Source organism: Roseateles sp. (genome assembly GCF_965262435.1).
In the GTDB taxonomy this organism is placed as follows: domain Bacteria; phylum Pseudomonadota; class Gammaproteobacteria; order Burkholderiales; family Burkholderiaceae_C; genus Paucibacter_A.
Window position 1 is genome coordinate 3,765,601 of the sequence record NZ_OZ253537.1, and the last position, 115,343, is coordinate 3,880,943.

General features: G+C 64.8%; 97 protein-coding genes, 6 tRNA genes, 1 pseudogene and 1 riboswitch (2 of these 105 only partly in view). Of the genes and pseudogenes, 47 read left to right on the forward strand and 57 right to left on the reverse strand.

The window, feature by feature from the left end; genetic code table 11:
* On the reverse strand, positions 1-233 hold the start of the coding sequence (locus ACQY39_RS16205) for an amino acid ABC transporter substrate-binding protein (protein ID WP_428507925.1). 688 nt of this gene lie to the left of the window's left edge; only the first 233 of its 921 coding nucleotides appear in the window; the start codon lies at positions 231-233; its stop codon lies beyond the left edge, outside the window.
* Positions 234-324: 91 nt separating this feature from the next.
* On the opposite strand from ACQY39_RS16205, the gene ACQY39_RS16210 reads away from it, so the two are divergent.
* Positions 325-1,011: a gamma-glutamylcyclotransferase gene (locus tag ACQY39_RS16210; protein WP_428507927.1), complete on the forward strand. Its 687-nt coding sequence runs from the start codon at positions 325-327 to the stop codon at positions 1,009-1,011.
* On the opposite strand, the gene ACQY39_RS16215 is transcribed toward ACQY39_RS16210, so the two are convergent.
* Positions 996-1,625, reverse strand: a complete 630-nt coding sequence (locus ACQY39_RS16215) for a nucleotidyltransferase family protein (RefSeq protein ID WP_428507929.1) — start codon at positions 1,623-1,625, stop codon at positions 996-998. The genes ACQY39_RS16210 and ACQY39_RS16215 overlap by 16 nt on opposite strands.
* Positions 1,626-1,799: 174 nt before the next feature.
* On the opposite strand from ACQY39_RS16215, the gene pdxH reads away from it, so the two are divergent.
* A complete protein-coding gene (gene pdxH, locus ACQY39_RS16220) occupies positions 1,800-2,471 on the forward strand; it encodes a pyridoxamine 5'-phosphate oxidase (RefSeq protein WP_428507931.1) in 672 nt (223 codons plus the stop codon).
* Between the two features lie 18 nt (positions 2,472-2,489).
* Here pdxH and ACQY39_RS16225 read toward each other — a convergent pair whose 3' ends face one another.
* The 6 genes from ACQY39_RS16225 to msrA form a co-directional block, all read right to left on the reverse strand.
* The gene (locus ACQY39_RS16225; RefSeq protein WP_428507933.1) at positions 2,490-4,595 is read right to left on the reverse strand and encodes a TonB-dependent receptor; all 2,106 of its coding nucleotides are present in this window, start codon (positions 4,593-4,595) and stop codon (positions 2,490-2,492) included.
* A 187-nt stretch (positions 4,596-4,782) separates the two neighbouring features.
* Positions 4,783-5,208, reverse strand: coding sequence for a hypothetical protein (locus ACQY39_RS16230; protein ID WP_428507935.1), 426 nt, complete (start codon positions 5,206-5,208; stop codon positions 4,783-4,785).
* Between the two features lie 36 nt (positions 5,209-5,244).
* A complete protein-coding gene (locus ACQY39_RS16235; RefSeq protein WP_428507937.1) occupies positions 5,245-5,784 on the reverse strand; it encodes a DUF3299 domain-containing protein in 540 nt (179 codons plus the stop codon).
* Positions 5,785-5,826: 42 nt separating this feature from the next.
* Positions 5,827-7,047, reverse strand: a complete 1,221-nt coding sequence (locus ACQY39_RS16240) for an ABC transporter permease (protein WP_428507939.1) — start codon at positions 7,045-7,047, stop codon at positions 5,827-5,829.
* Positions 7,044-7,721: an ABC transporter ATP-binding protein gene (locus tag ACQY39_RS16245; RefSeq protein WP_428507941.1), complete on the reverse strand. Its 678-nt coding sequence runs from the start codon at positions 7,719-7,721 to the stop codon at positions 7,044-7,046. Before ACQY39_RS16245 ends, ACQY39_RS16240 begins: the two co-directional genes overlap by 4 nt.
* A 26-nt stretch (positions 7,722-7,747) precedes the next feature.
* Positions 7,748-8,299, reverse strand: coding sequence for a peptide-methionine (S)-S-oxide reductase MsrA (gene msrA, locus ACQY39_RS16250; RefSeq protein ID WP_428507943.1), 552 nt, complete (start codon positions 8,297-8,299; stop codon positions 7,748-7,750).
* 120 nt (positions 8,300-8,419) lie between these two features.
* Between msrA and ACQY39_RS16255 the strand changes: the two genes are divergently transcribed.
* Positions 8,420-9,247, forward strand: coding sequence for a YdcF family protein (locus ACQY39_RS16255; protein WP_428507945.1), 828 nt, complete (start codon positions 8,420-8,422; stop codon positions 9,245-9,247).
* Between the two features lie 188 nt (positions 9,248-9,435).
* On the opposite strand, the gene ACQY39_RS16260 is transcribed toward ACQY39_RS16255, so the two are convergent.
* A complete protein-coding gene (locus ACQY39_RS16260) occupies positions 9,436-11,013 on the reverse strand; it encodes a UbiD family decarboxylase (RefSeq protein WP_428507947.1) in 1,578 nt (525 codons plus the stop codon).
* Between the two features lie 263 nt (positions 11,014-11,276).
* Here ACQY39_RS16260 and ACQY39_RS16265 point away from each other — a divergent pair, with 263 nt between their 5' ends.
* From ACQY39_RS16265 to tolA, 19 genes are all read left to right on the forward strand, one after another.
* Entirely contained in the window at positions 11,277-12,128 is an 852-nt protein-coding gene (locus ACQY39_RS16265; protein WP_428507949.1) for a transglycosylase SLT domain-containing protein, read from the forward strand.
* A gap of 48 nt (positions 12,129-12,176) precedes the next feature.
* A riboswitch (ZMP/ZTP riboswitch) is annotated at positions 12,177-12,315 on the forward strand.
* 68 nt (positions 12,316-12,383) lie between these two features.
* Positions 12,384-13,634 carry a serine hydroxymethyltransferase gene (gene glyA, locus ACQY39_RS16270; RefSeq protein WP_428507951.1) on the forward strand — a complete coding sequence of 417 codons (1,251 nt, stop codon included), beginning with the start codon at positions 12,384-12,386 and terminating at the stop codon, positions 13,632-13,634.
* Between the two features lie 24 nt (positions 13,635-13,658).
* Complete coding sequence (nrdR, locus tag ACQY39_RS16275; RefSeq protein ID WP_263520161.1) at positions 13,659-14,102, forward strand: transcriptional regulator NrdR; 444 nt, start codon at positions 13,659-13,661, stop codon at positions 14,100-14,102.
* A 126-nt stretch (positions 14,103-14,228) separates the two neighbouring features.
* Positions 14,229-14,771 carry a GspH/FimT family pseudopilin gene (locus tag ACQY39_RS16280; protein ID WP_428507953.1) on the forward strand — a complete coding sequence of 181 codons (543 nt, stop codon included), beginning with the start codon at positions 14,229-14,231 and terminating at the stop codon, positions 14,769-14,771.
* Between the two features lie 116 nt (positions 14,772-14,887).
* Positions 14,888-15,379, forward strand: coding sequence for a type IV pilin protein (locus ACQY39_RS16285; protein WP_428507955.1), 492 nt, complete (start codon positions 14,888-14,890; stop codon positions 15,377-15,379).
* Complete coding sequence (locus ACQY39_RS16290; RefSeq protein ID WP_428507957.1) at positions 15,376-15,960, forward strand: prepilin-type N-terminal cleavage/methylation domain-containing protein; 585 nt, start codon at positions 15,376-15,378, stop codon at positions 15,958-15,960. The genes ACQY39_RS16285 and ACQY39_RS16290 overlap by 4 nt, the downstream gene beginning before the upstream one ends.
* A complete protein-coding gene (locus tag ACQY39_RS16295) occupies positions 15,954-16,682 on the forward strand; it encodes a PilW family protein (RefSeq protein WP_428507959.1) in 729 nt (242 codons plus the stop codon). The genes ACQY39_RS16290 and ACQY39_RS16295 overlap by 7 nt, the downstream gene beginning before the upstream one ends.
* Positions 16,679-17,989, forward strand: coding sequence for a pilus assembly PilX family protein (locus ACQY39_RS16300; RefSeq protein ID WP_428507961.1), 1,311 nt, complete (start codon positions 16,679-16,681; stop codon positions 17,987-17,989). The genes ACQY39_RS16295 and ACQY39_RS16300 overlap by 4 nt, the downstream gene beginning before the upstream one ends.
* 1 nt (position 17,990) lies before the next feature.
* A complete protein-coding gene (locus ACQY39_RS16305) occupies positions 17,991-19,241 on the forward strand; it encodes a type IV pilus modification PilV family protein (protein ID WP_428507963.1) in 1,251 nt (416 codons plus the stop codon).
* 100 nt (positions 19,242-19,341) lie between these two features.
* Positions 19,342-20,352 (forward strand): recombination-associated protein RdgC, encoded by a 1,011-nt coding sequence (locus ACQY39_RS16310; RefSeq protein ID WP_428507965.1) that lies wholly within the window; start codon positions 19,342-19,344, stop codon positions 20,350-20,352.
* Positions 20,353-20,412: 60 nt separating this feature from the next.
* Complete coding sequence (ribD, locus tag ACQY39_RS16315; protein WP_428510862.1) at positions 20,413-21,507, forward strand: bifunctional diaminohydroxyphosphoribosylaminopyrimidine deaminase/5-amino-6-(5-phosphoribosylamino)uracil reductase RibD; 1,095 nt, start codon at positions 20,413-20,415, stop codon at positions 21,505-21,507.
* Between the two features lie 48 nt (positions 21,508-21,555).
* Positions 21,556-22,656: a bifunctional 3,4-dihydroxy-2-butanone-4-phosphate synthase/GTP cyclohydrolase II gene (ribBA, locus tag ACQY39_RS16320; protein ID WP_428507967.1), complete on the forward strand. Its 1,101-nt coding sequence runs from the start codon at positions 21,556-21,558 to the stop codon at positions 22,654-22,656.
* A gap of 14 nt (positions 22,657-22,670) precedes the next feature.
* The gene (ribH, locus tag ACQY39_RS16325) at positions 22,671-23,144 is read left to right on the forward strand and encodes a 6,7-dimethyl-8-ribityllumazine synthase (protein ID WP_428507969.1); all 474 of its coding nucleotides are present in this window, start codon (positions 22,671-22,673) and stop codon (positions 23,142-23,144) included.
* Complete coding sequence (nusB, locus tag ACQY39_RS16330; RefSeq protein ID WP_428507971.1) at positions 23,141-23,677, forward strand: transcription antitermination factor NusB; 537 nt, start codon at positions 23,141-23,143, stop codon at positions 23,675-23,677. The genes ribH and nusB overlap by 4 nt, the downstream gene beginning before the upstream one ends.
* On the forward strand, positions 23,674-24,879 hold the full coding sequence (locus tag ACQY39_RS16335; RefSeq protein ID WP_428507973.1) for a pyridoxal phosphate-dependent aminotransferase: 1,206 nt from the start codon (positions 23,674-23,676) through the stop codon (positions 24,877-24,879). Before nusB ends, ACQY39_RS16335 begins: the two co-directional genes overlap by 4 nt.
* Entirely contained in the window at positions 24,876-25,358 is a 483-nt protein-coding gene (locus tag ACQY39_RS16340; protein WP_428507975.1) for a YbgC/FadM family acyl-CoA thioesterase, read from the forward strand. Before ACQY39_RS16335 ends, ACQY39_RS16340 begins: the two co-directional genes overlap by 4 nt.
* Entirely contained in the window at positions 25,355-26,053 is a 699-nt protein-coding gene (tolQ, locus tag ACQY39_RS16345; protein ID WP_263520137.1) for a protein TolQ, read from the forward strand. The genes ACQY39_RS16340 and tolQ overlap by 4 nt, the downstream gene beginning before the upstream one ends.
* 19 nt (positions 26,054-26,072) lie before the next feature.
* Positions 26,073-26,516: a protein TolR gene (gene tolR / locus ACQY39_RS16350; protein ID WP_428507977.1), complete on the forward strand. Its 444-nt coding sequence runs from the start codon at positions 26,073-26,075 to the stop codon at positions 26,514-26,516.
* 7 nt (positions 26,517-26,523) lie between these two features.
* A complete protein-coding gene (gene tolA, locus ACQY39_RS16355; protein WP_428507979.1) occupies positions 26,524-27,438 on the forward strand; it encodes a cell envelope integrity protein TolA in 915 nt (304 codons plus the stop codon).
* 4 nt (positions 27,439-27,442) lie between these two features.
* Here tolA and ACQY39_RS16360 read toward each other — a convergent pair whose 3' ends face one another.
* From ACQY39_RS16360 to pcp, 5 genes are all read right to left on the reverse strand, one after another.
* Positions 27,443-27,970 (reverse strand): DoxX family protein, encoded by a 528-nt coding sequence (locus tag ACQY39_RS16360; RefSeq protein WP_428507981.1) that lies wholly within the window; start codon positions 27,968-27,970, stop codon positions 27,443-27,445.
* Positions 27,971-28,046: 76 nt separating this feature from the next.
* On the reverse strand, positions 28,047-28,847 hold the full coding sequence (locus ACQY39_RS16365) for a putative DNA-binding domain-containing protein (protein ID WP_428507983.1): 801 nt from the start codon (positions 28,845-28,847) through the stop codon (positions 28,047-28,049).
* Positions 28,848-28,849: 2 nt separating this feature from the next.
* A complete protein-coding gene (locus ACQY39_RS16370; protein WP_428507985.1) occupies positions 28,850-29,719 on the reverse strand; it encodes a DUF692 domain-containing protein in 870 nt (289 codons plus the stop codon).
* 20 nt (positions 29,720-29,739) lie between these two features.
* On the reverse strand, positions 29,740-30,018 hold the full coding sequence (locus ACQY39_RS16375; RefSeq protein WP_428507987.1) for a DUF2282 domain-containing protein: 279 nt from the start codon (positions 30,016-30,018) through the stop codon (positions 29,740-29,742).
* A 137-nt stretch (positions 30,019-30,155) separates the two neighbouring features.
* On the reverse strand, positions 30,156-30,818 hold the full coding sequence (pcp, locus tag ACQY39_RS16380; RefSeq protein WP_428507989.1) for a pyroglutamyl-peptidase I: 663 nt from the start codon (positions 30,816-30,818) through the stop codon (positions 30,156-30,158).
* A gap of 254 nt (positions 30,819-31,072) precedes the next feature.
* On the opposite strand from pcp, the gene ACQY39_RS16385 reads away from it, so the two are divergent.
* Positions 31,073-33,625: an ATPase, T2SS/T4P/T4SS family gene (locus tag ACQY39_RS16385; RefSeq protein ID WP_428507991.1), complete on the forward strand. Its 2,553-nt coding sequence runs from the start codon at positions 31,073-31,075 to the stop codon at positions 33,623-33,625.
* Positions 33,626-33,803: 178 nt separating this feature from the next.
* Positions 33,804-34,988, forward strand: coding sequence for a GAF domain-containing protein (locus ACQY39_RS16390; RefSeq protein ID WP_428507993.1), 1,185 nt, complete (start codon positions 33,804-33,806; stop codon positions 34,986-34,988).
* 33 nt (positions 34,989-35,021) lie between these two features.
* On the opposite strand, the gene ACQY39_RS16395 is transcribed toward ACQY39_RS16390, so the two are convergent.
* Genes ACQY39_RS16395 through ACQY39_RS16405 form a run of 3 tightly spaced genes read right to left on the reverse strand, consistent with a single transcriptional unit; the run spans position 35,022 to position 37,876 of the window.
* Positions 35,022-35,906: a DMT family transporter gene (locus ACQY39_RS16395; RefSeq protein WP_428507995.1), complete on the reverse strand. Its 885-nt coding sequence runs from the start codon at positions 35,904-35,906 to the stop codon at positions 35,022-35,024.
* A gap of 10 nt (positions 35,907-35,916) precedes the next feature.
* Positions 35,917-36,726: a LytR/AlgR family response regulator transcription factor gene (locus ACQY39_RS16400; protein WP_428507997.1), complete on the reverse strand. Its 810-nt coding sequence runs from the start codon at positions 36,724-36,726 to the stop codon at positions 35,917-35,919.
* 4 nt (positions 36,727-36,730) lie between these two features.
* Positions 36,731-37,876 carry a sensor histidine kinase gene (locus tag ACQY39_RS16405; protein WP_428507999.1) on the reverse strand — a complete coding sequence of 382 codons (1,146 nt, stop codon included), beginning with the start codon at positions 37,874-37,876 and terminating at the stop codon, positions 36,731-36,733.
* Between the two features lie 172 nt (positions 37,877-38,048).
* Here ACQY39_RS16405 and ACQY39_RS16410 point away from each other — a divergent pair, with 172 nt between their 5' ends.
* The 3 genes and pseudogenes from ACQY39_RS16410 (at position 38,049) to ACQY39_RS16420 (ending at position 43,071) form a co-directional block, all read left to right on the forward strand.
* Positions 38,049-39,437: a phosphomannomutase/phosphoglucomutase gene (locus ACQY39_RS16410; protein ID WP_428508001.1), complete on the forward strand. Its 1,389-nt coding sequence runs from the start codon at positions 38,049-38,051 to the stop codon at positions 39,435-39,437.
* Positions 39,438-39,476: 39 nt separating this feature from the next.
* Positions 39,477-40,768, forward strand: a pseudogene (locus ACQY39_RS16415) (3-deoxy-D-manno-octulosonic acid transferase).
* A 110-nt stretch (positions 40,769-40,878) separates the two neighbouring features.
* Positions 40,879-43,071, forward strand: a complete 2,193-nt coding sequence (locus tag ACQY39_RS16420) for a putative bifunctional diguanylate cyclase/phosphodiesterase (RefSeq protein WP_428508003.1) — start codon at positions 40,879-40,881, stop codon at positions 43,069-43,071.
* Here ACQY39_RS16420 and ligA read toward each other — a convergent pair.
* The 5 genes from ligA to smc form a co-directional block, all read right to left on the reverse strand.
* Positions 43,060-45,123: an NAD-dependent DNA ligase LigA gene (gene ligA / locus ACQY39_RS16425; RefSeq protein ID WP_428508005.1), complete on the reverse strand. Its 2,064-nt coding sequence runs from the start codon at positions 45,121-45,123 to the stop codon at positions 43,060-43,062. The two genes, ACQY39_RS16420 and ligA, sit on opposite strands and share 12 nt — an antisense overlap.
* A gap of 100 nt (positions 45,124-45,223) precedes the next feature.
* Positions 45,224-46,537 (reverse strand): hemolysin family protein, encoded by a 1,314-nt coding sequence (locus ACQY39_RS16430; protein ID WP_428508007.1) that lies wholly within the window; start codon positions 46,535-46,537, stop codon positions 45,224-45,226.
* Between the two features lie 31 nt (positions 46,538-46,568).
* Positions 46,569-49,286, reverse strand: coding sequence for a putative bifunctional diguanylate cyclase/phosphodiesterase (locus tag ACQY39_RS16435; RefSeq protein WP_428508009.1), 2,718 nt, complete (start codon positions 49,284-49,286; stop codon positions 46,569-46,571).
* 174 nt (positions 49,287-49,460) lie between these two features.
* On the reverse strand, positions 49,461-50,510 hold the full coding sequence (locus tag ACQY39_RS16440; protein ID WP_428508011.1) for a cell division protein ZipA C-terminal FtsZ-binding domain-containing protein: 1,050 nt from the start codon (positions 50,508-50,510) through the stop codon (positions 49,461-49,463).
* 2 nt (positions 50,511-50,512) lie between these two features.
* Complete coding sequence (gene smc / locus ACQY39_RS16445; protein ID WP_428508013.1) at positions 50,513-54,025, reverse strand: chromosome segregation protein SMC; 3,513 nt, start codon at positions 54,023-54,025, stop codon at positions 50,513-50,515.
* Positions 54,026-54,378: 353 nt separating this feature from the next.
* Between smc and queF the strand changes: the two genes are divergently transcribed.
* The 8 genes from queF (at position 54,379) to ACQY39_RS16485 (ending at position 62,965) form a co-directional block, all read left to right on the forward strand.
* Positions 54,379-54,810 (forward strand): preQ(1) synthase, encoded by a 432-nt coding sequence (gene queF, locus ACQY39_RS16450; RefSeq protein WP_263520195.1) that lies wholly within the window; start codon positions 54,379-54,381, stop codon positions 54,808-54,810.
* A 37-nt stretch (positions 54,811-54,847) separates the two neighbouring features.
* A complete protein-coding gene (locus tag ACQY39_RS16455) occupies positions 54,848-55,273 on the forward strand; it encodes an SET domain-containing protein (protein ID WP_263520114.1) in 426 nt (141 codons plus the stop codon).
* Positions 55,274-55,299: 26 nt separating this feature from the next.
* Positions 55,300-56,559, forward strand: a complete 1,260-nt coding sequence (dapC, locus tag ACQY39_RS16460; protein WP_428508015.1) for a succinyldiaminopimelate transaminase — start codon at positions 55,300-55,302, stop codon at positions 56,557-56,559.
* Positions 56,560-56,588: 29 nt separating this feature from the next.
* Complete coding sequence (gene dapD / locus ACQY39_RS16465; RefSeq protein WP_428508017.1) at positions 56,589-57,413, forward strand: 2,3,4,5-tetrahydropyridine-2,6-dicarboxylate N-succinyltransferase; 825 nt, start codon at positions 56,589-56,591, stop codon at positions 57,411-57,413.
* Positions 57,414-57,489: 76 nt separating this feature from the next.
* Positions 57,490-58,644: a PilT/PilU family type 4a pilus ATPase gene (locus ACQY39_RS16470; protein ID WP_263564802.1), complete on the forward strand. Its 1,155-nt coding sequence runs from the start codon at positions 57,490-57,492 to the stop codon at positions 58,642-58,644.
* A 66-nt stretch (positions 58,645-58,710) separates the two neighbouring features.
* Positions 58,711-59,859 (forward strand): succinyl-diaminopimelate desuccinylase, encoded by a 1,149-nt coding sequence (gene dapE, locus ACQY39_RS16475; RefSeq protein WP_428508020.1) that lies wholly within the window; start codon positions 58,711-58,713, stop codon positions 59,857-59,859.
* A 206-nt stretch (positions 59,860-60,065) separates the two neighbouring features.
* Positions 60,066-60,977: a 50S ribosomal protein L3 N(5)-glutamine methyltransferase gene (prmB, locus tag ACQY39_RS16480; protein ID WP_428508022.1), complete on the forward strand. Its 912-nt coding sequence runs from the start codon at positions 60,066-60,068 to the stop codon at positions 60,975-60,977.
* Positions 60,974-62,965, forward strand: coding sequence for an ABC-F family ATP-binding cassette domain-containing protein (locus ACQY39_RS16485; RefSeq protein ID WP_428508024.1), 1,992 nt, complete (start codon positions 60,974-60,976; stop codon positions 62,963-62,965). The genes prmB and ACQY39_RS16485 overlap by 4 nt, the downstream gene beginning before the upstream one ends.
* A gap of 96 nt (positions 62,966-63,061) precedes the next feature.
* On the opposite strand, the gene ACQY39_RS16490 is transcribed toward ACQY39_RS16485, so the two are convergent.
* Positions 63,062-63,424, reverse strand: a complete 363-nt coding sequence (locus ACQY39_RS16490; RefSeq protein ID WP_428508026.1) for a DUF1304 domain-containing protein — start codon at positions 63,422-63,424, stop codon at positions 63,062-63,064.
* A gap of 104 nt (positions 63,425-63,528) precedes the next feature.
* Here ACQY39_RS16490 and ACQY39_RS16495 point away from each other — a divergent pair, with 104 nt between their 5' ends.
* Both ACQY39_RS16495 and ACQY39_RS16500 read left to right on the forward strand, forming a co-directional pair.
* Positions 63,529-64,035, forward strand: a complete 507-nt coding sequence (locus ACQY39_RS16495) for a MarR family winged helix-turn-helix transcriptional regulator (protein WP_428508028.1) — start codon at positions 63,529-63,531, stop codon at positions 64,033-64,035.
* Between the two features lie 16 nt (positions 64,036-64,051).
* A complete protein-coding gene (locus ACQY39_RS16500) occupies positions 64,052-64,477 on the forward strand; it encodes an organic hydroperoxide resistance protein (protein WP_263520105.1) in 426 nt (141 codons plus the stop codon).
* Between the two features lie 21 nt (positions 64,478-64,498).
* Here the strand turns inward: ACQY39_RS16500 and ACQY39_RS16505 are convergent, their stop codons facing one another.
* Positions 64,499-65,431 (reverse strand): asparaginase, encoded by a 933-nt coding sequence (locus ACQY39_RS16505; protein WP_428510864.1) that lies wholly within the window; start codon positions 65,429-65,431, stop codon positions 64,499-64,501.
* Positions 65,432-65,574: 143 nt separating this feature from the next.
* Here ACQY39_RS16505 and lexA point away from each other — a divergent pair, with 143 nt between their 5' ends.
* Complete coding sequence (gene lexA / locus ACQY39_RS16510; protein WP_428508030.1) at positions 65,575-66,330, forward strand: transcriptional repressor LexA; 756 nt, start codon at positions 65,575-65,577, stop codon at positions 66,328-66,330.
* 396 nt (positions 66,331-66,726) lie between these two features.
* Here lexA and ACQY39_RS16515 read toward each other — a convergent pair.
* From ACQY39_RS16515 to ACQY39_RS16625, 23 genes are all read right to left on the reverse strand, one after another.
* Positions 66,727-66,803 (reverse strand) — tRNA-Asp (locus ACQY39_RS16515).
* Between the two features lie 88 nt (positions 66,804-66,891).
* Positions 66,892-66,967: transfer RNA gene (locus ACQY39_RS16520), tRNA-Glu, on the reverse strand.
* Between the two features lie 57 nt (positions 66,968-67,024).
* A tRNA-Ala gene (locus ACQY39_RS16525) sits at positions 67,025-67,100 on the reverse strand.
* 156 nt (positions 67,101-67,256) lie between these two features.
* A tRNA-Asp gene (locus ACQY39_RS16530) sits at positions 67,257-67,333 on the reverse strand.
* Between the two features lie 88 nt (positions 67,334-67,421).
* A tRNA-Glu gene (locus ACQY39_RS16535) sits at positions 67,422-67,497 on the reverse strand.
* A gap of 119 nt (positions 67,498-67,616) precedes the next feature.
* Positions 67,617-67,692, reverse strand: a tRNA-Ala gene (locus ACQY39_RS16540).
* A 124-nt stretch (positions 67,693-67,816) separates the two neighbouring features.
* Complete coding sequence (gltX, locus tag ACQY39_RS16545) at positions 67,817-69,250, reverse strand: glutamate--tRNA ligase (RefSeq protein ID WP_428508032.1); 1,434 nt, start codon at positions 69,248-69,250, stop codon at positions 67,817-67,819.
* The gene (locus tag ACQY39_RS16550; protein ID WP_428508034.1) at positions 69,247-70,491 is read right to left on the reverse strand and encodes an O-succinylhomoserine sulfhydrylase; all 1,245 of its coding nucleotides are present in this window, start codon (positions 70,489-70,491) and stop codon (positions 69,247-69,249) included. The genes gltX and ACQY39_RS16550 overlap by 4 nt, the downstream gene beginning before the upstream one ends.
* Positions 70,488-72,002 carry an amidophosphoribosyltransferase gene (gene purF / locus ACQY39_RS16555; protein ID WP_428508036.1) on the reverse strand — a complete coding sequence of 505 codons (1,515 nt, stop codon included), beginning with the start codon at positions 72,000-72,002 and terminating at the stop codon, positions 70,488-70,490. The genes ACQY39_RS16550 and purF overlap by 4 nt, the downstream gene beginning before the upstream one ends.
* A 90-nt stretch (positions 72,003-72,092) precedes the next feature.
* The gene (locus tag ACQY39_RS16560; RefSeq protein ID WP_428508038.1) at positions 72,093-72,581 is read right to left on the reverse strand and encodes a CvpA family protein; all 489 of its coding nucleotides are present in this window, start codon (positions 72,579-72,581) and stop codon (positions 72,093-72,095) included.
* Positions 72,582-72,639: 58 nt separating this feature from the next.
* Positions 72,640-73,500, reverse strand: a complete 861-nt coding sequence (locus ACQY39_RS16565) for an SPOR domain-containing protein (protein ID WP_428508040.1) — start codon at positions 73,498-73,500, stop codon at positions 72,640-72,642.
* Positions 73,501-73,630: 130 nt separating this feature from the next.
* Positions 73,631-75,001, reverse strand: a complete 1,371-nt coding sequence (folC, locus tag ACQY39_RS16570) for a bifunctional tetrahydrofolate synthase/dihydrofolate synthase (protein ID WP_428508042.1) — start codon at positions 74,999-75,001, stop codon at positions 73,631-73,633.
* 100 nt (positions 75,002-75,101) lie between these two features.
* Positions 75,102-75,974, reverse strand: coding sequence for an acetyl-CoA carboxylase, carboxyltransferase subunit beta (gene accD, locus ACQY39_RS16575; protein WP_428508044.1), 873 nt, complete (start codon positions 75,972-75,974; stop codon positions 75,102-75,104).
* Positions 75,975-76,008: 34 nt separating this feature from the next.
* Positions 76,009-76,806 carry a tryptophan synthase subunit alpha gene (gene trpA, locus ACQY39_RS16580; RefSeq protein WP_428508046.1) on the reverse strand — a complete coding sequence of 266 codons (798 nt, stop codon included), beginning with the start codon at positions 76,804-76,806 and terminating at the stop codon, positions 76,009-76,011.
* Positions 76,806-78,101 (reverse strand): tryptophan synthase subunit beta, encoded by a 1,296-nt coding sequence (gene trpB, locus ACQY39_RS16585; RefSeq protein ID WP_428508048.1) that lies wholly within the window; start codon positions 78,099-78,101, stop codon positions 76,806-76,808. Before trpB ends, trpA begins: the two co-directional genes overlap by 1 nt.
* A gap of 20 nt (positions 78,102-78,121) precedes the next feature.
* On the reverse strand, positions 78,122-78,781 hold the full coding sequence (locus ACQY39_RS16590; RefSeq protein ID WP_428508050.1) for a phosphoribosylanthranilate isomerase: 660 nt from the start codon (positions 78,779-78,781) through the stop codon (positions 78,122-78,124).
* A 39-nt stretch (positions 78,782-78,820) separates the two neighbouring features.
* The gene (gene truA, locus ACQY39_RS16595) at positions 78,821-79,606 is read right to left on the reverse strand and encodes a tRNA pseudouridine(38-40) synthase TruA (protein ID WP_428510866.1); all 786 of its coding nucleotides are present in this window, start codon (positions 79,604-79,606) and stop codon (positions 78,821-78,823) included.
* A 127-nt stretch (positions 79,607-79,733) separates the two neighbouring features.
* Positions 79,734-82,331: a FimV/HubP family polar landmark protein gene (locus ACQY39_RS16600; RefSeq protein ID WP_428508052.1), complete on the reverse strand. Its 2,598-nt coding sequence runs from the start codon at positions 82,329-82,331 to the stop codon at positions 79,734-79,736.
* 370 nt (positions 82,332-82,701) lie between these two features.
* Complete coding sequence (asd, locus tag ACQY39_RS16605) at positions 82,702-83,832, reverse strand: aspartate-semialdehyde dehydrogenase (protein WP_428508054.1); 1,131 nt, start codon at positions 83,830-83,832, stop codon at positions 82,702-82,704.
* Between the two features lie 102 nt (positions 83,833-83,934).
* Positions 83,935-85,038 (reverse strand): 3-isopropylmalate dehydrogenase, encoded by a 1,104-nt coding sequence (leuB, locus tag ACQY39_RS16610; RefSeq protein ID WP_428508056.1) that lies wholly within the window; start codon positions 85,036-85,038, stop codon positions 83,935-83,937.
* A 29-nt stretch (positions 85,039-85,067) separates the two neighbouring features.
* Positions 85,068-85,718 (reverse strand): 3-isopropylmalate dehydratase small subunit, encoded by a 651-nt coding sequence (gene leuD, locus ACQY39_RS16615; protein WP_263520090.1) that lies wholly within the window; start codon positions 85,716-85,718, stop codon positions 85,068-85,070.
* A gap of 33 nt (positions 85,719-85,751) precedes the next feature.
* Positions 85,752-87,164 (reverse strand): 3-isopropylmalate dehydratase large subunit, encoded by a 1,413-nt coding sequence (gene leuC / locus ACQY39_RS16620; protein WP_428508058.1) that lies wholly within the window; start codon positions 87,162-87,164, stop codon positions 85,752-85,754.
* A gap of 55 nt (positions 87,165-87,219) precedes the next feature.
* Complete coding sequence (locus ACQY39_RS16625; RefSeq protein ID WP_263520088.1) at positions 87,220-88,116, reverse strand: LysR family transcriptional regulator; 897 nt, start codon at positions 88,114-88,116, stop codon at positions 87,220-87,222.
* A 565-nt stretch (positions 88,117-88,681) separates the two neighbouring features.
* On the opposite strand from ACQY39_RS16625, the gene ACQY39_RS16630 reads away from it, so the two are divergent.
* From ACQY39_RS16630 to ACQY39_RS16655, 6 genes are all read left to right on the forward strand, one after another.
* Positions 88,682-90,697: a M13 family metallopeptidase gene (locus ACQY39_RS16630; protein WP_428508060.1), complete on the forward strand. Its 2,016-nt coding sequence runs from the start codon at positions 88,682-88,684 to the stop codon at positions 90,695-90,697.
* Positions 90,698-90,870: 173 nt separating this feature from the next.
* Positions 90,871-91,674 (forward strand): substrate-binding periplasmic protein, encoded by an 804-nt coding sequence (locus ACQY39_RS16635; protein ID WP_428508062.1) that lies wholly within the window; start codon positions 90,871-90,873, stop codon positions 91,672-91,674.
* Positions 91,675-91,761: 87 nt separating this feature from the next.
* Positions 91,762-92,895: an MlaE family ABC transporter permease gene (locus ACQY39_RS16640; RefSeq protein ID WP_428508064.1), complete on the forward strand. Its 1,134-nt coding sequence runs from the start codon at positions 91,762-91,764 to the stop codon at positions 92,893-92,895.
* Positions 92,895-93,671 (forward strand): ABC transporter ATP-binding protein, encoded by a 777-nt coding sequence (locus ACQY39_RS16645; protein ID WP_428508066.1) that lies wholly within the window; start codon positions 92,895-92,897, stop codon positions 93,669-93,671. The genes ACQY39_RS16640 and ACQY39_RS16645 overlap by 1 nt, the downstream gene beginning before the upstream one ends.
* Positions 93,668-94,678 carry an MlaD family protein gene (locus ACQY39_RS16650; protein ID WP_428508068.1) on the forward strand — a complete coding sequence of 337 codons (1,011 nt, stop codon included), beginning with the start codon at positions 93,668-93,670 and terminating at the stop codon, positions 94,676-94,678. The genes ACQY39_RS16645 and ACQY39_RS16650 overlap by 4 nt, the downstream gene beginning before the upstream one ends.
* Positions 94,679-94,695: 17 nt before the next feature.
* Positions 94,696-95,280 (forward strand): PqiC family protein, encoded by a 585-nt coding sequence (locus ACQY39_RS16655; protein ID WP_428508070.1) that lies wholly within the window; start codon positions 94,696-94,698, stop codon positions 95,278-95,280.
* A gap of 17 nt (positions 95,281-95,297) precedes the next feature.
* On the opposite strand, the gene ACQY39_RS16660 is transcribed toward ACQY39_RS16655, so the two are convergent.
* The 8 genes from ACQY39_RS16660 to scpA all read right to left on the reverse strand — a co-directional run bounded on the left by ACQY39_RS16660 (position 95,298) and on the right by scpA (position 105,244).
* Positions 95,298-96,692, reverse strand: coding sequence for a 3-oxoacyl-ACP reductase (locus ACQY39_RS16660; protein WP_428508072.1), 1,395 nt, complete (start codon positions 96,690-96,692; stop codon positions 95,298-95,300).
* 21 nt (positions 96,693-96,713) lie between these two features.
* Entirely contained in the window at positions 96,714-97,172 is a 459-nt protein-coding gene (locus ACQY39_RS16665; protein WP_428508074.1) for a VOC family protein, read from the reverse strand.
* A 125-nt stretch (positions 97,173-97,297) separates the two neighbouring features.
* Positions 97,298-99,391 carry an acetyl-CoA carboxylase biotin carboxylase subunit gene (locus ACQY39_RS16670; protein ID WP_428508076.1) on the reverse strand — a complete coding sequence of 698 codons (2,094 nt, stop codon included), beginning with the start codon at positions 99,389-99,391 and terminating at the stop codon, positions 97,298-97,300.
* Between the two features lie 36 nt (positions 99,392-99,427).
* Complete coding sequence (locus tag ACQY39_RS16675; RefSeq protein WP_428508078.1) at positions 99,428-99,934, reverse strand: hypothetical protein; 507 nt, start codon at positions 99,932-99,934, stop codon at positions 99,428-99,430.
* The gene (locus ACQY39_RS16680) at positions 99,931-101,463 is read right to left on the reverse strand and encodes an acyl-CoA carboxylase subunit beta (RefSeq protein ID WP_428508080.1); all 1,533 of its coding nucleotides are present in this window, start codon (positions 101,461-101,463) and stop codon (positions 99,931-99,933) included. The genes ACQY39_RS16675 and ACQY39_RS16680 overlap by 4 nt, the downstream gene beginning before the upstream one ends.
* Entirely contained in the window at positions 101,456-102,508 is a 1,053-nt protein-coding gene (gene meaB / locus ACQY39_RS16685) for a methylmalonyl Co-A mutase-associated GTPase MeaB (RefSeq protein ID WP_428508082.1), read from the reverse strand. The genes ACQY39_RS16680 and meaB overlap by 8 nt, the downstream gene beginning before the upstream one ends.
* Entirely contained in the window at positions 102,505-103,047 is a 543-nt protein-coding gene (locus tag ACQY39_RS16690) for a GNAT family N-acetyltransferase (RefSeq protein WP_428508084.1), read from the reverse strand. Before ACQY39_RS16690 ends, meaB begins: the two co-directional genes overlap by 4 nt.
* 19 nt (positions 103,048-103,066) lie before the next feature.
* On the reverse strand, positions 103,067-105,244 hold the full coding sequence (gene scpA, locus ACQY39_RS16695; protein ID WP_428508086.1) for a methylmalonyl-CoA mutase: 2,178 nt from the start codon (positions 105,242-105,244) through the stop codon (positions 103,067-103,069).
* A gap of 95 nt (positions 105,245-105,339) precedes the next feature.
* Here scpA and ACQY39_RS16700 point away from each other — a divergent pair, with 95 nt between their 5' ends.
* Complete coding sequence (locus ACQY39_RS16700; RefSeq protein ID WP_428508088.1) at positions 105,340-106,044, forward strand: GntR family transcriptional regulator; 705 nt, start codon at positions 105,340-105,342, stop codon at positions 106,042-106,044.
* A gap of 195 nt (positions 106,045-106,239) precedes the next feature.
* Positions 106,240-107,202, forward strand: a complete 963-nt coding sequence (locus ACQY39_RS16705) for a class I SAM-dependent methyltransferase (RefSeq protein WP_428508090.1) — start codon at positions 106,240-106,242, stop codon at positions 107,200-107,202.
* A gap of 462 nt (positions 107,203-107,664) precedes the next feature.
* On the opposite strand, the gene ACQY39_RS16710 is transcribed toward ACQY39_RS16705, so the two are convergent.
* Positions 107,665-108,324 carry an acyltransferase gene (locus ACQY39_RS16710; protein WP_428508092.1) on the reverse strand — a complete coding sequence of 220 codons (660 nt, stop codon included), beginning with the start codon at positions 108,322-108,324 and terminating at the stop codon, positions 107,665-107,667.
* Between the two features lie 16 nt (positions 108,325-108,340).
* Entirely contained in the window at positions 108,341-109,297 is a 957-nt protein-coding gene (locus tag ACQY39_RS16715; protein WP_428508094.1) for a glycosyltransferase family 2 protein, read from the reverse strand.
* Between the two features lie 537 nt (positions 109,298-109,834).
* On the opposite strand from ACQY39_RS16715, the gene ACQY39_RS16720 reads away from it, so the two are divergent.
* Positions 109,835-115,343, forward strand: partial view of a heme utilization protein gene (locus tag ACQY39_RS16720; protein WP_428508096.1) — the 5' portion only. The gene runs 2,546 nt beyond the window's last position; only the first 5,509 of its 8,055 coding nucleotides appear in the window; its start codon is at positions 109,835-109,837; its stop codon lies off the right edge, out of view.

Genomic DNA, 115,343 nt, shown 5'->3' on the forward strand with positions numbered 1-115,343 from the left:
CGCACGGCTTGTACCACCCGCTCGCACAGCTCGATCGAGTAGCCCACCGGCTTGAGATCGGCATCGAGGTAGGAAAACGGCGCCGAGGCGACACGGTAGCCCAACACGATCACACCGGTGTCGCGGATCTTGCGCAGCGTGGGTGAGTTCATGGACTCGGCCGCCCGCGCTGTCAGCAGCGACAGGCCCATCAGCAAGAACAGAGTGAGAGACCGAAAACGAGTGTTGAACATGAGGCGGGGTCGGCACAGACGCGGCAGGAAGCTGCTGCGATTGTCACAGCAGCCGCGAGTGGCGCGAGGCTGTGGCAGGATGAGCGCCCTGATGAACCCTCACTTGCCTTCCACCGACTCCGCCGCAAGCGACGCGGCTTGGCGCGAAGTCCTGCCCCTGGAGCAGGCTCTGGCTGCACTGCCACCCCACAGCCAGGACTCGCTGGAGCAGGCGCGCGCGGCTTGGTGCCGAGAACAAGGCCTGCTGCTCTTCGCCTACGGCTCGCTGATCTGGCGCCCGGGCTTTGAGGCGGCCGAGCAATGGCCTGCCCAAGTCCGGGGCTACCACCGGGCCCTGCGCCTGCGCAGCCTGTCCAACCGCGGCAACCGCGAACAACCGGGCTTGGTGCTGACCCTGCTGCCGGGCGGCAGCTGCCGCGGCCTGGTCTACCGGGTGGCACCCGAGCACAGCGCCCGAGTGCTGGATGAGCTCTGGGTGCGCGAGATGGTGGTTGGCTCCTACACGCCGCGTTGGTTGCACTGCCAGACGCCGGCCGGGCCCAGGCTGGCACTGAGTTTTACTTTGAAGCGCCGCAGTCCGGCACGCGTTGGGCCGCTGGACGACGCAGCCTTGCTGCACATCCTGCGCCATGCGCGTGGCCGCTATGGCAGCACCCTGGACTATCTGCAGCGCTGCGTACTGGGCCTGCGTGAGCATGGCATCCATGACGGCGAACTTGAGCGGCAACTGCGCCTGGCCATGGCCCAAGGGCTGTGTGAGGTTCAGCCCCGCACCTGAGCCTTCACTCGCTGCAAGTCTTCGACGGTGTCGACATCGACCAGCACGCCCGGATCATCCACCTCGACCGCCTGAGAGGGGTATCGCGCCACGATGCGCCGTGCGCCCTCATCGCCGTGCAGATCCACCAGCTCCGAGAACAACTCGGCACTGAAAGCCACAGGGTGTCCCTGGCGACCGCGGTGCTGGGCATAGGCCACGGGGTAGGCTTCCAAAGCCTGGGCCACGGCCAGCATGCTCTCGGGCTTCATCAGCGGCATGTCGGCCGGCACGATCAACCAGCCGTCGGCATCGCCGCTGGCGCCCACGCCTGCAGCAATGGAATGCCCCATGCCCACCGGGCTCGCGCGCCCCTGGCTGTCCAGTTCAGGCAGCACGACCACATCGCGAGCGGCCACCAGATCCTGCAAGCTGGGAGCCAGCGCGGCCGTGGTGACCACCACCACGCGCAGCCGGGTGGCCAGCGCATGCGCCACGGTCCGGGCCAGTACCGTGTCGGCCAAGGCGTCGGCGCTGCCGGCGCTCAGGCGCTGCACCAGTTTGTGCCCCAGGCCGGTAAATCTCATGCCGCGGCCCGCCGCAAGCACGACGACAGCCGGTCGCCGATGTGTCATCAGATCAAATCCTTCAAAAAGCCCCTCGGCCCGGGCGCTGCCCGATCGAGTCGCCGGACTGCACTGGGTCGGAGCATGCCGCGCCGGGCGGACTGCGCGCAATGGGGCCATCACTTAAGGTGTTCTACCGTCAGAACAACTACCAGCAAGAGGCCTTGGGCCGATACTCTCGTCATGAACAGCAGCAACAGCAACACCAACAGCAACAGCAAGCCATTGGCCGACCTTCGCAAGAGCTATGAGCAAGGCGAACTTGACGAGGCCATGGCTGCCAATGAACCGCTGAGCCAATTTAAGCAATGGCTGGAGCATGCCCTGGCCAGCGAGGTGCCTGAACCCAATGCCATGACCGTGGCCACGGTGGGTGCCGACGGCCGTCCCTCGACCCGCATCGTGCTCATCAAGAGTTATGACGACCGGGGCATCGTCTGGTTCACCAACTACGAAAGCCGCAAGGGCCAGGAACTGGCCGCGCATCCCTTTGCCGCCCTGCAGTTCCACTGGGTCGAGCTCGAGCGGGTGGTGCGCATCGAAGGCCGGGTCGAGAAGGTCAGCGAGCAGGAATCGGACGCGTATTTCCATTCCCGCCCGCTGGACTCCCGCCTGGGCGCTTGGGCCTCGCCACAAAGCCAGGTCATCAGCTCGCGCGGCGTCTTGGTCGCCAATGCGGCCAAGGCAGCCGTGCAGCATGGCCTGAAGCCCGACCGCCCACCGCACTGGGGCGGCTATCGCCTGATGCCCGAACGCTGGGAGTTCTGGCAGGGCCGCAAGTCGCGCCTGCACGACCGCCTGAGTTACCGACTGCAGGCCGACGGGCAATGGCTCAAGGAGCGCTTGGCTCCCTGAAGCCACGGGGGCTGGCCGTTAGAAGCGCAGCTGCAAGCCCGTATGCAGGCTGCGGCCAGGCAAGGGGCTGAGTTCGCGAATGGTGGCCACTGAACTCGAGCTGTAGGCCAGCTGATTGCCCACATTGTCGAGCTTGAGATACCACAGCGCTTCGTTGCTGCCGATACGCAGCTGACGCGACAGGCTCAGCTTCAGCAGGCCGTAGCCGGCCGTTGCATGGTCCAAGGCCGGCACACGATCTTGCCGTGCGCTCAGACGCCACTCAGCGCGAGCCGTCCAAGGGCCCTGCTTAGCGTCGAGCGCCAGGCTCGCCCGCAGCGGCGCCAGCCGCGGCAAGGCCTCACCGGTCTGGCGGTTGCTGCCGCGCACGCCGTCCAGCGTGGCCGTGACAGCGAGCTGCGTGCCCGGCAGCAGCTGTGCCGGCAAGTGCCAGTGGCCCTCCAACTCAAAGCCGGTCAGCAATGCCGGCACGGCCTTGAAGGCATAGACCGGGAAGGTCTCGCCCTCATCCTCGAACTGCTCGCCGGTGGCGTCGAGCGCGATATAGCTGGCGAATCGGGTGCGGAACAGGTTCAAGCGCACGAAGTTCTCAGCCTGCTTCCACTCCAGCCCCAGGTCCACGCCCTTGGCCCGCTCCAGGCCCAGGCTGGCATCGCCGCGCTCGTAAGCGCCGCTGGCCACGTGGATGCCCTGGGCATGCAGCTCGTAAAACATGGGCGCGCGTTGGCTGCTGTTGAACTGGCCGTTGAGGCTGAATGATTCACTCAGGCGATAGCTGCCACTGAGCGTCAGGCTGCGCGGCTTGAAGCGCTGGCTGCTGGCGGCACCGAAGCGCGGCTCTTCAGCGTCGGCAGCGTCACCGGCCGAGTTGACGCGCACCGATTCAGCGCGTGCACCCGCCTCCAGGGTCAAGGGCCCTGCCGTGTACTGTTCCAGCAGAAAGACCGCACTGCTACGTGTTTGTGAGCTGGGCACCAGGGCCTCGGCCCCGATGGCAGAGAACTCGCTGCGCTCCATCTGCAAGCCCAACATGCCCTTGACGGCCCCGCTCGCGCCCAGCGGCGCATGTTCCAACTCCAGGCGCAGATCCTTGCCGCGGTTCTTGAACACGGTGCCAATCTCACCCGAGCCCTCCACCTCCTGGTGCTGGTAGCGGCTGTTGCTGGCATTCCAGCTCACGCGGCGCAGCAGTTCGGCCGCGCCGCTGCCCGGGGCAAAGCGCCACTCGCCGGCCGTGGCGGCGCGCTGACGCTGCATCTGGATCTGCACATCGGGCTCGACGGTCACGCCGTAGTCGTTGTGATAGTCCTCCAGCGACACCCCGGCATAGCCCTGGGCAAAGATGTAGGAGCCGCCCAGCGCACCGCCGTGGCTGCGCGCCGCGGAATTGCGCACCTCGGTGGCGCTTTCACCCTCGGCCGTGAAGCGCGGAGCAGATTGGTTGGACGCACGCCGGCCGGCCAGATCGGCATGCCAGGCCCAGCCTTGGTTGCCCGAACCGACGCCGCCGTCCAGCACCAGGGCGCCATTGCGTTCTTGTGCCGGGCCGCCGAGGCGGACTTCCGCTGCGCCGCTCAAGCCCGGCTGCACCGCCTTGGGAATGCGGTTGTCCAGGGTGTTGACCACGCCGCCGATGGCATTGCCGCCGTAGAGCAAGGCGGCCGCGCCGCGCAGCACCTCGACCCGGTCGATGACCAGCGGATCGGTGGGCACAGCATGGTCGAAGCTCAGGCTCGATGCATCAACCGAAGCACCAGAATTGCTCAACATGCGCACCCGATCACCGTCCAGGCCACGGATGGTAGGGCGGTTGCTGTTGGGGCCGAAGTAGCTGGCCGAAACGCCGGGCAGGCCATCCAAGGTTTCCCCCAGCGATGAGGCGCGGCGCAGGCTCAGTTCATCGCCGCTAAGGGCGCTGTTGGCCTGGGTCAACTGCTGACTGCGCAAGGGGTTGCCGGTCAGTTGAACTCGGCTCAGATGCTCGGTGCTGGCGGTGCTGGCAGCGGAGACCGGTGCGACATCGGCTGGGGTTTGGGTTTGGGCTTGGGCCTGAACCGCGAGACTCAGGCAAAACAGGCTGGCGCCCAGGGCCAAGGGTTGGCGGGCGAAAAATGGGGTGCTCATGACAAAAACTCTCTGGCGGTCGGGCGCGGCAGGACGAACTCAACATCCGAGCCGGCGCGACGAAATGGGGATGCTCCCGGGCTTCATCTGCTCACACAAGGCAGGGCCTCAGGCGTTGACGCCGCCACGCCACAGCACCCCATGGGGTGCTGCGCGCGCATGGCGCCTTGCGGTCAATGCAGGGGAATCAGACCCGCTGAGGTGGGCCGCGGGCAGCGCGCTTCCAGTGGGCCGCCAGGTGCAGCGAAGCCACCAAGCCAGCACTGGAAACGGCCTGGGGCAAGTCCTGCAACAACGACGCGGGCTTCGTCAGCGGTGCATGGTCGTGGTTGAGCTGGTCGAGCAGCAGGCAGATCAGTTCGCCACGCTGATGACCCCAGCCGTCGGCAGGCGCCAGGGTCCCGTCCTTGGCTTCTGCAGATGAAAGCACCGACGCCAAAGACGACAAGGGCACCAGAGCACGCGCAAAACCGGCGCCGTGCACGATCCGATGTGACTGCCCCAGACCTTGGAAAGCCAACATCAAGGCCAGCAGCGCCCACACCCGCCACGCCATGGCATGGCGATGCAGCGCCAAGGCGCTGCTGGGTGAGGACGGGGGACGCGGGCTCATGGCTTCAAATCAGGCGCGACAGCATTCAATGAGCATTCAAGGGGTGACCAGGCCCTGACCACCGTTGATACGGTAGTAAAGCCCGTAGGGATCATCACTCAACACCGACAGAACGCCCTCGACCAGCACCGGTTCGAGTGAGTAGCGCACCGGTTGCTGGGTGAATACTTCGACCAGACCTTCAGCACCAGCCGGCACACAGAAAGAACAGGACGTGGGCACCGAGGAAAGCAAGAAGTGCCTTTGCTTCTCACCCGGCTCCAGCGGCATCATGAAACCCTGGACCTTGACCTTCTTCTGATTCAGGGCCTGCACGGCCGCGGGGAATGTGGGCAGCAGCCGATTCTTCTCGGCACGGGTCGTCACAGAGGCGAGCACGCTCCAGGACAGCACGCCCTCACGTTCCTGCAGAGGTTTGAACGGGCTGCGCGGGTCGTGATAACCGGGGCCTTGGCCGATCACTGGAGCTTGCGCCTGGGCAAGACCCGGCAACAGGGCCATCAAGCCCATGACGAGCAGGCCGCGACGGGTTTCAGCGAAACGAGCGATGAGGTTCAAGGCGGGTCGACTTTTCATGACGTGGAGGATCGAGTGGGGCATTGTGCCTGCTGCGGCCGTTCAGCGCGGCGCCTGCAACAAGTCGCTGACATCGAGTCGGTAGGCTCGCCAGGCCGGCCAGGCTGAAGCCAGCAGCGCCAGACTGGCCGCCACCAGGGGCAAGCTGAGCTCCCAGAGCGAGAACCAGGCACCAGTCAGGCGCAGGCTTTGACGGTCGGCCAACAGCTGCCCCAGGACCGCGCACAAGCCGTGGCCCAGCGCCAGGCCAATCACACATGCCAGGGCCGCCAGGATGGCCGCTTCCAGCCCGACCAAGGCAGCCACCCGCCACGGTGGCGCACCCAGCATGCGCATCATGGCCAGATCGGCTTGCCGCGCCCGCACCGCATTGAGCAAAGCCACCCAGACCGACAGACCTGCGGCCAGCAATAGCACCACGGCGAATCCGCGCATGACATCGGTACCGGTTCCGACCAGGCGCAGCAAACGGGCCGTCTCCAGCGCCGGCGCCGAGGCCTGCAGACCCGCTTGCGCGTTGACCCAGCGCGGCAGGCTGATGGCGGCCAGCGGGCTGCGGTAGCTCAGCAAAATCAAGGTGATCTCACGACGCGCGATTTCTTCAGCTTCGTCCTCAGGCGCGGCGTCCGCTGCGCTGCCATGGTGAGCTTCATGGAGCTGCCAGACCGAGGCCAGATCGGTCAGCACCAAGCGGTCGATCACGGTACCGGTCGGCTTCAGGATGCCAGTCACCGTGTAGGCGTCGCCCTCATGGGCATCGCCCTGCTCGCCCAGGCCGTGACTACCTGCAAACTCTGCACCCAATGCCAAACCGGTGCGTTGCGCCACTTCAGCCCCCAGCACGGCCTGCAGCGGCGCTTGCCAGAGCTGGCCTTGGGCCAGGCTGGCGCCGTACAGGTCCAGGTAGCTGACCTCGGTGCCGACGATGCGAAAACCGCGCAGGCTGTCGCCCAGCGACAGCGGGACGGCGCGCGCCACCAGAGGCTGAGCACGCAGGGTCTTCAAGGTCGACAGCGGAATGTTGCCGGTGGGCACATCGAGGTGGAACACGCCGGACAACATGATCTGCATCGGGCTGCCCTTGGCGCCGACGACCAGGTCGATGCCCGCGAGATCGCGGCGCACGCCCGCCTCGATCTGCTCGCTGACCAGGAGTACAAAGCTGATGGCCGCCAGGCCCAGGCTCAAGAGCAGCAAGTTCAGCGTGGCCGTCAAAGGCTGGGCCCACAGGTAGCGCCAGGCCAGGCGGATCAAGGCGCTCATACCGCAGCCTCCGCAGCGGCGCTGTCGCTCAAATCGAGCACGCGCCAATCGGCCCTGCCCTGCAAGGGCTGGGCCAGCCGGCTGTCATGTGTGGCCAGGATCAGGGTGATGCCCTGCTCCGCCGCAGTGTCCAGCAGCAAATCCAGCACCTGGCGGGCATGGCGATCGTCCAGGCTGGCGCTCGGCTCATCGGCCAGCAACAGTGCAGGCTGGCGCATCAGGGCCCGGGCCAAGGCCACACGCTGCGCCTGGCCGACACTCAGTTGATGCGGCAGTCGCTGCCCCAGATCAGCCAAGCCCAAATGCTGCAGCAAGGCCTGAGCCCGCTCTGGCCGGGGCGGCAGGCCGGCACTGATGAAGGGCAGAGCCAGGTTGTCCAGCACGTTCAGACTGGCACTCAGGTGCAGGCGCTGCGGCACAAATCCGAGTTGGGCCCCGCGCCAGGCATCGCGTTGCCGCGCGTTCAGGCTGCCCAAGTCGCTGCCGGCCATGTCGATCCGTCCCTCGGTGGGCGTCAGCAAGCCTGCCATCAAGGCCAGCAAGGTGGACTTGCCGCTGCCCGAGGGCCCGCGCAAGAGCAGGTGCTGGCCGGCGGCCATGCGGAAATCAGGGAAAGACAAGAGGCCACTGCCACCGGCATAGCGGTAGCTCAGCCCAGACCATTGGACGCTCATCGAGGCAATTCCCGGCGGCGACAGATTCAAGCCGCCGGGCGCAGTAGGCGGGCAAAGGTCTTGCGGAATTTCTCCACTTTGCCTGCCACCACGAAGGCGCAATAGCCTTGGTCCGGGTTGCGGGCGTAGTAGTGCTGGTGGTAGGCCTCAGCCGGCCAGTAGTTCTGTTCGGGCAGCAACTCGGTCACCAGCCGGCCATCGTGCGCCGCTTGTGCTTCGTCCCAGACCAAGCGGGCTTCAGTGGCCTGCTCAGGCGAATGCACATAAATGCCCGAACGGTACTGACTACCGACATCAGCGCCCTGACGATTCAAAGAGGTCGGGTCATGAATGACAAAGAACACCTCTAGCAACTCGCGCAGGCTGACCACACTCGGGTCGAAATCGAGACGCACGACCTCGGCGTGGCCGGTCTGGCCGGAGCAGACTTGCTCGTAGCTGGGATCTTGAACCAAGCCGTTGCAATAGCCAGACTGCACCGCATGCACGCCGCGGACCTGCTCGTACACCGCTTCGGTGCACCAGAAACAACCACCGCCGAGGGTGATTCGCTGCAATGGGGTGTCAAGGCTGTTCATGCTGTGGGGCGACCGGTTCTTTGAGAGACGGGCCGAGCATAGCCGAGCCCGGAATTCCTAAGAGCGGCAGGGTAACGCGCCGGCACCGGCGATGATGTCCACCCCGCAGTGACACAAACCATGACCGTGGACCTGAATCCGCTGACCCAGTTTTTCAAGCCCTTCGCCCTGACGCTGGTCCAGCCTCCCCTGGTCTTCATACTCCTGGCCGTGGCCGGCGGATTTCGCCTGCAACGGGGCCGCAAGCGGTTCGGCTGGGTTCTGCTCGGCATGGCCGCGGCGGGCATCTGGCTGAGTGGATGCGAGGGCTTCGGGCTGTACCTGGGCCGTGAATGGCTGAAGACGCCGCCCGCCCTGGGACGAGGGGAGACTGAACGGCTGCGCGCGCTGCAGGCCCAGGAAGGCGGGGTGGCAGTGCTAGTCCTTGGCGGGGGCGCTCGCCAATCAGCCCCGGAGTACCAAGGCCCCAGCCTCAATGAATACAGCCTGCCGCGGCTGCGCCTGGGCATATGGCTGGCGCGACAGATCGGGGCGCCGCTGGGCTTTTCGGGTGGCGTGGGTTGGCAGGCGCGCGATCAGACCAGCAGCGAGGGTGAGATCGCCCGGCGTATCGCGGCTGAAGAATTCCGCCATCCCCTGAGCTGGGTCGAGGATCAATCGCGGGACACCCGAGAGAACGCCCGCTTCAGCGTGGCCCTGCTGCGGCAGCACCAGGTCCGGACTTTGGTGTTGGTCACCCATGAGCAGCATATGCCGCGCTCGCTTCGCGCCTTCAGGGATGCCTTGGCAGACAAAGGCGCGGCAAGTGAAATCACCCTCATCCCTGCGCCAGCTGGCCTGCGACCTGCGGAGCGCTGGCGCCTGAGCGCGTGGCTGCCCAGCAGCGAAGGCTATGCACGTGTGCGCTACGTGGTCTACGAGGCCATCGCGCTCGCGGGTGCCCATTGAGACGCACCCAAAACACAGGCACCCAAAACAGAAACCCCCTCCGAGCCTGAGCTGGGAGGGGGTGTGGTGGCTGACGCCACCGATGGGGCTCTCGGGGGATGTGCCCGAGGGCTCCTGGCGCGCAATGATTGCGCCAGAGGTTGTGCCTGAGACAGGCTAAGCAACACTAGGCGAGCCCCGCCCCGCTTTCAAGCCCCGGATAAACCCGCGGGCGCCGTTGTGAACAGCGTCTCGAAGAGTTGATCGGCGCGCGCCTGGACGTCGGCGCTCATGACAATGCCCCGGCCCCATTCCCGGCTGGTTTCGCCGGGCCACTTGTTGGTGGCATCCAAGCCCATCTTGCCGCCGAGACCGCTGACCGGGGAAGCGAAATCCAGGTAGTCGATCGGCGTGCTGTCGACCAAGGTCGTATCCCGGACCGGGTCCATGCGCGTGGTGATGGCCCAGACCACTTCCTTCCAATCACGAATATTGATGTCCTCGTCCACCACCACAATGAACTTGGTGTACATGAACTGGCGCAGAAAGCTCCAGAGCCCAAACATCAGACGCTTGGCATGCCCCGGGTAGGCTTTCTTGATGGAGATCACGGCCATCCGGTAGCTGCAGCCTTCGGGCGGCAGATAGAAGTCAACGATCTCCGTGAACTGCTTCTGCAAGATTGGCACGAACACTTCATTGAGCGCCACGCCCAAGATGGCCGGCTCGTCCGGAGGCTTGCCGGTGTAGGTGGAGTGATAGATGGGCTGCTCGCGCCGCGTCAGTCGGGTGACCTCGAAGACCGGAAACCAATCTTGCTCGTTGTAGTAACCGGTGTGATCGCCGTAGGGGCCCTCCAGCGCATGGAGGTAGCCCCCCTTTTCCTTCACCGCTATACCGTCTTCGCTGAACCCCGTGAAACCAGGGGCAGCCACTGGAATGCAACCTTCCAGCACGATTTCAGCACTGGCCGGCACCTGCAGCATGCGGCCACGCTCACCCACACCGCTGTCAATGAGTTCCGTCCGCGAGCCGCGCAAGAGACCGGCAAACTGGTATTCCGACAAGCTGTCAGGCACCGGCGTGACGGCGCCCAGGATGGTGGCCGGATCGGCGCCCAGCGCCACGGCAATTGGAAATGCTTGGCCCGGGTTGGCCAATGCAAATTCGCGAAAATCCAGCGCGCCACCCCGGTGGGCCAGCCACCGCATGATGAGCTGCTTGCGCCCGATCAATTGCTGGCGATAGATGCCCAGGTTCTGACGCGAGCGCGGCTTGGGCACCGACTGAGGTCCGCGCGTGATGACCAACCCCCATGTGATCAGGGGGCCGATGTCACCTGGCCAGCAGGTCTGAATAGGAATGTCCTTGAGGTTGATCTCGGCGCCTTCCAGCACGAGCTCTTGGCAGGCCGCGCGGCGAACCGTCTGCGGCTTCATGTCCCAGACCGATTTCATCATCTGCAGGAGCCGGCCCACGTCCTTCACGCCCTTCGGTGGTTCTGGCTCTTTCAGGTTCGCCAAGACGTGACCGACCTGGCGCAGGTCCTCCAGGCTCTCAGCACCCATGCCGAGCGCGACGCGTCGCGGCGTGCCGAACAAATTACTCAACACCGGCATGCGATGCCCCGTGGGATTTGCAAACAGCAAAGCAGGCCCTTCGGCTCGCAGCACACGGTCGCTGAGAGCGGTCATCTCCAACACAGGAGACACCGGCTGCTCAATCCGTTTGAGCTCACCCATGGCCTCCAAACCGCCAATAAAGTCGCGCAGGTCACGGTACTTCATAACATCCAGTAATATAAAAACGGGTCTATAAGCTTGACGGGTTATTTTTGACCCTTAAAATCCGCCTGCCTTGAGTTTTCAGGGTTAACCCGTGTCTTCGCCTTTGGGAGGGTGGAGACGCCCCGCTGCCGATGGACGTCGGCCCGGTCGAAGTCGACGCTTGTCGTGCTTCGCCCTCTGGGCCGACCCATTATCACTGCCGCACCTTTAGCCCCTGGCCTTGGCCGGAGACTGGATGGTGTGGAAGAGAAGAAAGGAGTCGCATGACAGCGCGTCGTGATCTTTTATCCCTGACCCGCAGTACCGGTGCCGCTGCATCCTTGTTCGTCAAGGACATCGGCCAAGGTCTGCTGGTTGTCAGCCATAACACGCTGGCCCTCGTGGGCTTGGCTGTCGTGGCGGTCATCCTGACTTTTGCCAGCCAGGCCGAATTGCGCCAGCAATTGGAAGGCCAAGTCCGAGGCTGGTTGCATGCACGCCAAGAGGCCCGCAACATCGCCGACGGCAATACGCTGACCGGCAACGAAGAGCCGGATGCGATCGCCCGCGCAACGGCCGTTGACCCCAAAGACTTGCCACGCCAGCAAGCTGCCATCGCCCAGTGGGTGGCGCGGCGCTACAAGGTCGCCCCTGAACCGATCAGCCGTCTGGTTCAGGAAGCCTACACGGTGGGTCAGCGCGCCCGTGTCGAACCCACCCTGATTCTGGCCATCATGGCGATTGAATCTGCCTTCAATCCCTTTGCGCAAAGCACAGTCGGTGCTCAGGGCCTGATGCAGGTGATGACCCACGTTCACAACGACAAATACGAGGCCTTTGGCGGCAATCTGGCCGCTTTCGACCCGATCACCAATCTTCGGGTTGGCGTGCAGGTGCTGAAGGAATGCATTCAACGTGCCGGTAGCGTCGAGGAGGGCCTTCGTTTCTACGTGGGTGCAGCCAATTTGCCCGACGAAGGCAGCTATACCGGCCGTGTCCTGGCCATGCAAGAGCAACTCAAGGCCGTCGCCTCGGGCCGCGCCCTGCCCGCCCGCCCGGCCAGCACGCCCATGGCAGCGCCCAAGTTGATCGAGCAGACGACGCTGGACGACGAAAAGGTGGCGCAGCTGCGCTGAACCGCTGCCTCGGCCCCGCGAGAGGCACCGCATGCTGAGGCTACACTCGAGGCTTCGCGCGACTGGCGATCAAGAGGGCCGAGCGACCGAGCGTCGCTGGCCACCTGAGGTGGTGGACCACCGGGGAGCGCGAACGGTGATGGGCGGATGCTCACGCCGCCTTCAGCCGTTCGCCTGGGCAGCCTCCTCGGCCTGCATCTTTTTCAATCGATGCCTGGCATGACGGGCACTCCACTTCTAGAGCACTGCCACCCTATGTTTGACCGTAGCACTTCCACACTCGCCCTTGTCGACCCGGATCTCTGGGCCGCTGTCCAGAACGAGAACCAGCGCCAGGAAGATCACATCGAGTTGATCGCCTCGGAAAACTACACCTCGCCCGCCGTCATGGAAGCACAGGGCAGCCAACTGACCAACAAGTACGCTGAAGGCTATCCCGGCAAGCGCTATTACGGCGGTTGCGAGTATGTGGACGTGGTCGAGCAACTGGCCATCGACCGTCTGAAGGAGCTGTTCGGCGCCAACTTTGCCAATGTGCAACCGAACTCCGGCTCACAAGCCAACCAAGGCGTGTTCTTCGCCCTGCTGCAGCCAGGCGACACCATCATGGGCATGAGCCTGGCCGAAGGTGGTCACCTGACCCACGGCATGGCCCTGAATATGAGCGGCAAGTGGTTCAACGTCATTTCCTACGGCCTCAACGCCAAGGAAGAAATTGACTATGACGCCATGGAAGCTCTGGCGCGTGAGAAGAAGCCCAAGCTGATCATCGCCGGCGCCTCAGCCTATTCCCTGCGCATTGACTTCGAGCGCTTCGGCAAGATTGCCAAAGAGATCGGCGCCTATTTCATGGTGGACATGGCCCACTATGCAGGCCTGATCGCTGCGGGCGTGTACCCCAACCCGGTGCCGCACGCCGATGTCGTGACCTCGACCACCCACAAGAGCTTGCGCGGCCCGCGTGGCGGCATCATCCTGTGCAATGACGAAGCCATTGCCAAGAAAATCAACTCGGCCATCTTCCCCGGCATCCAGGGCGGCCCGCTGATGCATGTCATCGCCGGAAAGGCCGTGGCTTTCAAGGAAGCACTGACGCCGGAATTCAAGGCTTACCAAACCCAGGTGGTCAAAAACGCCAAGGTCTTGGCAGATACGCTCATTGAACGAGGCCTGCGCATTGTCTCTGGCGGCACCGAGAGCCATGTGATGCTGGTGGACCTGCGCCCGAAAAACCTGACGGGCAAGGAAGCCGAAGCCATCCTGGGCGCAGCCCACATGACTTGCAACAAAAACGGCATCCCCAACGACCCGCAGAAGCCCATGGTGACCAGCGGCATCCGTCTGGGCACACCGGCGATGACCACGCGCGGCTTCAAGGAGGAGCAGGTGCGCGCGACGGCCCATCTGATCGCCGACGTGTTGGACAAGCCACATGACGAGGCCAATTTGGCAACCGTACGCGAGAAGGTCGCCGCGCTGACGCGCGACTTCCCCGTCTACCGCTGAGCCTGACCCAGCCAAGGAACGCCGATGCGCTGCCCCTTTTGCAGTCATGGAGAAACCCAGGTCGCCGAGACCCGGGAATCCGATGAGGGCGATGTGGTGCGCCGTCGGCGGCGCTGCCTTGGCTGTGACAAGCGTTTCACCACCTACGAACGTGCAGAAATTGCCTTGCCCGTGGTGGTAAAAAAAGACGGCACGCGTGCGGATTTTGACTCCCGCAAAGTCCGCGCCTCCATGCAACTGGCCTTGCGCAAGCGCCCGGTCAGCATTGAGCAGATCGACGCTGCCCTGCTGCGCATTGAGGAAGCCCTGCTAACCAGCGGCGCCCGAGAGCTGCCCTCGACCAAATTGGGTGAGTTGGTGATGCGCGAACTCAAACGCATCGACAAGGTGGCTTATGTGCGCTTCGCTTCGGTCTACCGAAGCTTTGAAGACGTGGATGAATTCCGTCAGTTGATCGGCGAGATCTAACTGCCCCCCATCCCCGCTGAGCAGCCCCCCCCCCTTTGGAGGGGCCCATTCGCCCCCTTAGGGTGACAGAAAGCCAGCGCACGAGCTCCTAAATTTGCTGCATTCCACACAGCAAAGGAGCCGGTCATGAACAACAGCAAGTCAGTCTCGCAACGCGGTCTTTCTGGTGTCGAGAGCCTGCTCGCACTTGTCGTTTCTGCCCTGCTCGCAGCACAAGCCCTGCCAGCCATGCAGCAGTTGAAGCAGAGGAAGGCTCTGGAGCTGCGGGCTCAGGCCTTGATGACCGACCTGAAACAAGCTCGCAGCGAATCGGTGATGGCTTCCGCCCAGCACCACATCCGCTTTCGTCAAATGCCCGGCGGCAGCTGCTACGTGTTGCACTCAGGGCGCCCCAACGACTGCAACTGCGATGAAAGCGGCCAAGCCATGTGCAGCGGTGAGGCACAAGTGCTTCGCCACGAATGGCTGCCGAGCAGCAGCAGAATCACCATCCGCGCCAATGTGGGCACCATGAGTTTCAATGCGCGACAAGGCGCCGTCACGAGCACTGGCAGCATCGACATCACCGAAGCTTCGGGGCTCGGCATTCGACACGTCATCAGCATTGCCGGTCGCGTGCGCAGCTGCGCACTGTCATCCGGTATTGGCAGCCTGCCTGCGTGCGCTTAGATGGCCCCTAAGAAAGCCCCCCCTAAGTGAATGCCCCGCCGACTAGCGGTCAAACGTTCGCGACAAACGGCGCTCGACGCAGGCCTTGATTCAAGGAGGCCTTCACATAATCCGCCATGCAAGTACCGTCAAGACTCAACGCCATTTCGCGTCAGCGACCTTACGAGGCAAGCCAAGGGTTCACCCTGATCGAGCTGATGATCGCAGTGCTGATCGTCGCCATACTCGCGGCAGTCGCACTGCCCTCGTATCGCGAGTACACAATGAAAAGCCGGCGGTCCTCCGCCATCGCAGCCTTGACAGCGGTCGCTCAGGCACAGGAGCGCTGGCGCAGCAATCGCGCAAGCTACTCGAACTCGCTGTCCAACTTGGGATTCACCTCCAGCACCACATCCGATGGCAACTACGAGTTGACCTTGAGTGGGTTGGGTGATCCGGCGCAGTATGTTTCGGGCTACCAGATCAAGGCTGAAGCGAAAAGTACGGGCAAGCAATCCAACGATGTACGTTGCGCCGTCATGATCATGCGCATGGACGGCGGAAGCTTGCGATATCTCGCCCAAACTGACGCTGCCGCTGACAGCCAACAAGAATGCTGGCCCAAATGAGCGCGTCAATTCGCCGACGCCGTGGAGTCACACTGGTCGAATTGTTGGTCGTGCTGGTTGTGCTCGGCGTGCTGCTCAGCTTGGCTTTGCCTTCTCTTGCGGACCTGTTGAACCGGCGTCGGGTTCAAATGGTCGCGGATCAATTGATGACCGACTTTGCCTATGCACGCTCCGAAAGTGGCATCGCTTTTGAGTCGGTGAGCTTGCGCTTCATGGACGACGCGAGCCAGAGCTGCTATTCCTTACTCTATTTTGGCACCGTCGGGGGCTGCGACTGCACTCGAGGCGCTGGCAGAGCATGCATCAACGTCTTAGGGCCGGGTTACACCAGCTTCAGAGAAATCAGAACGACGCAGGTGTTGCGCACGTCCGGCGTCAGACTTGAAACCAGCGGTAGATGGGATGCATCTTCGGTCAACCGTGTTCGGTTTCTATATCCGCAAATGACACCCACGGTGCCCGATTTCGCAGTCAAGGTGATTGGCGTTCGTGGTTTCACCTTGGTAGTACAGCTGAATGCCATGGGTCGCGCTTCTCAATGCACGCCTGATGGTTCTATGCCGGGAGCGCCCGCATGTTGAATTCACTCGGGTCAAGACGTCGTCAATCTGGTTTGAGTCTGATTGAACTGATGGTGGGCATCACCGTCGGCATGATTGTTGTCGCCGGCGCCAGTTTGATGATGACCAACCAGGTGTCGGAGCATCGCCGCCTCACCCTGGAAACCCAAATTCAGCAAGACTTGCGGGCCACCGCAGATCTCATGCTCAAAGAAGTCAGGCGAGCCGGCTCCTGGGCCGTGCCGCAGAATGGGGTTTGGGCACCACCAGCAGCCGGCAGCCCCTTTGTCGCGCCAGTAGCCAACCCCTATATCAGCCGCCTGTCGGTCACCCAAAGCGAAGGCGGAGACGAGCTTCGTTACAGCTACTCGAGGAAAAAAGAGCGTTTCAATGACGCCAGTGCATTTGAAAACAATCTGGTGAACGAGAGCACTGAACTATTCGGCTTCAAATTAGAACAAGGCATTATCAAGTTCCTTTTGGGCGGCGCATGGCAGCCTATGACAGACCCCAGTGTGTTACTTGTGACTGGGATGCAAATCACCTTGAACACCCAGGAAAGCAGTTTGGCTGACAGTTGCGAGAATGTGTGTTTGCCGGCCACAGGCACCTGCCCGAAACTGCTGCAAAGAAGCGTCACCATCCGAATTTCCGGTCGCTCCGCCCATGACGCAGCCGTCACGCGAGATTTGCAAGTGTCGGCTCGGGTCCGAAATGACGAACTCGCCGGGGCATGCTCATGACACCCAAACAAAAGCATGTGCAGGGCGGCGCCGCCACATTGGTGGTCGTCATGGTGCTCTTCCTCATCATGGCGATGATGGCAGCCTATGCCAATCGCAATATGATTTTCGAACAGCGCATCGCCAGCAACTATTACCGTACAGGCGTATCGAGCGAAGCCGCTGACGCCGGACTTGAATGGACGGTTGCCATGCTCAACGGGCTCGGTGTGAATGCAAGCTGCCGAGAATCCGCTGGCGCGAGCGAACGATTCCGGGACCGGTTTCTCAACATCGCCAGCGATCGCACCATTACCGAAAAGGTCACGACCGGATACCTCAGCAATTGCGTCAGGACGAATGCTGGCGCTAGCTGGGCGTGCCGCTGCCCATCCCCCGATGCAGCGGGGTTCCCTGCCCCAGTTGCCGTTGCTGCAGGTGACACCATGCAACCGGGTTTCGTGGTGTCGATCACTCCCCCGCCCGTCACGAGCCCGACCCTGAAGAATCGCCCCGGAGCAATGCGAGTGAGGGTCGAGGGTTGCAGCAGTGGTAACTACATTGAATGCAGAGATCCCTCGGCCGTGGCCTCGCAATTGTTGAGCTTGACGGTCGCTGAAATGGATGTCGCGCTGGTCAGTGCGCTCAAGAACCCGCCAGCGTCGCCGCTCACGATCAAAGGAAGTTTGTCTGTCGGGACCTCAGGGCTTGGCCTGCACAACAGCGATCCGCGGAGTGCAGGCATTCTCCTGGTGAGCGGGCGGCCTGCCGTTGCTTCGCTCAACCCCTATGCCGATCGCTTGGACAGCCTGCCGGGCACGCCAGGTCTGACAGCCATCATCGAGAACGACTCAACCCTGACGAGCAGCAGCGCGGCGCGCATGTTCTCCATGTATTTCGGCATGACGGCGCCCCAGTACCGGGACCAGCCGGCCATGCGCATGGTCAACTGCCCGAATGGCACCGACTGTGGCAGCACTCTCTTGGCCGCCTACAACCGGGGCGTTCGCATGGCTTGGATTGAGGGGCCTCTGATCCTCAACAGCAACAACAACTTGGGCACCGAAACCAGCCCCATGGTGATCATCGCCACGGGCGACGTTGCCATCGATGGCCCAATGACCATTTCGGGCTTGCTGTACACACGCGGAGACTTGATCTGGGCCAATGCCAGTGCGGATGTATCCATGCTCAAGGGTGCTTTGCTGGTGGAGGGCGATATGGAGGTATCCGGTCGAGTGGACCTGTGGTACCGAAGCGCCGTCATCGATGCCCTGAAGAACCAGACCGGCAGCTTTGTGCGCGTGCCAGGAAGCTGGTGGAACTGACATGAAGACGACGAAGCAGAACCTAGACCAGGCCAGATCGAGCGCGCCAATGCCCTTGGAGCGTGGCGTCGCCTTGATCGAGGCCCTGGTAGCGCTCCTGATCATGGCCTTCGGCATGGTGGCCTTGGCAGGCATTCAAAGCACCATGCGCCGCGGCAGCGATCAGGCATTGCAGCGCGGTGAAGCCTTGCGTCTGGCACAAGGTGAGATGGAAACCTTGCGGGACTACTCTGTGCTCAGCGCCGAAGCAGCAGCATCCGGCCCGACGGGCACACGGGCCTATGCCGGAGTCACTTCGGCCGCCGCAAATAGAGCGGGCGGCAACACCAGCTTCAACATCACCCGCACGGTCACCGACTGGGCGGACCCAGTTGCGGGGCAGGAGCAGGCTCAAGCGGCCTTGCGGCAAGTCCGGGTGCGCGTGCAATGGCAGGACCGAGCGGACAACGAACAGTTTGTCCTTTTGGACAGTTTCATTGCACGAGCCGACCCCGCCCTTGGCGCCTCACTCGGACTGCCTTTAAGCAACTCGGCAACTCGGCGGCCGGCTGAACGCGAAGTCAGCATTCCGGTGACAGCCCAGGACCTGGGGAATGGCAAGAGCGTGTTCGTGCCCTCGCCGAATGCAACGGTCGCCTGGGTGTTCAACAACATGACTGGAGTAATCACGGGCGTCTGCACGGTGGCCATGGGAACCTTGAACAGCAGCTTGACAGCGGCTGATGTCGCTGCTTGCTCGAATACCACGGTAGGTTATTTGCTCAGCGGTGTCGTCAAGTTTTCCTCGGCGGAGAGGCCCGACCCGGCTCAACCGGGCGGCACGGCCTGGCCGCTTGATGTCGGCATTGTCAACAGCACGCTGAACGGGGCGATCAGCGCTCCAGTTCACCAGTGTTTCGATGACGCGCCGACCAGCGCAGTGAACACCATGGGTTTTGTCAGTTTCAACTGCATTGTCGAGCCCAACAACGCCACGCCGCGCATCTGGTCAGGCCGACTCGAGCTGTCAGGCTTGAATCTGGGTGTCGGCGCTGATGCCAAGAAGGTGTGTCGCTACAGTGCCGACTATGACGGCAGCGGCAGCATCAGCAACTCCGAGCATCCGGAGAATTACAACGCCGTCTCCGGCTCTCTGGCACGCCAGAACTTCTTGGTCATCAACGCAGCAGCCAACTGCCCAGCGGGTGCCGCCGTCAACCCCGCCAACGGGGTTTTCGTCAACAACAGCACCATTCAACAGCAGCCTCGCTGAGCAGCTCTGTCAACTGAATGCACTGCGAGCTGAGTGACAATCCAAGCTTTGCCGCTCGCACCCCCAGCGAGCGGGCTCCAATGAAAAAGCAAGGACTGCAGTGTTCAAGAATTTGATGGTTTACCGCATTGCTGCGGAATGGCAAGCCACGGTTGAGCAGATTGAAGAAAGCCTGGCGAAGTCGGTCTTCGTCGAGTGCGGCGCCACTCAGGCGCAGTCGTTGGGTTGGACCTCGCCACGAGGCATTCCCCATGCCCCCTTGGTGGAAGACATTGGTGGGCATTGGCTGCTCAAATTGATGCTGGAACAGCGCGTGCTGCCCGGATCGGTGGTCCGCAAGCGGACCGATGAATTGGCCGCCCGAATTGAGCAAGAAACCGGCCGCAAGCCCGGCAAGAAGCAAACCAAGGACCTGAAAGAGCAGGCCACCTTAGAGTTGCTTCCCCAGGCCTTCACCAAGCAGTCGTCGATCCGCGTCTGGATCGCTCCAGCACAGCAACTCTTGATGATCGACGCCGGCAGCGCCAGTCGCGCCGAGGAAGTTGTCACCCTGCTGGTCAAGGCGCTCGACGGCCTCAACCTGCACCTGGTGCAAACGGCAGAGTCCCCTGCTGTCTGCATGGCCGCCTGGTTGATGGACGGCGTGCCGCCCGAGGGTTTCAGCATTGACCGCGAATGCGAACTCAAAAGCGGCGACGAGATGAAGTCGGTCGTGCGCTATGCCCGGCATTCGCTGGACATCGAAGAGGTTCGCCAGCATCTGCAAAGCGGCAAGGCGCCGACGCGCCTGGCCATGAGCTGGAAAGACCGCGTGTCCTTCATGCTCACCGACACCTTGCAGATCAAGAAGATCAGTTTCCTGGATCTCGCGTTCGAGGGCCGGGACACGCCCGAAAAAGATGAAGCCTTCGATGCCGACGCGGCTCTGGCCACTGGCGAGCTGTGCAAGCTCATCCCTGAGCTGATCGACGGCCTCGGTGGCGAGCATGACTTTTTTGCCGCTGGCGCGGCTTTGGCTGCGCTGCCGGCGGCAGAGAGCATGAGCGCGAGCGCAAGCCCGGCGAGCAATGCCAGCACCGCCACGCCCCTCGAAACCGCGCCCTGGGACTGAGCGGTGAGCCACACGGCAGCCCTGCCACGCCCGGCCAGCTTGGCGTCGCCGCAGGAGGCCATGGGCCATGCCCTTCGCCTGGCTGAGCTGGCCGTTGGCTTGACCGACCCCAATCCGCGAGTGGGTTGCGTCATCGTCGCGCCCGATGGCCGCCTGCTCGGCCAGGGCCATACACAGGCGGCGGGCCAAGCCCATGCCGAAGTGATGGCACTGCGCGATGCTCAAGCGCGCGGCGAATCGGTTCAGGGTGCGACGGCCTACGTCACGCTGGAACCCTGCGCTCACCACGGGCGCACGCCACCCTGCTGTGATGCCTTGATCGCGGCCCGCCTGGGTCGCGTGGTCGCGGCTTTGGAAGACAGCAACCCGCAGGTCGCCGGCCAAGGCATGGCCCGCCTGCGCGCCGCCGGCGTTCAAGCCGACTGGATGGGCGACAGGGCCCTCAGCGCAGCGGCACGCGAGCTGAACATCGGCTTTCTCTCGCGCATGCAGCGCGGCCGACCCTTTGTGCGCATGAAGGTGGCCACTTCGCTGGACGGCCGCACAGCGCTGGAAAACGGCCTCAGCCAATGGATCACTGGACCGGCAGCCCGCCAGGACGGCCATGCCTGGCGCAAGCGCGCAGGCGCCGTGCTCAGCGGCATTGGCACGGTGCGCGATGACGACCCGAGGCTCGACGTGCGCCTGGTCGACACCGTGCTGCAGCCGCTGCGGGTCATCGTCGACTCCCGGCTTGAAATTTCGCCCTCGGCCCGATTGCTTCCGCCACCGGGTCAGGTCTTGCTCTGCCATGCGCTCGGCTCGCTGGAAGGCCACGCTTCGGCCGCCGCGCTGCATGAGGAAGGCGCCGAGCTGATCAGTTTGCCCGGCCCGGGCGGCAAGGTCGATCTAGCAGCCTTGCTGGATGAGTTGGGCCGGCGCGGCATCAACGAACTGCATGTCGAGGCCGGACACAAGCTCAACGGCTCCCTGCTGCGCGCTGGCTTGGTGGACGAACTCCTGGTCTACATGGCCCCGCTGCTGCTGGGCCCGGGGCGCGAGCTGGCTGCCCTGCCCGCCCTGAGCCAGCTCGACCAAGCCCAGCGCTGGCAGTGGCAGGAATGCACACCCATCGGCGAGGATCTGCGCCTACGGGCGCGGCCGCGACGCGATTGATGACCCCGCTCCAGTTGGAGCGGCCCTGCCCCGCCTACAATCGGGTTTATGCCCATATCTCCCGTCCCCGAGTTGGTGGCCGAGCTTGCAGCCGGCCGTATGGTGATCCTGGTTGACGAAGAAGACCGCGAAAACGAGGGTGACCTCGTGCTGGCGGCCGACCATGTCACGCCAGAGGCGATCAACTTCATGGCCAAGTACGGCCGTGGCTTGATCTGCCTGACCCTCACCCGCGAGCGCTGCGAGCGATTGCAGCTGCCGCCCATGGCCAGCCGCAACGGCACCAAGCACGCCACCGCCTTCACCGTCTCCATCGAAGCCGCTACCGGCGTCACCACCGGCATCTCGGCCGCCGACCGCGCACGCACGGTTCAGGCCGCCGTCGCCCGCGGTGCCGAAGCGCGCGATCTGGTGCAGCCCGGCCACATCTTCCCGCTGCAAGCCCAGGATGGCGGCGTGCTGATGCGCGCTGGTCACACCGAAGCCGGTTGTGACTTTGCCCGGATGGCCGGCCTCACGCCTGCCGCGGTGATCTGCGAGATCATGAAGGACGACGGCACCATGGCCCGATTGCCCGACCTGATCGAATTCGCCAAGGAGCATGGGCTCAAGATTGGCACCATTGCCGACCTGATCGAACACCGCAGCCGCAACGAGACCCTGATCAGCCGTGTGGCCCAGCGCAAGCTGCAAACCGCCCAGGGTGAATTCGACTGCAGCGTCTACACCGACCGCACCGGCGCCACCCACCTGGCCCTGAGCAAGGGCCAGTGGTCGGCCAGCGACGAGGTGCTGGTGCGTGTGCACGAGCCCCTGTCCGTACTCGACCTGCTGGACACCGGCTCCTGCGGTCACTCCTGGCCGCTGCCAGCCGCCTTGGCAGAACTACAAGCTGCCCCTTGCGGCGTGGCCGTGTTGCTGAACTGCGGCGAAGAGGCCAGCAGCCTGCTGACTCGCCTGCAAGCCAGTGAGCCCGTCCAGCCGCCGCGCACGGTGATGGACCTGCGCACCTACGGCGTCGGCGCGCAAATCCTGCGCGAACTGGGTGTGCACAAGATGCGCCTCCTCGGCAGCCCGCGCCGCATGCCCAGCATGACCGGCTACGGCCTGGAAGTCACCGGTTTCCAAGCCGCCAACCCTAACTCCTGAGAGAAGCGCACACCATGCAAGGATCGGACAAAGGCCACGCCGCGGCTCAAGCCTCGCTGAACGGGCAAGACTTGCGCATCGGCATCGTGCAAGCCCGCTTCAACCACGCCATCACCAGCCGCCTGGCCGAAGCCTGCGTGGCCGAGCTCAAGGCTTTGGGCGTGAGCGAAGCTCACATCCGCCACGTCACCGTGCCGGGTGCGCTGGAAGTGCCGATTGCCCTCAATGCCATGGCCGACAGCCAGGACTACAGCGCACTGGTGGCTCTGGGATGCATCATCCGCGGCGAGACCTACCACTTCGAGCTGGTCGCCAACGAAAGCGGCGCGGCCATCACGCGGGTGGGCCTGGACAACCAGATCGCCATTGCCAACGCGATCTTGACAGTCGAGAACGAAGAACAAGCCTGGGCTCGCGCCGAGGAAAAAGGCCGCGACGCGGCCCGTGTGGCGGTCGAGATGGCCAATTTGATGGAAGACCTGCAGTGAACACGAACGACAAGAGCGCCACACCCCAAGCAAAAAGCGCCACCGGCAGCACCCCGCGCAAGCGCGTGCAGCCCAAATCGGCACGCCGTCGCTCACGCGAAGCCGCGCTACAGGGCCTCTATCAATGGCTGATCACCGGCGATGACGTCGGCACCATTGACGCCCACATGCGCGAGCAACAAGACTTCGACAAGGCCGACCGCGCCCATTTCGACGCCCTGCTCAATGGCTGCATCCTGGAGGCTTCCGACCTCGACGGCGTGCTGGCCCGACACGTGGACCGCAAGACCACCGAGCTCTCGCCGATCGAACATGCGGTGCTGATGATCGGTGCCTACGAGCTCAAGCACTGCGTCGACATTCCCTACAAGGTCGCGATCAACGAAGCCGTCGAGCTGGCTAAGTCATTTGGCGGCACCGACGGCCACAAGTATGTCAACGGCGTGCTCGACCGCGCCGCCGGTGACCTGCGCCCTCTGGAAGTCAGCGCACGCGGCAAGGCCGGCGACGCCAGGAGTTCCGCTTCGAAATGAAGCTGGCCGGCCGACTCGACCACATCGAGCCTTTCTATGTGATGGAGTGCAGCAAGGCTGCCGCCGAGTTGGCGCGCAGCCCCGTCTGCGACCCTGCGCAGGGTGGCCGCCCCATGGTCTTTCTCAATATCGGCGAGCCGGACTTCGGGGCGCCGGCGGCCGTGCAAGCGGCGGCACAGGCCTGCATCAGTGCCGGCCGCACCCAATACACCCCGGCCACAGGCCTGCCCGCACTGCGCCAGGCCCTGTCCGATTGGTATGCCAAGCGTTTTGGCCTGAGCGTTGCACCCGAGCGCATCGTCATCACCGCCGGCGCCTCGGCCGGCTTGCAGCTGGTCTGCCAGGCCCTGTTCGAAGCCGGCGACCGGGTCTTGATGCCCGACCCCTGCTATCCCTGCAACCGGCATTTCGTCGCCGCAGTGGACGCCGAAGCCTTGCTGCTGCCGGCAGGCCCCGAACAACGTTTCCAGCCCAGCCCCACGCAGGTGCGGGAGGCCTGGACCGCACAGAGCCGAGGCGTGCTGCTGGCCTCGCCCAGCAACCCGACCGGCACCTCGATCGAGCCCGAAGCCTTGCGCGAAATTGTTGAAGCCGTGCGCGCCCGCGGCGGCGTCACCATCGTCGACGAGATCTACCTCGGCCTGAGCCAGGATGCTCGCTTCGAGCAAAGCGCGCTCGGCTTGGGCGAGGACGTGATCTCGGTCAACAGCTTCTCCAAGTACTTCAGCATGACCGGCTGGCGCCTGGGCTGGCTGGTGCTGCCGCCCGCGCTGGTGGCGCCGATTGAAAAGCTGGCGCAGAACCTCTTCATCTGCCCGAGCAGCATTGCCCAGCACGCCGCGCTGGCCTGCTTCGAGCCCGAGAGCCTGGCCATCTACGAACAGCGCCGCGCTGCTTTCCGCGAGCGGCGTGACTTCATCGTGCCGGCGCTGAAAGCCCTGGGTTTGCGCGTGCCGGTGCTGCCGGACGGCGCCTTCTATGTCTGGATGGATGCCTCGGATTTCTGCCGAACCAGCAGCTGGGATCTGGCCTTTGACTTGATGCGCAGCGCCCAGATTGCCCTGACACCCGGCCGCGACTTCGGCCGCAGCGGCAGCGAACGCTGGCTGCGCCTGTCCTACGCCAGCAGCATGGAAGACTTGCGCGAAGCCGTGGCCCGGCTGGCCGAGCAACTGCCGCGTTACCGGATCGCATCCGCATGAATGCGAACGACGTGACTCTTGCCAACGCAACGCCAGTCTTCGAGCATGGTCTGCGGGTGTACTGGGAGGACACCGACGCCGGTGGCGTGGTGTTCTACGCCAACTACTTGAAGTTCTTCGAACGCGCGCGCACCGAATGGCTGCGCCGACTGGGCTTTGGCCAGGAAGCCATGCGCCATGAGGCGGGTGCAATGTTCGTGGTCGGCCAGACCTCGGTGCGCTATCTGCGCCCGGCGCGGCTGGATGACTGGCTGTTCGTCACCGTCGAGCCGCGAGAGATCGGCCGTGCCAGCATGCTGGTCTTCCAGCAGGCCTTCATCGAGGGGCCCCAGGGCCGCCGCTTGCTGGCCGAAGGCGAGATTCGCATTGGCTGCGTCTCCGCCCAACTCTCGGGCACAGACGCCATCGCCGAATTCAAACCCTGCCGTATTCCTGCCTCGGTCATCGAGGCGCTCCAAAAACCTGTTGTGGCTCTATGAACCAAGACCTTTCCATCGTCGCCCTGATCATGCACGCCAGTCTGGCGGTGCAGCTGGTGATTGCCGCCTTGCTGACGGTGTCCCTGGCCAGCTGGAGTGTGATCTTCAGCAAGTTGATCTCGCTCTCGCGCATCAAGAAAGGCAATGAGGATTTCGAGCAGGAGTTCTGGTCGGGCAAGAATCTCAATGAGCTCTACACCGCCGTCAACGGCAAGGTCGGCGGCGCACCGCTGGAACGCATCTTCGCTTCGGGCATGCGCGAATTTCTGAAGCTGCGTGAGCGCCGCGTGGTCGAACCCACGGCCTTGCTCGACGGTTCCCGCCGCGCCATGCGTGCCAGCTTCCAGCGCGAGATGGACACCATGGAGAGCAACCTCTCCTTCCTGGCCTCGGTGGGTTCCGTCTCGCCCTACGTCGGCCTGTTCGGCACCATCTGGGGCATCATGCACGCCTTCGTCGGCCTGTCCAATGTGCAGCAAGTGACCCTGGCGACCGTGGCACCCGGCATTGCCGAAGCCTTGGTGGCCACAGCCATCGGCTTGTTTGCCGCCATCCCCGCGGTGCTGGCCTACAACCGCTTCGCGCGCCAGATCGACCGCAGCGCCATCACCCTGGAATCCTTCATCGAAGAGTTCTCCAACATCCTGCAGCGCAACGCCACCCTGCCCGCCCAGCCGGCAGGCCCGGCGCGCTGAGCACGCGGAGCCCGCCACCATGGCCGCCGTCTCCTCGCGCAGCGGATCCCGCCGCCGCACCATCAATGAGATCAATATGGTGCCCTTCATCGACGTGATGCTGGTGCTGCTGATCATTTTCATGGTCAGCGCGCCGCTGATCACCACCGGTGTGGTGGACCTGCCCAGCGTGGGCAAGAGCCGCCAGCAGCCCGAGCATGTGATCCATGTCATTGTCGGCCCGGACGAGAAGCTCAAATTCAAAGTGGATCAGGAAGAGCCGCAGGCTCTGACACTCAAGCAATTGCCCGAGCGTGCGCGCCAGGCCCAAGGCAGCCAAAGCAACACGCCGGTCGTGATCTCGGCCGACAAGAACGTCAAGTACGAGGCCGTGGTCAAGGTGATGGATGTGCTGCAAAGCGCCGGAATTCAACGCGTCGGCCTGGCCGTGCGCAATGGCGGCGGCAACAGCGGGAACCCCTGATCAGTTCATGAGCAGCCTGCCCCTGGGTGCCAGCCACCTGCATGATCCCCTGCGCCCACCGGCCCCGCCGGGCATGGGACGTGGTTTCGCGTTTGCCCTGATCGCCCACGCGGCCCTGCTGGCTGCGCTGAGTGCTGGCGTCAGCTGGCGCACGCAAGACCCGCAGGCTTTCGAAGCCGAGCTGTGGTCTGCCGTGCCGCAAGCAGCCGCGCCCAAGTTGGTTGAGCCCGAGCCGGAACCTGAGCCGCCCAAGCCTGAACCCAAGCCCGAGCCCAAGGTCCAGCAACCCAGCCCTGAAGAACTCCAGGCCGAGCGCGAGGCCGAAATCGCCATCGCCAAGGCCAAGGAGAAAAAGAAGCTGGACGCCGAACGGCAGCGCCTGGCCGAGCTCGAGGCGGAGCGCAAGAAGCAACTCGCCTTGAAAGAGAAGCTCGAACGCGACAAGCAAGCCCAGGCCAAGCGCGAAGCCGAGGACAAGCTCAAAAAAGAGAAGCAGGACAAGCAACTCAAAGAGAAGCAAGCCAAGGCTGATGACGCCAAACGGGAAGCCAAGCTGGAGGCGCAGCGCCAGGAGAACCTGCGCCGCATCCAGGGCATGGCCGGCGCCAGCGGCGGGCCCGGAGCCACAGGCACGGCGCTCAAGAGCTCCGGGCCTTCAGCCAGTTATGGCGGTCGCATCAAGGCACGCATTCGCCCCAACATCATCTACACCGATATGCCGGCAGGCAATCCGGTGGCTGAGGTGGAGGTGCGAACCTTGCCCAGTGGTCAGATCGTGGCCAGCAAGCTGCTGAAGCCCAGCGGCGATGCCGAGTGGGACAAGGCGGTGCTGCGCGCCATCGACAAGACCGAGACCCTGCCGCGCGACACCGACGGCCGCGTGCCGCCGGTGCTGGTGATCAGTTTCCAACCACGCGAATGAGTGTTCAGGCGCGCGTCGCCCGGCGCGCGGCCCACCAGGCATCCAGCGACCAGGGGCCGGCGCCCCAGAGCGCGAGCATCATCAGCAACGCACCCCAGAGCTGATGGCCCAAGAGGGCCGCTGGCGCGATCTCACTCAGGCTGAGCACGGCGATGACATTGACCACACTCAGCCCCAGCGCCGCAAAACGCCCGCCCAGCCCCAATGCCAGCAGCACCGGCAAGACCAGCTCGCCCGCCGTGCCCAGATAGGCCGCCAACTCAGGCGACAAAAGCGGCACATGGTATTCATCCTCGAACAAGGCCAGGGTGCTGGACCAATCGCGCAATTTAGTCAGACCGGACAGCAGGAATACCTGGGCCACATAGAGCCGCGCCAGCAAGCTGGCCAATGCCTGGGCATGGCGTTCGATGACGTGCAAACGCGGCGTCACGGGGTCCTGCGCATCGGCCGCAACCAGCGCTCGGCGTGGGCCGGCATCCATCAGGAACAAGAGGGCCGCCCGCAGGCCGCCGATCAATGGGGTCGCCATGGGGCACCTCCTTGAATGATGAATCAAGAAAAAACGGAAGGAACGAGACAGCAGGCAGGTCGAGCGCGCGAGTCGTTCAGCGCCTTGCCAGCAGGCGTGCGGAGCCCAGCCAGCCCTGCTCCAGCGCGGCCTGCAGCCAGGTTCCAAAATCAAATGCATCGCCGGACGATGCGCTTCGTTGCGCCGCATCCAGGGCCTGCTCCAGGCTTTGCCCCTGCAACAAGGCCCGCATGAACGCAGCTTCGTTCGGACCGAGCAGCTGCAGCTCAGCCCGCCAACGTGGACGCCAAAGCAAAAGCTGCACGGCATCCACGTCTTCGCGCGGACTCTGTTCGCCCTGCCAAGCGCCCCAGGCCGTTCCGCTGAGCTCCAAAAGCTGCGAACCCGCGCGCAGAACCAAGGTGTAGTCCGGCGGCGCTGCCGTCGCCATGAGACCCAAGGAAGCCGGGTCGAGCGCATCATCAGGCCAGCGTTCCAGGCTGTGAATTGCCCACTCCAGTTCTGCAAGCTCGGGCAGCCAGGGCTCCATTCCTGACTGATCAGCCAAAAAGCGAGGCACGACGGCGCCCCATTCGCCCAGGTCCCCGCAATGTGGAGGGCGCAGACGCCAGCAAGCCCAGGCCATGGCCGCAAAGTCGGCTTCACCCAGTACTTGCCGGAGCCGGGGGAAAGCCTGCGCCAGCACCTTGTCAGCCAGCACCTGCGCATTGAGCCGGTAGGCCTGCAGACCGCGCGCCAGCACCGCTTCAGCAAGCGCTGCACCACCACCACGCACGGCCTGCAAGCCTTGCGGCATGAGACCGACGGCTTCTGAAGCCGAGGCCGTCAAGGCCTTCAGCAAGGCTTGCTGACGCTGCAAGAGGATGGCTTCGCTCATGCTTACGCTGCCTGCATTTCCACACGGGCCCGCGCCACCTCGGCAAGCAAGACCGGCAGTTCGGGAATCTCGCTGTCCCATTCGACCAAGCTGGGCACAGGGCCGAAACGCTCAATCGCCGCCCGGTACACCCGCCAGACGGGCTCAGACACACGACTGCCATGGTCATCGATCACCAGATCGGGCAACTCGCGATGCCCAGCCAGGTGGATCTCGCCCACGGAGTCACGCCGAAGGACTTGCAGCCAGTTGATGGCCTGCTGAGCCGCTGCATCAGCGGCAGCACCGCCATTGCGGGCATTGACCACGAGGTTGTTGACATCCAGCAGCAGCCGGCAGCCGCTGCGCAGGGTCAAGGCATTGAAGAACTCGGGCTCGGACATGGCCTCATCGCCTTCAACCTGCCAGCCAAGATAAGCACTGAGGTTCTCCACCAGCAGCGGTCGGCGCAGACGCTCCTGCACTTGCTGCACATGACGGACCATCAAGTCCAGACTGCTGCGCTCAAACGGGATGGGCAGCAAATCGCCCGCATGCATCAAGCTCTGCTGCTCGCCGGACCAAGGCGCACGGGTGAAGGCCGCATGGTCCGAGACCAGCATGGGATCCACCCGCTCGACCAAATCGGCCAGGCGATCCAGATGCCACGGGTCCAGGCCGCAGGCCGACCCCAAGCCGAGGCCGACGCCGTGCAGACTGACAGGCAGGCGCTCGCGCCCGACCATCAAGACCTGCAAGCTCGCCCCACCTCCGGCAAAGAAGTTCTCAGAATGGACTTCGAGAAAATCACAGCCCGGCTCGCTGCGCTCAGTGGCCAAGACCTCGTCGTAATGCGCTTGCCGCCAACCCATGCCCACCAGGCCGCCTGCCATGATGATGAAGCCGCCTGGCCTTACTTCTTCAGCTTGGCTTTGGCTTCTTCGGCGCTCAGGCCGTTCTGTGCCTTGCAACTGCCCTTGGCCACGTACTTCCATTCCTCGACGGCCATGTCCGTCTTGGCCTGACCCGCGCAGGAATGACTGCCGCTGAGGCTGGAGCAGTCGTTCTCACCGGCCTTGGCAATGCCGAAGCATTTTTCCTTGGCCGTCTTGTCCTGGGCGGCAGCTTGCCCGACCAGACCCATGGCGAACACGGCAGCCAGTGCGGCAGAAACCATTTGCTTGCTTTGCATGAACTACTCCTGATGAGTGAGAAGGGATGGATAAGAACCTGTTGAAAGACTCGGTCCCGGCGGCATGATGCCGCGGGCTGGGTTCAGTCGCAAGGCAAGGCCCTGGCCTTACAGCGTTCACGCAAAAAAATCTGAATTCAAGCAATGGCGCCATCTGCGAGCTGCAGATCCTGCGTCACCCGCAGTGCCGCCTGCAGCGCCAGGCGCAGGCCCTGGCTCATGCACGCGAGGCTCATGCTGGCCATGTGGGCGTGCCGAGCTGCTTGCTCAGGCAGCATGGGAATGTGCATGAAGCCGCTGCGCACCGAACTGCCTGTCAACGCATGTTGCAAGCCGAAGAACACATGGTTGCAAACAAAGGTACCGGCCGTCTGGGACACGGCAGCAGGGATGCTGGCTGCGCGCAAGGCTGCCGTCATGGCCTTGATCGGCAGGGTCGAGAAATAGGCCGCCGGCGCACCATGTACCACCGGTGTATCGACGGGCTGGGCTCCGGCGTTGTCGGCAATGCGCGCGTCGTCGATATTGATGGCCACCCGTTCCAGTGACAGCTCGCTGCGGCCCGCCGCCTGCCCCAAGGCCAGCACCAAACTCGGCCGCACCTCGTGCAAGGCGCTGTCGAGCACCTGCAGCGCCTCCCCGAAAACACAAGGCAGCCGGAGCGCCACCACCCGGTGACCTTCGATCAGTTGTCCGTCCAAGGCTTGGGCCAGCAGCCAGGACGGGTTGACGGACTCTCCGCCGAAGGCATCAAACCCGGTCAAGAGGAGGGTGGGCTGAGTCGACGGCAGCTGAGGCATGGAATTTCCGCGGCGTTGTTGGCAATGAGTGAGCGGATTGTGCCGGCAAGTGCCTTGACGGCCGACCCGAGCCGGGAGGGCCAAGGCAAGGCCAGGCCTGCCCATGAAAAAACAAAGAGAATGTGGCACGCCGACCTATTCCCGGTTTGTCGGCACCGCTGCCGGCCTTAGCATTCATGGTGCTGCCTTGCGGCCCCTTCGCTCAGCTGCGGCTGAAGCGGGTTTGCGCCTTGCCCTCATTGGAGAATTTCTGCATGACCGATCTGTCCACCCCACTGCCATGGCCCCACGAGAAGGCCGGCTCCAGTGCGGGCGAGGCCGCCACCGCCATGCGAGCGCAGAGCCGAGCCACCGATGGCTTCGCCTGGCCCATGCCGCCCTATGCGGCCTATCCTCAGGCCACGACGCAGGTGTCCCCTGAGCCTTGCGAGATCCTTGGACTCAACAACAGCCGCAGTGCCGGCCATGTGATCCTGATGGCAGCGCACGAACGCCTGGCGCAGATCAATGTGCCACCGGCACGCAGCGCCATGCCTTTGAAGTTCAGCCAGTTTCGCGCGCTCAAGCTGCTGCGGCCCATCGTGGTGCCGGCCAGAGCCGTGAGCAGTGACGACGTCCTGCGCCTGGACCACCGTCCGCGCAGCGAGTTCAAGCTGCACTTTGTGGGCGGCGGCGAGCTGCGCGGCATCACCGTCGGCCACTGCCACGACGACCTCGGCCTATTCCTGTTTCCGCCCTTGAGCGACAGCGACGACTCGGTCCTGCGCGTCTTCATCCCGCGCGAGGCCCTGGAGCATTTCGAGATCGGTGAACGCATCGGCGACCTGTTGATCAAGGAGCAGCTGGTCACCGCCGATCAAGTCGAAGAGGCGGCGTCGGAGCAATCGCATCTGCGTTCACGCCGCGTCGGCGACATTCTGGTGGCGCAGCAGATCGTCACCGCCGACCAGCTCGTGCAAGCCATCGACCAGCAGGCCCGCATGCCCATGGTGCGCATCGGCGAGGCCCTGCTGGCCTTGGACCTGATCACGCAGGAGCAGCTGGAGCAAGCTCTGATCCAGCAGCGTGATGACCGCTCGGTGCCGCTGGGCGAACTGCTGGTGCGCAAGGGTGTGGTGACCCGTCAGGCCTTGCAATCGGCCCTGGCTCGCAAGATGGGCTACCCGCTGGTGGACGTCGGCAACTTTGCCTTCGAACCCGAGGCCATCGTCAAGCTGCCCTATGCGGTGGCCAAGCGCCTGGAAGTTTTACCTCTGCTCTTGCGCGAAGGCCGCTTGATCGTGGCCATGGAGGACCCGACCCGACGTGATGCCCTGGACGAGGTCGAATTCATCTCCCAGCTCAAAGTCACGCCCACGTTGGCCAAGATCGGCTCGCTGAGTTTCGCCATTCACCAAGCCTATGAGCGCTACGGCAGTGAATCCATGGCGCGCAGCAGCGAACTGAACCTGGGTGCATTTCAAGCCGACTTCAGCCTCGACAAGGCCGACAAGCTGATCGAAACCCTGGAGCGCGAAGGCCAGGAACGCAGCGTCCGCGAGGACGAGCAGCCGATCGAACAGAGCGACAACTCACTGGTCCGCCTGATCAACACCATGATCATCGACGCCAGCAACCAGGGCGTGTCCGACGTCCATATCGAAACCCACCCAGGCAGCGAGAAGGTCAAGATCCGCTTTCGCCGCGACGGTGTGATGCACCCCTATCTGGAGCTGCCCCACACCTACCGCAATGCCATGATCGCCCGCATCAAGATCATGTGCGAGCTCGACATTTCCGAGCGCCGTAAACCGCAGGACGGCAAGATCAATTTCTCGCGCTATGTGCCGCAGTCCAAGCTGGAACTGCGGGTGGCCACCATCCCGACCAACAACGGTTTGGAAGATGTGGTGATGCGCCTGCTGTCCTCCTCGCGGCCGATCCCGCTGGAGAAGCTCGGCCTCAGTCCGGACAATTTGCGAAACCTGCAGGCCGCCGTGGCCCGCCCCTACGGCATGGTGCTCTGCGTCGGCCCCACAGGCTCGGGCAAAACCACCACCTTGCACTCGGCATTGGCCCACATCAACACGCCCGACCGCAAGATCTGGACGGCCGAGGACCCGATTGAAATCACCCAGGCTGGCCTGCGCCAGGTGCAGGTCAACCCGCGCATCGAGTGGACCTTTGCCAAGGCCTTGCGGGCCTTCCTGCGCGCTGACCCGGACGTCATCATGGTCGGCGAAATCCGCGACCAGGAAACCGCCGAGATCGCCGTCGAGGCCTCGCTGACCGGGCATATGGTGATGTCCACCTTGCACACCAACAGCGCGGCGGAAACCATCACCCGCCTGCTGGATATGGGCATGGACCCCTTCAACTTTGCCGACTCCTTGCTCGCCGTGCTGGCACAGCGCCTGGTGCGCCGTCTATGCCCGGCCTGCCGGGTTGGCGAGCCATTGAGCCTGAGCGACCAAGACGAATGGCTGGATGATTACTTGCACGTATTCAGTGCCGAGCACCGCCCCTCGCGCACGGCTCTGCTGGCCAGTTGGCAGGCACAGCACGGCATCAATGGCGAGCTGCTGCACTTCCACAGCCCAGGCTGCGAAAAGTGCGAATTCAGTGGGTTCAAGGGCCGAGCCGGTCTCCATGAACTGCTGGTCGTCAGCAAGCCCATCCGTCGCCTGATCCAGACCGGCGCCCGCGCCGAAGAGCTGTTCCAAGCCGCGCTCAACGAAGGTCTGCGCTCGCTGCGACAGGACGGCATTGTCAAAGTGTTGCAAGGAGTCACCACAATGGGCGAAGTGCGCGCAACCAGCAACGCCTGACATCTGTTTTTCAAATATCCAAGCTTCAAATTGGGGGGCTAGACCTTCTAACACGACCTTCCCCGCTTGCCAGCCTCGGGCGCTTGCCCGATAGTGGTCCATCAAATAAAGCATTCAGGGGCAGGTATTGTTTTCATCCCAAACCGTGAGGCCGGCCGTTTCTGCGCACAGCCAGGCCTTGCACCAAAGCACCATCCAAAGTTCGCACGAGCGCTGCCAGATGTTTGGCTTGCAGCCCCATCAGGCGCCGGATCTCCACCGCATCGAAGGCAGCCGGCTGGCTGAGTTGCAGCTGCGCAATGCGCGCTTGTGCGCGCAAGCCCTGCCCTTGATGGAAATGCTCTACGAGCAGCTGAGCCATGCCCAAAGCATGGTGCTGCTGACCGATGCCAGCGGCGTGGTCTTGCACTCGCTCGGAGACGCGGGCTTTCTGGCCCGGGCGCAGCAGATTGCGCTGGCACCAGGCGCGCAATGGGCCGAAGCCACGCAGGGCACCAATGCTGTGGGCACGACCTTGATGACCGAGCGCCCGACCGTGGTCAATGGCGCCGAGCACTATCTGCGCTCGCTGCAATTTTTGACCTGCTCAGCCGCGCCGATCTTCGACCACAAAGGCGCCTTGCTGGGCGTGATCGATGTCTCCAGCGACCGCCGCAGCTACCACCCGCACACCCTGGCGCTGGCCCGCATTTCGGCCCGCATGATCGAGAACCAGTGGTTCAACGACCGCTTCAGCAACCACACACGTCTGCATCTGCATGCCAGCCCGCAGCGCCTGGGTACGCTCAACGAAGGTGTGCTGGCTCTGGGCGAGGACGGCCAGCTCATGGGCGCCAACCGACGGGCCCTGGACTTGCTGAACCTGCCCGCCACGGCGCTGCGCCGGCTCGATTTGACGCAGATCTTCGGCCTGAACATGGGCGAGCTGCAAGCACTCAGCCGCAGCCAGCCCGACACGGCAATGAGCCTGCTGCTGCACGGCACGGTGGCGCGCGGTCACCCCGATGCCGCGCCCATGCTCTACGGCCGTTTGAGCCCCAGCAGCCACCCGCAATGGCCCGTCACGACAAGGCCTGCGGACACGGCAGCAGCGGCGGCACTTGCGGATGCGCCGTCCATCCAACTCACTTCAGAGGATCCGCTGATCGAGCTCACGACCGTGGCTGATACTTCATTCAGCCCACTGCTGCCGGAGCCCGCCGCGCCCACGGCCGATACCTTGACCCTGCGCGCCTCGGAGATGCGCATGATCCGGCAGACCGTGCACGCCTGTCAGGGCAACCTGGCCCTGGCGGCGCGGCAGCTGGGCATTGGCCGCAGCACGCTGTATCGCAAGCTCAAGAGCCCGGACGCGCACTCCTGAAAGACGCCGAGCCGGACCCGCTCAATAGCCAGCTCAGCGGGTCTTGCCCCAGCCGATCAGCCCCAAGGCCATGGCCGTGCCGGCCAGCACGATGGCGCAGCCCAGCGCCATCTGGCTGGTGAAGGCCTCGGCCAGAAACAGCCAGCCCCACAACACGGCAAAGACCGGGATCAAAAAGGTCACGGCCAGGGTGTTGCTGGGACCGATGCGTTGCATCAGGCGGAAGTACAGGATGTAAGCCAGGCCCGAGCACAGGAGCGCGAGCATCACCACACCCAGCCAGGCTGAGCGGCTCGGCGCCACGGACGGCCAAGCCTGCAACGCCGGCGCGGCCAGCAGCAAAGCAGCATAGACCTGGCTGCCGGTCGCCACCGTCAACGGCCGAATATGCGCGGCAAAGCGTTTGGTGAAGCTGGCCGCCAGCCCATAGCACAGCGTCGCCGCCAGACAGGCCAGCAAGGCCCAGCCACTGCCGCCGGGCTTGAAGTCAGCCTGCCCCCAGGCCAGAAAGAACACGCCGGCAAAGCCGATCGACAAGCCCATGACGCGCGAAAAGCTCAAGGACTGACCCAGCCAGGCCCAGGCGACCAAGGCACCCCAGAGCGGGGTGGTGGCATTGAGGATGCTGGACAGACCGGCCGTGATCGACAGCGCCGCGAAACTGAACAGGGTGAAGGGCAAGGCGCTGTTGAGCAGAGCAATGCCCAGCAGCACCCGCCACTCGCGCCGCAGCTCCTGCCAGCCCTGGGCGCCAAATCGGCCGACCAGCAAGGGCAGGAGCAAAAGGCTGGCGCCGCTGACGCGCAGGGCTGCCATGGCCACCGGGCCAAATTCGTGGGCTCCCAGGCGCATGAACAAAAAGGAGGCGCCCCAGATGGCCGCCAGCAGCAAGAGCTCGCCCAAATCGAAGGGCTTCATGGCGCCCACCTCACATGGCCTTGAAGAGATGGACATAGGCGCGGCTGACCGGCAGCTCGCGCTCATGCCCCTTGAAGCGGACAAACAGACGGCTCAGCTCGTCGCGCCGCGTTCCGGCCAAATGGCTCAGGTTGATCACCGTGGACCGATGAACCTGCCAGAACTGCGCGGGCTCCAGTTGGGCCACCAGCTCGACGATGGGGGTGCGGATCAGATGCTCACCGCGGGCCGTTTGAACCACGGTGTATTTGTCATCAGCATGGAAGTAGAGAACATCCTCCACCGGGATCTGGTGCGTCAGATCGCCCTGGGCTGCGCGCACATAACGCAAAGGGCCAGCGCCAGATTCCGCGCCCGAGACGACACCTGAACCAGCACCTGCGCTCCCACGCAGCAAGGTCTGCAAGGCGGCGGCCAGGCCACCTTCCAGCACGGCCGCAGGTGCCTCATCGGCCGCGGCCGGCACCAGACTCGCGCGCACGCGCTCCAGCGTGCGCGCCAGTCGCTCGGTCTTCAGCGGCTTGAGCAGGTAGTCCAAAGCTGCGTGTTCAAAGGCGGCCACTGCATAGTCGTCATAGGCCGTCACAAAGATCACCCGAGTCGCACCCTCGATGCCCTGCGCCACCTCCAGCCCTGTCAAGCCGGGCATCTGGATGTCCAGAAACGCCAGATCGGGTTGCAGTTCGGCGATCTGTTCGGCGGCTTCGATGCCGTTGCGTGCGATGGCCACGATCTCGAGTTCGGGCCAGAGCTGCTGCAGCTGGGTCTTCAAATAGAGGGCGAGATGCGCTTCGTCGTCGGCAATCAGGGCACGGGTCATGGTGTCAGGTCGGGCTGGCGGTGGTGATGAAAGGAAGACTGAGCGTGGCCACCGTGCCCAGGCCTTGCGGGCCGGTGCTCAGGGTCAGGCTGGACTGCTCAGGATAGCGGGACTGCAGACGGGCGCGGATGTTGACCAAGGCAAGCCCGTGGCCGGCTTGGGGCGCCCGGCGGGGCCGGCGCGGCGCCTCCAGACCGAGGCCATCGTCGAAGACCTGAATCTCCAATCGGGTCCCGTGCACGGAAACGCGCACCCGCACCTGCCCGCCCTCGACCTTGGGTTCGAGCCCATGGTGGATGGCATTCTCGATCAACGGCTGCAGCAACAGAGGCGGCAGCACGGCTGCACGAACTGCGCTGTCCGCCTCGATCTCGAAACTCAGGCGTTCACCCATGCGGATTTGCAGCAGCTGCAAATAGCACTGAGCCATGTCCAGCTCCAGGGCCAAGGTGCTGTCAGCGCCACGCAACTGACCCAGGCTGGCCCGCAAATAGTCGGTGAAGGCCTCGAGCATCTGGCGCGCGCGCGGCGCGTCCACCTCCATCAAGCTCTGCACATTGGCCAGGGTGTTGAACAAGAAATGCGGTTCGATCTGGGCCTGCAAGAGGCGCAGCTGCGCCTCAGTGGCCTGCAGCTGCAGGTGCTTGCGCTGCCAGCGGATCTGCGCCCAGAGGCCCCAGATCACCGACACGGCCAGCGAGATCAGCAGGAACTTGCTGATACCCTGCAGACTCTCAAACGCTTCGATGCGAACCTCCTGCTGCAGCATCCAGGACAGCAATGGGCGCGCTATCAGCATGCCCAAGGCCGTGCCGACGACAGGAATGCCGGCGAACAGCAGGCCGGTGCGCCAACTGGGTTGGTTCTGCAGGCGATCGATGCGCTCCTGCGACAGCAGCAGCTCCGTCGCCCGATACATGGCGTGAATGGTGAAGGCAATGAGAATGCCGAGCACCCAAGACGGCCACCAGGCATGGGTCGGCCAGCGCCCGCGCAACGCCGCGTCGATCAGAATGAAGCCGGTCGGAAAGGCCAGGCCGATGCCAATGGTGATCAGCGCGCGCGCCCAGAAGGGCTCGTCACGCCGTTTTTGCAAGCGCCAAAAGCGCCGCCACGTCTGTTGCAAGGTCTGCCAAGGGCTGTGGTTCATGGGCGTGCAGCATAAAGGTGATGAGGCTTCAGCCTAGCGCGGCCACCCACGCCGAACCCAGCTGAACGCGACAGGTGGACAGGGGCAGCGACGAATGGCAAGCGACCCCAGCCAAATGGCAGCGCTCGGTCTGCCTACAATCCGCCCTCAAATTCCACTCACAGGGGTATCCATGCAAGTTCAGGCGTCCATCTTCAAGGCTTATGACATCCGCGGCGTCGTCGGCAGCTCCTTGAACGAAGAGCTGGCCGAACATCTGGGCCGGGCCTTCGGCACCGAGGCTCGCAAGCTGGGCGAGAAAGCCGTGGCCGTGGGCCGCGACGGTCGCATCTCCGGCCCCAGCCTGGTGGCCGCCCTGATCCGTGGCCTGCAGTCGACTGGTCTGGACGTCGTCGACCTCGGCGCCGTGACGACGCCGATGCTGTACTACGTGGCCGCCACGCGCAGCAAGGAAGGCTGCCGCTCCGGCATCATGGTCACCGGCAGCCACAACCCCAAGGACTACAACGGCTTCAAGATGGTGCTCAAGGGCGCCGCCGTCTATGGTGAGCAGATCCAGGGCCTGCGCCGTCGCATCGAGGCCGAGGACTACACGAGCGGCCAGGGCCGCGTCGGATCCATGGACATCATTGCCGAGTACAGCGCCCGAATCGTGCGCGATGCCAAGCTCAAGCGACCGATGAAGATCGTCGTCGACTCGGGCAACGGCATCCCCGGCGCCACCGCGCCGGCCATCTTGCGCGCCCTGGGTTGCGAGGTGATCGACATCTACTCCAAGGTCGACGGTGACTTCCCCAACCACCACCCCGATCCTTCGCGCCCGGAAAACCTGGAAGACCTGAAGCGCATTGTCCACGCGACCGATGCCGAATTGGGCCTGGCCTTCGACGGCGACGGCGACCGCCTGGGCGTGGTCACCAAGGACGGCACCATGATCATGCCGGACCGCCAGATCATGCTGTTTGCCGCCGAGATCCTCAAGCGCAAGCCCGGCTCCGAGATCATCTTCGACGTCAAGTGCACCCAGCGCCTGGCGCCCTGGATCCGCGAGCACGGCGGCCGCCCGCTGATGTGGATGACCGGTCACTCGCTGGCCAAGGCCAAGCTCAAGGAAACCGGCGCGCCGCTGGCCGGCGAGCTCTCGGGCCACATCTTCTTCAAGGACCGCTGGTACGGCTTCGACGACGCCATGTACACGGCCGCCCGCCTGCTGGAAATCCTGTCCAAGGTGGCCGACCCCAGCGCCGTGCTGAACGGCCTGCCCAACAGCTTCAACACCCCTGAGATTAACGTGCCCTGCGCCGAAGGCGAGCACCACGAGGTGGTCAAGAAGCTGCTGGAGGTGGCCGAGTTCCCGGGCGCCAAGGAGATCATCACCATCGATGGCCTGCGGGTGGAATACGAGGACGGTTTCGGCCTGGTCCGCCCCAGCAACACCACGCCGGTGCTGGTGCTGCGCTTCGAAGGCCAAACGCCCGAAGCCCTGGCCCGCATCGAGCACGACGTGCTGGCCCAACTCAAGCGCGTCAAGCCCGACGCGACCTTTGCTGCCGGGCATTGATTCTTGAGCAAGGCTGACACCGCCGGCCGCAGCGGCACCCTGGGCCAGGCTCTGGCACTCGGGCTCTACGGCCTGCTGCTGCAGCTGCTGAGCCCGCTCTACCTGCTGCGACTGTGGCGGCGCGGTGCGGCCGAACCGCTGTACCGCGAATGGCTCGGCGAGCGTTTCGGCTTCTACGCGCAGCCAGAGACGGCAGGTGGCCGACTCTGGCTCCATGCGGTCTCCCTGGGCGAGACCCGCGCCGCTGCGGCCCTGGTGGCTGCCCTGCGCCAGGCCCGGCCGGACTTGCGCCTGCTGCTGACCCACAGCACGGCCACCGGCCGCGAGGCCGGGCGCGAACTGCTGCAGGCGGGCGACGCGCAGGCCTGGCTACCCTATGACAGCCCGGGCGCCGTGCGCCGTTTTTTGCAGCACTGGCAGCCTGCGGTCGGCGTGTTGATGGAAACCGAGATCTGGCCTTGCTTGCAAGCTCGCGCCGAGGCGGTCGGCCTGCCCATGGTGCTGGCCAATGCTCGATTGTCGGAACGCAGCCAGCGGCGCGGCCAACGCTTCGCCGCCCTGCTCCACCCAGCCGCCCGGCGCCTGCGCCTGGTCTTGGCACAGACCGAAGCCGATGCCGGCCGGCTGCGCGCCAGCGGTGCCGCCGAGGTGCAGGTGCAGGGCAATCTGAAGTTCGACATGAAGGTCGATGCGGAGTTGCTGGCGCGCGGCCAGGCCTGGCGGGCTCAGCTGGGCCGGCCCGTGCTGCTGGCCGCTGTGAGCCGCGAAGGCGAAGAAGCCCTTCTACTCAAGGCCTGGCAAGACCTGGCCCCCGGTACGCACCGGCCCCTGCTGCTGATCGTGCCACGCCACCCGCAGCGCTTTGACGAAGTCGAGGCCCTGCTGCTGGCGGCGGGCTTGACCGTGGCCCGACGCAGCCGCTGGCAGGCGCAGCCCGACCCGCAGCCCTGCAAGCCGATGCCTGGTTGGGGGACTCCATGCGCGAGATGCACCTCTATTACGGCCTGGCCGATGTCGCCTTGCTTGGCGGCAGCTTTGCGCCCTTGGGCGGGCAAAACCTGATCGAGGCCGCCGCCTGCGGCTGCCCCTTGATGATGGGGCCGCACACATTCAACTTCGCCCAGGCGGCCGACTTGGCCGCCGAGGCTGGGGCCGCGCTGCGCGTGGCCGATCTGAGGGAGGGGCTGGGCCGAGCCCTGCTGCTGTGCCAAGACCAAGAGCGCCGCAGCGAGATGCAGGCGCACGCCCTGGACTTCGCTGCGCAACACCGCGGCGCAGCTGCGCGCATGGCGGCCGCCATCCTGACGCTGGCACCACCACCGTCGGCCTGAGCTGAGCCGGCTCTCGCTGCCCGAGGAAAAACCGAGCACGCAGAGCGCACACAATCGCCTACATTGCTTAGCGCGAGCCATCGTCGGGCCGCGGTGGCGGAGGGAGCGTGATGCGATCGAGTCCGAGACAGAACGATGTGTCAGAGGCGCTGCAGGCGCCGGCGGACGCCTTGCCTGTGCCAGATTCGCCGCGCCCGACCGGGCATTTCCGGCTGACTCGCTATTTCTCCTGGGTGTCGCTGGGCTTGATCGCAACAGTCGGTCTGCTGCTGACCCTGAGCATGCGCGCGCAGATGGAGCGCGAACTGATCCACATGGCCGAGCGCCGCAACGAGGCCATGACGGCGGTCTTCATCCATGCGCTCGGAGAGCGCTTGGCGCCTCTCCTGCACGACAACTCGGCGCTTGAGCCCGCACAGTTGCTGGCCCTGGTCGAAGCCCAAGAGCTGCACACCCGAGCACGAACCCTGATGTTCGGGGCCGACATCATCAAGATCAAGCTCTACAACCGCCAGGGCCTGACGGTCTATTCCAGCAGCGCCGCGCAGATCGGCGAGGACAAGCGCGACAACCCCGGTTTCCAGGCCGCCCTGGGTGGCCGCACCACCAGCGTTCTTGTCCACCGCAACAATTTCGATGCCTTTGAGGGGCAAAGGGCCACGGTCGACCTGATCAGCAGCTATATGCCCATTCCGGCCGGAGCCGACCGGGCCCTGTCGCCCGGCGTGATCGAGCTGTACCAGGACGTCACACCCTTCGTTCAGCGCCTGGCCGCGCTGCATCGCCGCACCGTGCTGGCCGGCTTCGCCTTGATGCTGGGCCTGTACGGCCTGCAACTGCTGCTGGTGCAGCGCGCCCAGGGCATTCTGCGGCGCCAGGAAGCTGCGCTGCAGGAGGTCAACCGTGTGCTCGACCAGCGCGTGCAGTCTCGCACCGAAGAGTTGCGCGCCGCGCTGGCCCGGCTCGAGCACCTGGCCCATCACGACCCCCTGACCGGCCTGCCCAACCGTCTGCTGTGCAATGACCATCTGCGTTATGCCATCGCCAAGGCGCAACGCCAGCAGCGGCAGCTGGCCGTCCTCTTCCTGGACCTCGATCAGTTCAAGGAAGTCAACGACATGCTCGGCCACTCGGTCGGTGACGACTTGCTGATCGAAGTGGCGCGTCGCCTGGCGGCGCATCTGCGCGGCAGCGATCTGCTGGCTCGCCTGGGCGGCGACGAGTTCGTCTGCGTACTCGATTGCGAGAACGCGGCGCTGGAGTCTCCGCTGGTGGCTGACAAGCTGATCCAGGCCTTGAGCCGCACCATGGAGCTGCAAGGGCACGAGGTACAGATCTCGGCCAGCATCGGCATTGCGCTCTACCCGGGCGATGGCGGCAGCGCCGACGAGCTGGCGCGGGCGGCCGACACCGCCATGTACGAGGCCAAGCGCGCCGGCCGCAACCGCTTCCATTTCTACCGCCCCGAAATGACTCAGGCGGCGCTGGCGCGTGCCCATATGGACCGCCTGCTGCGCCGCAGCCTGGAATGCGGGGAGATCAGCGTGCACTACCAGAGCAAGTTCCTGGCTCGCGCGCCAGGCGTTCCGACTGGCGGTGTCGGCCCCTGCTGCGGCGTCGAGGCCCTGGCCCGCTGGCACAGCGCGGAGCTCGGCGCCGTGGCACCGGCCCGCTTTATTGCACTGGCCGAGGAGAGTGGATTCATCAACGAGCTGGGCGCGTGGATGCTGCGGCGTGCCTGTGAGGACATGATGGTCTGGCGGAGCGCAGGCCTGGCGCTGGACCATGTCTCGGTGAATGTCTCAGTGCGGCAGCTTGAGCGAGGAGACTTTGTCGACTTGGTGCAAGCCACCCTGGCCGCGACCGGTCTGCCGGCTTCGGCCCTGGAGCTGGAAATCACCGAGTCGGTCATCATGAATGCCGACAATGCCCTGGCCACCTTGAACGCCTTGCATGGCCTGGGCGTGCAGCTGTCCATCGACGACTTCGGCACCGGCTACTCCTCGCTCGCTTACCTCAAGCTGCTGCCGATCCAGACGTTGAAGATCGACCGATCCTTCGTGGCCGGCATCGGTGCCGCCGGCCGCGACACCGGCGACCGCGCCATCATCGAGGCCGTCATCGGCCTGGCGCGCAGCCTCGGCCTCAACACGGTGGCCGAAGGCGTCGAAAGCCCCGAGCAGCTGGCGGTCTTGCAAGCGCTGGACTGCGCCCAGGTGCAGGGTTTTCTGTTCAGCGGCCCGGTGCCTGCCGAGCAGTTTCAGCTCGACTACGCGCAGGAAGCTGCTTCGTCAGCCGTTTGAGTCGCCGGGGCCTTGGCCCTGCAGCAAGGCCTGCAGGCCCGCCTCGTCGAGCACAGTGACACCCAGCTCGCGCGCCTTGTCCAGCTTGGAACCCGCCTCCTCGCCGGCCACAACATAGTGCGTTTTCTTGGACACGGAACCGCTGACCTTGCCGCCGGCGGCCTCGATCAAATCCTTGGCCGCATCGCGAGAGAGCGTCGGCAAGCTGCCGGTCAGCACCAGGATTTTGCCCAGCAAGGGCTGCGGACCCTGTTCGGCCAAGGTGCCACCGCCTTCCTCCCAGTGCAGGCCGGCGGCGCGCAGCTGCTCGACCACCTCGCGGTTGTGAGGCTGGGCGAAGAAGGTACAAATGCTCTGCGCCACGACAGGGCCAACGTCAGGCACGCTGAGCAGCTGCTCGGGGCTGGCGTCCATCAGAGCGTCGATGCTGCCGAAATGACGCGCCAGATCCTTGGCCGTGGTCTCGCCGACCTGGCGGATGCCCAGGCCGAAGAGAAAGCGCGCCAGCGTGGTGCGCTTGCTCTTTTCCAGCGCGTCGACAATGTTCTGCGCGCTCTTCTCGGCCATGCGCTCCAAAGCGGCGAGCTTGGCCACGCCGAGCTTGTACAGGCCCGGCAGACTCTGCACGATGCCGGCATCGACCAGCTGATCGACCAGCTTGTCGCCCAGGCCCTCGATGTCCAGCGCGCGCCGGCCGGCGAAATGCAGCAGGGCTTGTTTGCGCTGGGCCGGGCAGGAGATGCCACCGCTGCAGCGGTAGTCCATGCCGCCTCGCTCACGCAAGGCCGCGCTGCCGCAAACCGGGCAGGCGCGCGGCAAGCGGAAATTGGGCACATAAGCCAGGCGCTCACCGGGCACGCGACCGACCACCTCGGGAATGACGTCGCCAGCGCGGCGCACGATCACCTGGTCGCCAATGCGCACGCCCTTGCGCCGCAGCTCGAAGACGTTATGCAGGGTCGCGTTCGACACCGTCGTGCCGCCCACGAAGACGGGCTCCAGCTTGGCCACGGGGGTCAGCTTGCCGGTGCGGCCGACCTGGATCTCGATGCCGTTCAGGCGCGTCAGCTGCTCCTGGGCCGGGTATTTGTGGGCGACCGCCCAGCGCGGCTCTCGCGTCTTGAAGCCAAGCTGGCGCTGCAGCTCCAGGCTGTTGACCTTGTAGACAATGCCGTCGATGTCGAAGGGCAGCTGGTCGCGCTTGGCACCCATGGCCTGATGGAACTCGACCAGGCCCTGGGCGCCCTGCACCACCGCGCGGTCGGCGCAGACCGGCAAGCCCATGGCAGCCAGGGCGTCCAGCAAGCCGCTGTGGCTGGCCGGCAGGTCCCAGCCCTGAACCGCGCCCAGGCCATAGGCAAAGAAGCTCAGCGGTCGCTGCCGCGCCAGAGCCGGATCCAGCTGGCGCACCGCGCCGGCCGCGGTGTTGCGCGGGTTGACGAAGGTCTTCTCGTGGGCCGCACGCTGGCGCTCGTTGAGTGCCTCGAAATCATCGCGGCGCATATAGACCTCGCCACGCACCTCCAGCACCGCCGGGCTCGGGCCTCTCAAACGCAGCGGGATCTGGCCGATGGTGCGGATGTTTTGCGTCACGTCTTCGCCGCTCTCACCGTCGCCGCGCGTGGCGGCCTGCACCAACAAGCCCTGCTCGTAGCGCAGATTGATGGCCAGGCCGTCGAACTTCAGCTCGGCGGCGTACTCGATGGCCGATGCCTCCTCGCTCAGACCCAACTCCCGGCGCACGCGGGCATCGAAATTCAGCGCCCCGCTGGCCTCGGTGTCGGTTTCGGTCTGGATGCTCAGCATCGGCACGACGTGGCGCACCGAGGCAAAGCCGTCCAGCACCTGGCCAATCACGCGCTGGGTCGGCGAATCGGGGCTCAACAGCTCCGGGTGGGCCGCTTCCAGGGCCTGCAGTTCCTGGAACAGCTTGTCGTACTCGGCATCGGGCAGAACCGGCGCGTCGAGCACGTAGTAGAGATGGGCGTGGTGGTTCAGGCTGGCCCGCAGTTCAGCGGCGCGCAGCGTGGGGTCATCGGTTCGAGAGCTCATGGGCTCGATTGTGGCTGAGCTTGGCCCGGGCGAACGCCAACTCAGTACCCAGCTCAGCGAGGCATAGGGCGCTCTGTTTCTTTCAACGGAGGAGCTGCGTTCAGGCCGCGTCTGCCGTGTCGGCCGCTGAAGCCGCCGGCACGCGTGTGATCATCACCTGGTCAACACGGTGGCTGTCGACGTCCACCACCTCGAAACGCCAACCCTCCCAGATCACATGGTCGGTGCGCTTGGGGATGCGGCGCAGCATCACCATCAGGAAGCCGGCCAAGGTGTCGTACTGGCCGGCGTGGGGCAGGCTGTCGAGTTCCAGCGAGCGCTGCACATCGCTGATCGGGGTGATGCCATCGGCCAGGAAGGAGCCGTCTTCGCGGCGCACGATCTGCTCTTCATCGTAGGATGTGACCAAGCTGCCCATGACCGTACTCATGACGTCGTTGAGCGTGATCACACCGACCACCAGGCTGTACTCGTTGACGATGACGGCGAAGTCCTCATGCACTTGCCGGAACTGGGTCAGCACCTCGGACAGGGTCAGGCGGTCCGGCACGATCAGCACTTTCTTGACCAGGCCTTCGGCACGCAAAGCGATTGGCTCATCACGCAGCACGCGCTGGAACAGGTCGGTGGCGTCGACATAGCCGACGATGCTGTCGATCTCGCCGTCACAGACCAGATAGGTGGAATGCGGGTCATCGGCAATGCGGGTGCGGATCAGCGCATCGTCATCGGCGAGAGCGAAGAAGACGATGCGCTCGCGGTTGGTCATCGCGCTTTCGACCGTGCGGGTGTCGAGTTCGAACACATTGGCGATCATCTGCTGCTCGGCATCAGCGACCACACCGGCCTGGTTGCCGGCCTCGGCCAGCGCCAGGATGTCGTAGTGGGTGATGGTGTTGTCGCGCTCGGCCGGCAAGCCCATCAGCTTGATCAGGCTGGCGGTCAAGGCACTGAAAGCCCAGGCCAGGGGCTTCATCAGGGTGATCAAGCCCAGCATCGGCCCGATCACGGCCACGGCCATGCGCTCGGGCTCGTTCATGGACAAGCGCTTGGGCACCAGATCGGCCAGCACGATGAAGAGCGCCGTGATGGTGGCAAAGGACAGCGCAAAGGCTGCGGTCTGCGCCTGCTGCGCGCCCATCACCACCTGCAGCAGGGTCTCGAAATGCGGCGTCAGCGCGCCTTCGCCGACGATGCCGCCCAGAATGGCCACGGTGTTGACGCCGATCTGCACCACCGTGAAATAGTGGCCCGGCTGTTCCTGCACGGCAAGCACCCGCTCGGCCCGGGCGTCGCCTTCGTCGGCCCATTGGCGCAACTTCAAGCGGCGCGAAGCGGCCAGCGACAGCTCGGCCACGGAGAAGAAGGCACTCGCGGCGATCAGGGCCGCAATCAAAAGCAGGCTGGAGGACAAGGCGGGTCTCGTTCGGTCTCGGCCTGCAAGTCTAGCCGCTGACTTCAAGTGACGCCTGGGCCAGGCGCAGCATCTCGCTGGCCTGCGCCGCCGGCACTGGGCGCGCATAGACATAACCCTGCATCAGGTCGCAGCCCCATTCGCGCAGGCAGGCTTCCTGAGACAGGTCCTCCACGCCTTCGGCCACCACGGTCAAGCCCAGGCTGTGGCTGAGCTGGATCAAGGCCTGCACGATGGCGGCATCCTCGCTGCGCCGCATCAGGTCGGTGATGAAGGAGCGGTCGATCTTCAGCCGGTTGATCGGGAATCGGCGCAGATAAGCCAAGCTCGAATAGCCAGTACCGAAGTCATCGATGGCCAGATGCAGGCCGAGCGCGCGCAAGGCATGGAGCTGCGCCGTCGACCCATCGGCTTCGTCCATGACGGCGCCTTCGGTGATCTCCAACTCCATCTGCCCCGGGTTGACGCCGCTGCGTTGCAAGGTCTGCCGAACCATCTCCATGAACTCGGGATGCTGGAACTGGCGCGGCGAGATGTTCACGGCCACCATGGGTTCACCCAGGCCCGCCTCCTGCCAGGCGCGCGCCTGGGCACAGGCCTGCTGCAACACCCAGCGGCCGATGGGCACGATCAGACCCGAGGCCTCGGCCAAGGGGATGAAGCGGTCGGGCGGGATCAGGCCGTCGACACTGCGCCAGCGCAGCAAGGCCTCAAAGCCACTCAAGCGCCGGTCGCTGAGGCGGCACTGGGCCTGGTAGTGCAGCTCGAACTCGCCCTTTTCCAAAGCCTGCGACAGGCGCGACTCCAGCAGCAGGCGCTCATGCTGGCGCGACATCAGATCTTCCGAGAACACCACCGCGCAGGTGCCCGCCTGCTCGCGGGCGCGGTGGCTGGCGAACTGAATCGCCCGCGCGACATCGGCCGGCGTGCGCCCATGCTTGGGGTACTCGGCGGCGCCGATGCTCAGGGTCACGGTCAACTGTTGCTGCGCGATCTGGAAGCTCGGTGCGATCGCCTCGCTCAATTCAAGCAGCAAGGCGTCGAGCCCCAAAGCCTCGCTATTGCCCTTGAACAAGACCCCAAATGACAGGCCGTCGAGCCGGTACACGGTGCCGCCACGTCGCGTCACCACTGCCAGCAGGCGCTCCCCGACCTGGCACAGCAAGGCATCGCCCAGCACATGCCCGAGGCTGCCCATGATCAGGCCGAAGCGCTTGATGCCGATGCCCAGGCCGACAAAGCTGCTGTCCTTGAGTGCTTCGGTGTCGCGTTCGATCGCCCGGCGGTTGGGCAGACCAGTGACCCGGTCATGCAGGCTGACGAACTCCAGCTCCTCGTTCTTGCTCAGCAACTCGCGATTTGCGCGGCGCACGCGCAAGTACAGCAAGCTCGTCAGCACGACCCCCAGCGCCAAACTTCCGGCCAGGGCCAGGCCCATCCAGCGCTCCCAACGCTGACGTTCCAGGCTGCTCGCCAGCAAGGCGCCTTGGTGGGCCAGCTGTTCCCGCTCGCGCTGTTGAGTTTCCAGGCTGGACTGCTGCTGCAGGTCCAGCACGGTGTTGAGCCTGTCCTTGCGCACCAGCTCCGATTCCAAGGCCAGGGCCTCGCGCAGCCGCAGCAGCGCGCCGCCGGCGTCGCCGGTGCGCTCCAGCAGCAGGCCATAGCGGTTGAGTTCCAGCAGCAGCTGTCCCGATTTGTCGCGCTGACGCAGCCAGGCCAGGCCCTGTTCGACCGATTTCTGCCCCTCTGCCGGGCGCCGCAAACCGTGCAAGGCCATGCCCTGATTGATGGACGCCAGGGCCGATGCTTCGGCGTCACGCTGCTGCGCGGACAGCTGCAAACCACGCACGGCCGCGAGGCGAGCCTGTTCAAAGTTGCCGGCGCTCAGGTAGAGGCCGCTGAGTTGCTGCAGCACTTGGACCTGAGAGCTCAGCCAGCGCGGCCCACCGGCCTGGGGATTGATCTCCTGCCCATCGCTCCAGCCCTGACGCTGCATGGCGTAGGCGAGGTCTTGGCCGCGTTTGGCGGCCGCTGTGGCCGCGGCCGGGTCATCCGAGCGCTCGGCCACCAGCGACTCCAGCAAGCTGGCGGCAATCATCAAGGGCCCGACTTTGATCTCATCCGCCAGGCGGTAAGCGAGCAACGCATCGACGCGCGCGCCGACCAGATCACCCATGGCCAGCTTGACCGGAGCCAAGGCCACATGCGCCTGCGCACTGCGGCGAACGTTGCCGAGCTCATTGGCAGCCGCATCGGCAGCTTCGAAATGGGCCCGCCCCAACTCCAGACGACCCAGGAAGGCAGCGAGGTCGCCGGCCGTCATATAGACCCAGTAGCGCAGCGCGGCGTCCGGGCTCTGGGCGACCAAGGGCAAAGCGGCTTCGACCAAGCCATAGGCCGCTTCAATGCGCCCCGAGAATTGCAGCATGGTCGCGCGCAAGGCATAGGCCGAAGCCAGGGCCAGCGGATGGCGCTCCCGCTCACCCAAAGCCAGCAATTCGGCAATGGCGGCGTCGGCCACGGTCGGCTTGTCGAGCGCGCCATGGACATAGCCCCAGGCCGCCAGGAAGACACGCAGATCATCGCCACCGGCCGCACGCGCGGCGGCTTCCAGTGGCTTCAGTTGCTGCACCAGCTCCGGCATTTGATTGCCGTAGCGAGCCTCGATGTCATTGACTTGCTGGGCGATCGACCCGCGGCCCGGCGAAGCCGATGCCGCCTGAGGCGGCTGAACGCCTTGTTGAGCCACGGCCGCGCCCTGACCCAACACACAAAGGCCGCACAAGGCGAGCGAACGCAGCCGGACTGCGCCTTGAGAGCAGGAGCGCGAAAAAAGCATATCTCGCTTTTTCGGCGCGCCATGGGCCAACTTGAGCAGCCGAGGCCTTGCCCGGGCCTAAGCGCCCTCAGGACAAAGGTTCGCTCAGCTGAACAGGCGGCGGGCAGCCAGGCTGCCAGCGGCCAGATCGCGCGAAGCCAAGGCGCGGTACAAGGTGCTGAGCTCCTGCCCGATGCTGGCGAAGGCATGAAGATTGAGAATCTGGGCGCGGTCGTCGCAGACATCGGCCTCGATGTCACGGGCCAGGCCACGGGCCGCCTCCTGCCAGCTGGCAAAGGGCTCCAGGGCCTCAGGCGTTTGCGGCACATCCAGAGACAAGGCCAGCTCGCGCAAGGACGACTGCTGCGGATCTTCAGCCAAGGCGGCCTGGGAGTCGAAGCTCAGGGACAGAATCGGCGGTGCGCCCTCCTCGGCCGAGGGCAGCACCAGGCGCCCGGGCATGGCGCCCGGCACAAAACCGTGGCGCAAGGCCATCTGCTGCACATAACCGAGGGTCCAGGCGGCATTGCGAGCACGCAGGACCACGGCCAACTGGGCATCGTGGGCGCTGGCGAACTGGTCCAGCTCGCGGGCCCGGCCGACCACGTCGAGCATGTCGGGGAACTGGACGAAGGCACCGACGCCATCGGCAAAGCCCTGCACCTTCTGCACAAACTCCGAATACTCGATCTCGTTCATGGCGCCGTTGCGGTTCGCCATCTGCACGCCGGCCTGGAATTCGCCGTAGCGCTGGCCGGCCAGAGGCAGCTCCCATTCGCCGCTCTCGGCATTCAGGCCCTCGATATGAAAGGGCTTGGTGCCAGCGCGCCGGCTGCCGGGCAGGTGAGAGGTGGCCATCTCGCCGCTGATCGGCGTGTCCAGGGTGATGGTGGCAATGGCGTCGATCAGCGCGTCGATGCGGGCCGAAGGCTTGCGCGCGACGCGGCCGACCGCGGGCATGGTTTCGTCGAGCGAGGCAGGCGGGCCGCCGGCGTCGCCGTCCAGACCAGGCTCTTGGCCTTGGCCGTCCATCACCGGCTCCATCTGCGGGTCGGCGCGGCGCGGGCCGGCCTTGCGGGCGCTCCAGGCGCCATGGCCGACCACGCCGGCCAGCACAAGGCCACCGAGCACGGCCAGCATTTCGGTCAGGCTCATGCTCATGCTTCCGCCAGCGCAAGCGCCTTGTCCATGTCCACCGCCACGATGCGTGACACGCCCTGCTCCTGCATCGTCACCCCAATCAGTTGTTCAGCCATTTCCATTGCAATCTTGTTGTGCGAGATGAAGAGGAACTGCGTCCCGCTGCTCATCTCGGCCACCAGTTTGGCGTAGCGTTCGGTGTTGGCGTCGTCCAGCGGCGCATCGACCTCGTCCAGCAAGCAGAACGGCGCCGGGTTGAGCTGGAAGATCGCGAACACCAGGGCAATCGCCGTCAGCGCCTTCTCACCGCCCGAGAGCAGGTGGATGGTGCTGTTCTTCTTGCCCGGCGGTTGGGCCATGACCTGCACGCCGGCGTCGAGGATTTCATCGCCCGTCATCACCAACTTGGCCTGGCCGCCGCCGAACAGGGTCGGGAACATGCGGCCGAAATGCAGATTGACCTGGTCGAAGGTGGCGCCCAGCAGATCGCGGGTTTCCAGATCGATCTTGTGGATCGCATCTTCCAAGGTCTTCATGGCCGACATCAGGTCGGCGCATTGCGAATCGAGGAAAGTCTTGCGCTCGCGCGCCGAAGTCAGCTCGTCCAGGGCCGCCAGGTTGACGGCGCCCAGGGCAGCGATCTCGCGATTGATGCGGTCGATCTCGCCCTGCAGGCCGTAGAGCTTGACCTGACCCTGCTCGATGCTCAGGGCCAGCGCCTCCAGGTCGACCGCGCCGGCGAGCAACTGCTCCATATACTGCGCGCCGCCGAGCTGGGCCGCTTGCTCCTCCAGCTGCAGCTTGGTGATGCGGTCGCGCAGCGGGTCCAAGCTGCGCTCGAAAGTCAGGCGCTGCTCGTCGGCCTTGCGCAGGCGCAGGCTGAGGTCGTCGTAACTGCTGCGGACGGCGGCCAGGGCTTGTTCGCGTTCCATCTTGAGCGCCAGCGCATCCTGCAGGCCGGCCTGCGCGGCGGCATCGTTGAGCGTGTCCATCTCGCGCTGCAGGCTCTCGGCCGAAGCGCTGTTGGTCTGCACCTGCTGCTGCGCGGTCTCGATGGCACGCTGCAGCTCGCCCCGGCGCGAGGCCAGGGCGCGGGCGCTGTACTGCGCCTCCTGGGCACGCCGCTCCAGCGCGCGCAGCTGTTCGCGCGCCTCGCCCATGCGGCGCTCGGCCAGGATCACCGCATCGTCGAGCTCGGCATGGCGCTCCTGCGTGGTGGCCAGCTGCATGTCCAACTCTTCGAAGCGGGCCTCGCCGGTGACGCGGCGCTCCTGCAGCTCCTCGGCCTGGGCGTCGATCTCGCCCAGCTCGCCCTCGAGCTGGCCGCGGCGTGCGCTGGCCGCTTCGCTCTGCTGACTCAGGCGCAAGAACTCGACATGCAGCTGGTGGGCGCGGTTCTGCGCCTCGCCGGCCTCGCGGCGCAGGTTCAGCAAGCGCTGCGAGCCTTCGGTGTAGCCGGCTTCGGCGCGCACCAGGGCGCTCTTGGCTTCTTCGGCAATCAGGGTCTGGGCACGCAGCTCCAGCTGCAGATGTTCGATTTCCTGTGCACGGGCCAGCATGCCGGCCTGCTCGGAGTCGGGCGCGTAAAAGCTGACCGCGAACTGGCTGACTGCGTGGCCGGCCGGCGTCATGATCAGCTCGCCATGGCTCAGGCGGGCGCGCTGGGCCAGGGCTTCTTCCAGGCTGGCCGCGGTGTAGACGCCCTCCAACCAGTCATTGAGCAGGGCTTTCAGGCCGGCGTCGTCCAGGCGCAGCAAATCGCTGAGCCGGGCCAGGGTTTCATGGGTGTTGGCAATGGCCGAGGACGGCGGTGAATAGAACGCCAGACGGGCCGGTGGTGCATCGGCCGCAAAGGCCTGTACCGTCTCCAGGCGGCCAACCTGCAGCGCGCTCATGCGCTCGCGCAGGGCCGCCTCCAGGGCATTTTCCCAGCCCGCTTGAATATGGAGCTTGGTCCACAGTCCTTGCAGGCCGTCCAGGCCATGCTTGGACAGCCAGGGCTTGAGCTTGCCCTCGGTCTGCACCTTCTCTTGAAGAGCGCGCAAGGCATCGAGTCGGGCCGAGAGTTCGGACTGGCGGCGGCCCTGGGCATTGGCGTCGGCCTGGGCGTGGCGGCGCTGCTCGTCCAGCAGTGGCACCTGCTCCTGAAGCTCATGCAGACGGGCGTCGGCCATGTCGCGGGTCTCGTCGGCCGCTTCGCTCTGCTGCTTGAGTTCGCCCAGGCGCTCGGCATCGGGCACCGTCAGGCCTTGGCGTTCGGCCGCCAGGCGCTCGCGGCGGGTGCGCAGCTGACGGGCTTGCTCTTCGATGCTGCGGCTCTCGGCCGCCAACACCTGGATTTGCTGCTGCACCTGCACGACCATGGCGCGCTGCTCATTGGCCCGGCCCTGGGCGGCGCGCACCGCGTCTTCACCGTTGGGCAGATTGGCGGCTTGCTCCTCGGCCTGGGCGGCCAGGATCTCGCTTTGCTCCTCCGCAGTGGCGATCTGCTCGGCAATGGTCTCCAGCTCATCCTGGGCTTGGACCGAACGCTCCTGCCACTGGGTGTTTTGCGCTTGCAGCTCGATCAGGCGGGCCTCGACCCGTTGGCGGCCCTCGACCACATAGCGGATGCGCTCTTCCAGGCGGCTGACTTCCAGCTGCGCCTCGGCATAACGGCCTTGTGAAGCGTGCAGCTCGTCGCCGGCGGCGTAATGGGCCTGGCGCACGGTCTCCAGCTCCGCCTCGACCTGGCGCAGCTCCGCCATGCGCGATTCCAAGGCGTTGACAGCCTCCAAATGCTCGGCCTTGACCCGGCCTTGCTCAGACGTAGCGTCGCGGTGCTTGAGGAACCAAAGCTGGTGCAGCTTGAGCGTGCCGGCGTCTTGCAAGGCGCGGTAGCTGGCCGCCACCTCGGCCTGCTTTTCAAGCTTCTCGAGGTTGTTGTTGAGCTCGCGCAGGATGTCGTCGACGCGAGTCAGGTTTTCGCGCGTGTCCTTGAGCCGGTTCTCGGTCTCTCGGCGGCGTTCCTTGTACTTGGAGACGCCGGCCGCCTCCTCCAGGAACATGCGCATCTCTTCCGGCTTGGATTCGATGATGCGGCTGATGGTGCCCTGGCCGATGATGGCGTAGGCGCGCGGACCCAGGCCTGTGCCCAGGAACACGTCCTGCACATCGCGGCGGCGAACCGGCTGGTTGTTGATGAAGTAGCTGGAGGTGCCGTCACGGGTCAGGACGCGCTTGACGGCGATTTCGGCAAACTGGTTCCACTGACCACCGGCACGGCCGTCTTCATTGCTGAAGACCAACTCCACGCTGGCACGGCTGGCCGGCTTGCGGTTGCCAGAGCCGTTGAAGATCACGTCCTGCATGGACTCGCCGCGCAGCTCGGAAGCCTTGCTCTCGCCCAGCACCCAGCGCACCGCGTCCATGATGTTGGACTTGCCGCAGCCATTGGGCCCGACCACGCCGACCAGCTGCCCGGGCAGCTGGAACACCGTGGGATCGGCGAAGGACTTGAAGCCCGAGAGCTTGATCGAGTTCAGACGCATGGGCGCAAGACCATTCTCACCCGGAGGGCGGCACCCAAGGCGCCAGCCACCGAGCCTCCTAAGCTGTTGATTTATTTGAACAAAAGCCCATAAATCGAGGGCTTGAGCGGGCCTGGATGATACCATCGGGCCCTCCCCATCTTTTGGCATGTCGTCGCGTCTTTCCGACGCGGTGATCGCCCCGCATTGACTCCATGGCCAAGTCCACCCCCACCACGTCTCCCTCTGCCCCCTCCACCCGTCGAAAGACTGCCGCGCCCGCTGTCCTCCCCGCCGAGGCCTACAAGGCCCCGATCAAATCGGCCGCCAAGCCCAGCAAGGCTGCCACCAAGGCAACGCCCAAGATGCGCGAAATGCCACCAAACCCGCCCTCGGCGCCGAGCAAAGAACTGCACGTCTTCCCCAACCCGGCCCCCGAGCGTGACTATGTGATCCAGTTCCAGGTGCCCGAGTTCACCTGCCACTGCCCGCTGACCGGCCAACCCGATTTCGCGCACTTCACCATCGACATGATCGCGGACCAGTACTGCGTCGAGCTGAAGAGCCTGAAGATGTACTTCTGGAGCTACCGCGACGAGGGCGCCTTCCACGAGAAGGTGACCAACACCATCCTGGAAGACATCGTCAAGGTCACCAACCCACGCTTCATCCGCATCACCGCCAAGTGGTATGTGCGCGGCGGCATCTACACCAATGTGGTGGTCGAGCACCGCAAAAAGGGCTGGAAGCAAGAACCGCGTGTGGACCTGCCGGCCCACGGCTTCGAGTCCGGCCTGCTGCGCTGAAGCCCCTTGACCAAGCGTATTTGAGCGGCACGCCGCCTTGGCCCTCGCCTCGCATCCGGCCTACCAGCTGATCGAAGTCACGGTGCGGCGCAGCCGCATCGATGGCTTCGGCGTGTTTGCGGCGGAAGCCGTGCCCGCGGGCGCCCAGATCGGCGCGCTCACCGGCGAAGCCATCAGCGTGGCCGAGGCGCGGCGGCGCGCCCAGGGCCGCCAACGCATCATGCTGGTGGAGCTGTCCAGCAGCCGCGCGGTGGACGCCACCCGCTCCAGCGACCCCATGCGCTTCACCAACCACAGCTGCCGGCCCAATGCCCGCATCGCGGTGGAAGGCGGCGCCATCGAGTTCTTCGCCCTGCAGGAGATTGCCGTGGGCGAGGAAATCACCGTGGCCTACGGCGCCACCCACCACGAAGGCAGGCTTGCCTGTCGCTGTAGCCAGCCGGGGTGCCTGGGCTGGCTATGATGCCGGCGATTCCCCCACCCGCTGTCATGAACGCTGCTGCCGCCTCTTCCGTGCCCCACAACCCGCTGCTGGACAAGCTGCACCCCTATCCGTTCGAGCGCCTGCGGGCCCTGAACGCGGGCATCACACCCAACCCCGCCTACCGGCCCATCAGCCTGGGCATCGGCGAGCCCAAGCATCCGGCGCCCAAGCTGATTGAAGACGCGCTGATGGCCAGCCTCAAGGGCTTGTCGGGCTACCCGGCCACGGCCGGCGAGCCGGCGCTGCGCGAAGCCATCTGCGCCTGGCTGCAGCGCCGCTACGGTCTTAGCCTCAACCCGGCCAGCCAGGTGCTGCCGGTCAATGGCTCGCGCGAAGCGCTGTTCGCCCTGGCGCAAACCGTGATCGACCCCAGCCGCACCGGCGCCACCGTGGTCTGCCCGAATCCCTTCTACCAAATCTACGAAGGCGCGGCCCTGCTGGCCGGCGCGCAGACCGCCTTTGCCAACAGCGACCCGGCCAAGAACTTCGCCGCCGACTGGTCCCAGATCGACGAGGCCACTTGGGCCCGCACCCAGCTGCTCTACGTCTGCTCGCCTGGCAACCCGACCGGCGCGGTCATGCCGCTGGACGAGTGGCGCATGCTGTTCGAGCTCAGCGATCGCCATGGCTTTGTGATCGCCTCGGACGAGTGCTACTCGGAGATCTACTTCCGCGATGAAGCGCCACTGGGCGGCCTGGAGGCCGCCGCCCGCCTGGGCCGCGCGGATTTCAAGAACCTGATCGCCTTCACCAGCCTATCCAAGCGCAGCAATGTGCCGGGCATGCGTTCGGGCTTTGTCGCCGGCGATGCGGCGCTGCTGAAGAAGTTCCTGCTCTACCGCACCTACCACGGCAGCGCCATGAGCCCCATCGTGCAAGCCGCCAGCGTGGCCGCCTGGAACGATGAAGCCCATGTGATCGAGAACCGCGCGCAGTACCGCGCCAAGTTTGCCGCCGTCACGCCGCTGCTGGCCGCACATATGGATGTGGCCCTGCCGGACGCTGGCTTCTACCTCTGGTGCGGCCTGCCGCGCCACATCCACGGCGGCGATGACATCGCCTTCGCTCAAGGCCTGCTGGCTCAATACAATGTGGCGGTGCTGCCGGGCAGCCTGCTGGCGCGCAAGGCCCACGGCGTCAACCCCGGCGCCGGTCGCATCCGGCTGGCCCTGGTGGCCGAAAGCGCGGAATGCCTTGAAGCGGCCCAGCGCATCGTCGCCTACATCGAATCCTTTTCCTCCTCTTCTTCTTCCCTTTCCTCCTGACTGGCACCCGCTGCCGCGAGCTTTCACTCATGACACAAGCCCATCTGCAATCGACCATCGAACTGGCCTGGGACAACCGCGCCAACATCACGGCCGCCAATGCCCCCGAAGTGCGCGAGGCCGTGGAGCATGTGCTGGCCGATCTGGACGCTGGCCGCCTGCGCGTAGCCGAGCGCCAGGCCGTGGGCCAGTGGACCGTGCACCAGTGGGTCAAGAAGGCCGTGCTGCTGTCTTTCCGCCTGAACGACAACCGCCTGATGGGCGCCGGCGACATGAGCTTCTTCGACAAGGTGCCGACCAAGTTCGGCGGCCTGAGCGAAGAAGCCGTCCGCGCCATGGGCGTGCGCGTGGTGCCGCCTGCCGTGGCGCGCCGTGGCAGCTTCCTGGCCAAGAACGTGATCCTGATGCCCAGCTACGTCAACATCGGCGCCTACGTCGACGAAGGCACCATGGTCGACACCTGGGCCACCGTCGGCAGCTGCGCTCAGATCGGCAAGAACGTGCACCTGAGCGGCGGCGTCGGCATCGGCGGCGTACTGGAGCCCCTGCAGGCCAACCCCACCATCATCGAAGACAACTGCTTCATCGGCGCCCGCTCGGAAGTGGTGGAAGGCGTGATCGTGGAGGAAAACTCGGTCATCTCCATGGGCGTCTACATCGGCCAGAGCACACCGATCTATGACCGCGAAACCGACACCGTCAGCTACGGCCGCGTGCCCGCCGGCTCGGTGGTGATCAGCGGCAGCCTGCCCAAGAACGAAGGCAAGTACAGCCTCTACGCGGCCATCATCGTCAAGAAGGTCGACGCCGGCACCCGCGCCAAGACCAGCATCAACGACCTGTTGCGCGCCTGAGCGCAGCACCGCACAGCCCTGGCTGAAACCGGGGCGCGTCCAGCGGCTTGAAGACCAAGAACAGGGAGACAGCACGATGAGTGGAAACATGGAACGCATCCTGCGGCTGATGGCCGAGAAGGGTGCGTCCGACGCTTACCTGTCGGCCAAGATGCCGGTGCTGATCCGCCTGAACGGGCAGATCGTGCAGCTGTCTGATCAATTGCTCGGGCCCATGCAGCCGCGCCAGCTGATCGCCGAGGTGGTCGAGCCGGCGCAGATGGCCGAGCTGGACCAGAACGGCGAGCTGAACATGGCCGTGGCCATTCCCGGCGTGGGCAGCTTCCGGCTCTCAGGCTTTCGCCAGCGCGGCACCATCGCCGCGGTGTTCCGCCACATTCCGCACATCATCCCCTCGCTGGAGCAGCTGAACCTGCCGCCCATCCTGGGCAAGCTGGTGCAGGAAAAGCGTGGCCTGATCCTGATGGTGGGCGCCACCGGCACCGGCAAGAGCACCACGCTGGCCTCCATGCTGGAGCTGCGCAACCAGACCATGGCCGGCCACATCCTGACCATCGAGGACCCGCTGGAGTACCTGTTCAGCAACAAGCGCTCGGTGGTCAACCAGCGCGAAGTCGGCCGGGACACTGCATCTCTGCAGGTGGCGCTGAAAAACGCGCTGCGTCAGTCGCCGGACTGCATCCTGATCGGCGAAATCCGTGACCGCGAAACCATGACGGCCGCGATTTCCTACGCCCTGTCCGGCCATCTGGTGTTGGCCACGCTGCACGGAAATAACACGTATCACGCGCTGAACCGCATCTTGTCCTTCTACACGCCGGAGTCGCGCCCGGCTTTGTTGAACGACCTAGCCGCTGGCCTGAAATCCATCATCTCGCAGCGACTGGTCCGCGCCACGGCCGGCGGCCGCATTCCGGTGATCGAGATCATGCTGAACACCAAGTTGATCGGTGAGTTCATCGAGAACGGCGACTTTGGCGGCGTCAAAGAGGCCATGGAGAAGTCCATTGCCGAGGGCTCGCAGAGTTATGAAGAGCATTTCGCCCAGCTGATCAAGGACGGCGTCATCACCCGCGACGAAGGCCTGGCCTTCGCCGACTCGCCGACCAATCTGCTCTGGCGTTTGCAAAACGACGAGCCGGGCGCCAACAAGCAAGCGGCGATCAAGGAAGAGGCAGCCAGCGACGAGGCCAGCTTCACCGAGATCACCTTGGACGTGCGCGGCGACTGAAGCGCCTCCCTCCCCTGCGCCTTAGCGCGGCCCGATTTCCCCCTGTTGCCCATCCACTGCCCCCCCATGTCCGACACCCTCGCCCTGCTGGAAGCGCTGGTCGCCCGCCCCTCCGTCACGCCCGATGACGCCGGTTGCCTGGAATTGATCGGCGAGCGCCTGTCCGCCCTGGGCTTCGAGCTGCAGCGCATGGACAGCGGACCCGAGTCCTTCCGGGTTAGCAACCTCTGGGCCATCAAACGCGGCCGCGATGCTGAAGGCCCCGTCTTGATGTTCGCCGGTCACACCGATGTGGTGCCGCCGGGGCGCCTGGACGCCTGGACCTCCGACCCCTTCGTGCCCAGCTACCGCGAGGGCCGCATCTACGGCCGCGGCGTTGCTGATATGAAGGGCTCGCTGGCCGCCATGGTGGTGGCCGCAGAGGAGTTCGTGCGCGGCCAGCCCGAACACAGCGGCAGTCTGGCCTTTTTGCTGACCAGCGACGAAGAAGGCCCCTCGGTCGACGGCACCAAGGTCTGCTGTGAGCAACTCAAGGCTCAGGGGCAGCGCCTGGACTACTGCATCGTCGGCGAACCGACTTCGGTCGAACAAGTCGGCGACATGATCAAGAACGGCCGCCGCGGCACGCTCTCGGGCAAGCTCAAGGTCAAGGGCGTGCAAGGCCATGTGGCCTACCCGCAGCTGGCGCGCAACCCGGTGCATCAGGCGGCAGCGGCCATCGCCGAGCTGGCTGCGGCCCGCTGGGACGAAGGCAACGACTACTTCCCGGCCACCACCTTCCAGATCTCCAACATCCACGCTGGTACTGGCGCCACCAACGTCATCCCTGGTGACATGGTGGTGGATTTCAACTTCCGCTTCTCGACCGAGTCGACGCCGGAAGGTCTCAAGGCCCGCGTGCAATCGCTGCTGGCCCGGCATGGCCTGGAGTACGCGCTCGACTGGACCTTGGGCGGCGAGCCCTTCTTGACGCCCGTGGGCAAGCTGAGCGGCGCCCTTTGCGCCGCCATCGAGGCCGAGACCGGCCGTCAGACGCAGCTCTCCACCACCGGCGGCACATCGGATGGTCGTTTCATCGCCAAGATCTGCCCGCAAGTGATCGAGTTCGGGCCCATCAACGCCAGCATTCACAAGGTGGACGAATACCTGCCGGCCGACAACCTTGAACCTTTGAAGAACATCTACCGCCGCACACTGGAGCTGCTGCTGGCATGACATGAAGCGCAGCCTCGAAGGGCTGCTGCATGAAAGGACGCGACTTCCGGTCGGTGACCGACACTGAATGTGGCTTGGCCTATAGGGTGGTACACCTGATGTTCCCGAACAGGGATTGAGATGAGGGCTCCATGGCGTACAGACCCGGCGACCAATAGGTACCGCACCATCGGCGACAATCACGCCCTGCCCTTCACCGAGCCCCCATGAATTTACTGAACTGCATCGAGGCCCAAGCCGCCCGCCTTTCCGAGGCGGGCGTTTCATTTGGCCACGGCACGGCCGTGGCCTTCGACGAGGCCGCCTGGCTGGCGCTCTGGGCCCTGGGGCTGCCACTGGACCAGCTGGACGAGCATGAAGCCCAGGAACTGAGCGCCGAGCAGCAAGCGCGAATTGCCGAGCTGATCGAGCAACGCATCGCGACGCGCAAGCCGGCCGCCTACCTGACCCGCGAGGCCTGGCTGCAAGGCGTGCCCTTCTACGTGGACGAGCGTGCCATCGTGCCGCGCAGCTTCATCGCCGAACTGATCGCCGACGCCAGCATCGACTCTTGGCTCTCCGGGCAGACCACCGAAGTGCTGGACCTGTGCACGGGCAATGGCTCGCTGGCCGTGCTGGCCGCCATGGCCTGGCCCGAGGTACAGGTGGACGGCCTGGATCTGAGCGCCGAAGCCCTGGAAGTGGCGCGCATCAACGTCGACAAGCATGGCCTGCATGCCCGCATCCGCTTGATGCAAGGCGACGGCCTGGCACCGGCGATCGCCGCCGGCCGCCGCTACGACCTGATTCTTTGCAACCCGCCCTATGTCAACAGTCAAGCCATGTCAGCCCTGCCAGCCGAGTACCGCGCCGAGCCCGAGCTGGCCCTGGCCGGCGGCGCCGATGGCATGGACTTCATACGCAGGCTGCTGGCCGATGCGCCGGCTGTGCTCAAACCTCATGGCGTGCTCTTGCTGGAGATCGGCAATGAGCGGCCGTTTTTCGAAGCGGCCTTCCCCGAGCTGGAAGCTGCCTGGATGGAGACCTCCTCGGGGGCCGACCAGGTGCTGCTGATCACTGAAGAATCACTGAATATGAACGCCAACAAGAACAACAACCAGGGCCCGGCTACATCATGATCACGCTGCGCAATATCACGCTGCGACGCGGCACCAAGGTCGTGCTGGATGACGCCAGCGTTCTCCTGCAACCGGGCGAGAAAGTCGGCCTGGTGGGGCGCAACGGCGCCGGCAAGTCCAGCCTCTTTGCCTTGCTGACCGACCGCCTGCAAAGCGACAAAGGCGAAGTGGACATCCCGCGCCAATGGGCCGTGGGTGAAGTGGCGCAGAACATGCCGGAGACCGACATGCCGGCCACCGAGTTCGTGCTCGAAGGCGATGTCCGCCTGATGGCGGCACGCAAGGCCCTGTCCGACGCGGAAGCCGCCGAGGATGGCCACGCCATGGCTGACGCTCACGCCCTGCTGATGGACGCCGGCGCTTTCGATGCCAAGCCGCGCGCGCAGGCCCTGCTGATGGGCCTGGGTTTCAAGGGCGAGCAGGTGGATGCGCCGGTGAACAGCTTTTCGGGCGGCTGGCGCATGCGCTTGCAACTGGCCCGCGCCCTGATGTGCCCGGCCGAGCTGATGCTGCTGGACGAGCCGACCAACCACTTGGACTTGGACGCCCTGGTCTGGCTGGAGGCGTGGCTGCAGCGCTACGACGGCACCCTGATCATCATCAGCCATGACCGCGAGTTCCTGGACGCCATCACCAAGGTGACCTTGCATCTGGACGAAGCCAAGCTGCACCGCTATGGCGGCAATTACACCGCCTTCGAGTCGATGCGAGCCGAACGCATGGAGCAGCAACAGGCCGCGTTTGGCAAGCAGCAGGACCGCATCGCCCACTTGCAGAAGTTCATCGACCGCTTCAAAGCCAAGGCCAGCAAGGCCAAACAAGCGCAAAGCCGGGTCAAGGCGCTGGAGCGCATGGAGCGCCTCGCGCCGGTGCTGGCCTCGGCCGACTTCAATTTCGAATTCAAGGAACCAGTCAGCCTGCCCAACCCCATGCTCATGTTCGATGACGTGGCTTGCGGCTATGAGGTTGACGGCATCGAGAACATCATCGTGCGCGGCATCGACCGCTCGGTGCTGGCCGGCCAGCGCATCGGCATCCTGGGCGCCAACGGCCAGGGCAAGTCCACCGTGGTCAAGACCGTGGCCCGCATGCAGCGCGCCATGGGCGGCAAGATCACCGAGGGCAAGGGCCTGACCATCGGCTACTTTGCCCAGCAGGAAATGGACGTGCTGCGGCCCGAAGAGGGCCCGCTCTCGCACATGGTGCGCCTGGCCAAGGAAGTGAGCCCGCAGGCGCGCGAGCAAGAGCTGCGCGACTTCCTGGGCCAGTTCCGCTTTGTCGGCGACATGGTCAACCAGCAGGTGGGCAGCCTCTCGGGCGGCGAGAAGGCACGCCTGGTGCTGGCCATGCTGGTCTGGCAGCGCCCTAATCTGCTGCTGCTGGACGAACCTACCAACCACCTGGACCTCAACACTCGCGAGGCGCTGTCAATGGCGCTCAACGAGTTCGAAGGCACCGTCATGCTGGTCAGCCACGACCGGGCCCTGCTGCGCGAGGTCTGCGACGAGTTCTGGCTGGTCACCAAGGGCGCGGTGTCACCGTTCGACGGTGACCTGGACGACTACCAGCGCTGGCTGCTCGACCAGTCCAAGGAAGCGGCCAAGGCAGCCAAGGAAGCCGCCAAAGCCATGGCCAAGGCCGGCAAATCCACGGTGGCGCCAGCACCTGCGCCCGTGGCGGCCGTGGCCACACCAGCCGCCGCCCCGGCCGCGCGCGAGGACCGCAAGCTCAGTGGCCAGGCTCGCCAAAAGTTGGCCGACCAAACCCGGCCCTTGCGCAAAGAAATGGACGCCATCGACGCCACGCTGAACAAACTCGCCGATGAGCGCACGGCTCTTGAGGCGCAGTTGGCAGCGGGCTCGGCCACGCCGGGACAAATCGTCGAGGCCGGCAAGCGCCTCAAAGGCATCCATGACGAGCTTGAAAGCGCCGAGCTTCGCTGGCTGGAACTGAGTGCCCAGGTGGACGCGATTCACGCGGCGGCTTGATCATCACGACGCGAAGCAAAGCGCTGCTGTCAGGCACGACTTGACGCAAAAAGGGCCCGATGATTTCGGGCCTTTTTTTCTTGCCTGCTCCAGCGCTCAGGCCAGCAAGACCAAGGCAGCAGCAAGCGCCGCCGGCACGGCTTGCACGAACAGGATCTTCTTGCCCACTGTGGCCGCGCCATACACGCCCGCCACCACCACGCAGGCCAAGAAGAACAGCTGCGTGGGCACGCCGGCGGAGCCCTGCAGTAAGCCCCAGATCAAGCCCGCGCTCAGGAATCCGTTGTACAGCCCCTGATTAGCGGCCAGGGTCTTGCTTGCCTCTGCAAACTCAGGCGTCAGGCGGAACACCCGCCGGCCCAAAGGCTTGGTCCAGAAAAACATCTCCAGCACCAGGAAGTACAGGTGCAAGGCGGCCACCAGGGCCACCAACGCATTGGCCAAAAGGCTCAAAGACATGTCGTGCTCGCTTTCATCGTCAGCTCAGACCTGCGGCGCCCTAGGCCCGCCGCAAATACCCATATGGATTGTGCGCAATTAAATTGCGAAATACATTATCACCCATGCCACGCAAGATCCAAGCAATCAACGGTGAACCGCCCTCAGCTGACAAGCCCGAAGACTGGCTCCGTCTGGACCGGCAACTGTGCTTCGCGCTCTACGCCAGTTCGCTGGCCATGACCAAGCTCTACAAGCCCCTGCTGGAACCACTGGGCCTGACCTATCCACAGTACCTGGTGATGTTGGTCCTTTGGGAGCAAGACGGCATCAGCGTTTCCACCCTGGGCGAGCGCCTGTCGCTCGATTCCGGGACGCTCACGCCCTTGCTCAAACGCATGGAAATCGCAAGCTTGGTGAAACGCCAGCGCGCCACTCATGATGAACGGCGCGTCGACATCCTGCTGACCCCGACCGGCCTCAGCCTCAAGGCTCGGGCCCTCGCCATCCCTCCGCAGCTGGCCTGCGCCGCCGCCTGCCCACTGGAAGAACTGAGTTCCCTGACTCGACGTCTGCACGAGCTGCGCCAGCAGCTGGCGGACGCCGACATTCCTCCCGCCACCTCTGTTTGATAGGAAGAACTGCATCATGTCCATCGAAAAAGTCCTCTACACCGCCCGCGCCACTTCGACCGGCGGCCGCCAAGGCACGTCCTCCAGCTCGGACGGCGCGCTGAGCGTGCAGCTCTCCACGCCCAAGGAACTGGGTGGCGCCGGCGGCCCGGGCACCAACCCCGAGCAGCTGTTTGCGGCCGGTTATTCAGCCTGCTTCATCGGCGCACTCAAGCATGTGGCCATGATGAAGAAGGTCGCCCTGCCGGCCGAAGTGTCCATCACAGCCGATGTCGGCATCGGCCCCATTCCCGCCGGTTTCGGCATCCAGGTGGCACTGAATATCTCGGTGCCCGGCGTGGACCGCAGCGTGGCCCAAGACCTGGTGGATGCTGCCCACCAGGTCTGCCCCTACTCGAACGCCACCCGCGGCAATATCGACGTCACCCTGACCCTGGCCTGAGTCCGAAGCTTGGGGCGCGGTTCAGCGCTGCGCTGGGTTTGAGAGCAAGTCCAGCAGCAGTGCGATCCGTGCCTTCACCGGGCTCAGCGCGCCCGCGCTGGGCAAGGCCTCGTTTGACGCCGTGACTGGCCCAGCATCACAGCGCGTGCTACGCAGCACGCGCACGCCTTGCGCCTGTGCCTCCCGCAGCGCAGCCTCAAGCGACTGAGAAAGACTGCCATTGCCGGTGCCGGCGACCACCAGCCCGTCCACACCATGCGCCAACAAGGCCCGAACCACCGAGCCATCCGCGCCGACGTGGTTGAACACCATCTGCACACGCGGCCAAGTCAGAGCTGACCGCCGCAAAAGAGCGAGATCAAACGCCGGACCTGCATCGCGCTGCGGTCGGGCCGCGAACCAGCGCACGACACCCTCTTCCACCACAGCCAAACGCGCCCCATCAGCGGACGCGAACGCATCCACGCGGTAGCTGTGGACCTTGCGAACTTGTTCGGCGGAGTAAATGCTGCCGGCAAACACCACAAAAACACCCGGCGCTGAACCCGCAGCAGCCAGCGTCACCGCATCAAGCAGGTTCTGAGGCCCATCGGTTTGCAAGGCCGTGGCCGGGCGCATCGCTGCCGTGATCACCACCGGCTTACCCGGCGCCAAGACGCGCTGCAGGAAATAGGCCGTCTCTTCCAGCGTGTCCGTGCCGTGGGTGATGACCAGACCTGCCACCTCGGGTCGCTCCAGGTGGAAAGCCACCCGTTCGGCCAACAGCTGCCAGGTGGTGAAATCCATGTCCTTGCTGTCCAGCTGCGCCACTTGCTCCGCCTCCAGACGGCGCTGAGCCAGCGGTGGAATAGCGGCGATCAACTGACCCACGCCGAGCTGGGCGGCCTGATAGCCGACATTGTCCGAGGCGTCGCTGGCCGTCCCGGCAATGGTGCCGCCGGTCCCGAGAATCACAACCAAGCCAGAATTCACTGCTGAAACTGGCTCATTCACTGCATTTGAGTCTGGCTTGCTTTGCAATTTTAGATTTCCTGGATGAAAATACAGTCACTGGATAAATATTCAGGCACTCAAGCTCCAAGCAGAGGATGACCACCGTGGAAGACAGCCCGAAACTCACCGCGCGCCAACAGCAGATCCTCGATCTGGTACGAGCCGCCATCGAACGCACCGGCGCTCCACCGACCCGCGCCGAGATCGCAGCCGAGCTCGGTTTTCGCTCCGCCAATGCAGCCGAGGAACACCTGCAAGCCCTGGCCCGCAAGGGCGCCATCGAACTGGTTGGCGGCACCTCGCGCGGCATCCGGCTGAAGTCTGACACATTGAGAGCGCTCAACTCCGCACGTGATGCCCGCGAGTCACAAGAAGCACGTGAGTTTCAGGCCGGATATGCGCGCGGCCGAGCCGCGACACGCAGCAGCGATCGCCAGCAACTCGACTTTCCGCTGGCCAGCTTAGCCCAGCTGAATCTCCCACTGATTGGGCGCGTGGCAGCCGGCCACCCCATCCTGGCACAGGAACACATCGAACAAAACTACGCCGTTGAGGCTAGCATGTTCGCCAAGAAGCCCGACTTCCTGCTCAAAGTGAAAGGCATGAGCATGAAAGACATCGGCATCATGGATGGCGACCTTTTGGCCGTGCAAAAAGCATCAGAGGCCAAGAACGGCCAGATCGTGGTGGCGCGGATCGGCGATGAAGTGACAGTCAAACGCTTCAAACGCAATCGCAGCGGCATCGAATTGCTGCCGGAAAACTCAGAGTTCGAACCCATTCAAGTGGCAGCGGATGACGAAAGTTTCGCCATCGAAGGTTTGGCTGTGGGTTTGATCCGCAATCAGATGTTCAGCTGAAACTCAGACTCGGGTGACGCGGCAAACTGAGAGCCTCCCGCTCGATTCAGCAGGACCGCGGGCGAAACTTTGAACCCGCGAAGGTCAGTTTGCATATGCAAAGAGCTCCCAGCGGGAGCTCTTTTTATTGGGCTCAACACGCTTGAGGCGACTTCAAAACAGGTTCAGTCAATTGGGCTGAGCGCTCGGACAGGGCGAAGTCACCTGAAGTTTCAACTCTGAAGTTACCCATCTAAACACAGGTGTGAAGTCATCTCCACCAATCACTTGCCTGTATTGGATATTGCACAGGTACGGAACTGATATCAAACAGCAAGTAGGCGAAACTATTGAGCGAGTATCGATCGGACAAGAAAAAACCCCACAAACTCTCGTTTGCGGGGTTTATCAGATTGTTGGCGGAGTGGACGGGACTCGAACCCGCGACCCCCGGCGTGACAGGCCGGTATTCTAACCAACTGAACTACCACTCCAGATGAGCCACAACATCGAAACCGATATTGCGCTACACCGAACAAGTTACGCAGCGCTGTTTCAAGCACTGCCAAGTCTTGTCAAACTTGGCGTCCCCTAGGGGATTCGAACCCCTGTAGTCACCGTGAAAGGGTGGTGTCCTAGGCCTCTAGACGAAGGGGACTAAACCTTCTTGCCTGATCACATCCTGAATCGCGCGCCACTTCCAAACAGCGTTTGGTGGTGGAGGTAAGCGGGATCGAACCGCTGACCTCTTGCATGCCATGCAAGCGCTCTCCCAGCTGAGCTATACCCCCAGATCCTTGCGAATCTCGGTTGCCGCGCCATTCAAGCGTATCAAACCTCAAAACAATCTTACAAATAACTGCGGCCAATTTCTTGGCCGCCTTTGAAACTCGTTTTACCGAATTTCTTCAACGCAAACAAAGAACCTACATTCTTTGCTAAAAAGCTGGCGGAGTGGACGGGACTCGAACCCGCGACCCCCGGCGTGACAGGCCGGTATTCTAACCAACTGAACTACCACTCCAGATGATGAATCAGATTATATACATAATCCAACTCACATCGAACAAGTTTGCAGCTATTTTTCAATAACTACCAAGCCTTGTCAAACTTGGCGTCCCCTAGGGGATTCGAACCCCTGTAGTCACCGTGAAAGGGTGGTGTCCTAGGCCTCTAGACGAAGGGGACTAAACCTTCTTATTAACTGCCGCAAAGTATACAACAGTTAACTCTATATATTCAAGCTTCGAAGTATATCGCAAAACTTTTGCATTTGAACCGCGCGCCACACAAACTCGACTTGAATTTGGTGGAGGTAAGCGGGATCGAACCGCTGACCTCTTGCATGCCATGCAAGCGCTCTCCCAGCTGAGCTATACCCCCGATGATTCTTATCAGTACTTCAGACCGCTTGATTGATCTCTGCAGATCGACACGCTTTCTGATGCACCGCGAGACATCTAAAGTTTCGCGCTGTTCAAGCAAGACGTAGATTATAGGACGATTTTCACAAGGAGCGCAAGCGTTTCACAACAATTTCTTGATCGAACAGCTCCAGCACCGCATCGACGCTGGGCGTTTGCACACGGCCGCACACCAAAGCGCGCACCGGCATGGCCAATTGAGGCATCTTCAGACCGTGTGCTGCGATGGTTTCCTTGATGGCCGCAGCAATGGCGGGCTTGCTCCACTCAGCCAAGGCATGCAGCTTGTCAGCGAGCGTGACCAACGCTGGCTTCACTGCGTCAGTGACATGAGCAGCCAAGTCCTCGGCCGAAGGGCTGACCGGGCCGAAATACATGGCCAACCAATCGGCCAGCGCCACGGTCGTGGAACAGCGATCCTTGAACAAGGCGCACATCGGCGCAAGCTTGGCAGCATCAACCTGCATGCCACGTGACGCCAGCTGAGCCGCCACATGAACAGACAAGCGGCCGTCATCAGCCTGCTTGATGTATTGGCTGTTGACCCACTCCAGCTTGGCCGGGTCCCATTGCGCGGGGCTCTTGTTCAGATGGCTGCCATCGAACCAAGACACCAGCTGCTCACGGCTGAACAGTTCGTCGTCGCCATGGCTCCAGCCCAGGCGCGAGAGGTAATTCAGCATGGCTTCGGGCAGGTAACCGCCTTCTTCGTAAGCCGTCACGCTGACGGCGCCACGGCGTTTGGACAGCTTCTGGCCGTCGTCACCCAGAATCACCGGTACGTGTCCGAAGGCCGGCAGCGGTGCGCCGAGGGCACGGAAGATATTGATCTGCCAAGGCGTGTTGTTGACATGCTCGTCGCCGCGGAAGACATGGCTGATTTGCATATCCCAGTCGTCCACCACCACAGCGAAGTTGTAGGTCGGCACACCCAGGCTGCCTGCAGGCGCATCTGCAGCCGCTGGGCGCACGATGATCAAGTCATCGATCTCGCGGTTGTTGATGGTGATGGGGCCCTTGACCAGATCGTCCCAGGTGACGTCGCCGTCCAGCGGATTCTTGAAGCGCACCACGGGCGCAATGCCGACTGGCACCGGCGGCAGCACCTTGCCGGGCTCCGGGCGCCAGCGGCCGTCATAACGGGTCTTTTCACCGCGCGCTCGTTGGGCCTCGCGCACCTCATCCAGCTCAGCGGGCGTGCAGTAGCAGCGATAGGCCATGCCCTCAGCAATCAACTGTTCGGCCACCGCGTGGTAACGCTCCAGGCGCTGCATCTGATAGATCGGGCCTTCGTCGTAGTCCAGGCCCAACCACTTCATCGAAGCCAGGATCTGCTCCACCGAATCCTGCGTCGAGCGAGCCACATCGGTGTCTTCGATGCGCAGCACGAACTTGCCGCCGTAATGGCGTGCGTATGCCCAGGAATACAGGGCCGTTCGGGCTGTGCCCAGATGCAGAAAACCGGTCGGCGACGGCGCAATGCGGGTGCGCACAGGAGTGTTGGCGTGTTGGCTCATAAGCTGTTCAAAGTGGAAAGGCCGCGGTTCAGGTCGTCGGTGATGTCGTCGACATGCTCAAGACCGACGGCCAGGCGAATCAGGCCCTGGCTGATGCCGGCGGCCTGACGCTGGGCCTCGCTGAGGCGGCCATGCGAGGTGGTGGCCGGATGGGTGATGATGGATTTGGTGTCGCCCAGATTGGTGGCAATGCTGAGCACGCGGGTGCTGTTGATCACATGGAAGGCCGCGGCGCGTGCAGCCTCGGGCGTGTCGGCCTTCAACTCGAACGACAGCACCGCCCCGCCCTGCCCCGACTGCTGACGCATGGCCAGCTCATGCTGGGGGTGCGAGTGCAAAGACGGGCAATAGACGCGCGCCACCTCGGGCCGGGCTTCGAGCCATCGGGCCACGGCCAAGGCTTGTTCGCTCTGCGCCTTCATGCGCAGGCTCAAGGTCTCCAGACCTTTCAAGATCACCCAGGCATTGAAGGGCGAGAGCACCATGCCGGCCGTGCGCATGACCGGGCCGAACACATCTTTGATCAGGCGATTGGGGCCGCACAGGGCGCCGCCCATCACGCGGCCTTGGCCGTCCATGTACTTGGTCGCTGAGTGCATGACCAGGTCTGCACCAAAGCGTGTGGGCTGCTGCAACGCTGGCGTGGAATAGGTGTTGTCCACCACCAGCAGCGCGCCGGCGCCATGGGCGATGTCAGCCAAGGCACGGATATCGCAGACTTCGGTCAGCGGGTTGGTCGGCGTCTCGGCGAACAGCAGCCGCGTGTTGGGGCGCAGGGCCGCGCGCCATTCCGCGAGGTCGGTCTGCGAAACGAAGGTCGTTTCGACACCGAACTTGCCGAACTCCTTGGCGAACAGATTGATGGTGGTACCAAACACCGAGCGCGAGCACAGCACATGGTCGCCCGCCTTGAGCAAGCCCATGCACAGCAGCAGGATGGCACTCATGCCGGTGGACGTGGCGATAGCAGCTTCGGTGCCCTCCATCGCGGCCAGACGTGCCTCCAAGCTGCGCACCGTCGGGTTGCTGGTGCGCGAGTAGGTGAAATCTTCCGAGTCGGCGAAACGCTGGGCTGAGGTGGCCGCGTCCGGCTGGACATAGGCGCTGGTCAGAAACAGACCCTCGGAGTTTTCGCCGTGCTGGCTGGGCGGCAGCGCCGTGCGCACCGCCAGGGTTTCCGGGCGCAGACCTTCGGGCAGCGCCGCGCGGGCCATGCGGCGGGCTTCATCGCTCAAACTCATTGGCCATCACCCCCGCTTTGCAGCGCCAAGCGGCTTCGCGCCGGGCCCTCCTCTTCATCACCCTGGCTGCGGCGTTGGGCCTCGAGCTTGGCAAAGTCTTCAGCGGTGACATCGCCGGTGATGTAGTGCCCATCGAAGCAGGAAGCTTCGAAGCCCTGCAAGTTGGGCTGCAGGGCCGCGACCACGCGCTTCATTGCGTCCACATCCTGGTAGATCAGCGCGTCGGCGCCAATGAACTCTCGGATCTCTTCGATGCTGCGGTTGTGCGCCACCAGCTCTTCGCTGGTCGGCATGTCAATGCCGTAGACATTGCGGAAGCGCACCGGCGGCGCGGCCGAGGCGAGGTAGACCTTGCGCGCACCGGCTTCACGGGCCATCTGCACGATTTCCTTGGAGGTGGTGCCGCGCACGATGGAGTCATCGACCAGCAGCACATTGCGGCCCTTGAACTCCAGACCGATAGCGTTGAGCTTCTGGCGCACCGACTTCTTGCGAGCGCCCTGCCCCGGCATGATGAAGGTGCGGCCGACGTAGCGGTTCTTCACAAAGCCTTCGCGGTAAGGCTTGCCGATGCGATGCGCCAGTTGCATGGCCGAGGGGCGGCTCGATTCAGGAATCGGGATCACCACATCGATATCGCTGGGCGGCATGGTCGAGATCAGACGCTGGGCGAGGGTCTCACCCATGTTCAGGCGGGCCTGGTAGACAGAGATGCCGTCCATCACCGAATCCGGGCGAGCCAGGTAGACGAACTCGAACATGCAGGGGTTCAGCGTCGGGTTCTCCGCGCATTGCTGGGTGTGCAGCGTGCCGTTCATGTCCACGAACAACGCTTCGCCGGGCGCCACATCGCGGGCCAGCTGGAAACCATTGCCTTCCAAGGCCACGCTTTCGCTCGCCACCATGTACTCGCCATCGGCCGCTTGCCCAAAGCACAGTGGGCGAATGCCATAAGGATCGCGGAAGGCCAGCAGTCCATGACCGGCGATCAAAGCGATCACGGCATAAGAGCCCTTGATGCGCTTGTGCACGGCTCGCACCGCCTTGAACACACCGTCGGGTGTCAGCGGCAGATCACGCGCCACCTGTTCCAGCTCATGGGCCAACACGTTCAGCAAAACTTCCGAGTCGCTCTCGGTGTTGATGTGGCGGCGATCAATGTCGAACAGCTCGGTCTTCAGCCCTTGCGCATTGGTCAGGTTGCCGTTGTGCACCAGCACCAGGCCGAAGGGCGCGTTGACGTAGAAGGGCTGAGCCTCTTCTTCGTTGTACGCATTGCCGGCGGTCGGGTAACGCACCTGGCCCAGGCCGATGGTGCCGGGCAGCGCGCGCATATTGCGGGTGCGGAAGACATCACGCACCATGCCGCGGGCCTTGTGCATGAAGCATTTGTTGCCCTGCATCGTGACGATGCCCGCAGCATCCTGACCGCGGTGCTGCAGCAGCAGCAAAGCGTCATAAATCAGCTGATTGACAGGGGAACGGGAGATCACGCCAACGATGCCGCACATGGCTTTTCCTTCTCTGGATGAGACTTTTGTCTAAATACCTAACGGCCCAGACAGGCGCCGTTCAACTTCCAAGCTGCCCGAGCTTGTGGCTCAAGCAGGCAATCGACTCGCGACCGCGTCTGGCAACAGCGGCCGCAAGGCGCCCAGCACCTGATGCAGCTGCGGCGCCAGCCGCGATTCCTGCCAGGCCGGCCACTGGGCCGCGGGTGTCATCTGCACCAGCACCACCAAAAACAAGGCCAGGAGCAGGCCACGCACAGCGCCAAATCCGGCACCCGCCAAACGATCCAGCACACTCAACGGCGAGGCATGAATCAAGGCGCGCAACAACTTCGCTGCCAGGCCCCAGAGCAACAAGACCAAGGCAAAACTCAAAACCAGCCCCAGGCCCGCGCTCAAACTGGCCCCAAGGCGTTGCTGCGGCAAAAAGGTCTGCAGCCATGGCGCCACATGAGGCGCCGCCAGATAGGCGACCAACCAACCGGCCAAGGACAGCAACTCAAACACCAGGCCGCGCCACACACCGACCAGCACGGACAGCAACAGCAAGGCCAGCAACGTCAGGTCCACCCAACTCATGGCGTGGCAACTCGGAACACGCGATGCTCGGTCGCGCAAGAAGCCGGGTCGCGCCGCATCAAAGCGTCAACACGGCCGCCGACAGGCCAGCCGCTTTGAGCTTGGCCGCCGCCTTGTCGGCTTCCTCGCGACTGGCATAGGGTCCAAGGCGCACGCGTATGCGCTTGCCGGCTGCGGTGTCCACGGCCTGGGTGTAGGTCTTGAGACCCAGATGCTCCACCTTCATGCGCACTTCATGGGCGGACTTGCTGTCGGCAAAGGCGCCCACTTGCAAAATATGTCGCGTGCTGGGCGCTGCCTCAGCCGGTTTGCCGGCAGTGTCTCCAGCACGCCCCTCAAGCAAAGCCTGCACGCGGGCAGCCTCGGGGTTGCTGCGCTTGTCGACCGCTTTCTCGATTGGCTTGATGGCTAGCTTGGGGCTTGCCTTATCCAGGCTCTTTTCGACAGCTTTCTCAGCCGGCTTGTCAGACAACTTCTCGATCGGCTTCGCTGCGGACTTATCGGCCAATTTTTCAATCGACTTGTCTGTACCTTGGGCCGGTGCAGAAAGCGGCGCGGGCACAAGAGCCACCTTGCCTTCGCTCAATCGGGTCGAACTGGCAGCGGGCGCCGCAGGCTCCATTTCCTCGGTCGCAGCCAAAGGCGGCAGGCTGGGTTGCACAGGCCGCGGCTGCGGAATCGCCAAGGGCGCAGCCGCTTCCCTGCTGGGAATATCGATGGGCAAGTCCACTGGAATGGGTCGCGGTTGCGTCTCAAACACCAGCGGAAAACCGATTACACCGACGCCGACCAAGACGGCAGCGCCGATCAGGCGGTGGCGCGCCCGCAAGCGCAGTTGCTGGACGGCATCAGCCGAATCGGACACCCGCTTGGCAGCCGGTGCAGCCTTGTCGCGCTTGAAAAAGGACAGCAAACCCATGGCAAGAAATCCGGCCTGCGCCGAGGTGAAGGACAGCGTTGACGAAAGCAGGAACGAGGCGGCCACCGGTCGCCTCAGCCCAGCGCTAAAGCGCCGGGTTCAAAAACCAGGCCAAAGCGGCCGCCTGGTCTCATCCAACAGTCGGGAAATTCGGTGGCGGCAGCGCTTCCGACGGTGCTTGCTTGGATTGCAAACGGGGCACACCGTTCTTGAGCACGCCACCCACTGTGTAGAAGGAACCGAAGACCAGAATTCTATCAGCGGGGTCTGCCTCGGCCGCCGCTGCCGCCAGGGCGTCGAGCGGCTGCGCATGGGTGTGCAGCCGCACCTGCGGCGGCGCCTTCAGGCGCCCTTCGGCCTGCAGAGCTGCGAACTGAGCCTGCAAATCGGTGGCGCTGGCGGCACGGGGCAGTTCCAGATTGCAGAAATGCCAGACGTCGACCAAGGGCGCCATGCGCTGGAAAATGCTGGCCAGGTCTTTGTCGGCCATGGCGCCGAAGACGGCATGGGTGCGCGGATAAAAGCCCATCTGGTCCAGGTTCTGGGCCAGGGCCGCCACGGCATGCGGGTTGTGCGCCACATCCAGCACCAGGGCCGGCTGGCCGGCCACGACCTGGAAACGCCCGGGCAACTCCACCAAGGCAAGGCCGGTACGCACCGCTTGCGCGCTGATCGGCAGGCGCTCGTACAAGGCCTCGAACACCGCCAGCACACCGGCCGCATTGAGCAATTGGTTGACGCCGCGCAGCGCCGGATAGGCCAGGCCGCTGAAGCGGCGCTCGCGGCCCGACCATTGCCACTGCTGGCGATCGCCGCTGTAGCTGAAATCAACACCCAGTTGACGCAGATCGGCGCCGATCTCGGCTGCACGCGCCGCCAGGCTGTCCGGTGGCATGGGGTCGCTGATGATCACCGTGCGGCCGGCGCGCATGATGCCAGCCTTCTCGCGGCCCACCGACTCACGATCCGGCCCCAGGTACTCGGTGTGATCGAGGTCGATGCTGGTGATGACGGCGCAGTCACCATCGATGCAGTTGACGGCATCCAGGCGCCCGCCCAGGCCCACCTCGAGAATCACCAAATCCAGCGGTTCGGCTGCCAGGCGGCGCATGATGGCCAGGGTGGTGAACTCAAAGTAGCTCAGCGTCATCTCGCCGCGCGCCGCCTCCACCGCCTCGAAATGCGGCAGCAGGCTCTCGGCCGCCACCGGCGCGCCGTTCACGCGGCAGCGCTCCTGGAAATGCACCAGATGCGGCTTGATGTACAGGCCCACGCGGTAGCCCGCCTGCAGGGCGATGGACTCCAGCATGGCGCAGGTCGAGCCCTTGCCATTGGTGCCCGCCACCACCACCACCGGCGGTTCGAAGTTCAATCCCAGGCGCGCGCGCAAGGTGGTGACCCGGTCCAGCGTCATGTCGATGGTCTTGGGATGCAGGCGTTCGCAATGGGCCAGCCAGTCGTCCAGAGTGGCAGGCACGGGCGTGAGGTTCTGAGAGGTCATGGCGAGGAAAACGCTTCCAGCAAAGAAAGACGGCCAGACCTTGTGGGCCTGGCCGTGAGGGGTGAGGAGCGAGAGCTCAGACAGCGGCTGCCAAGGCAGCTCAGGCCACGGCGTCCGAGCTCTGGCGTTGCAGCATGGCCAGCGAACGGGCGATGGTCTCGCGCAGTTCTCGGCGGTCCACGATCATGTCCACGGCTCCCTTTTCCATCAGGAACTCGGCGCGCTGAAAGCCAGCCGGCAGCTTCTCACGCACGGTGTTCTCGATCACGCGCGGGCCGGCAAAGCCGATCAGCGCCTTGGGCTCGGCGATCACCACATCACCGACAAAGGCAAAGGAAGCCGACACGCCGCCCATGGTCGGGTCGGTCAGCACGCTGATATAGGGCAGTTTGGCTTTGGCAAGGCGGGTCAGGGCCGCATTGGTCTTGGCCATCTGCATCAGACTCAAAAGACCTTCCTGCATACGGGCACCGCCGGTGGCCGTGTAGCAAATGAACGGCGTCTTTTGCTCGATGGCGGTTTCCACGCCACGCACAAAGCGCTCACCGACCACCGAACCCATGGAACCGCCCATGAAGTTGAACTCGAAGCAGGCCACCACCACCGGCAGCGTCATCACGGCGCCGCCCATGACGATCAGCGCGTCGGTTTCGCCGGTGTTTTCCAGCGCTTCCTTCAGGCGGTCGGGGTACTTCTTGCTGTCCTTGAACTTCAGCGCGTCCACCGGCAGCACTTCCTGGCCGATCTCGTAGCGGCCTTCGCCGTCGAGGAAGGCATCCAGGCGAGCGCGGGCACCGATGCGGTGGTGGTGGCTGCACTTGGGGCAGACGTTGACGTTCTTTTCCAGATCGGTCTTGTAGAGCACCGTCTCGCAGGACGGGCACTTGATCCACAAACCTTCCGGCACCATGCGGCGCTCGGTCGGGTCGGTTTGCTGCATCTTGGGCGGCAACAGTTTCTCAAGCCAACTCACAAGCAGACTCCTTTGTTCTGGTTCTCAGGTCAGGCTACGCGTCGAGCGCAGCGCGGATCTCGCGGATGAACTGGGCACCCGTCAAAGCGACATTATCGCGTGTCTGCGTCTCCAGAAGCTCGACCAGGCGAGAACCGATCACCACCGCGTCCGAAACATCGGCCACGGCGCGGGCGGTAGCGGCATCGCGGATGCCGAAACCCACACCCACCGGCACGCTGACATGCTGGCGGATGCGCGGGATCATCTCGGCCACGGCCGCGGTGTTCAGGTGGCCCGCGCCGGTCACGCCCTTGAGCGAGACGTAGTAGACGTAGCCGCTGGCGATCTTGCCGATGCGGGCCATGCGCGCCACGGTCGAGGTGGGCGCCAGCAAGAAGATCGGGTCCAGGCCGCGCGCCTGCAGCAGAGCGGCAAAGGTTTCGCACTCCTCGGGCGGGTAGTCCACCACCAGCACGCCGTCGACACCGGCTGCCGCCGCATCGTCGACGAAACGGGCAATGCCGTAGCGCTCGATCGGATTGGCGTAACCCATCAGCACCACCGGGGTGACATCGTCCGCCTGGCGGAACTCGCGCACATCGGCCAGCACACGGGCCAGACCGATGCCTTTTTGCAAGGCTCGCTCGGCCGCTCGCTGGATCACCGGGCCGTCGGCCATGGGGTCAGAAAACGGCACGCCGAGCTCGATCACATCGGCGCCGGCCTCGGCCATGGCGCGCATCAACGGCACCGTGGTTTCGGGATACGGATCACCGGTGTGGACAAAGGGAATCAAGGCCTTGCGGCCTTGCGCGGCCAGACGGGCGAAAGTGGCTTGGATGCGGCTCATCACAGGCCTCCTTTCGACGTCACCACATGGACCGGTTGTTCACCACCCTTGACCGACTGACCCTTGCAGGACGGTCGGCAGTAGAACTCGGCTTTGGACAGATCGGCCACGGTGCCGATGTCCTTGTCGCCGCGGCCGGACAGATTGACCAGCAGGTGCTGATCGGCCCGCATCGTCGGCGCCAGCTTCATCGCGTAGGCCACCGCATGGCTGGACTCCAGCGCCGGGATGATGCCTTCGGTGCGGCACAGATGATGGAAAGCAGCCAGCGCTTCCGCATCGGTCACACCCACATACTCGGCGCGGCCGATGTCCTTGAGGTAGGCATGCTCGGGGCCGACGCCGGGGTAGTCCAGGCCGGCCGAGATCGAATGGGTCTCGATGATCTGGCCGTTGTCGTCTTGCAGCAGGTAGGTGCGGTTGCCATGCAGCACACCCGGGCTGCCGGCGCTCAGCGTGGCCGCATGCTTGCCGCTGTCCATGCCCTCCCCGGCTGCCTCCACGCCGATCAGGCGCGTGCCGGCATGGGGGATGTAGGGGTAGAAAATGCCCATGGCATTGCTGCCGCCGCCCACACAGGCGATCACCGCATCGGGCTGGCGGCCGATCATCTCGGGCATCTGCGTCAGGCACTCGTCACCGATCACGCGCTGGAAGTCGCGCACCAGCATCGGATACGGATGCGGGCCGGCCACGGTGCCGATGATGTAGAAGGTCGACTCGACATTGGTGACCCAGTCGCGCATGGCCTCGTTGAGCGCGTCTTTCAGCGTCTTGGAGCCCGACTCCACCGGCACCACGCGAGCGCCCAGCAGATGCATGCGGTAGACATTGGGGCTTTGGCGCTTGACGTCCTCGCTGCCCATATAGACCACGCATTCCATGCCGTAGCGGGCGCAGATGGTGGCCGTGGCCACACCGTGCTGACCGGCGCCGGTCTCGGCAATGATGCGCTTCTTGCCCATGCGCTTGGCAAGCAAGGCCTGGCCGATGGTGTTGTTGATCTTGTGTGCGCCGGTGTGATTCAGGTCTTCACGCTTCAAGAAGACCTGGGCACCGCCGAGCTCGCGGCTCAGGCGATCGGCGTGATAAATCGGGCTCGGGCGGCCGACGAAATGGGCCAACTCGCGCTTGAACTCCTTGATGAATTCCGGGTCTTTGCTGTAGTGGGCGTAGGCCTCTTTCAGCTCGTCAAGGGCGTGAACCAAGGTCTCGGCGACAAAGCTGCCGCCGTAGGTTTGGCCATGGATGGGGCCGAAATGCCCCTGGGCATCGGGCTGTGCGTAGTCTTGCATGGTGGGAATCGTGCTTCTCTTCAGACGCAGTTCAGGCGAGCCGCTTGGGCATCGATTTGGACATCGGCCTCGCGCACGGCGGCGCAGAACTGCTGGATCAGGGCGGCGTCCTTCAGGCCCTTGGCCTGTTCGACGCCGGAACTCACATCAACGGCCGTGGGCCGGACCTGAAGCACGCCAGTCAGCACATTTCCGGCATGCAACCCACCAGACAAAACGACTGGAGAGGGCACGTTTTTTGGAATGAGTGACCAATCGAAAACCTTTCCACCACCGCCATAGCCTTCGACGTGGGCGTCGAGCAGGATGGCTTGTGCTGTTGAAAACTGTTGGGCGTAGTCTAGCAAATCGAAGCCCGGCTCCATGCGCGCAGCCCGCAAATAGGGCCGGCCGAAGCGCTCGCAGTCGGCCGCGCTCTCATCGCCGTGGAACTGCAGCAGCATATTCGGCAATGCCGCCAGCGCCTCCTGCACCTCGGCTTCGCTGGCATTGACGAACAAGCCCACCGGCGTCACGAACGGCGGCAACAAGCGAGCAAGCTCTGCCGCCCGGGCCGGGCTCACAAAACGCGGGCTCTTGGCGTAGAAGACAAAGCCGATGGCATCGGCACCGGCCGCGACAGCAGCCAGCACATCGGCCTCGCGGGTCAGGCCGCAGATCTTGATTCGGGTACGGCTCATGGGCACTCGCGCTTCAAAAGACAGGGGTTGGCAACACGTTCAAGGCAACCAGTCCATGGCTGCCGTGTGGGTCGGAATCTGCAGATCCGCATCGTAGTACGGGCCTTTAAAGTACAGCCCGTCCGGCGGAAAGGTCGGTGCGGCAACGCTGCGCTCGCGCGCCGCCAGCACCTCGCCCACCCAGGACGGTGGCCGGCTGCCATTGCCCACCGCGATCAGGCAACCCATCAGATTGCGCACCATGTGATGAAGAAAGGCCGAGGCGTCAAAGTCGAAACGCCAGTAGGCGCCGCGTCGCGTGATCTCAATCGAGCGCAAGGTCTTGATCGGCGACTTCGCCTGGCATTGCGAGGAGCGGAAGCTGCTGAAGTCATGCTCGCCCAGCAGCAGCGCCGCAGCGGCTTGCATGGCGGCCATGTCCAGCGGGCGAAACACCCAACCCACGGCGCCGGCTTCAATCGCCGGCCGCACCACCGATTCCAGCAAGAGAAAACTGTAGCGCCGGCCTCGCGCGGCAAAGCGCGCATGGAAGTCGACCGGCGGAAACACACACCACTGAATGGCCACATCGGCCGGCAGGTAGCGATTCGTGCCCCGCACCCAAGAGGCTGACTCGCGCCGCACCGTGGTGTCGAAATGAACCACCTGGTTGAGTCCGTGCACGCCGGTGTCGGTGCGGCCGGCGCAGATGGTGCGAATCTCGCGGTCGGCGAATTCGCTGAGCGCCGCCTCCAGCACATCCTGCACGGTCTGGCGGTCGCTCTGGCTCTGCCAGCCGTGGTACGCCTGGCCGCGGTAGCTGACACCCAGGGCGACGCGCTGCACAGCTTCCGCCCGCCCCGCCTGCAGGCCTTCGCCCTGCTCCACCCCAGACACCGTCGACATCAAAGCACTACTCCCCAATGAAAAAGGCGCTCGGCCAGGCCGAGCGCCTCGAAGCATGCCACAGGCTTCAGCGCAGTTCGTTGAGCATGGCCTGAGCCTTGTCGCGCAGACCGCCGCTGGTCTTGGAGATCAGCTCCTGCAGCACTTCGCGCGCTCCCTCGGTGTCACCAATCTGACGGAACTCATCGGCCAACTCCAGCTGACGCAGCAGCGGGTCGCCATCGTCCAGGCCCAGGTCAGCGATGTCCGGGATGGCCGGAGCTGCAGTGGCCGGAGCCTCCTTCATCAAGGCGTCGAACTCGGCAGCCAAATCACCCTCCAGGGCCGAAGACTCGGCGGAAGGAATGGCGGGCGTGGCCGGCAGGTCGAGGTCGATGGACGACAGGTCAAAGTCCAGCGCACCGCCGGCCGCTTCCGGCGTGACCGTGGCCGGGCGATCGTCGTCGAGATCGTCCAGATCGAATTCCAGATCGGTTCCACCGGCTTGGGTCGGCGTCGCCGGCGGCGACAGGTCGAAGTCCATGGCCATCGGGGCCTGGTCCACCGTGGTCGGCAGGGCCTGGGTGGCTTCCATGGAAATCGGCGACGGCGCAGGCGCGGCTGGCGGCGAATCCAGGTCGAGATCCAAGTCCAGATCGAACACGCTGGTCGGGCCGGTGTCCGGCGCATTGCGTCCCAGAGGCTCGGTGGCCAGATGACCGCCCGCGGTCACCGTGTGCGGCATGGTGCTGGCGTCCATGGGCTCGGGATGAACCTCGCGTCCGCTGGCCGGCAAGCTCGGCGCACCGCCCGGCTGGTAGAGCGGATTGTCCGGATCGATCTGACGGCCCAGCTCCTGAGCCTTGGCCCAGTCATCACCGCGGCCTTGCGTTTCCGCGTAGAGCTGGATGGCCAGCTGCTCAAAGCCCTTGGTGTCGCGGCGTTTGGCGTAGACCTCGAGCAGCTTGAGCCGGATGGCCATGCGCTCAGGGTTGGCCCGCAAGGCTTCCTTGAGGATTTCCTCGGCCTGCAGGTCGCGGCCATAGGCCAGGTAAACGTCGGCCTCCGCCACCGGATCGACATCACCGATGGCATCCAGCTGACTCAGCGAGTAGTTCATCGACGAGGCGCCATTGGCCGCATCGCGCGTGTCCACGCGCTGACCACCGGTGGCGCCGAAGAATGAATCCGGCTGCAGACGGCTTTCCTGGAAGCCCGTGTCAGACTTGGCCTGGGCCTTCTGATTGCGGAAACGGTAGAAACCAAAGCCGCCAGCGGCGAGCAACAGCAGTCCCGTCAGGGGCAGCAGTGGGTTGTCCAGCAACTGTTCCAGGATGCCAGGCTGAGCAACTTCGGGCGCGGCCGGCATGACCGCACTGGCCGGCTTGGAAGCGGCCGGAGCCACGGTGCTGGGCAAGGGCTTGGAAGCCACGGGCGCCGGCAGTGGGGCAGGCATGGACGCCGGCACAGGCGCAGCCACCACCGGAGCGGGTGCTGCGACGGGCGCCGGAGCCGGAGCTTGAACTGGCGCTGGCGCTGGCGCTGGCGCTGGCGCTGGCGCTGGCGCCGGAGCCGGAGCCGCCACCGGCGCAGGCGCAGGCTTGGCAGCACTGGACAGCTTTTTCAGCTCTTCCACATTGCGAGTCAACTCGGCCACGCGAGCCGCCGAGTCTTTCTTCTCGGTGTCCTTGGACACCTTGGCAAGCTTCGCATCGGCCGCAGCGGCCTTGCTCAGAGTCAGCTTGTCAGGCGTCGGCGCAGCGGCTTGTTTGCGATCTTCCACCGCAGCCTGAACCTGACCCTTGGCCTGGCGATCGCTCTCGTCTTGCTTGATCGTCGGTGCGGCACCGCTGAGTCGCTGGCGGTAGGCATTGAAGTCGGCGCTCTGCGCGCGAATCACCTGGCGAGCCTCGGCCGTGCTCAGAGAGGACACGCTGTCCGCGGAAGGCACTTGCAGCACGCTGCCGGCCTTCAAGCGATTCATATTGCCGTTGATGAAGGCGTCTTCATTGTTGCGGTAGAGGCCCACCAGCATCTGGTCCAGCGAAACACCGGCCGGCTGCGTCTTGCCGGCGATGCGCGACAGGCTGTCGCCAGGCTTGACCACATACTCGGACGCAGGCGCCTCATTGCTTCTGGCCGGGCGCACCGGCGCTTCGTTGCGCGGGCGAGCTTCAGCCACGGCGGGCGCAGGTACCGGCGCGGGTGCAGCAGGGCGCGGTTCCAGGCGCGGACGGCTGCTGGCTGGCGGCGGCGTGGCTTCGGCGGGAGCGGAGGAAATCACCGGAGCAGCGGCCACAGCAGGCGCTGCGTTGGCTGGCCTGGGGCTAGCCGGCGGATCGAACAGCAAGGTGTACTCGCGCACCAAACGGCCGCTGGCCCAGGTGAGCTCAAGAATCACATCGACAAAGGGTTCCTGAACCGCGCGGTCGCTGCTCACACGCAGCACATTGCGGCCATCGCGGCGCAAGACCTGGACCTGCGTGCCGGTGAGCACAGCGTTGTACTCAACACCGGTAGCGCGGTAAGACTCGGGCGGAGCGACACGCACCTTCAAGGTGCCCGCCTCTTCGGCGCTGATGCTGGTGATGTCGATCTCGGCCTTGAGCGTCTCGCCCAGTGCCGATTGCACGGTCAGCTTGCCCAGACCCAGGCCCCAAGCTCCGCTGCTCGCAGCAGCCAACATGGCGGCAGCCACATGAGTCAGGGAAAAACGGCCCCACGTGCGGCCCAGTGCGCTACCCACGGCGCTTTTATGTAGTTTCAAGGCATCCCCCAAAGCAACAAGGCGGGCACCAACGGGTGTCCGCCTGTTTCGACGATCACTATTCTCCGCTCAACAGCACTCACGATGCCATCCTCATGCGCCAGGTTCGCGAACCGGAAAACTCAATAGCGGCGAGCATATACGCTCAGAAGCTCAGGCAATGCCTGAAAAGCCCATTTGCCCCTGTTGAGTTTCGCCCGTCCGCCCCAGCTTGTCGCTTGGGGGCAACGTGAATGCGGGATATCACTGAGCGGGCGCGCTGCACACCCCGCTCAACGAAGCCCTCCCCTCAGCGGTCCAGCAGGATGCGCAGCATGCGGCGCAGCGGTTCGGCAGCACCCCAGAGCAGCTGGTCACCGATGGTGAAGGCACCCAGATACTCGGGACCCATGGCCAGCTTGCGCAGGCGGCCGACCGGGATCGTCATGGTGCCAGTCACGGCCACCGGGGTCAGATCCTTGATCGTGGCTTCACGCGTGTTGGGCACCACCTTCACCCACTCGTTGTCGGCGGCGATCATGGCTTCGATGTCGGCCAGGGGCACGTCCTTGTTCAGTTTGAAGGTCAGGGCCTGGCTGTGGCAGCGCATGGCGCCCACGCGCACGCAGAAACCGTCCACGGGGATGGCGCTGGAACCGAAGCCTTCGCCGATACCGAGGATCTTGTTGGTCTCGGCCATGCCCTTCCACTCTTCCTTGGATTGGCCATTGCCCAGGTCCTTGTCGATCCAGGGGATCAGCGAGCCGCCCAGTGGCACGCCAAAGTTGGCGGTCTCGGCGGCGCTCAAGGAACGCTGGGTGGCGATGACCTGGCGGTCGATTTCCAGGATGGCGCTCTTGGGGTCATCCAGCAAGGCGCGAACGGACGCATTCAGCGTGCCGTACTGCGTCAGCAGCTCGCGCATGTGCTGGGCACCGCCACCGCTGGCGGCCTGGTAGGTCTGGGTGCTCATCCACTCGACCAGCCCGGCCTTGTAGAGCGCGCCCACGCCCATCAGCATGCAGGACACGGTGCAGTTGCCGCCGACCCAGTTCTTGCCGCCCCTGGCCAGGGCATCCTTGATGACCGGCATATTGACCGGGTCCAGGATGATGACGGCGTCGGATTCCATGCGCAGCGTCGAAGCCGCGTCGATCCAGTGGCCGTTCCAGCCGGCGGCGCGCAGCTTGGGGAAAACTTCGCTGGTGTAGTCGCCGCCCTGGGCGGTGATGATGATCTCGCAACGCTTGAGCTGCTCGATGTCAAACGCGTTCTGGAGCTTGGTTTCGTTCTTGGCCTGGGCCGGGGCGGCGCCGCCGGCGTTCGAGGTGCTGAAGAACAGCGGCTCGATCAGGTCAAAGTCTTTTTCTGCGCTCATCCGGTCCATCAGGACCGAACCCACCATGCCGCGCCAGCCTACCAATCCAACAAGTGTCGTCATCGCTGTTACCTCTATCGCCCTAAAAAAGAAAAAAGCCTCTGGACTTCTTCTCCCCCGGCTCGTGTCGCCGGGGGTGTAGGGGCGAGACGAACCGGAGCTGAACTAGCCCTTCATGGTTTTGGTCGTGGTAATCGCCGTGTTCAATGCAGAAACGACAGCGTCACCCATCTCGCGCGTGCCCACCTTCTGGGTGCCCTCGCTCCAAATGTCTGCGGTGCGCAGACCTTGGGACAACACCGAGCCCACTGCGGCTTCGATACGAGCAGCAGCTTCGGGTTGGTTGAGGGAGAACTTGAGCATCATGGCAGCGGACAGGATTGTAGCCAGAGGATTGGCGATTCCCTTGCCAGCGATGTCCGGCGCGCTGCCATGGCTTGGCTCGTACAAGCCCTTGTTGTTCTTGTCCAAGGAGGCCGAGGGCAGCATGCCGATGGAGCCGGTCAACATGGCCGCCGCATCGGACAAGATGTCGCCAAACATATTGCCGGTCACCATCACATCAAAGCGCTTGGGCGCCTTGACCAGTTGCATGGCAGCGTTGTCCACGTACATATGGTCGAGTTCCACATCGGGGTACTCGGCGCCGACTTCGATCATCACGTCTTTCCAGAACTGGAAGGTCTCCAGCACATTGGCCTTGTCCACCGAGGTGACGCGCTTGTTGCGCTTGCGCGCGGCCTGGAAGGCGACATGGGCGATGCGCTCGATCTCCGGGCGCGAATAGCGCATGGTGTCGAAAGCTTCTTCGCTGCCCGGGAAATGCCCGTCCACCGCGGTGCGGCGGCCGCGCGGCTGGCCGAAGTAAATGTCGCCGGTCAGCTCACGGATGATGAGGATGTCCAGGCCGGCCACCAGCTCGGGCTTCAGGCTCGATGCGTGCGTCAGCTGCTCGTAGCAAATGGCCGGGCGGAAGTTGGCAAACAGGCCCAGATGCTTGCGCAGGCCCAGGATGGCCTGCTCGGGACGCAGGGGGCGGTCCAACTTGTCGTACTTCCAGTCGCCCACGGCGCCGAACAGGATGGCGTCGGCGTCCTTGGCCAGCTGCAGGGTGGAGTCCGGCAGGGGATGGCCAACAGCCTCGTAAGCGGCGCCGCCCACCGGCGCGGTTTCCATCTCCAGCGGCAGGTCCAGGACCTTGAGCACCTTGACGGCTTCGGCGACGATTTCGGTGCCGATGCCGTCACCGGGGAGGATTGCGATCTTCATATCTGTCCTTGAATGGATTCGCGCGGCGCTCAGGCCGACAGCTGGTGTTTGAGCCAGGGCTTGGCGGCCAGGCGCTCGGCCTCGAAGGCCTTGATCTTGTCGGCATGGCGCAGGGTCAGGCCGATGTCATCAAAACCGCCCAGCAGGCAGAACTTGCGGAAGGCCTGCACCTCGAAGGGCAGCTCCGTGCCGTCCGGCTTGATCACCACCTGACGCGGAAGATCGATGCTCAGCTGGTAGCCGGGGAAGGCAAGCACTTCGTCGAAGAGCCGCGCCACTTGTGACTCGGGCAAGACGATGGGCAGGATGCCGTTCTTGAAGCAGTTGTTGAAGAAGATGTCGGCGAAGCTGGGCGCGATCAGGGCGCGAAAGCCGTACTGCTCCAGCGCCCAGGGCGCATGCTCGCGGCTGGAGCCGCAGCCGAAATTGGCGCGCGCCAACAGCACCGAAGCGCCGGCATAGCGCGCCTGGTTGAGCACGAAATCGGGGTTGGGCCGGCGGCTGGCCGGGTCCTGACCGGGCTCGCCCGCATCCAGATAGCGCCACTCATCGAACAAGTTAGGGCCAAAGCCGCTGCGCTTGATGGACTTGAGGAACTGCTTGGGGATGATGGCGTCGGTGTCGACGTTCTCGCGGTCCATGGGGGCGACGAGGCCCTGGTGCAGGGTGAACTTTTCCATGTCTGAACTAACTCCTTGTGTTCGCCGGCTGGCTCAGCTGAGATGGCTGACGTCGACGAAATGACCGCGCATGGCGGCCGCGGCGGCCATGGCCGGGCTGACCAGATGGGTGCGGCCGCCGGCGCCCTGGCGCCCTTCAAAATTGCGGTTGCTGGTGGAGGCACAGCGCTCGCCGGGCTCCAGGCGGTCGGCATTCATGGCCAGGCACATGGAGCAGCCAGGCTCGCGCCACTCGAAACCTGCGGCCTTGAAGACCTGATCCAGGCCCTCCGCCTCGGCCTGCGCCTTGACCAGACCCGAACCCGGCACGACCAGGGCCAGCTTCACATTCGAGGCCAGGCGGCCACCGATACGGCGCACCACGGCGGCAGCCTCGCGCATGTCCTCGATGCGGCTGTTGGTGCAGGAGCCGATGAAGACCTTGTCCACATGGATGTCGGCAATCGCCTTGTTGGGCTCCAGGCTCATGTACTGCAGCGCGCGCTCGATGGCGCCGCGCTTGACCGCGTCCTTTTCCTTGTCCGGGTCGGGCACGCGGGCGTTCACGTCCAGCACCATCTCGGGCGAGGTGCCCCAGGTGACTTGCGGGCGGATCTGGCTGGCGTCCAGCTCAACCACCGCGTCGAAATGCGCGCCGGGGTCCGAGTGCAAACCGCGCCAGTACTGCACGGCCAGATCCCATTCGACGCCGCTCGGTGTGAAGGGCCGGCCCTTGACGTAGTTCAGCGTGGTCTCGTCCACGGCGATCAGGCCGGCGCGGGCGCCGGCTTCGATGGCCATATTGCAAACCGTCATGCGCCCTTCCATGGACAGCGCGCGGATGGCCGAGCCGCCGAACTCGAGGGTGTAGCCGGTGCCGCCGGCCGTGCCGATCTTGCCGATGATGGCCAGCACGATGTCCTTGGCGCCGACGCCGGGCACGACCTGACCCTCGACACGGATCAGCATGTTCTTGGCCTTCTTGGCCAGCAGGGTCTGCGTGGCCAGCACATGCTCGACCTCGGAGGTGCCAATGCCATGCGCCAGCGCGCCGAAAGCCCCATGGGTGGACGTGTGGCTATCTCCGCAGACGACGGTCATGCCGGGCAGCGTGGCGCCCTGCTCCGGGCCGATCACATGAACGATGCCCTGGCGCTTGTCGTTCATCTTGAACTGGGTCACGCCGTGGCGGTCGCAGTTCTGGTCCAGGGTGTCGACCTGCAGCTTGGAGATCGGGTCGGCGATGCCGCCGCTGCGGTCGGTGGTGGGCACATTGTGGTCGCTGACCGCCAGATTGGCGGAAAGGCGCCAGACCTTGCGCGAGGCCAAATCCAGGCCTTCAAAGGCCTGCGGGCTGGTCACCTCGTGCAGCAGATGGCGGTCGATGTAGAGCACGGCCGTGCCGTCGTCTTCGGTGTGGACGACATGCTCATCCCAGAGCTTGTCGTAGAGCGTGCGAGCAGTCATGACAGTCTTCTTTCCTTCAATGCAATCGATGAGTTCGGGGCGGCTTGATGGTCAATCAAGCCTTGGGCGGCGGTGGGCAGAGGCTGTCGACAAAGCGCTGCAGCACGGCCGGCAAGCGTTCCTGGCGCAGCACGCCCAAGCAGTACTCGCGCACGGCCCAGTCTTCGTCCAGGGCCAGCAGCTTGACGTCAAACACGCGCGAGAAGCGCTCGGCCGGCCCGCCGGGCAGCACGGCCACGCCCAGGCCGGCCTCGACCAACTGGGCAATCGCATCAAAGCCGCGCACCTGGATGCGGGCATTGAGCGTGCGGCCGAGGGCCTGGGCCTGCTGGCGCATCATTTCCTGGGCCGAGGCGCCGGCGTGCAGGCCGATCAGGTCGTAGTCCAGCAGGTCGGCAAAGCGCACGCTGTCTTGCTCCGCCAGCGCATGGCGCTTGGGCACCAGCACGGCCAGGCGGCCACGGGCGTAGGACCAGGTCTGCAGGCGGCTGTCCAGCAAGGGCGCGGTGAACACGCCGGCATCGGCCCGGCCTTCGGCCACCGCCGCCTGCACCTCGGCGCTGGTCAGGTCTTCCAGGCTGATACGGATTTGCGGGTGGCCCTGGCTGAAGGCCACCAGATCGGCCGGCAGGCATTCGGCAATCGCGCCGCTGTTGGCGGCGATGCGCAGATGGCCCTTGATGCCGCGGGCGAACTCCACCACCTCGCTCTCCAGCGCATGCAGGGAGGCATGGAGGGAACGGATGTGGCGCACCAGGGCGCGGCAGGCTTCGGTGGGCTCGACCCCGCGCGAACGGCGCTCGAACAACTGCACGCCCAGGCGGGCCTCCAGGTCGGACACCCGCTTGCTGGCCGCGGCCAGGGCCAGATGCTCCTGCTGCGCACCGCGCGTGATGGAGCGCGTCTGCTCAATGGCCAGCACGAGATTGAGGGTGGTCAGGTCAAGGCGCATGGTTGTGTCCGAGGTCTGGATTCAGGGCCGATGGACGAAGAAGCAATGTTTCAGATCGGAAAGAAGGTCGAAAGCGCGACGAGGCCTGGCTCAGTTCAAATCCAGATTGGCCCTCATGCCAGCAGCCAATACTCTGGGGATGGAATTTAGCTTTCGCCAACAACATGCGCACACCGATATTCATAATTGCATCTTCGCAGTTCACGAAGTCTAAACCAAGCAACTGCCCCTTTGTTGCGGAGCCTGAGGCCAAGGATCGCGCGCGGGCTGGCGCAGCGCGCTCGAACACGCGGCCGGCATGACACCTGCAGCTTCGGCGCAACATCGCACCCAGGCCCCGCCGCGGCACCCCGCAAACAAGGGCCGAGGTAAACCCGCGATTCGCGTGCGTTTCAGCGCCTGACTTTCGACAGCGACAAGCCATCTTCCTAAGGTGCTGCCTTCGCGGCAGTAACCGACAAGTTTCGGCCTGCTAGAGCCAGCAGTTCCGCTGCCTCGACAATCGCCGGCTTCGCGCCGACGCAAACACCTGCGCCCGGCTCCACACCATGCCTGTGAAATCGCCATGAAACTGCCCCGTCTGACCCTTCTCGCCGTCTTGCTGCAACTGGGCAGCGCCAGCCATGCCGTGGAAAACACCATCGGCCTGGACCTGCCCGGCTTCGACGCCAGCGTGCGTGTGCAGGACGATCTGTTCCGCGCCGCCAACGGCGGCTGGCTCAAGAGCACCGAGATCCCGGCCGACAAGTCCAGCTTTGGCAGTTTTGCCGTGCTGCGCGACCTGTCCGACCAACAGGTGCGCGCCATCGTCGAAGAGCTGGCACGCCAGCCGCAGCCGGCCGGCAGCGTTGCGCACAAGCTTGCCACCTTCTACACCGCCTTCCTGGACACGGCGGCCATTGACCAGGCCGGCCTGGCCCCGCTGCAGCCCCAGCTGGCCGACATCGATGCGTTGAAGACCCCGCGTGAGCTGGCCCAGTGGCTGGGCCGCATGCAAGGCCATCTGTCGACGCCCGTGGAGCTCTCGGTCGGGCCCGACTTCAAGAACCCCAGCCTGAACCTGGCGGCGGCCAGCCAGGGCGGCCTGGGCCTGCCCGGCCGCGACTACTACCTGAAGAAAGAGCCGCGCATGCTCAAGGCCCGCGCAGCCTATCTGCAGTACCTGCAAACTCTTGCCGAGCTGGCCGGCGAAGCCCAACCCGCCCGCGCCGCTGCACGCGTGCTGGCCCTGGAGACCGCGATCGCCAAGGCCCACTGGGACCCGGTGGCCAACCGCGACCCGGTCAAGGCCTACAACCCCATGAGCCCGGCCGAGCTGGCACGCAAGGCGCCCGGCTTCGACTGGGCTGCGTTCCTGGCAGCCGCCCGCCTGGGCCAGATCGACCGTCTGGTCGTGGCCCAGCCCAGCATGGCCATCGCACTGGGCCGCCTGCATGCCAAGCTGCCGCTGGCCGACTGGAAGCTTTACGCCAAGCTGCACCTGCTGGACGCGCAGGCCTCCACCCTGCCCCAGGCCTTCCGCGATGCGCGCTTTGCCTTCCGCGGCAAGGCCTTGTCCGGCGCCAGCCAGGAACAAGCGCGGTGGCAACAGGGCATGGCCCAGGTCAACGCGGCCCTGGGTGATGCCCTGGGCAAGCTCTATGTCGAGCGCCATTTCCCGGCCGGCCACAAGGCCCGCATGCAGGAGTTGGTCGGCAATCTGATGGCCGCCTTCGGGGATTCGCTGGAAGCCCTGAGCTGGATGTCGCCGCAGACGAAGCTGCAGGCGCGCGACAAGCTCAACAAGTTCACCGTCAAGATCGGCTACCCCGACCAATGGCGCGATTTCAGCGCCCTGGACGTGCGCGCCGGCGACGCCCTGGGCAACCGCCTGCGCTCGGCCGATTTCGAATGGCAGGTGCTGGCCGCCAAGGCCGGCCGGCCGGTGGACCGCAAGGAGTGGGGCATCAACCCGCAGCTGGTCAATGCCTTCTACGACCCCACGACCAACGAGATCCTTTTCCCCGCAGCCATCCTGCAGCCGCCCTTCTTTGATGCCTCGGCCGACGACGCCGCCAACTACGGGGCCATCGGTGCCGTGATCGGCCACGAGATCAGCCACGGCTTTGACGACCAGGGCAGCCAGTTTGACGGCGACGGCAAGCTCCGCAACTGGTGGACGCCGGCCGACCGCAAGGCCTTCGAGGCCGTGGCAGCCAAGCTGGTGGCCCAGTACAACGGCTACGAAGCCATCCAGGGCAAGCATGTCAACGGCGAGCTGACCCTGGGCGAAAACATCGCCGATTTGTCGGGCCTGCAAGTGGCGTACAAGGCCTACCAGCGCTCCTTGGGCGGCAAGCCCAGCCCGGTGATCGGAGGCTTCAGCGGCGAGCAGCGCTTCTTCCTGGGCTGGTCGCAGGCCTGGCGCAGCAAGATGCGCGAAGAGGCGACGCTGATGCAGGTCACCATGGACCCGCACTCGCCCGCCGAGTTCCGGGCCAATGGCGCGGCCGTCAATCACGACGGCTTCCACCAGGCCTTCGGCACCAAGGCTGGCGACAAGATGTTCAAGGGCAACGCGGAGCGCATTCGCATCTGGTGACGGTGAGCGGCCCGGCATGGGCCGCAAAAGCTCAGCACAGAACAAGATTAGGCCCAGGAATGCCCATATTCCTGGGGATGACCGGGCCGGCTTGAGCCTAGGATGCCCGGACACGGTGCAGCCAGCCGGCCACCGGTCGCAATCAGCCCTTGTTTTGTGAAAGACCCATGCTCATGCCCAAGCTCCTCCCCACTGTGAACGGCCTGGCTCTTTTCGCCCTGCTGCTCGGCCCCAGCGCCCACGTGCAAGCCGCCGACGCGGCGCCCGAGAGCCTGCACATCTGCCACGAGAACGAAGACGCTTTCCCCTGGCTGCTCAAGGACAAGCCCGGCTACAGCCAGATCATGATGGCGCAGCTGGAGAAGCAGCTGGGCACGCCGATCAAGCTCATGCCCATGCCTTGGAAGCAATGCCTGGCCGATCTGAAGAGCGGCAAGATTGACGCAGCCATGAATGCCAGCTTCAACGCCGAGCGGGCCGAGTTTGCCCATTACCCGCTCAAGCTCGACGGCGAGGCCGACGCCACCAAGCGCATGTACCGCGCCACCTATGCGCTCTACAAAGGCAAGGCGGCTGCCCTCAGCTGGGACGGCAAGGCGCTGACTGCGGCCGGCACCATCGGCGCGCAAGCCGGCTTTTCCATCGTCGCGCAGCTCAAGCAGCTGGGCGCCAAGGTTGAGGACAACGCGCCGACGGCCGACGAGCTGCTCAACCGCGTGGCCTCGGGTCGCTACCTCGCGGCCGCGCTGCAGACCACCGAAGCGGACAACTCCCTGGCCGCGCTGCCGGCCCTGCAAGGCAAGGTCGAGCGGGTGAATCCGCCATTGGTCGACAAGGCCTACTACACCATCTTCTCCAAGTCATTCTTTGCCAAGCATGGGCAGACCGCGCGTGAAGTCTGGCGCCTGCAAGGCAAGCTGCGCGAGTCGCCAGAGTTCAAGACCCAGGTCTCGCACTTGATGAAATCAGTGGACTGAGTATGTAATGCTGCGTGGCCTCGCCCGCTCGTGGTGAGGCCACGCCAGCCAACTGTTAACCTTGTCCCTGGCTGAACAGGAGCAGGTTTGGGCGATACCGCGGACAGCGCTGCAGCGAACGAAGCACAAGCGCACTGGACCCACGACGAGCAGGGCCCTCTGCTGTGCCTGAGCGGCGACTGGCGCGGCAAGAGCCGCCTGCCGGCCCGGCCCGACACCACAGCCTCCGCCTCAGCAACGCTGCCACTGCGAATCGATGGCCGCGCGCTGGTGGCCTTTGACAGCAGCCTCGCCGCTTCCCTTTGGGCCTTGAGCCGCAGCGCCCGGGCGCCGCTGGACACGCGGGACCTACCGCCGGCCTTGAGCGGCATGCTGGATCTGGCCGCCCGACAGAGTGCCGGCGACGCGCCCGGCGGCCGCCGCCGCCCGCGCTGGTTGACCCGCGTCGGTCTGGCCTGGCAGGCACGCTATCGCCGCACGCGCGACACTTTGGCTTTCACCGGCGATTTGCTGATCGCCGTCTACCGGGCCATGCGCGGCAGCACTGCCATGCGCAGCGAAGACCTGGCCCAGCAGTTGCACGCCACCGGCCCCGCCACCTTGCCCATCGTCACCCTGATCAGCTTTCTGGTCGGGCTGATCATTGCCTATATGGGCGCAGCCCAGCTGCAGCGCCTCGGCGCCCAGGCCTTCATGGCCGACCTGGTGACCATTGGCGTGGTGCGAGAAATCGCTGCCCTGATGACCGGCATCATGCTGGCCGGACGCGTCGGCGCCGCTTTCGCCGCCCAGATCGGCAGCATGCAGGCCAATGAGGAAGTCGATGCTTTGCGCGCCCTGGGCCTGAACCCGGTCGAGCATCTGGTACTGCCGCGAGTTCTGGCCATGGCCTTGATGGCCCCCTTGCTGACCACTTTTGCGGCCGTGGTGGGCATGTTGGCCGGCCTGCTGGTGGCGGTGGGCATCTTCCATGTCGAGCTGCTGGACTACCTCTACCGCAGCTCCAAGGCCATCACCCTGGCGCACGCCAGCATCGGCCTGCTCAAGGGCACGGTTTACGGCGTGCTGGTCGCCATGGCCGGCTGCCGCCAGGGCTTGCATGCCGGTCGCAGCGCCCAGGCCGTGGGCGAGGCCACCACCGCCGCGGTGGTGCAGGCCATCATCTGGATCGTCATTGCCGCCTCGGCGCTGACGATTGCTTTCCAGAGGCTGGGCTGGTGATGAAGCAAACCGCGAGCCCGCTGCTGCGTGCCGAAGGCCTGAGCCTGGCCGTGGCCGGCCGCCTCTTGATGGAGAACCTCAGCTTCGAGCTGCAGCGCGGCGAGATCCTGGTGCTGATGGGCGGCAGCGGCTGCGGCAAGAGCACGCTGATGCGCCATCTGATCGGCCTGCAGGAGCCGGCCCTAGGCCGCGTCATTTTCGGGGAGCGGGATCTGGCCGATGCCGATGTGGAGGAACTGGCCCGCCTGCGCCGCCAGTTCGGTGTGATGTTCCAAGGCGGAGCACTCTGGAGCTCGATGACGGTGGGCGAAAACGTCATGCTGCCGCTCACCGAGTTCAGCGAACTGGACGAGGACGCGGCCGAGCAGATGGCGCGCTTCAAGCTGGCCCTGGTCGGCATGGAAGGCGCGTTCGACGAGCTGCCCAGCGCCCTCAGCGGCGGCATGAAAAAGCGCGCCGCCATCGCCCGCGCCATGGCCCTGGATCCACCTCTGCTGTTTCTGGACGAGCCCTCGGCCGGCCTGGACCCGATCAGCGCCGCCAGCCTTGATGAGCTGATCCTCAATCTGCGCGATCATCTCGGCACCAGCATCGTGCTGGTGACGCATGAACTGAGCAGCATCTTCGCGGTGGCCGACCGCGCCCTCTTTCTCGACGCCAAGGAGAAGACCATGACCGCGCTCGATGCCCCGCGCCGCTTGCTGGAGTCAGGCCCCGAGACGGTGCGCCTGTTCCTGCGTCGCGGCCTCGATGAAGCAGCAGGAGCACGTGCATGAGAAAGCGTCACGGTCACCCTGCCCTGCTGGGCTTGTTTGTTGTCACGGCCCTGATCCTGCTTTTCATCGCTGTTTTTGTGATCGCCGGCGGCAAGCTGCTGGGCGGCAAGGAGCGCGTGGTGATGTATTTCCACGGCTCCATCTACGGACTGCAAATCGGCGCGCCGGTGGTGTTCCGCGGCGTGCACCTGGGCAATGTCAGCGCCATCGGCGTGGCCTACAACAATGCCAGCAATGCCGTATCCATTCCGGTCGAAGCCGAACTGGAGCGAGACATGCTCGGCAATCTCAGCGGCGAGCGCCTGCCTGGCAGCGGCGCCACCTCGCTCAAGGCCTTGGTCGATCGCGGCCTGCGCGCCCAGCTGGGCCTGCAAAGCCTGCTGACGGGCCAACTCTATGTGGACCTGGACTTTCGGCCGGACAAAACCACCACCGGGGCCGCCGTCGAGACCAGCCGCTATGTGCAGATCCCCACCGTGGCCACGCCTTTCCAGGACCTGCGCAACCAGGTGGATGGCCTGGACATCAAGCGCCTGGTCGGCGACCTCTCGGCCATCGCCAGCACCGGCCGACGCCTGATCGAAGGCCCGGAGCTCAGCCGGGCCTTGCAGGACATTGAGGCCGTGAGTGCCAATCTGCGCCGCCTCAGCACCCAGCTCGACCGCCGCGCCGGCCCCATGGGTGATGCGGCCCTGGGCGCCCTGGCAGCCACCCAGCTGGCCATGGAGCGCATGAGCCGCGCGGCCGTGACGGTCAACGAGTCGGCCGAGCGCGTGGGCAAGACCTTCAATCCCGAGGGCGCCGTGGTGCAAGACCTGCGCCGGGTCTCGACCGAGCTGGCCCGGGCCGCGGCAGCCGTGGCCGATGTGGCGCAGGATGAAGCACCGCTGAACCAGAATCTGCAACGTGCACTCAAGGACATCGCCCAGGCCGCCCGCGCCCTGCGCGAACTGGCGGACACCTTGGACCAGCAACCCGAAGCCGTACTCAAGGGCCGCGCCAAATGAGCACATTCATCAGCCGCATGAAGACGATCCCCGTCCTGATCGGGCTCAGCCTGCTGGCCGCCTGTGGCAGCTCACCCAAGGTGCAGTACTTTCAGCTGCGCGCTGAGGTGCCACCGGGCTTGGAAGCAGGAGCATTGGTGGCGCCGGCATCGCCAACGGGCATCTGGGCCCTGGGCCCGGTCCAGATTCCCGAGTACCTGGACCGCGACGCCATCGTCCGACCCAGTGGCCAGGCCACCCTGAATGTCCAGCCCACGGAGCGCTGGGCCGAGCCTCTGCGCGACGCCATCCCTCGCTTGCTGCAACAAGATCTGGCGCGCCTGCTCGGCAGCGCCCGCATCTGGCGCCTGCCCCTGCCGCCGGGACTCAGGGCCGAGCGGCAGCTGCGCGTGGACATCCAAAGGCTGGACGCTGATACCGGCCTACGCCCGCTGCTCGTGCTGCAAGCGCGCTGGACTTGGGTCGACCCCAGTGGCCGTCAGCCGCCTCAGGTGCGCGAGCAGCGCATTGAAGTGCCGGCCGGCGACGGCAGCACGGATGCACTGGTGGCGGCCCATCGCGCGGCACTGTGGACGCTGGCGACAGCCATCACAGCGAACTAGGGCCACAACCGCAGGCCTCAAGCCCCCATCAAGGCCTGACCACACACCCGCAAGGTCTGCCCCCGCACGGCGCCTGACTCGGGCAAAGCCAAGAAGGCGACGGCCTCAGCCACATCGCGGGGCTGGCCACCTTGAGACAGGGCGTTGAGGCGGCGGCCGGCTTCGCGAATGAACCAAGGGATCTGGCGAGTCATGTCTGTCTCAATGAAGCCCGGTGCCACGGCGTTGATGGTGGCGCCGCGACTGGCCAACAGAGTGCTGCGCGCGGCGACGTAGCCAATCAAGGCGGACTTGCTGGCCGCGTAATTGGTCTGACCGGCATTGCCGGCGATGCCGCTGATGGAAGACAAGCAAATTTCTCGCGCGCCGGGCGCCAGCAAATCGGCCTGATCCAGGGCCCCATCGATGGCCAAGATGGCCTGCAGATTGACAGCCAAGACCTGGCTCCACTCCGCCTCGCTCATCTTGAACAGGCTGCGGTCGCGCGTGATGCCGGCGTTGTGCACCAGCACATCGACAGCCATGCCGGGATGCTGGCGCAGCCAGTCGCAAAGCACAGTGGGCGCGGCGGCACTGGTGATGTCCAAGCTCAGGGCGTCGCCCTGGATGCGCCGCGCCAGTTCGCGCAAATGCGACTCGGCCGAGGGCACATCGATGCACAGCACGCGGGCGCCCTCCTCGGCCAGGCGCTCGGCGGTGGCGGCGCCTAGACCACGCGCGGCGCCGGTAACCACGGCCAAGCGCTCACGCAAGCGCCCCGGGACCGTGGGGAAGTCAGGAGCCGCAGGTACCCCCAGACCGGCCTCCAAGCGCAGGATCCGACCGGACACGTAGGCGCTGCGCGAGGAGCAAAAGAAGCGCAATGGCCCCAGCAAGCCGCCCACAGTCGCAGCCGGCACTTGCAACGCATTGACGGTGGCTGCGTGGCTGCGGCCCAGCTCCTTGGCCAGGCTGCGCACAAAGCCTTCGATACCTTGGGCGGCCGCCGCGGCCTCGGGTGAGATGCGAGCGGCGTCCAGCGGACAGGGCGCCAGCAACAAGAGCTTGGCGCAAGGCGCCAGGCGGCGCAGCAGCGGCGCAAAGAAGGTACGCAACTGAGCAAGGGATGCAACCTCTCGGCAACCGGTGGCATCAAACACGGCGATGTCGACGCGAGCTGTCGCATCGGAGGCCAGCTCCGTCTCCATCACCAGGCTGGCACCCAAAGCTTGGAGCAAGCCTCGAGCAGATTGGCCAGCATGCCCACCCGGCATGGCCGCCAACACCAGGCGGCGGCCATGCAGCTCGTCGCCGCGGTAGGGACCTGTCTCGCGGCGCAAGGCGCGCGGGCGCGGCAGGCCGAGCGCGCGCACGAGTGGGCCCGTCAAGTGGCCGGCGGCCAGACCGATCAGAGGATCAGATGTTGTGACCATGGCTGTCCGTTGATTGCCCAATCATCCAAGGGCTGCGACAACCTCTGCGGGCGCCTGCACCAACTCGATCAACACGCCTTCGCCACCGATCGGAAACTCGGCGCTGGACTTGGGGTGGATGAAGCAGATGTCGTAGCCGGCCGCGCCCTTGCGGATGCCACCCGGCGCGAAGCGCACGCCGTTCGCCGTCATCCACTCGACGGCCTTGGGCAGGTCGTCCACCCACAGGCCGACATGGTTGAGCGGCGTGGTGTGCACGGCCGGTTTCTTCTCGGGATCGAGCGGCTGCATCAGATCGACTTCGACCTTGTGCGGTCCCTGGCCGATGGCGCAGATGTCCTCGTCGACGTTCTCGCGCTCGGAGACGAAGTTGCCGGTGACCTCAAGACCCAGCACATCGACCCAGAGCTTGCGCAAGGCCTGCTTGTCGGGGCCACCGATGGCAATCTGCTGGATGCCGAGGATCTTGTAGGGCTTCATGTTTGGTACACCACAAAAGGAAATGTTTCAATCGGTTTGCTGAGCAGGGGAAGAGGAAATGAACGTGTGAACAGGTGAGCGGCGCTGCGCGCCTGGTGAACCATTCACCTGTTCACCCATCAACCTCACTCAAAACGCAGGATCAGCTGATCCACCGACAGGCTCTCGCCCACCTTGGCCAGCACCTCGGCCACCTTGAGGTCGCGTTCGGCGATCAAGATGTTCTCCATCATCTTCATGGCCTCGATCACGGCCAGGCGTTCGCCGGCCTGCACCGTCTGCCCGGGCTGCGCGGCGATCTGCACCAGCAGGCCCGGCATGGGCGAGAGCAGGAACTTGCTGGTGTCCGGCGGTGCCTTGAATGGCATCAAGGCCTGCAGCTCGGCCGCGCGCGGCGAGAGCACATTGACGAGGATGGCGTAGCCGTTGTGCTGCAGGCGGTAGGCGAGCGGCTGCTTGGCCGTGCCGCGCTCGGCCTGGGCCACAAAAGGCTGGCCGTTGACGGTGCCGGTCAGGCGGATGTCGTTCAGGCGCGAGTTGCAGACGATGCGATAGCTCTTGGCCTCGGCGCCTTCACCGACGCGTACCAGCGCCTCGCCCAGATTGCCGACGAACTCGGAGATGTGCAGGGCGTGGCGGGCCTGTTGACCGGCCGTGCCCTCGGACACAAGGGCCACGTAGTCGTGCTCAATGCGCACCTCATGGCCCGGCAGCTGGCCGCTGATGCCGGCCTCGCGCTCGCGCGCCTTGCGGCGGATGAAGCCGGCCAGGGCGACCAGGAACAGCGGATCGCTGTGCGGCACATCCTCAGCGCGGAAGCCACCACCGTAGTGCTGGGCGATGAAGCCTGTGTTGAAGTTGCCGGACTTGAAATCCTCATGCGCCAGCAGGGCCGACTGGAAGGGGATGTTGCTGGAGATGCCGCGGATGACAAAGCCATTCAGGGCTTCCCGCATCTTGGCGATGGCATCGTTGCGGTCACGGCCGTGGACGATGAGCTTGGCGATCATCGAGTCGTAGAACATCGGGATCTCGCCGCCTTCGTAGACGCCGGTATCGACCCGGACTCCGCCAAAATTCTCAGAGGCATAACTCTCACCCTGCAGGGTCAGCGTGCCCTGCTCCAGATTGGCCTGCGGCGGCTGGTACTTGACCAGGCGGCCGGTGGAGGGCAGAAAGTTGCGGAAGGGGTCTTCGGCATTGATGCGGCACTCGATCGCCCAGCCTTCGCGCTTGATGTCCTCCTGCTTGAGGCTCAGCGGCTCGCCGGCGGCCACACGGATCATCTGCTCGACCAGGTCCAGGCCGGTGATGCACTCGGTCACCGGGTGCTCCACCTGCAGGCGGGTGTTCATCTCCAGGAAGTAAAAGCTCTGGTCCTTGCCGACCACGAACTCCACCGTGCCGGCGCTCTGGTAGTTCACCGCCTTGGCCAAGGCCACGGCCTGCTCGCCCATGGCCTTGCGGGTGGCTTCGCTGATGAAGGGCGACGGCGCCTCTTCGATCACCTTCTGGTGGCGGCGCTGGATGGAGCATTCGCGCTCCCACAGGTAGAGCGTGTTGCCCTGGCTGTCGCCCAGCACCTGGATCTCGATGTGGCGCGGCTCCTCGACAAACTTCTCCATGAAGACGCGGTCGTCGCCGAAGCTGTTGCGGGCCTCGTTGCGGCAGCTGCTGAAGCCTTCGAAGCATTCCTTGTCATTGAAGGCCACGCGCAAGCCCTTGCCACCACCGCCGGCGCTGGCCTTGATCATCACCGGGTAGCCGATGCCCTGGGCGATCTTGACGGCTTCTTCAGGCGAGAGGATGGGCTCGTTGTAGCCCGGGATGGTGTTGACCTGGGCCGCGTTGGCCAGCTTCTTGGAGGCGATCTTGTCGCCCATGGCGGCAATCGAGCCATGCTTGGGGCCGATGAAGGCGATGCCCTCTTCCTCGACCCGGCGCGCGAATTCTTCGTTCTCGCTCAGAAAGCCGTAGCCGGGGTGAATGGCCTGCGCGCCGGTCTGCTTGGCCGCCGCAATGATCTTGTCGGCCACCAGATAGGACTCGCGGCTGGGCGCCGGACCCAGCAGCACGGCCTCATCGGCCAGCTCCACATGGCGAGCGTCCTTGTCGGCCTCGGAGTAGACGGCCACGGTCTTGATGCCCATCTTGCGCGCAGTCTTGATAACTCGGCAAGCAATCTCACCCCGGTTCGCAATCAGAATCTTGTCAAACATGATGTCTTGTCCCCATCAAAAATTGTTCGGTCGGCGTCAACGCTGTGCGGAAAAACGCAGGCGCCCAGCCAGGCAGAGATCGGTCCACTCGACGACGCGGCGCTCGATCCAGGCGGCGCCCTGTCCCTTGGCCGCTGCGGCGCCCTGGTATGCAAAGCTCAGCATGGCCGGAGCGCGCTGCGCGTACTCGCTGCCATCGCTGAGCGCGCCTTCGCGCTGCAGATCGGCCAGGGCCTGGCTGCGCGACAGGCCATCGACTCGGTAGAGCAGGATCACCGGCAGGCTGGCCAGATCGTTGCCGCAGGCTTCCACGCGGCTGGCGGCCGATGCGCCGTAGCGCTGCAAGGCGCATTCGGCGAACAACTGCTGCGCCGAGGCGCTTTCCGGCGCAGACGCGGCCAGGGCCTCAGCCATGGCAGAAGACGCATGGGCCTGGGCATGAGCCGCCACGCAGTCCGCCGCCGGCACTGCCGCATGCACCGGCAAGCCGCCGCCCAGAAGCATCAGCCCAGTCCACACCACAAGCGCCTTGGCGTCTCTCACAGCGGAATGTTCCCGTGCTTGCGCCAGGGGTTGTCCAGCTTCTTGTCCTTGAGCATGACCAGGGAGCGGCAGATGCGCTTGCGGGTCTCATGCGGCTGGATCACATCGTCGATGAAGCCGCGCGCGCCAGCGACAAAGGGGTTGGCAAAGCGGGCCTTGTACTCCGCTTCCTTGGCGGCCAGCTTCTCGGGATCGCCCTTGTCCTCGCGGAAGATGATCTCGACCGCCCCCTTGGCACCCATCACCGCGATTTCGGCGTTAGGCCAGGCGAAGTTGACGTCGCCGCGCAGGTGCTTGGAGGCCATCACATCGTAGGCGCCGCCGTAGGCTTTGCGGGTGATGACGGTCACCTTGGGCACCGTGCACTCGGCATAGGCATACAGCAGCTTGGCGCCATGCTTGATGATGCCGCCGTACTCCTGGCTGGTTCCGGGCATGAAGCCGGGCACATCGACAAAGGTGATCACCGGGATGCTGAAGGCATCACAGAAGCGCACAAAGCGCGCGGCCTTGATGGAGCTCTTGATGTCCAGGCAGCCGGCCAGCACGAGCGGCTGGTTGGCGACGATGCCCACCGTCTGGCCTTCCATGCGGGCAAAGCCGGTCAGGATGTTCTTGGCGTAGTCGGGCTGCAGCTCGAAGAAGTCGCCGTCGTCGACCGTCTTCTGGATCAGCTCCTTCATGTCATAGGGCTTGTTCGGATTCTCCGGCACCAGGGTGTCGAGTGAATAATCGAGCCGGTTGCCAGGGTCGCCGCTGGGCCGGGTCGGCGCCTTCTCGCGGTTGTTCAGCGGTAGGTAGTTGAAGAAGCGGCGCAGCATCAGGATGGCTTCGACATCGTTTTCGAAGCTGAGGTCGGCCACACCGCTCTTGCTGGTGTGCGTGCCGGCGCCGCCGAGCTCTTCGGCCGTCACTTCCTCGTGCGTCACCGTCTTCACCACCTCGGGCCCGGTCACGAACATATAGCTCGAGTCCTTGACCATGAAGATGAAGTCGGTCATGGCCGGCGAGTAGACCGCGCCGCCTGCGCATGGGCCCATGATCATGCTGATCTGCGGAATCACGCCCGAGGCCAGCACATTCTTCTGGAACACATCGGCATAGCCGCCCAGGGAGGCCACGCCTTCCTGGATGCGTGCGCCGCCCGAGTCATTGAGGCCGATCACCGGCGCGCCGACCTTCATGGCCTGGTCCATGACCTTGCAAATCTTCTCGGCATGCGCCTCGGACAAGGCGCCGCCGAAGACGGTGAAGTCCTGGCTGAAGCTGAAAGCAAGGCGACCGTTGATCATGCCGTAGCCGGTGACCACGCCGTCGCCGGGGATCTTGTTGTCGGCCATGCCGAAATCCACGCAGCGGTGTTCGACAAACATGTCCCATTCTTCGAAGGTGCCTTCGTCGAACAGCAGCTCCAGGCGCTCGCGCGCCGTCAGCTTGCCTTTTTTGTGCTGGGCGGCAATGCGCTTTTCGCCGCCGCCCAGACGGGCCTGGGCACGTTTTTCTTCCAGCCTTTGTTGGATGTCATGCATGGGGTGTGTCTCCGGAGAAGAAATTCAACAGTTGGCGTGCTGCGGTCGAGGGCGCCAGGCGGCCTTGCAGCACATCTTCGGTGATCTGGGGCAGCTGGGCACTCACGGCCGGCGAGGCGGCAAACTGCTGGCGCAAGCCGGCATGGATGCGCTCCCACATCCAACTCTGCGCCTGTTGCTGGCGTTTGGCCAGCCAGTGGCCTTGGGTCAGTTGCAATTCGCGGTAAGCCGTCACCTGGGCCCAGAAGCGCTCCAGGCCTTCGCCCTGCTCGGGCTTGAGCGCGCTGAGCTGCATCACCTGCGGGTGCCAGGTCTTGCCCGCCGTGGCGTGGTCCGTGTGGCTGTGGCCATGGAAGCCGTAGATCCGCAGGCTGGAGCCGATCTGCGCCTGGGCGCGGGTGGCGGCGGCCCAATCGAGATCGGCTTTGTTGATAACGACCAGATCGGCCAGCTCCATCACGCCCTTCTTGATCGCCTGCAAATCATCGCCGGCATTGGGCAGCTGCAGCAGCACATACATGTCCGTCATGCCGGCCACGGCGGTTTCGCTCTGGCCCACACCGACGGTCTCGACGATGACCACATCAAAACCAGCCGCTTCGCAGACCAGCATGGCCTCGCGCGTTTTCTCGGCCACGCCGCCCAGGGTGCCGCTGCTGGGGCTGGGGCGGATGTAGGCGCGCTCGTCCATCGAGAGCCGCTCCATGCGGGTCTTGTCGCCGAGGATGGAGCCGCCCGAGACGCTGCTGCTCGGGTCCACGGCCAGCACGGCGACGCGGTGGCCGCGTGCGATCAGAAAGAGGCCCAGTGCTTCGATGAAGGTGCTCTTGCCCACGCCGGGCACGCCCGAGATGCCGAGGCGAAAGCTCTTGCCTGTGTGCGGCAGCAGCTCGGTCAGCAAGGCATCGGCTTGGACGCGGTGATCGCGGCGCGTCGACTCCAGCAAGGTGATGGCCTTGGCCATGGCCCGGCGCTGCTGCGGGCCGTGGCCGGCCAGCAGGGCCGGCGCCAGGCTGGTGCTGGGGTTGTGCCAGGCAACCGTCATGCGCGCCCCGGTCGCTCACCTTGCACGCCCGACCAGACTGGCGCAATGCCGTCCGGCACCTGAGCCAGGCGAGCCTCCTCACCTGCGACAGGCAAGCGCCAGAGGTAGTCGATGTCGAACTCGCTCTCGCCCACCGCTTTGAAGCCGTGACGCAGATAGAACCGGTTGGCATCACTGAGCTTGAGGGCCGAGAGGCTGAGGCTCAGGCCCGCCCGCCGCGCCTGGTCCTTGGCCCAGCTGAGCACCCAGGAGCCGAGGCCCTGGCCTTGTGCCGCGGGCTGCAGATACAGCTGCTCCAGGCGCAAGACCGGGGTTTCACCCGCGGGCGTTTCGCGCAGCATCAAGAACCCGACCCGCTCGTTGCCGCGGCAGATATGGCGCATGGTCGCCGGGTCGAACAAAGTCTGGAATCGCTCACGGCTGCGCGCCAGGTCATAGCGGCCCAGACGCTCCAGGCTGGGCCGCAAGGCCTCCATGCGCAATTGAAACAGCGCGTCCAGATCTTCGGCCGCCACCGGCTGCAGCTGATAAGCACTCATGCGCGGCTCCGTGCGCCGGTCACGCCGCAGCGGCCGTCAGCGACTTGCGGATCTGCTCCAGCACATCCTTGGCGCTGGCCGGGATGGGGGTGCCGGGGCCGTAAATGCCCTTGACGCCGGCCTCATAGAGCATGTCGTAGTCCTGCGCCGGAATCACGCCGCCGACGAAGACGATGATGTCATCGGCACCTTGTTCCTTCAGAGCGGCGATGATGGCCGGCACCAGGGTCTTGTGACCGGCGGCCAGGGTCGAGATGCCAACCGCATGCACATCGTTCTCGATCGCTTGGCGGGCGCATTCCTCGGGGGTCTGGAACAGCGGGCCAATGTCCACATCAAAACCCAGATCGGCATAGGCCGTGGCCACCACCTTGGCGCCGCGGTCGTGGCCGTCCTGGCCCAGCTTGGCCACCATCACGCGCGGGCGGCGTCCATGGGCGTCAGCAAAGGCCTTGATCTCGTCCTGCAGCTTGGCCCAGCCCTCGGCCGAGTCATAAGCCGCGGCATAAACGCCGGTGACCTTTTGCGTGTCGGCACGGTGGCGACCATAGACGGCCTCCAGCGCATCGCTGATCTCGCCCACCGTGGCGCGCAGGCGCACGGCCTGGATGCTCAGGTCCAGCAGATTGCCTTGGCCGGACTTGGCGGCTTCGGTCAGGGCATTGAGTGCGGCTTGAACGGCGGCACTGTCGCGGCTGGACTTGATGGCCTTGAGCCGCTCAATCTGGCCGTCACGCACACGGACATTGTCGACATCGAGGATCTCGATCTTGTCTTCCTTGGCCAGCTTGTACTTGTTGACGCCGACGATGACATCGCGGCCCGAGTCGATGGCCGCCTGCTTCTCGGCCGCACTGGCCTCGATCTTGAGCTTGGCCCAGCCGCTGTCCACCGCCTTGACCATGCCGCCCATGGCCTCGACCTCTTCGATGATGGACCAAGCCTTGTCGGCCATATCCTGTGTCAAAGACTCCATCATGTAGCTGCCGGCCCAGGGGTCGATCACGCTGGTGATGTGGGTCTCTTCCTGGATGATGAGCTGGGTGTTGCGGGCGATGCGCGATGAAAACTCGGTGGGCAGGGCAATCGCCTCGTCCAGCGAATTGGTGTGCAGGCTTTGCGTGCCGCCGAAGACCGCGGCCATGGCCTCGATGGTGGTGCGCACCACATTGTTGTAGGGGTCTTGCTCAGTGAGGCTCCAGCCCGAGGTCTGGCTGTGGGTGCGCAGCATCAGGCTCTTGGGGTTCTTGGCCTCGAAGCCCTTCATGATCCGGCACCAGAGCAAGCGCGCCGCCCGCATCTTGGCGATCTCCAGATAGAAGTTCATGCCCACCGCCCAGAAGAAGGACAGGCGCGGCGCGAAGTCATCGACATCCAAGCCCTTGGCCAGGGCGGTCTTCACATACTCCTTGCCGTCGGCCAGGGTGAAGGCCAATTCCAGCGCCTGATTGGCGCCGGCTTCCTGCATGTGGTAACCGGAGATCGAGATCGAGTTGAACTTGGGCATCTTCTGCGCCGTGTACTCGATGATGTCGCCGATGATCTTCATCGAGGGCTCGGGCGGGTAGATGTAGGTGTTGCGGACCATGAACTCCTTGAGGATGTCGTTCTGGATGGTGCCGCTCAACTTGTCCTGCGAAACGCCCTGCTCCTCCGCCGCCACCACATAGCCCGCCAGCACCGGCAGCACGGCGCCGTTCATGGTCATGGAGACGGACACCTTGTCGAGCGGGATCTCGTTGAAGAGGATCTTCATGTCCTCGACCGAGTCGATCGCCACGCCGGCCTTGCCGACATCGCCGGTCACGCGCGGGTGGTCGCTGTCGTAGCCGCGGTGGGTGGCCAGATCGAATGCGACTGACACGCCCTGCCCGCCAGCCGCCAAGGCCTTGCGGTAGAAGGCATTGCTTTCTTCGGCGGTAGAGAAGCCCGCGTACTGGCGGATGGTCCAGGGCCGCACCGCATACATGGTGGCCTGCGGGCCGCGCAGAAAGGGCTCGAAACCGGGCAAGGTGTCGGCATAGGGCAGGCCCGCCGTGTCGGCCGCGGTGTAGAGCGGCTTGACCGTCAGGCCTTCGGGCGTGTGCCAGTTCAGGGCCGAGACATCGCCCCCAGGGGCGGATTTGGCGGCGGCTTTTTCCCACTGCGCCAGCGTGGCTTGCGGGAATTCGAACGCTTGCTTTTTGGATTCAGACATCTCTTGGCTCCTGCGGACGCTCCATCATAGCGCGGCCATCATTCATAATTATAAATTCAGAATTGACGCTACACTGACGGCGACGGACCCCCACCATGCCTGCCGAACCTCGCTCGATCAAGCCCAGCCCGGCACTCGGAACGGCCGCTCCGGCCATCCCGCTTGCCCACGCACTGGCCCACCGCGCTCTCTATCAAGAAGTAGCGGAACATCTGCGCCAACAAATCTTCAGTCGCCAACTGGAGCCCGGCGCCTGGATCGACGAACTCAAACTCTGCGGCGAACTGGGCATCAGCCGAACGCCCATGCGCGAGGCGCTCAAGGTGCTGGCCGTCGAAGGCCTGGTGACCATGAAACTGCGCCGCGGCGCCTATGTCACCGAGATGAGCGAGCGCGATGTACGCGAGGCCTACCAGCTGCTGGCCCTGCTCGAGAGCGACGCGGCCGCCCGCGTGGCCGCCCAGGGCAGCGATACCGACCTGGCCGAGTTGCAGGCCCTGCATGAGGAGCTGGAGCGCCAAGTGGCCGAGCGCGACGCTTTCTTCGCCGCCAACGAGCGCTTTCATCTGCGCCTGCTGGAAATCGAGGCCAACCGCTGGCGCCAGCAGATCGTCACCGACCTGCGGCGCGTCATGAAGTTGAACCGCCACCACTCGCTGTTTAAACAGGGCCGGCTGCAGGACTCGCTGAAAGAGCACCGCATGCTGATGAAAGCCCTGCGTGAGCGGCACGCCGACGAAGCCGCCCGACTGATGCGGGCCCACTTCGACAACGGCCTGGCTGCCGCGACGCAGGCCTGAGCCAAGCCGGCCAAAGCCCTGAATTGGGCCGATAGCGCCCCGCTCCACTGCCTCTTCGCGCCCTGGCATGGCGTGCAAACTGCACGGCATTCGGGTCCTCAGAGTGGTGACTGCTGATGCTCTTGCATGCCAGCGCGCCGTCCGGTGGACCTCCCCTGGAACCAGCCGAACAGGCGAGCAAGGAGAGCCGCGATCATGGTCACACGCGAGGCACTGGAAAAGTCCGTCAAGGAATGGTGGTACTACACCGTGCAACTGGCCCCCGACCTGGTGGCCCAGGGCACCTACCCCGCCGACTTCCCCTATATGCCGCGCATGCTGATGCGCAACGCCCATCTGCAAGGCCAGGACTGCCTGGACCTGGGCAGCATGGAAGGTGTGATCCCGGTGCTGATGCACCGCAAGGGTGCCAAACGCATCATTGCCGCCGACGCCGTGCCGCACTGCGCCGAGAAGATGGACTTGCTGCAAAAAGTCTACGGCGCCAGCTGGGACTTCCGCGAGGTCGGCCTGATGTACGACTTGTCGCAAAAGCTGGCGGCCGATGGCACGTTTGATTATGTGAACCTCTCGGGCGTGCTGTACCACGTGTTCTCGCCCATGCACACCCTGGCCAGCGCCCGGCCGCTGGTGAAGAAGAACGGCCTCTTCATGCTGTCCACCAATGTGGTGAACGAGCAGTCGGACCTGATGCACTTCAACACCGCCGGCAAGCTGCAGACCGAGCCCAACACCTTCTGGTACCCGAGCATTCCGCTGCTCGAGTACATGCTGCGTTACTTCAACTTCGCGCCCATCGACTGCCTCTACAGCCGCCACCCCTCGAACAGCCCCCTGCATGTGCCGGGCAAGGAGTGCGGTTTCATCTCCATCGTCTGCCGCGCCGTCGACCGGGGTGCAGCCGTCGCCGCCAGCGACCACTGGGCCAAACGCTCGATGCTGGGCTCCTGGGAATACACCGGCCTGTCGCCGCAGAGGCACGACCCTGCCGAAGTGCCCTCCAGCATTGGCTACGACATTCCTGATGCATTGAAAGACATGATGGCGCGCAACGGCTCCATCGACCTGCACCTGGCCGTGAACGAACTCGGCCGCCGCGTCGAGCGGGCCAAGCGCGTGGAAGACACTTACTTGCTGCGCTTGGGCGACGAGTCCTGATGGGGGATGCCCTCGTTTGAGGGCAGGATGGCGGACTACTGGATTCAGTGGCGGGAGCCGGCAGATAGCAGCCCTTAGGTCCGGTTTTGATCGGGCCGACTGGGCGCTCTACTCCGTTCATGTCCCCCGCCCCCACCCTGCGGCTGGGGTCTCCTCCTTTACTTCACTTCGCAGAGCACCCAGCCGTCCCGATCCAGCGAGGCCGCGCTCATTCGACGAAAACGCCGAGCGGTGGACCTGACAAGGGGTGTCGGGTGAGTGCTGAAGCGAAGTAAAGGGGGAGGCCTGGGCGCAGCACAGGCCGGAGGACATGAGCGGAAGCACTCGCCCGACGCCCCTTGGCACAAGCCCAGCCTTTAACGGCTGCTTTGTGCCGCAAGCTACCCCTGACAGCACAGCAGATGCTTCGCAAGCACCCGCACTGCGCGAGTAGAGAGGCTCCGCGAACCTCGTTCCTTGAACTCAGGCGCTTCCGGCAGGCCTCTCTTCCACCCGCCCCACCACCCGCGCCGGATTGCCCGCCACGATGGACAGTTCGGGCGCCTGGAAATGCGGAGACAGCACCGATCCGGCCGCGATCACGCAACCGCGACCGATGCGCACACCCTTGAGTATGGTCACACGCGAGCCGATGAAGACCTCGTCGCCAATGACAACTTCGGCCGGCTGCGGGTCGGGCTCGCGGCGGTGGTCCAGGCGCAGGTCGTGCAGATTGCTGTCCATGACCTGCAGTTCGGCACCAACCAGGCAGTTGGCACCGAAACGGATGGCAGCGCCTTCCGAAATCAAGTTCAAGCGGTTGTTGAACACCGTGCCGGGGCCGACTTCGATCAGCGAGTCGGGCGTGCGCGCCTCGACGTAGCTGCAGGCATAGCTGCCCGGTGAACGCGGCACACCGAAGACCGTGCTGGTGCTCAGGCGAATGCGCCCTGCCCCCTTGAGCACTGTGGGTGTGAGGAAGTTGAGATTGCGCGAGCCGGCCCCGCTGATCTCGATCCGGCCCTTGTCGGAGACATGAAAGAAGTAGTGCACCAGCAGCGCGCGCACCCAGGTCTCGAGCTCGAAAGGCGGGCTGCGCGAGATCAGACCACGCCAGCGTTCCAGACGGTTTTGCATGCTCATGACAGTGGGCCGGGGCTCAGAAGCCGTGGGTGTCGAGGAACTGGCGCCAGGCCAGCAGGAACTCGGCCTCGCTGCCGGGTTCACCGGCGGCCATGCGTGGCAATAGCTGGGCGAAGCCCTGCATATCGGCCTGCTCGGCATAGCCCTTGCTCAGGGCATTGCCAATGCCGCGGTAGCAAAGCTGGGCCTGTGCCTCACTGAGCTTGCCCAGACGCAGGCCGCCAATCGCCAGGGCGACAAAGCCAAGATGTGCGCCCTTCATATGGGGGCCATTGAACTGGGCCGAGTGCCCTTCTCCACCGGCACGGAAATAGCCCAGCCGGTCCTGGATATAGGCCACTGGCGCTTGCAGGCTGGCCGCCAGGAAGAAGCCCAGGTCCCACAGGCCGGCATACGACACCTCGCCGAACGCCGGCTGTGCCAGCAGCTCGGCGCAACGCGCCCGCACCACACAGTTGGAAAACTCGCCCAGCCAGTTCTGACACAGGGGCACGGTGCTGCTGAACAAGGCATTCGGCCCGACCGACAGCATGCGGTTGTTGGAGCTGAAGATGGCCTCGGGAATCGGCATGCCCTCGATGGGCTGACCGCGCTCATTGGCGGTCCAGCGCGCGCTGATGCTGCAGGACACCTCGGCCATGGCGTGCGCCGCCAGATGCTGGGTGTAGAAGTCGGGAAAGATCACATCGTCGTCGAGCAGGATGTGAAAAAGCTCACCGCTGCCGTCCCAGAGTTTGACCAGATGCTTGAAATTCTCATACGCGCCGGCACGGGGCCCGCGGTGAATCTCCAGCGGCAAGGCCGCCACCCACTGGGCATAACGCGGTGAACGCAGGGCCTCGCTGAACTCGCCGTTGGGGCTGTCGTCGGACACGATGATGCGGTCCGACTTATGGGTCTGCGTGAGCAGGCCGGCCAGCAGCTCCTGCAGGTACTTGGTCTTGTAGGCCGGGATCAAGGTGGTGATGTGCATGGCTCAGGGCGCGCTCGGGCTCACCGCAGCTTGCGGTCTGCACATTACAACCGCACACCCCCACACCATAGGACGCGAACAGGCGAGGAATGGCCCCGTTTATGGGGCCTTCGCGCAAGGCGTCCATCTCTAGCATCGGCAAACCTGGAAAAAACTTGAGGTCAAATTTTTCATGAACACCGCCGCCCTGTGTCAAACCGCCGTCCTGGCGAACTCGAGCGCTCAAGTCCTCTGGACCAGCGCCGAAATCGCTAGCACGCGGGCAGCCGAACGGTGCTTGGAAAAGACCCTGTTTGTCTGCTCTTTTATGGGATTAGCCGCGCCGCGAACGGGAGCTGCTGAACGCAGCACTCGCCCGATGCGTCGCGTGCAAACGCCTGTTCAGGCCAGTCGCCATGCCCCTGGGCCGGGGTGGGCGCAGCCGAGTGCGAGCGCAATGACGAGCAGGAACTCCAGCCAGACCCAGGCCTTTCACGCCGCCGCCCGGAACGCAATTCGCGGGCGCAGCGCCATGGCAACGCAGCCGGTGAGCCAATCATGACGACTCTGGTCACGCACCTGACGACAACCCAGATCGCCGGTCTGGGGACGCGCACGCTCGCTCGCTTTTCCAGCGAAGACTGGGCGGCGTTCTCCAGCGATCAAATCCAGGCGCTGACCAGCCAGCAATTCGCTTCCCTGAGCAGCTTTGCCATTCGTTCGCTCAGCAGCGAGCTGGTACGTCATTTCCAGACCGAGGACTTGCGCGCACTCAACAGCAGCGCGCTGCGCGCGCTTGCCACCGATCAGCTCGGCGCCTGGAGCTCGGACCAGTTCGCCGCCCTGGGCACGGCCCAAGTCAATGCACTGAGCAGCACACAGATTCAAGGCCTCGCGACCGAGGACTTGAATGCGCTCACCTCTAACCAATTCAAGGCCATCAATTCCGCCCAGGTTGCCGCCCTGCTGACCGAGCAGCTGCGCGCCCTGAGCACTGAAGACTTCGCCGCCATTGGCACAGCCGGGCTCAAGGGCCTGGGCTCGGCCCAGCTGGCTGCCCTCAGCAGCGAGCAGATCGTGGCCCTGACCACGGCGCAGGCCGCCGCGCTGAACAGCGCCCAGGTGGCCGGCTTCTCGACCGAACAGATCAGCACGCTGGCGACCGAGGACCTCAAGGCCCTGAACACCGGCGCCCTGCGCACGCTGAGCAGCGAACAGCTGGCGGCTCTGGGTTCGGACCAGTTCGGCGCGCTCACCACCGCGCAGGTCAACGCCCTGAGCACAGCCCAGCTGCGCAGCCTCGGAACGGAAGACTTCAATGCCCTGACGAGCACCCAGTTCCGCGCCATCAGCTCGGCCCAGGTGGCCGCCCTGAGCACCGAACAGCTGAGCAGCCTCAACACTGAAGACTTTGCCGCCATCGGCACGGTCGGCTTCAAGGGTTTGAGCTCGACCCAGCTCGCCGTGCTGAGCAGCGATCAGATCGTCGCGCTGACGACGGCTCAAGCGGCTGCCTTGAACAGCGCCCAAGTGGCCGGCCTGACGACCGAACAAATCAGCAAGCTGGCCACCGATGACCTGCGGGCCATCAGCAGCAGCGCCCTGCGCGCTTTCAGCAGCGATCAGCTGGCGGCACTCGGCTCCGACCAGATCGCCGCCCTGACGACCGCACAAGTCAGCGCGCTGACCAGCACCCAAATTCGCGCCTGGGGCACCGAGGACTTCGGAGCCCTGAGCTCGGCCCAGTTCCGCGCCCTGAACTCGGCCCAGACCGCCGCGCTGAGCACCGATCAGATCCGCGCGCTGAGCACCGAAGACTTCGCTGTGATCAGCACCGCCGGTCTGCGCGGCTTCAGCTCCAGCCAGATCGCCGCGCTGAGCAGCGAGCAAATCATCGCCCTGACCACAGCCCAAACTGCGTCCCTCAACAGCGCCCAGGTGGGCGGTCTGAGCATCGATCAAATCGATCAGTTGCAAACCGACGACCTGCGCGCATTGGGCACGGCCGCACTGAAGGCCTTCAGCAGCGAGCAGATCGCCGCCCTGGGCTCGGACCAGATCGCCGTGCTCACCACAGCGCAGATCGCGGCCATGACCAGCACCCCGGTCAACCAGCTCGCGGCCCTGAGCACGGACGAGATCCGCGCCCTGACCACCGCCCAGGCTGCCGTGCTCAACAGCGCGCAAGTGCGCGGCTTGAGCACCGAACAATGGGCAGCTTTCGCGACCGAGGATCTGCGTGCGATCAACACCAATGCCTTGCGCGCCCTGGGCACCGACCAGCTGGCCGTGCTCGGCTCGGACCAGTTCGCCGCACTCGGCACCGCGCAGGTCAATGCCCTCACCAGCACGCAGGTGCAGTCGCTGAGCAGCGAAGACCTGAACGCCCTGACCTCCAGCCAATTCAAGGCCATCAATTCCGCCCAGGTCGCCGCCCTGCTGACCGAGCAGCTGCGCGCCCTGAGCACCGAAGACTTCGCCGCCATCGGCACGGCCGGGCTCAAGGGCTTGAGCTCGACCCAGTTGGCCGCCCTCGGTAGCGATCAAATCGTCGCCTTGACCACGGCGCAGGCCGCCTCGCTGAACAGCGCCCAAGTGGCCGGTCTGACGACCGAGCAGATCAGCAAGCTGGCAACCGATGACTTGAGGGCCCTGAACTCCGGCGCCCTGCGCGCGCTCAGCAGCGAACAGCTGGCAGCCCTGGGTTCGGACCAGTTCGCAGCGCTCACCACGGCACAAGTCAACGCCCTGAGCACGACCCAGCTGCGCAGCCTCGGCACGGAAGACTTCAATGCCCTGACGACCACGCAGTTCCGCGCCATCAGCTCGGCCCAAGTGGCCGCCCTGAGCACCGAACAGCTGAGCAGCCTCAACACCGAAGACCTGGCTGCCATCGGCACGATGGGCTTCAAGGGCTTGAACTCGGCCCAACTGGCCGTGCTGAGCAGCGATCAGATCGTGGCGCTGACGACGGCTCAAGCCGCGACGCTGAACAGCGCCCAGGTGGCCGGCCTCACGACCGAACAAATCGGCAAGCTGGCCAGTGATGACTTGCGGGCCATCAGCAGCAGCGCCTTGCGCGCTTTGAGCAGCGATCAGCTGGCCGCCCTGGGCTCGGACCAGATCACGGCTCTGAGCACGGCCCAGGTCAATGGCCTGAGCAGCAGCCAAATCCAAAGCCTGCGCAGCGAAGATCTGGGCGCCCTGAGCACGGCACAGTTCCGTGCGCTCAGCTCGGCCCAGGTGGCAGCCTTGAGCAGCGAGCAGCTGGCCAGCCTGGCCACCGACGACTTCGCAGCCATCGGCACCGGCGGCCTGCGCGGGCTCAGTTCGACCCAGCTGGGCTGGTTGTCCAGCGACCAGATCAAGGCCTTGAGCACGGCGCAAGCGGCCTCGCTGACCAGCGCCCAGGTCGCCGGCCTCAGCAGCGATCAAATCAGCACGATGGCCAGCGAAGACGTGGCCGCGCTCAGCAGCGCCGCCCTGCGTGCCTTGCGCAGCGAACAGCTGGGCGCCTTGGGCTCCGAGCAGATCGCGGCCTTACGCACGGCCCAGGTCAATGCCTTGACCAGTGAGCAAATCAGAACCTGGAGCAGCGAGGACCTGAACGCCTTGACCACGGCCCAGTTCCGCGCCCTGAACTCAGCCCAGGCTGCGGCCTTCACCACAGAACAAGTCCATGGCCTGCGCACCGAAGACCTTGCGGCCATCAGCAGTGCCGGCCTGAAAGGTTTCAGCTCAATACAGATCGCCGCGCTGAGCACGGAGCAAATCGTCGCCCTGAGCACGGCCCAGGCCGCGGCCTTGAGCAGCAGCCAGGCGCAAGGCTTGAGCACCGAGCAGATTGCCGCGCTCCAGACCGATGACCTGCGCGCCTTGAGCAGCGCGGTCATCAAGTCGCTGAGCAGCGAGCAATTGCAGGCCCTGAGCTCGGACCAGGTGGCCAGCCTCAGCACAGCACAAATCGCCGCGCTGGGCAGCGCGCCCATCAACCAGCTGGCCAGCTTCAGCAGCGACGAGATTCGCGCGCTCAGCACAGCCCAGGTGGCAGCCTTCACCAGCGCCCAGGTGCGGGGTCTCAGCACCGAGCAGATCGCCGCCCTGGCCACCGAAGACCTGCGAGCCCTGAAGACGGCCGCCTTGCGCGCCCTGGGCACCGACCAGTTGGCCGCCCTGACCAGCGAACAGCTGGCCGCATTGACCACGACCCAGGTCAATGCATTGACCAGCACCCAGATGCAGTCGCTGAGCAGCGACGACCTCAATTCCTTCACCAGCAGCCAGTTCAAGGCCATCAACTCCGCCCAGGTCGCAGCCCTGCTGACCGAGCAGCTGCGAGCGCTGAGCACCGAGGACTTCGCCGCCATCGGCACGGCCGGGCTCAAGGGCCTGAGCTCGACCCAGATGGCCGCACTGAGCAGCGAGCAAGTCGTCGCCCTGACCACCGCCCAGGCCGCTTCGCTGAGCTCCGCCCAGGTGACTGGCCTGAGCACAGAGCAGATCAGCAAGCTTGCCACTGACGACCTGATGGCTCTGAACTCGGCCGCCCTGCGGGCGATGTCCAGCGACCAACTGGCGGTACTCAGCAGTGATCAATGGGGCGCCTTGGGTACGGCCCAGATCAATGCCCTGCGCACGGACCAGATCCGCAGCCTGGCCAGCGATGACCTCAATGCCTTGAGCAGCGAGCAACTGCGCCAGATCAGCTCCAGCCTGATCGCGGCGCTGACGACCGAACAGCTGCGCACCTTGGGCACGGAAGACTTTGCCGCCATCGGCACGGGCGGCCTGCGCGGACTGAGCTCGACCCAGCTGGCCGTGCTGAGCAGCGACCAGATCATCGCCCTGAGCACTGCGCAGGCCAGCACCCTGAGCAGCGCCCAGGTGGCCGGATTCAGCAGCGAGCAGATGGCCAAGCTGGCCAGCGATGATCTGCGTGCTTTGAACAGCGCCGCATTGCGCGCCCTGAGCACCGATCAGCTCGCGGCCCTGGGCTCAGATCAGATCGCAGCCTTGAGCACCGCTCAGGTCAATGCCTTGACCAGCACCCAGGTTCAGGGCTTGCGCAGCGAGGACCTGAACGCGCTCACCAGCCAGCAGTTCGCCGCCATCAACTCGGCCCAGATGGCCGCGCTGAGCAGCGATCAATTGCGCAGCCTGAGCACCGAGGACTTCGCGGCCATCGGCACCGCTGGCCTGCGAGGCCTGAGTTCCACACAAATGGGCGCCTTGACCAGCGACCAGATCATCGCTTTGAGCACCGCCCAGGCGGCCTCGCTGAGCAGCGTGCAAGTCCTGGGACTGAGCACCGAGCAGATCACCCGCCTGCAGACCGATGACCTGCGCGCGCTCAGCACCGGCACGATCCGCATGCTGACCAGCGATCAGTTCGCGGCGCTGAACAGTGATCAGATCAGCGCGCTCACCACCGCCCAGGTGGCGGCTCTGGTGACCTCACCGAACAACCAGCTCGGCAGCCTCAGCACCGACGAGATCCGTGCCCTGACCACGGCCCAGGCCGCCACCCTGACCAGCAGCCAGATGAAGGGCTTCAGCAGCGACCAGATCGCGGCCTTCGCCACCGACGACCTGCGCGCGCTGAGCAGCAATGCGCTGCGCAATCTGGGCACGGACCAGATCGCCGCGCTCGGCTCGGATCAGTTGGTGGCCCTGAGCACGAACCAGATCAATGCCCTGACCAGCACACAGATCCGCGGCCTGAGTAGCGAAGACCTCAATGCCCTGAGCAGCGAGCAGTTCGCCGCCATCGCCTCCAGCCAGATCGCGGCCCTGGGCACCGAGCAGCTGCGCAGCCTGAACAGCGATGACCTGGCCGCGATTGGCACGGGCGGTCTGCGTGGCTTGAGCTCCAGCCAGCTGGGCGCCCTAGGCACCGAGCAAATCCTGGCCCTGAGCACGGACCAGATCGCTTCGCTGGGCAGCGCACAGACCCCTGGCTTCAGCACCGAGCAGATCAGCAAGCTGGCCAGCGACGACTTGCAGTCCCTGTCCAGCGCCGGCTTGCGCGCGCTGAGCACCGAGCAGATCGCGGCCTTGTCGTCCGATC

Bases quoted from the DNA above. Each gene is read 5' to 3' on its own strand.
- dapD (WP_428508017.1), top strand. From the start codon at position 56,589: ATGACACAAGCCCATCTGCAATCGACCATCGAACTGGCCTGGGACAAC.
- ACQY39_RS16470 (WP_263564802.1), top strand. From the start codon at position 57,490: ATGAGTGGAAACATGGAACGCATCCTGCGGCTGATGGCCGAGAAGGGT.
- ACQY39_RS16240 (WP_428507939.1), bottom strand. From the start codon at position 7,047: ATGAGCGCCTTGATCCGCCTGGCCTGGCGCTACCTGTGGGCCCAGCCT.
- leuC (WP_428508058.1), bottom strand. From the start codon at position 87,164: ATGACTGCTCGCACGCTCTACGACAAGCTCTGGGATGAGCATGTCGTC.
- ACQY39_RS16710 (WP_428508092.1), bottom strand. From the start codon at position 108,324: ATGAGCATGCAAAACCGTCTGGAACGCTGGCGTGGTCTGATCTCGCGC.
- asd (WP_428508054.1), bottom strand. From the start codon at position 83,832: ATGACGACACTTGTTGGATTGGTAGGCTGGCGCGGCATGGTGGGTTCG.
- ACQY39_RS16565 (WP_428508040.1), bottom strand. From the start codon at position 73,500: ATGGGTTTGCTGTCCTTTTTCAAGCGCGACAAGGCTGCACCGGCTGCC.
- ACQY39_RS16340 (WP_428507975.1), top strand. From the start codon at position 24,876: ATGAATGCGAACGACGTGACTCTTGCCAACGCAACGCCAGTCTTCGAG.
- ACQY39_RS16370 (WP_428507985.1), bottom strand. From the start codon at position 29,719: ATGGCAGGCGGCCTGGTGGGCATGGGTTGGCGGCAAGCGCATTACGAC.
- ACQY39_RS16680 (WP_428508080.1), bottom strand. From the start codon at position 101,463: ATGCATGACATCCAACAAAGGCTGGAAGAAAAACGTGCCCAGGCCCGT.
- ACQY39_RS16285 (WP_428507955.1), top strand. From the start codon at position 14,888: ATGCAAGTACCGTCAAGACTCAACGCCATTTCGCGTCAGCGACCTTAC.
- prmB (WP_428508022.1), top strand. From the start codon at position 60,066: ATGAATTTACTGAACTGCATCGAGGCCCAAGCCGCCCGCCTTTCCGAG.
- ACQY39_RS16245 (WP_428507941.1), bottom strand. From the start codon at position 7,721: ATGAGCGTCCAATGGTCTGGGCTGAGCTACCGCTATGCCGGTGGCAGT.
- ACQY39_RS16260 (WP_428507947.1), bottom strand. From the start codon at position 11,013: ATGAAGTACCGTGACCTGCGCGACTTTATTGGCGGTTTGGAGGCCATG.
- ACQY39_RS16715 (WP_428508094.1), bottom strand. From the start codon at position 109,297: ATGCACATCACCACCTTGATCCCGGCCTACAAGACCAAGTACCTGCAG.
- ACQY39_RS16255 (WP_428507945.1), top strand. From the start codon at position 8,420: ATGACCGTGGACCTGAATCCGCTGACCCAGTTTTTCAAGCCCTTCGCC.
- gltX (WP_428508032.1), bottom strand. From the start codon at position 69,250: ATGAGCCAACACGCCAACACTCCTGTGCGCACCCGCATTGCGCCGTCG.
- tolR (WP_428507977.1), top strand. From the start codon at position 26,073: ATGGCCGCCGTCTCCTCGCGCAGCGGATCCCGCCGCCGCACCATCAAT.
- ribBA (WP_428507967.1), top strand. From the start codon at position 21,556: ATGCCCATATCTCCCGTCCCCGAGTTGGTGGCCGAGCTTGCAGCCGGC.
- ribH (WP_428507969.1), top strand. From the start codon at position 22,671: ATGCAAGGATCGGACAAAGGCCACGCCGCGGCTCAAGCCTCGCTGAAC.
- ACQY39_RS16625 (WP_263520088.1), bottom strand. From the start codon at position 88,116: ATGCGCCTTGACCTGACCACCCTCAATCTCGTGCTGGCCATTGAGCAG.
- tolA (WP_428507979.1), top strand. From the start codon at position 26,524: ATGAGCAGCCTGCCCCTGGGTGCCAGCCACCTGCATGATCCCCTGCGC.
- ribD (WP_428510862.1), top strand. From the start codon at position 20,413: ATGGGCCATGCCCTTCGCCTGGCTGAGCTGGCCGTTGGCTTGACCGAC.
- leuD (WP_263520090.1), bottom strand. From the start codon at position 85,718: ATGGAAAAGTTCACCCTGCACCAGGGCCTCGTCGCCCCCATGGACCGC.
- ACQY39_RS16385 (WP_428507991.1), top strand. From the start codon at position 31,073: ATGACCGATCTGTCCACCCCACTGCCATGGCCCCACGAGAAGGCCGGC.
- ACQY39_RS16395 (WP_428507995.1), bottom strand. From the start codon at position 35,906: ATGAAGCCCTTCGATTTGGGCGAGCTCTTGCTGCTGGCGGCCATCTGG.
- ACQY39_RS16550 (WP_428508034.1), bottom strand. From the start codon at position 70,491: ATGAGTTTGAGCGATGAAGCCCGCCGCATGGCCCGCGCGGCGCTGCCC.
- ACQY39_RS16590 (WP_428508050.1), bottom strand. From the start codon at position 78,781: ATGAGCCGTACCCGAATCAAGATCTGCGGCCTGACCCGCGAGGCCGAT.
- ACQY39_RS16495 (WP_428508028.1), top strand. From the start codon at position 63,529: ATGCCACGCAAGATCCAAGCAATCAACGGTGAACCGCCCTCAGCTGAC.
- ACQY39_RS16210 (WP_428507927.1), top strand. From the start codon at position 325: ATGAACCCTCACTTGCCTTCCACCGACTCCGCCGCAAGCGACGCGGCT.
- ACQY39_RS16365 (WP_428507983.1), bottom strand. From the start codon at position 28,847: ATGAGCGAAGCCATCCTCTTGCAGCGTCAGCAAGCCTTGCTGAAGGCC.
- ACQY39_RS16490 (WP_428508026.1), bottom strand. From the start codon at position 63,424: ATGTCTTTGAGCCTTTTGGCCAATGCGTTGGTGGCCCTGGTGGCCGCC.
- ACQY39_RS16305 (WP_428507963.1), top strand. From the start codon at position 17,991: ATGAAGACGACGAAGCAGAACCTAGACCAGGCCAGATCGAGCGCGCCA.
- ACQY39_RS16360 (WP_428507981.1), bottom strand. From the start codon at position 27,970: ATGGCGACCCCATTGATCGGCGGCCTGCGGGCGGCCCTCTTGTTCCTG.
- ACQY39_RS16630 (WP_428508060.1), top strand. From the start codon at position 88,682: ATGAAACTGCCCCGTCTGACCCTTCTCGCCGTCTTGCTGCAACTGGGC.
- ACQY39_RS16215 (WP_428507929.1), bottom strand. From the start codon at position 1,625: ATGACACATCGGCGACCGGCTGTCGTCGTGCTTGCGGCGGGCCGCGGC.
- dapC (WP_428508015.1), top strand. From the start codon at position 55,300: ATGAACGCTGCTGCCGCCTCTTCCGTGCCCCACAACCCGCTGCTGGAC.
- ACQY39_RS16650 (WP_428508068.1), top strand. From the start codon at position 93,668: ATGAGAAAGCGTCACGGTCACCCTGCCCTGCTGGGCTTGTTTGTTGTC.
- glyA (WP_428507951.1), top strand. From the start codon at position 12,384: ATGTTTGACCGTAGCACTTCCACACTCGCCCTTGTCGACCCGGATCTC.
- meaB (WP_428508082.1), bottom strand. From the start codon at position 102,508: ATGACGGTTGCCTGGCACAACCCCAGCACCAGCCTGGCGCCGGCCCTG.
- ACQY39_RS16410 (WP_428508001.1), top strand. From the start codon at position 38,049: ATGCAAGTTCAGGCGTCCATCTTCAAGGCTTATGACATCCGCGGCGTC.
- ACQY39_RS16265 (WP_428507949.1), top strand. From the start codon at position 11,277: ATGACAGCGCGTCGTGATCTTTTATCCCTGACCCGCAGTACCGGTGCC.
- ACQY39_RS16655 (WP_428508070.1), top strand. From the start codon at position 94,696: ATGAAGACGATCCCCGTCCTGATCGGGCTCAGCCTGCTGGCCGCCTGT.
- leuB (WP_428508056.1), bottom strand. From the start codon at position 85,038: ATGAAGATCGCAATCCTCCCCGGTGACGGCATCGGCACCGAAATCGTC.
- ACQY39_RS16295 (WP_428507959.1), top strand. From the start codon at position 15,954: ATGTTGAATTCACTCGGGTCAAGACGTCGTCAATCTGGTTTGAGTCTG.
- nrdR (WP_263520161.1), top strand. From the start codon at position 13,659: ATGCGCTGCCCCTTTTGCAGTCATGGAGAAACCCAGGTCGCCGAGACC.
- ACQY39_RS16670 (WP_428508076.1), bottom strand. From the start codon at position 99,391: ATGTTTGACAAGATTCTGATTGCGAACCGGGGTGAGATTGCTTGCCGA.
- dapE (WP_428508020.1), top strand. From the start codon at position 58,711: ATGTCCGACACCCTCGCCCTGCTGGAAGCGCTGGTCGCCCGCCCCTCC.
- ACQY39_RS16440 (WP_428508011.1), bottom strand. From the start codon at position 50,510: ATGAGCCTGACCGAAATGCTGGCCGTGCTCGGTGGCCTTGTGCTGGCC.
- ACQY39_RS16420 (WP_428508003.1), top strand. From the start codon at position 40,879: ATGCGATCGAGTCCGAGACAGAACGATGTGTCAGAGGCGCTGCAGGCG.
- ACQY39_RS16560 (WP_428508038.1), bottom strand. From the start codon at position 72,581: ATGAGTTGGGTGGACCTGACGTTGCTGGCCTTGCTGTTGCTGTCCGTG.
- ACQY39_RS16235 (WP_428507937.1), bottom strand. From the start codon at position 5,784: ATGAAAAGTCGACCCGCCTTGAACCTCATCGCTCGTTTCGCTGAAACC.
- tolQ (WP_263520137.1), top strand. From the start codon at position 25,355: ATGAACCAAGACCTTTCCATCGTCGCCCTGATCATGCACGCCAGTCTG.
- ACQY39_RS16290 (WP_428507957.1), top strand. From the start codon at position 15,376: ATGAGCGCGTCAATTCGCCGACGCCGTGGAGTCACACTGGTCGAATTG.
- ACQY39_RS16485 (WP_428508024.1), top strand. From the start codon at position 60,974: ATGATCACGCTGCGCAATATCACGCTGCGACGCGGCACCAAGGTCGTG.
- ACQY39_RS16600 (WP_428508052.1), bottom strand. From the start codon at position 82,331: ATGTTGGCTGCTGCGAGCAGCGGAGCTTGGGGCCTGGGTCTGGGCAAG.
- ACQY39_RS16665 (WP_428508074.1), bottom strand. From the start codon at position 97,172: ATGAAGCCCTACAAGATCCTCGGCATCCAGCAGATTGCCATCGGTGGC.
- ACQY39_RS16690 (WP_428508084.1), bottom strand. From the start codon at position 103,047: ATGAGTGCTTATCAGCTGCAGCCGGTGGCGGCCGAAGATCTGGACGCG.
- ACQY39_RS16400 (WP_428507997.1), bottom strand. From the start codon at position 36,726: ATGACCCGTGCCCTGATTGCCGACGACGAAGCGCATCTCGCCCTCTAT.
- folC (WP_428508042.1), bottom strand. From the start codon at position 75,001: ATGACCTCTCAGAACCTCACGCCCGTGCCTGCCACTCTGGACGACTGG.
- ligA (WP_428508005.1), bottom strand. From the start codon at position 45,123: ATGAGCTCTCGAACCGATGACCCCACGCTGCGCGCCGCTGAACTGCGG.
- ACQY39_RS16335 (WP_428507973.1), top strand. From the start codon at position 23,674: ATGAAGCTGGCCGGCCGACTCGACCACATCGAGCCTTTCTATGTGATG.
- ACQY39_RS16230 (WP_428507935.1), bottom strand. From the start codon at position 5,208: ATGAGCCCGCGTCCCCCGTCCTCACCCAGCAGCGCCTTGGCGCTGCAT.
- smc (WP_428508013.1), bottom strand. From the start codon at position 54,025: ATGCGTCTGAACTCGATCAAGCTCTCGGGCTTCAAGTCCTTCGCCGAT.
- pcp (WP_428507989.1), bottom strand. From the start codon at position 30,818: ATGCCTCAGCTGCCGTCGACTCAGCCCACCCTCCTCTTGACCGGGTTT.
- ACQY39_RS16375 (WP_428507987.1), bottom strand. From the start codon at position 30,018: ATGCAAAGCAAGCAAATGGTTTCTGCCGCACTGGCTGCCGTGTTCGCC.
- trpB (WP_428508048.1), bottom strand. From the start codon at position 78,101: ATGCAAGACTACGCACAGCCCGATGCCCAGGGGCATTTCGGCCCCATC.
- ACQY39_RS16300 (WP_428507961.1), top strand. From the start codon at position 16,679: ATGACACCCAAACAAAAGCATGTGCAGGGCGGCGCCGCCACATTGGTG.
- pdxH (WP_428507931.1), top strand. From the start codon at position 1,800: ATGAACAGCAGCAACAGCAACACCAACAGCAACAGCAAGCCATTGGCC.
- purF (WP_428508036.1), bottom strand. From the start codon at position 72,002: ATGTGCGGCATCGTTGGCGTGATCTCCCGTTCCCCTGTCAATCAGCTG.
- ACQY39_RS16225 (WP_428507933.1), bottom strand. From the start codon at position 4,595: ATGAGCACCCCATTTTTCGCCCGCCAACCCTTGGCCCTGGGCGCCAGC.
- ACQY39_RS16500 (WP_263520105.1), top strand. From the start codon at position 64,052: ATGTCCATCGAAAAAGTCCTCTACACCGCCCGCGCCACTTCGACCGGC.
- ACQY39_RS16280 (WP_428507953.1), top strand. From the start codon at position 14,229: ATGAACAACAGCAAGTCAGTCTCGCAACGCGGTCTTTCTGGTGTCGAG.
- ACQY39_RS16705 (WP_428508090.1), top strand. From the start codon at position 106,240: ATGGTCACACGCGAGGCACTGGAAAAGTCCGTCAAGGAATGGTGGTAC.
- ACQY39_RS16660 (WP_428508072.1), bottom strand. From the start codon at position 96,692: ATGGTCACAACATCTGATCCTCTGATCGGTCTGGCCGCCGGCCACTTG.
- queF (WP_263520195.1), top strand. From the start codon at position 54,379: ATGCCACCAAACCCGCCCTCGGCGCCGAGCAAAGAACTGCACGTCTTC.
- ACQY39_RS16645 (WP_428508066.1), top strand. From the start codon at position 92,895: ATGAAGCAAACCGCGAGCCCGCTGCTGCGTGCCGAAGGCCTGAGCCTG.
- ACQY39_RS16405 (WP_428507999.1), bottom strand. From the start codon at position 37,876: ATGAACCACAGCCCTTGGCAGACCTTGCAACAGACGTGGCGGCGCTTT.
- trpA (WP_428508046.1), bottom strand. From the start codon at position 76,806: ATGAGCCGCATCCAAGCCACTTTCGCCCGTCTGGCCGCGCAAGGCCGC.
- ACQY39_RS16635 (WP_428508062.1), top strand. From the start codon at position 90,871: ATGCCCAAGCTCCTCCCCACTGTGAACGGCCTGGCTCTTTTCGCCCTG.
- scpA (WP_428508086.1), bottom strand. From the start codon at position 105,244: ATGTCTGAATCCAAAAAGCAAGCGTTCGAATTCCCGCAAGCCACGCTG.
- msrA (WP_428507943.1), bottom strand. From the start codon at position 8,299: ATGAACAGCCTTGACACCCCATTGCAGCGAATCACCCTCGGCGGTGGT.
- ACQY39_RS16700 (WP_428508088.1), top strand. From the start codon at position 105,340: ATGCCTGCCGAACCTCGCTCGATCAAGCCCAGCCCGGCACTCGGAACG.